This is a genomic window from Mammaliicoccus sp. J-M40 (genome assembly GCF_022386395.1).
GTDB lineage: Bacteria > Bacillota > Bacilli > Staphylococcales > Staphylococcaceae > Mammaliicoccus > Mammaliicoccus lentus.
Genome location: NZ_JAJNIQ010000008.1, coordinates 1 through 110,522 on the forward strand (window position 1 = coordinate 1; position 110,522 = coordinate 110,522).

Sequence of the window (110,522 nt, forward strand, 5' to 3'; positions counted from 1 at the left end):
GATTTGTAAAATTACTAATATCTTCAGCTGTTAAATTACTTAAATTATTGATATTAGATTTACCTTGCTCTTTTTGATTATTCAATAAGTTGGTTGCATCTTTAATTTGAGCATCTTGTACCGCTTTATCTATTGTTGCTTTATCTTTAGCATTAGCAACTTGATTGTTATAAGTGGCTTTTTCTTCATTTGACAAATAATTAAATCCGTTAATTTGGTTTGTTCCTTGTGTTTTTTGATTCCTCAGTAAGTTGCTTGCATCTTGAGCTTGTGCATTAGTATATATACTATCTAAGTCTGTTAATTTTTGCGTTTGCTTAACTTGCGTATTGTAATTCGTCTTTTCACTAGTAGTTAAGTTTGTTAACTGTCCTATATTATTGTTTACAGTTGTTCTACCTTGATTACGTACAGTATTAACTTGAGCTCTCAAACCATCTATCGTATTAACACCGTTAAATGAATTTAACATTTCTTGTTTCGTGGCTTCATCTAAAGCCTTTGTACTGTTAATTTCTTTATAAATATCCTGATATTCATTTAAGTAATTAGCAAAATCTTGGAAAGTTATATCATAAGTGTTTGTTCCAGCTAATAAACCAGTATTAACTTTCCTATAATAAGAGACAGATAACGCGCTTTTAGAATCAAAATCTTTTGAATTTATGATTATATTTAAATTTAATGGCTCACCATTAGAGAGAAACGATGCTGTTCTTTTATATTCAATTGAATAATTCCCATTGGCATCTTTTATTAATTTGTCACCTTCAGCTGTTATGCTTACTATATTGTTCTTCAATTGCTCATTAAAGTTTACACTATATCTTTCAAGTGCACTAAAACCAAAATTCAAGCCTTTTTCCTGTCCTATTGCAATACTTAACTCTATTTGATCATTATTTATTTGTCTAAATCGAATTGAATCCATGTGTGTCCAATCATCAATAAGAGGTCTAGAGATTGTTTTATTAATATTAACTAATTTACTAAAGTCTGTAGTGGCTGTATCTCCAGCTTCTAACACTCTTGTTTTAGGTGTATCAGATATACTTCTATTTTCATTACTCTCTGTTCGTACTGAGCGTAATACAGTTGCTTTCGGTTTTGTTCCTTCTTGTTCATCAGCAGCACGCTTTAACAATTCTAATCGTAATGAATCATAGATTTCTTCGTTAGATGCTTTATCATAGTCAATATCTAAATTATCTATGATTGCTTTTGCATCTTTATCTTGAATGTCATTATCTTTCAAATAATCTTCTACATATTGCTTACGATTTGTTTCTTCATTAAGGCCTTCTTTAAACGCTTTGTCATCAGCTAACTTAACGTCTTTCGCTTCTTCTGGGCTTATTTCTTCATTTGTAATTTCTTCTTTATCTATTCCAGATTGATTTTCTGAGCTAGCCCCTATATCTTCTTCGCTATTTTCATTGTTTTCGTCATCTGTTGTTTGCTTTTCATTATCTTCATATGATTCATTTGGATTTTCTGTTGAATTTTTTTCATTGGATTGGTTTGTATCTTGATTAGCTTTATCTATATCTGTATTTCGCTCTTCTGTAGTATTATCTTCATTTGTTGGTTTGTCGGAGTCTTCTTGCACAGAATCAATGTCTTCTTTATTATTTTGTTCATCTGAATGATTATCTTCAGCTGTATCCTTTTCTGATTGAGGCTTTTCTTCAACTGTTGGTTCTTCTTTCGGTGTTTCCTCTGTGTCTTCACTTGTTGGCTTGTCTTCCGTACGTTGTTCTTCCGTTGAAGTATCTTCTTTATCTTCAGCTGTTGGTTCTTCTTTCGGTGTTTCCTCTGTGTCTCCACTTGTTGGTTTGTCTTCCGTACGTTGTTCTTCTGTTGAAGCATCTTCTTTATCTTCAGCTGTATCCTTTTCTGATTGAGGTTCTTCTTCAATTGTTGGTTCTTTCTTCGGTGTTTCTTCTGCCTCCTCATTTGTTGACTTGTCTTCTTGCTCATATGTAGCAGAATCCTCAATGTTTTCTTCATTAGATACATTAGATTCTGCTTGGTCTATTGTTGGATTTTCAATTTCTTCATTTGTTTTTGTTGAATTGTTATGTTTTTCATTTGTACCTTGTTCTTTCAACTGACTTTGTTTAACGGTGTCAGTTTCATTTTCTTCTGAGTTACTTTTAACACTTTGATCAGTACTGTAATTATTTTCAGATGCCTTAGCATTATGATCAATACCTAAAAAAAGTAAAGTCCCGACGAGTATCGAAGCTGTTCCCACCGTGAATTTACGAATAGAGTATTGGTTTTTTCTATTTGGCAAAAAATCTATTTTCTTCTTCATCTTGAGTACCACTCCCTTATCATTAATATGCATAAATGTAATTTATTGTACAAATAGCATTATACTCGATTTGAAAAATTTAACAATATAATATGTTGTAAAATTTGTTAATATACAATTGATTTTCACTATTTATATTATTAAGTTGTGTATATAAATATAATTATTCATTATTTTATACAATACTTAAAATAATTTCTATTGCCATTTATAACAACGAAAGAGCGAATCTCAAGAAGAAAGTGAGGGTTTTGGTTTTTACATATTTATCCAATAAACATTAAGTTTTCGTAAACACAATTATTTATCATTTGGTACATATTCTGGGTTATCTTTATTTAATACCCAGTTACCAGTTGTTAAGTAAGATGCGAAAGCACTCCATGCCACATAAGGGATTAATAGTAGCCCTGCAGTCTTCTTAACTTGATAAAACTTAACTGTCGTAATAATAACAGCACTAAATAAAGCAAAGCTTTCAATCAGTGCAGTACCTCTTAATTTATATTTAAAGTAAAGTATAGACCATAAATAATTCAGACCTAATTGAAGAGAGTATATACCTTTAGTACTCTTACTTGCATTATTATTAGAAACTAAAGAATAAGCTATGCCCATACTAAAATAAAGTATTGGCCATACTATAGGAAAGATATAACCTGGCGGAGAAAATGGTGGCTTTTTATTTCGTTTATAATCTTGTCGCGCATTTTTGCTCGTATACTTACCTATCAAATTACCCCCAACAAACGGAAATCCAATCGCAAAAACTTGTTTCACTATGCCTGTAAGTCTCATTTAATCATGCCCTTTCAAACAGAATTTTTATCCTTACAATTAAAAATACCCTCAATCTGTATAATAAATCATTAGTAATTTAATAAAAAAAGAGAGCTATTTAAAATAGGCTCTCATAATTTATATATAAAATTGTTTACATTTTTTAATTATTGCTATTAAATAATTTCATTTGTCCCATAATATTTTCTATTTAATTCTATAATTTGATCATGGTTCATATTTGGTTCAAAGTGTTTAAATACTTCGTCTCGATTAATTGGTGCTAGGTTTTTGTCAGCAACTTTTAATGCTATTTCCAATTCTTCAGTATTAAGTTCTGTGCAATATGCAGGTGTGCCTGGTTGATGTCTCCATGAATTTTTAATTTCACCACTATCAACAGTATCAAATCCTATTGATTGTATAAGTTCACTTATAATTTTTTTATCTTCTGTATTATCTCCTGATATCGCCATTGCTATTTTTTCTTCATTTTCTTCTGTACTATTTTTATTTTTCAATGTATATGCAAGTAAATTATTAAATGCTTTTATAACTGGTTTGCCAATTGCTTCTGATACCCATTCACTTTCAACTGTTCCATCATCTAATTCTTTAATATTTCCATCTCTAAATGGATAATAATTACTTGTATCTACGACTATTACGTCATCACTTATATTAGAAATATAAGGTTTTATTGTAGGTATAACTTGTGTAGGAATCGATATTATTAAAATATCTACATGCTTAATTACTTCATCTATTTCTACTGCTTTTCCTTTAAACTTTTTATTTTCTAAATAGCTTACTGATCGCACATCCGCTATTTTGATATTATGACCTAAATTATATAATTTTTCTGAAATAGTGACCCCGATAGGTCCTGCTCCTATAATTCCAATATTCATTATATGTCTCTCCTAATATTTTATAGTTTGTTTAATATATTACTCTCTCATTCCGTATTCTTGAGGTACTTCTAAACTATCTCTAAGTGTTTCTCCTTCATAGTCTAAATGGTATAATCCTCTTTCTTGTAAAATAGGTACAACATAATCTACAAAGTCTTCTATACCATCATGTGATGAATCTGGAACTATTGAGAAACCGTCTGTAGCATCTGCTAAATACCATTCTTCTAGAAAATCAGCTACCATTTCTGGTGTTCCAGCTACTACTGGGTGATAGTTAATCACACCATTTGCTAGTACATCTTTTACGGATAAGCCTTCTTTAAGTAATTCATATGCTCTTTCTGCTCTAGGATCCATCGGTGATGGATATGCTTGCGATAATAAACTTTCTGATAGTGGTTTATTAATATCAATTGTATTTACATTGATGGTTATACCAACCATATGACCTAAATATTGAACATAATGAGCTGTTTCTTCTGGTGAAAAATCAAGCAACATACGTCTTCTATCTAATGCTTCTTCTTTTGTCTTACCTATATAGAACATAAATCCTGCAAACATTTTAATATCTTCAGGGTTTCTTCCATGTTGCTTTGCACTATTACGTATCATTGTGCGATGTAATTTCGCTTCTTCTTTTGTAAATGGATTTGCATATACACCTGAAGCAAATCTACCTGCAAGTTCCAAACCTTTTTCACCACCACCTGCTTGGAATATCGGTGGTTGACCTTGTGATGACGCAGGTATGGGTAGTGGTCCTCTTGTTTGATAATACTTACCGTTATAATTAGCGAGGTTTACTTTATTCATATCTGCAAACTGTCCAGTTGATTGATTAATAACATATGCATCTTTACCAAAGCTGCCCCATAAAGACTGTACTGCTTCAATATGTTCACGCGCCATTTCATACCTTGTATTGCGGTCAGGCAAACGTTTACCAAAATTCATTGCTGTCTGACCATTTGAAGTTGTTACTGCATTCCATCCAACACGCCCATTACTTACAATATCTAATGTTTTTAACTGACGAGCAAGATTGTAAGGTTCTGTAAATGTAGTTGAAAAGGTAGAAACAAGTCCAATGTTTTTAGTCTCCCTTGCAACAGCAGTTAATGCAATTAATGGATCCATTGAATGCATTGGTGAATTGATACTAATATCATTTTGCAAAGATGGAGTATCTGCAATAAATAAAGTATGAATTTTACCCCGTTCAGCAATTTTTGCTTTTTCAACATAATTATCCATATTTGTATAAGCATCCGCTACAGCTCCTGGCATGCGCCAAGTCTTAAATTCTCCACCATAGCCAGACACCATTTGAAGTGCTAACTTCATTTTTCCATCTCTTTTATTAATCGTCATTTCTACGCTCCTTTTATATTTGAGTTATAGTAGTATAAATTATATACTTATTAATATATTTTAAAAGACGGCAATAAAATAGTTCTTAGTACTATTTTTTGTACGTATGCATAAGGATGGGATTCTATGGCTAAAATTTGTAAATATGGATTTGATGATTCAATTATAAAAAATGAAAGAGATTTATACGGCATAGGATTTACTCAAAATTTATTAGCAGGACGCTGGAAATATTTTATATTGTGGTTTTTAAAAGAAGAGCCTAAACGATATAGTGATATTAAACGGTTTTTATCAGGTATATCTCAAGGTTCATTAACAAAACAATTAAAAGAACTAGAAGCTGATGGTCTTATTAATCGTAATGTATATCCAGAAGTCCCACCAAAAGTAGAGTACTCCTTAACAGACATGGGTGAAGAAATATTACCAATTCTAAAAATGATGGAAGTGTTCGGTAAAAAACACGGTAAACAAATAGATGAAGTGCTTTAATTCTTATTTATATAAAAAATGCCTCGACACTATTTTCCTAACTAGTGTCGAGGTATTTATTATTTCTTCAATAATTCAATGATTAAATCGTTAATTTCATGTTTTTTCTCTACGAATAATGCGTGTCCTACATCTGATACACGTGTTAGTTGATAATTAGGCATTGTTTTTTCTAGTACTTCAGAAAATTCGATTGGGCATGCCGCGTCGTCTGTGCCGTGTATTCCGTATACTGGTAAGTCTATATTCTTCACGTCTTCTCTAAGGTCTTCATCACGAAGGGACTCTAATAATTTAACTGTACCTATTAATGATGATGTTAGCGTTAATTGAGTGAAATAGTTTTTGTATTCATCTGATACGTTTGTGTTAGAACTGAAGAATGTGTCTCCAAATTCTGTAATTGCTTTTGGTTGATCGTCAGAAATAGACTTCATTAAATCTGTAACATCGTCTACTTCCATACCGTAAGGGTAGCCTTCTCTCTGTGTAAAGCTAGGTCCTGCTGGTCCAAGTAGTATCATTTTTTCTAAATCTGGATTGTTATGCTTAGCTGCATATTTTAGTGCTAACGCACCACCTACTGAGAATCCAACAACGACATAATTTTTAAGATTTAATTCATCGACTACTTTTTGAACGTCATCTACAATTGTGTCGTAATCATAACCAGAAGCAGTCGTATCTGATAATCCGAAACCACGATGATCAATACCTATATAACGGTAGCCATTATTTACAACATGTTGTGCTTGATATTCAAACATTTTATTATTAGCCGGCCATCCGTGAAGAAATACAATCGGCTGACCTTCACCAAAGTCTTCTACATTAAGATATGCATTTTCTTCTATTTGAATTCTATGTGTCATATTTATCTACTCCTTTGTTTAGTACTTTCCTTTTTGCTTTCTTCTTTAAACATTAGGTCAGATTAACTCAACAACTCTTTAACAGCAGCACCTACTAAATTAGCAGATTTTGGATTTTGTCCAGTTACTATTTGACCATCAATGACTACTTTAGGACGAAATGGTATATGAGATTTTTCATAACGTGCACCTTGTATTTTCAATTCGTCTTCAAGCTTAAATGGGACAATCTTCATCTTATTGGCCAAAAATTCTTCTAAGTTTGAGAACCCTGTAATTTTCTTTTGATCAATTAAAAACCTTCCTTTTTCATTTTTCACATTTAATAGACCTGCAATACCATGACAAACTGCGGAAACAACGCCGCCTTTATTATAAATCTCATTTATAGCTTTTTTAGCGTCTTCATTGTCAGGAAAGTCATACATTACACCGTGTCCACCTGTGAAATAAATTGCATCATATTGTGCAGCATTTGCTTCGCTAATAGGTTGTGAATATTTTAATTTATTCATAAAATCTTTATTTTGATAGTAGGCTTTTGTCGTCTTATCCAACATTACTTTTCCTAAACTCATTGGATCAAGTGGTGTATTTCCTCCTGTAATGTTGAAAAAGTCTACTTGATAATCATCACTCTTAAAATGTTCATAAAAATGAACAAGTTCACCTAGCCATAAACCTGTTGGCACTTGAGTTCCTTCAAAAACATCCGAACTTGTATTTACAATCATAATTCTTTTCATGATATGTCCGCCTTTCTTATTTGCTGTCATCCATTTTTACAATAATTTTACCTTTTGCCCTTCCTCTATTTGAATATTCTAGGGCTGCTTCTGTATCTTTAAAGTCATAAATTTTATCAATGATTGGTTTAATTTTATCTTGTTCGATTAAATCTTTAATAATCGTTAATTGTTCACCGCTCGGCTTCATAAACAGAAATTCATAATTTGCATGATATTTTTTAGCTTTTCTTGTATATTTTGAAGAAGCTAACTTAAATAACACTTGTTTAGCGGCACCTAAATTCATGCTTTTCGCAACTTTAGCTGTTGGCATACCTGATATAGATGTAACTGTACCGCCTTCTTTTAACACTTCAAAAGAATGTTCTAAATTTTCTCCTCCTAAAGTATCGAAAACACCGTTATATCCTGATAAGACATCCCAAAATTTTTCTTCTCTATAATTAATAATTTTATCTGCCCCTAGTGAACTGACAAGGTCATACCCTCGAGAACTCGCTGTTGTAGCAACATATAAGCCCATCGCTTTAGCCAATTGTATAGCGAATGTTCCAACTCCACCTGAACCAGCTTGAATTAATACTTTATCACCTTGTTTAAGTTGCATAACATCATTGAGTGCTTGATATGCCGTTAACCCCACTAACGGTATACTTGCCGCTTCTTCAAAAGTTAAATTACTTGGTTTTAAAGCAATATCATTCTCATCGACAGCTATATATTCTGCAAATGTCCCTATCTTATTTTTTCTAGGACGGGCATACACTTCATCCCCGACTTTAAAACCTTTAACCTTACTACCAACTTCAGTAATCACACCTGAAAAATCATTACCAAGAATAAGAGGAAAGTCATATTTCAATAAAGGACGTAAGCCTCCCTCTTTAATTTTATAATCTATAGGATTAATACTAGCTGCTTTAATTTCCACACGTACTTCAGTAGGACTCATACTCGGTATTGGCATGCGTTCTAATGATACTGGTCCATCACCATATTTATGAATTACCATCGCATTCATATCCGTTATCATATAATTCTTTCCCTTCTTTTTTAACGTTCATTTTATCTTCTATACATATTACCTATTACACGCTTGGCTAAACTTTCGAAGACAGTCAAAAAGGCACACCATTATGCGTATTAGCTAATGGTATGCCTTGATTTAAATCGTATATTTGTATTTTAATGTATTAAAATATTTCCTTTGGAAATAAAGCTCATTATTAGATATTATAGAAACAAAAGCTATACCTCATAATTAATTTTGAAAGATAATTCAGTAAACTAAAGTTAATTTTATACGCTTTATACTTTGGAGGTAACATTATGTTAAATTTTCTTTTTATAGTTCTTCTAGTCTTTCTTACGTATACTTTCTTCCATTATTTATATATAAAAATTTCTAAATCGTTAAAGGCTAAAGAAAGAACAAAAAACAACTTTGTGGTCAAAAATATTTTGCTTTCTTCTAAACACAATATTGATTCCTTTGACGTAATAGTTGTTTTGACGATTTCTTATTTCATTTATTATATATAATATATTATTCACTTGTTACACATCACCCTAATATTTCACTTTTCGTAAACTGAAAAATTTCATTGTTTAGCATTAAATCGTTATTTTCATCACGCTTTAGTTTTATATTTTTATATTGTTCTAATAAAGTGGCAATGACGCCATCGTGTGTGATAATCACATTATTCTCATCATCTTTTATATATTTTTTTATAAAATGTTGAAATTCTTTAATAAATGATTGGTGTTTTAAATCATTAGGGTGTTTATTATTTAATAAGTTAATAGTAGATATGTTTTTGTCGTTATAATTTGAGCATATCTGATCACATATATTCATTTTTCCTTTTCTATGTGGGTACACTCTTGGACCTAAAATATCTACGACCTTGATTTTATTGTTATGACTTAATAACATAGCAGTTTCAATTGTTCTAACTGTTGGACTTACCCAAAATTGAGAGTCTTGGTCAATATATTCACTTATGTTTTTTGTATCTCTTCTACCTTTATCAGTCAATTTTGGGTCTTTTAAATTAAAGCTTTCCGGCTCATTCATGTTATGTTCAGCTTGAGCATGTCTCATAATCTTTATCATCTCGACTCATCCCCTTTAATCAACTTATATTATTTTACCCCTCATTATACATTTCCATGGAAATATTTTTTAATATACTGCCGAAATAAAAAAGCTGCTATCCATCAATTCTTCTAAATTTATTAGAAAAATGAAGGAATGCAGCTCAATAATTATTGATTATTAATGTTTAAAATATATTGGTTAATTTCTGATTTAATCACTTCTAAATGATCAGACTCATTGTCTATTGTTGTTAAATTTAAAGCATGATTTTCTAATTCTTTAAATGATACTTCGCCTTCGACAATTTGCTTACCGATACCACTTGCAAATGATGAATATTTCTTCTCTACAATTTTTTCAAAGAATTCATCTTCAATCATTTTAGATGCAACTCTTAGACCCAATGCAAAAGCATCCATACCCGCAATATGAGTAAGTACTAAGTCTTCTTGTTTGAATGAAGTTCTTCTTGGTTTAGCATCGAAGTTTAACCCACCTGGAGCTAGTCCACCATTTTTTAAAATTTCATACATTGCTAAAGTTGTATCGTAAAAATCTGTTGGGAACTCATCTGTATCCCAACCTAGTTGAGGATGACCTTGGTTTGCATCCACTGATCCTAACATTTGATTATCTCTAGCGTAACGTAATTCGTGTTGGAATGAGTGACCAGCTAATGTTGCGTGGTTTGCCTCAATATTAAATTTGAAATGCTTATCTAAATCATATTTTTGTAGAAACGCATGAGAAGTTGCTACATCTGTATCGTATTGATGTGTAGTTGGTTCTTTAGGCTTTGGTTCAATTAAAAATTGACCTTTATAACCAATTTCTTCTGCGTAAGCGATAGCCATTTTAAAGAATTTAGCTAAATTATCTAACTCTAACTTCATATCTGTGTTTAACAGGCTTTCATACCCTTCTCTTCCACCCCAGAAGACAAAGTTTTCTGAACCTAATGTTTTAGCAATTTCTAAAGATTTTTTCACTTTTGCAGCTGCATAAGCAAATACATCTGCGTTAGAAGATGTTGCAGCTCCGTGCACAAAACGTTCATGAGTGAAGTTATTTGTAGTATTCCAAAGTAATTTCTTACCTGTTTCATTCATTTTCTTTTTAATTAATTCTACAATTTCATCTAAATTTTTATTAGATTCTTCTAATGTATTTCCTTCAGGAGCAATATCAACGTCATGGAAACAAAAATATTCAATTCCTGTTTTATCCATAAATTCAAAAATAGCATCAACTCGTGCTTTAGCTTTTTCCATTTCATCTAATGAATCCCAATCACGTAATGCAGTACCTACACCAAAAGGATCAGATAGATCTTCAGTGAATGTATGCCAATAAGCTACACTAAAGCGTAAATGTTCAGCCATTGTTTTACCATTAATTTTTTCATCAGCATTATAATATTTAAAACTAAATGGATTTTTTGATTTAGGACCTTCATATTTCACTTTTTCAACATTAAAGTAAGACATTCTTAACTCCTCCTTGAATTGTGGTTTAGTTAGTTTGTTTATTAAACTAACTAACTAACATTGAGTTAAATATAACACCTTAATTAATTTTTGTAAACGGTTTCTTTAAGTAAAATAAAAACAGGCTGTGACATAAATGAATGTCTCAGCCTTCTCTAAATTAAAAGTTAAGTTTAATGTTTTCTATATCTAATATTTTCTGGGTAATAGCGAGTGTAGCTCCAAATAAAGTTGCGAATTTAACATTTGAAGTTAAACTAATTTCTATTTCTTTTTGTGTATATTGGTTAAAAGTCGTTTTAATATTATCTAAGAGATCGGTTATTTCGTTTATTAATGGACAATTAATATAAATCACTTTTGGATTAAGCTGCATATTTAAGTTGTACATCAAAATTGCAATCCTTATTGAAAATTGTTGTATCTCTTCCAGTACAATTTCATTTCGTTCATAATACATCTTCTTAAGCTCTGATAATGTATTTTGTGTATTTAACCTTTTATTAATCTTATTAACTAGTGCATCTTGAGAACATAAATCTTCAATTTTGTGATATGTTCTCTCGTTATCTTCAATAGATGATACGAGTGTCTTTCCTATTTCTCCCGCTTCACCATTTACACCTCTATATAATTTCTGGTCGATAATTAAACCTGCACCGATACCTTTATGTATGCTAAGTGTAATTAAATTATTGATTTCTAAACTATTATTAACATTACATTCATAAATAGCAGAGAAATTGGCTTCATTTTCTACGATAACAGGCACGTCTGCGATTTCCTTAATACTCTCAATCATAGAAACTTTTTCTAATTCGTGAAACGGTAGATGTATAATTTCTTGTTCATTATTAACTATTCCATGGACAGAAATGGCGATACCTAGTAAACCAAAATGTGTTCCAAAGTTTTCATCAGCATTAATATGATATTTTAACAATTCCAACACATGCGTTATTTTTTGATTAGCCAATGGTATAGATTCATACTTTAATAATTCTCCATTGAAGTAGCTATAGATTATTTCAATAGAATGGTATGCAATATCCAAAGAAATGACATAACCAAAATTTTTATTGATCTCTAATATTATTGGTTTACGCCCACCGCTTTTAGTACTCTTACCTTGCCCTACTTCATTAACAAGCTTTTTCTCTTTTAATTTATTTAGAATACTTGAAATGGTGGCTTTATTAATCCCAAGATTTTTAGATATTTGTATTCTTGAGATTAGTTCATTATTAAATATTTGTTGTAAAACTAACTTTTGATTTGAATCTAAATTTGTTACATCTAATTTCTCCAAACTAACACCACCTCAATAAAAACAATTTAAACTAATTAAAACGTTCACTATTTAATTGCACAGATTTGGTTTAACTATAGCATAAAATATATCTGCAAACATCAAATGTCTATGTATAGATTATTTATAGAAACTTTTAAAAGAGAAATAAATAGTAATATTTTAATAACCTTCTAATCCTTGATTTAAACACACTTGTTAAAGATTGAAATATTATAATAATAAATAATACATAAGAAAGCGTTTACAAAAAAATATGTTCAGTGGTAATATTTCACTTAAGTTAGTTTGTTTTAAAAACTAACCAACTTATTTGGTTTTTAAACAGGGGGGATATTATTTATGAATGAAACTGTAGAAGCTCAATCTAGTGAACAGATTTTACAATCTAATAATAATGAGAAATTGCATATGCCTGAAAAAAATCGTTTTCGGTATTGGTGACTTTGGCGCTAACTATAGTTGGACCTTCATCGCATCATTTATCACTATATACATGACAGATGTAGTTGGCATTGCAGGCTCAGTTATTGGAACGATTATACTTTTTTGTCGTTTTGCAGATGGGTTTTCTGATTTATTTATGGGAAGCATTATCGATAATACGAATACTAAGATGGGTAAAGCGAAACCTTGGGTCTTTTGGACAGCACCAATTCTAGGGGTATTAACTTTTATGTTGTTCAACGTTCCAGATTTCTTTGGTAATACAGGTAAAATCGCATATATTTTCATTGTTTATTTCTTAATATCAGTTATTTTTTACACTGCTAACAATGTTGCATACTCATCTCTTATCTCATTTATGTCTAAAGACGAAAAAGACAGAGTTTCATTAGGCAGTATTCGTTTTATTTTTTCAAATATTAGTGTACTTTGTATTACAACTTTCACTACATTTTTAGTAACAAGCTTTGGTGAAAACCAGCAAGGTTGGACTTATACAGCATTAATTTATGGATTTTTATGTGCAGTACCTTTAATGATTACAGGGTATTTTGTTAAAGAAAGAAACGTAGCTAAAAAACAGTATACAAGCAACGGTAAGGCAAAACGTATTCCATTTACCTTAATACTTAAATCATTACTAACTGAAAAATATTTTATTATAACAATTATTCTTTATCTATTATGGTATTTACGTCAAACTGATAATGGTATGAGAGTTTACTATGCTACCTACATTTTTGATAATGCCAATGTCATGGCAATTCTTAGCGTAGCGACATTGCTACCTACAATTTTAGGACTGTTAATCGCACCTAAATTTGCAGAAATAGTTGGTATTAAAAATAGTATTATAATTGGGTTAGTTATTTCTATAATTTCGTACATTGTTATGGCATTATTCTCAGAAAACTTACCATTCCTCATTGTAGGTTTAGTTATAAATGGTATAGGTCTTGTACCATTTACTGCAGCATTAAGTGGAATCGTTGCAGATGTTGGTGATATTATTTATTGGAAGACTGGCGTACCCGTACAAGGTTCCATTTTTAGTTTGGCTAGCGCAGGCATGAAAATCGGTTCTGGATTACAATCCGCTATCGTGGGCTGGTCACTATCTATTGGAGGCTATGTCGCAGGAGCATCTGTACAATCAGAAAGTACTATATTTGCAATTAAATCTATGCAAATATACTTTCCATTATTAACAGTAGTACTCATTTGTGTCATTACTTTCTTCTTAAATTATGAAAAGTTTATTACACAAATTAAACAACAAATTCGTTCAAATAATGTTGGCGAAATGAGATCAAAACAAATATATAAATAAAAGGAGTATTTCAAATGACTAATTTAATACATGTAGCTAAAAACGGTTCAGATTATGGGTTAGGAACTGAAACATCACCCTTCTTAACTATTGATAAAGCCGCTTCAGTAGCGTTACCAGGAGATTCAGTAATCGTACATGAAGGCATCTATAGAGAACAAATCACTCATATTAATAGTGGCTTAAGCGAAGCTAGAAGAATTACTTTTAAAGCTGCAGATAATGAGAAAGTAGTAATTAAAGGTTCTGAAGAAATAAAAAACTGGGAACATGTAGAACAAAATATATGGAAAGTGGATATTGATAATCAATTTTTCAATCATTTCAATCCATTCGATACCAAACTATTTGGTGATTGGTTAGTTGTTGATAATAATAAAACATTAGGACAAGTTTATATAAACGGGCAAGCATTATTTGAAGTGAATGATTTTGATTCTCTGAAAAATCCACAGCCTATACATGAAACATTAGACCATTGGACTAATAAACAAGTCTCTTTTGATTATACAGATGAATCAGTATATGTATGGCATGCAGATGTTCAAGAAGACCATACTACTATTTATGCTAATTTCCAAGATTATGATCCAAATAATGAAACAATCGAAATTAATGTGAGAGAAAATGTTTTTGCTCCCGTTAAAACACATACAAATTATATAACTATTCAAAATTTCGAAATTGCACATGGTGCAACACAATGGTCACCTCCTACAGCTAAACAAACTGGAATAATTGATACAAATTGGAGCAAAAATTGGATTATAGAAAATAATCTTATTCATGATTCTATGTGTAGTGCAGTAGCAATTGGTAAAGAAATATCAACTGGTGATAACTTTACTACTTATAGAAAAGATAAACCAGGATACCAATACCAAATTGAAACTGTTTTTAAAGCAGTTAATAGTGACTGGAATAAAGAAACGATTGGTTCTCACATCATTAGAAATAATACTATTCATGATTGTGGACAAAACGCAGTTGTCGGTCATTTAGGATGTGCTTTTAGTCATGTATATAGTAACCACATTTATAATATTGGAAATAGAAGAGAATTCTTCGGTCATGAAATTGCAGGCATAAAATTACATGCAGCATTAGATACACAAGTTTATGATAACTACGTTCATAATTGCTCTTTAGGTATGTGGTTTGATTGGCAAACTCAAGGCACAAGAATCAGTAAAAATATTTTCGCCAATAATACAAGAGACCTATTTGTTGAAGTAACTAGTGGACCTTATATTGTAGATAATAATATTTTAACAGCAGACTATGCACTGGATAACCATGCACAAGGTGGCGCATATATTAACAACATTATTAACGGTGAAATCGTACATCGATTAATGTTAGATAGATCAACACCTTACCATGTACCACATAGTACTTTAGTAGCTGGATTTGCACCTGTTTATGGTGGAGATGACCGATTTTATAATAATATATTTGTTGGTAAACCAGGTGTATCTAACATTGGCACGCATATATTTAATGAATACACAACTTCATTAGAAGAATATAAAGACTTAGTATCCAAAGAAGAAGGAGATCACGAAGCCTTCCATAAAATAAAACAACCAGTGTTCATCAACCATAACGCATATTTAAACAATGCCGAACACTTCAATAGAGAAGAAAGCTTCATTGAAGATAATTCATTCAATCCAAAGATTTCAATAACTGAAGATGAAAATGAAGTTTACTTAAATGTAACATTGCCAGATTCATTATTAGAATTCAAAGGAGATGTACACTCTACCACTTCACTACCTAAAGTAAGATTAGTCGACGCAGACTTTGAAAGACCAGATGGAAACGAAGTTGTTATTGATTCAGATTTAATCCATGATACTAGAAACGAATTTGCCGTGTTAGGTCCAATCCAAAATTTAAAACCAGGTGAAAACCGTATATCAATATGGAAAAAAGCTTAATTTAAAATTTCCGTATGTTATGAAAGGTATGTCCTGGGAAATAAAAAAGTGCGTTTTCTACATCAGAGAAAACGCGCTTTTTTTATGTTTTATTAACGAGTTTCACCTTCCTCCTTCGAAGGTAAATAAATCCAACATATGAATAACAGTACAAGTATTATAACTGGTATTAGAAAGCCTATTTGATAAGCTAATACGGCGTTATTTGGTGATACGAAGGTGCTTCTTGTCATCGTAGCAACTACTGTAGCTATAATTGCTGATCCAAAACTTGCTCCAATATTTTCAACAATATTTATTGTGATACCAGCTTGTGGTAATTGTGAGTCTTTAAGTCCAACATACGTGTTTGTAGTAAATGGCAATAGTATACCTCCAACACTTACACCTCTCATAAATAGGATAATACTCATAGTTAGTATAGTCGTTTGACTTGTTACAAATACTAATGGTATTGATGCGAGTAGAGATACTATTAAACAGATCAAAATAACTTTTTTTGCGCCATATTGATCTGTTAATTTTCCTATCATAGGTCTTGCGATTAACATACCTATACCTTGTGGCATTAATGCAGTGGCCGCTTCTATCGTATTAAAATTCTTAAATTGCTGAAAAAATAAAGGCAATATAATCATTGGACCCATGATTGCAATATTTGCTAAGAATAATCCACTACTAGACGTTGCAAAATTTCTATATTTAAATAGATTTGTCGGTAATACTGTTTGATAATTCTTCATTCGATTGTAAATAAGATAGTTGATTATAAACAGTCCGCCTACGACTAACGAAATAATGGTTTCTTTATTTATAAACGTAGTATTTTCAGTTGCTTTAGTAATACCGTATATGATTGTAAAGCTTATTAAAGATAAGTTTGAAATACCAAACCAATCTAATTTTTTCTCTTTGTTAAATGGCATAAATGAAGGTAATTTCTTAATCATAAGCGGAACTATGAGTACTGTAACAAAAATATTAATATAAAATATCCATTTCCATGAAGAGAAATGAATAATAAATCCTCCAATAACTGGTCCAAGTATCGGTCCTAAAATCATAGGTATACTCACGATGGCCATAACACGTCCTAATTTATCGTGACCGGCTGTTTTTACTAGTAGCGTTGACATGAGTGTTGATATAATACCTGCACTAAACCCTTGTAATACTCTAAATAAGATAAATAAAGATATGCTTTCACTCAATCCTGTTAAGACTGATATTACTCCAAATAATGCTACTGAAGAAATATATACTATCTTGCTATTAAATTGATCCATAAGCCAACCTGAAAATGGGACTGCAATTGCCATAGCTAAAATATAGCCCGTAACTCCCCACTGAATCATATTCAATGAAACATCAAAATATTGCGTTAAGTCATCAATTGCTATATTAATCATTGTTGAATCTAACATAGGAGCAATAGCGCCTAAAGCTATAGCCCATGCAGCCAACATAGTACTTTTTGGAATTTTATCTAATTGTTTTGCTGACATTATTATTTACCTCTCTTTTTGTTTCCTAAGAAACATTATATAAACTTATTGTTTCCTATTCAACAAAAATATTTCAATAAAATAGGGATAAGCATCACATATGCCTATCCCAAATATACTTTTTACTTTTCTTTTTTTATTTCTTGATCTAAAAAATCGCTGTATTTTTCAAAAAAGTTATTTAATACTTTAAATTCTTCATCTGATATATTATCGAAAAACGGTTTATCTCTATCAAGAAAAACTTGATGTAATTTTAAATGACGTTGATAAACACGTTCACCTTCTTCAATTAAACGAAAATAGATCTCTTTTTTATTTTCTGATTTTCTATAACTTTCAATAGCATTTTTCTTAATTAACTTTTTAGTTAATTTGCTAATAGCACCACGCGTCATAAACATTTCATCAGATATCTTTTTCACGTTAGGGTCTTGAATGTTTTTAATAGCCTCTATACAATGCACTTCTGACGGTGTGTATCCTTCTAATTCTTTTTCCATTTTTGGCTTATTGAGCCATATTATTCTATCTTGTACACGTCGCATTAGATAATTTAATTCTTTTACTTTATTCATAATATAAACTCCTTATATTATCACCAAAATAAGATTAGTACCGTACGCAATAATCCCTTATTATATAGTTTATCACTTACAATAGGAATTCTTAAATTATTATTCGTGGATGCTCTATGCAATTATTTTATCATGCAGCATAATTATTAGAATTGGTTAAGAAATTAAAGAAACTCTCTAATATTTAGAGAGTTTCTTTAATTTTACACTATTGTTTCAGCTTGTTTAGTTTCTTTTAATAAATTATGACCGTTATCAGCGTCAAAGAAATGACACTTGTTCATATCAAATGCTAGTTCAACTTGTTCTCCTGCACTCAAATCGTTTCTTGCGTCTATTTGAGCAATCAAATTTTCTTGATTCAGTTGGAAATGAATCATAATGTCTGAACCTAACAACTCAGCTACCTCAACTTTTGTTGTGAATCGATTATTCTGATTTGCTTTAATAAAAATAGGTTCATCCCTTATGTCTTCAGGACGCATCCCAATTTTAATATTTTTATTAATGTATCCTAAATCTTTTAATTTTTCTAATTGATTTCCAGTGAATTGAAATAGTTGTTCACCTATTTGCAACCCATCACTCGTTACTTTTGCATTTAGGATGTTCATTGCAGGTGACCCTATAAATTGTGCTACAAATAAATTACTAGGAGAATTATATACTTCTCTAGGTGTTCCAATTTGCATAATATCACCTTCGTTTAGAACTACAATTCTTGAAGCCATAGTTAATGCTTCCGTTTGATCATGAGTCACATAAATTGTAGTTGTATTTAAACGTTCATGTAACTTCATTATTTCCGCTCTCATCTGAACACGTAATTTAGCATCTAAGTTAGATAGTGGCTCATCCATCAAAAATACATTTGCGTCTCTTACAATTGCACGACCAAGTGCTACCCTTTGTCTTTGACCACCAGATAAGGCTTTTGGTTTTCTATCTAGGAATTCTGTTAAACCTAAAATTTCTGAAGCTTCTTTTACGCGAGTATCAATTTCTTTCTTATTTATTTTTCTCAATTTTAAGCCAAATGCAATATTATCATAAACTGTCATATGAGGGTATAATGCATAATTTTGAAATACCATTGCAATATCTCTATTTTTCGGTTCAACATCATTCATGCGTTTACCATCTATCGTAAAATTGCCTTCTGAAATAGTTTCTAACCCAGCAATCATCCTTAACGTGGTAGACTTCCCGCACCCTGAAGGACCAACGAACACAATAAATTCTTTATCTTTAATCGAAATATTAAAATCTTTTACGACTGTTGTATTACCATCATAAGTCTTTTTTACATGTTCTAATTTGATTTCAGACATTATATTTCGCGCTCCTTTCAATTTTTCAATATATTAACCCAAACAAGCCTTTGATATTACTTTATTTAAATTTGTAAACTATTTTTTCAACATTAAATGGTTCACCTTGATAATTCCAACCAACTTTATGCGCTTCGCCTTTAAAGAAAAGAACAAATTGTTTTTCTTTAAACGGACTAATCAAGTAATCATTATTTTTAGACTCTCCTAAACTTACATCATCTTGCTTATTATAATCTTGGTTAGCTATGAATCCGCTACTCTCTATCATCCCAAAATATTCTTTACCTTTAACTATAATATGAAGATCTATGTGTTTTTGATGTTGCTCAAAAGGTTTATTATATTCTGTTTTATACTTAATAAAATTTTTTACGATTTCACCTTGTGGTTCTCCATTTAAATTTCCCTTTATATCCTCAATGATTTCTTTTGGAATTATATTTTTATATAAATGAATGTTTTTTAGTTCATCGATTATCATTATTCACTACCTCTTCTATTTTTACTTTCTTATTTTCTTCTTTGGATTTTGTTAGTGCATCTGCAGTCGCAATGGATGACATTGCTGCTGTTCCATCAACGAGTGGTTTGAACTCTTCTGAAGCTTCCATACCATTTAATAACTCATGTAAATAGTTCATTTCTCTTTGCATAATTCCTTGTAACCACAAAGGTGGTTTTTTTTCAGGATTACCATACATTATGGCCCCGTCATCTTTACTGCCCTTATATATGTTTGTTCTATCTTCATCTTCTTCTTTATTACGATGTAATAAAAATTGCTTATCTTCATTATTTTTTCTTAATACAACTTTCACATCTTGTAAATCTATTAGTATAGCCCCTTCTGTACCTTGAATTTTGACAAAATGATCTGACCATCTAAAAGCAGAACCATATTGAAGCGTTGCATATTTATTTTCTTTAAATTCTAATGTAATTAATAACATATCATCTTCATCACCAAATTTTTCACCATTATGAGCAACATTGCCACCAACCATTGTAGCTTGAACTGCTGGTCCCATAATAAATTGAATGAAATCTAATTCGTGTATATGATGATAGAGGTGTCCCCCTGATATATTTCTTTTCTTTTTCCAGCTGACTTCTTCTTGTCGTTCTTCCCAACCATTACGTTCAGCATGACAGAATAAAACTTCACCTATTTCCCCACGGTTTATAATTTGTTTTACTTCTCTTACACCATCCATAAAGTTCATTACATGTCCTGCCATAAAAAATACGTTATTTTTCTTGGCTTCTTCAATCATCTCATAGCAATCTTTATAATTAAGTGCTATCGGCTTCTCGCAAAATATATGTTTTTTATGCTTGGCAGCTAAAATTGCAGATTCTTTATGATAAGCATTTGGTGATGCTATTATAACCACATCAATGTCTGACCTTCTACAAATTTTTTCCAAATCGATATCGAATTCACAATTTATTTCTTCGGCTAAACTTTTACTATTTTTTTTATCCACATCATAAACAGAAACCACTTTAGCGTTGTCTAATTTTGTTATTATTCTAGCTAGTTCTTTTCCAAAGTATCCTGCACCTATAACACCATAATTAATTTGTTTCATAAAATTTTCCTTTCTATTTAACTGAGCCTTCTGAAAGCCCAGCAGCAATTTTTTTCTGTATAAACATAAAGAATATTATTGATGGTAGGACAATAATTACTGAAGCTGCTAACATTTGTCCCCAATCCAATATTTCTGATCCATTTAAAGAATATAATGCAATTGAAATAGGCATTTTATTTGTACTATTAATAAGTAACAATGCAAACAAGAATTCATTCCATGTATTGATAAAGGTATACACTGCTGTCGCAACTATACCAGGCATAACAATTGGAAGAACTATTTTACTAAAGATCACAAATCTACCAGCCCCATCTATCTTTGCCGCTTCTTCAATTTCAAATGGTACGGTACTAAAAAATCCTATTAACATCCATACTGCATAAGGTATTGAAAAAGATAAATATGTTATTACTAGTCCAGTCCATGTATTCATTAATCCCATTTGCACAATCACGATTGTATAAGGAATTGCTAACAATATAGGAGGAAACATATAAGTCGCAATTAGAATTTTAGTCATTAACTTTCCGAATCTTGGAAAGAACCTCACAATTCCATATGCTCCTAATGCAGAGACGACAATAGTAATTAACGTGGCTGCTAGTGAAACAATTAAACTATTTCTTATGTTTTTAACAAAACCTAAATCAAATAAAACTTGTTTGTAATATTCAATAGTGAAATCCTTAGGTATTAGAGTTAAAGGATTATTCGATAACTCTGTTGATGACTTAAATGAAGATAGTAAAATCCAAAGAAATGGAAAAACAGCAATAATTGTTAAAATAATCATTATTGTATATAGTCCTACGTTAACTAAATGTTTTTTCTTCATAATTATCTATCCTCACTTTCCCATTTATCTAACACTTTGAAATAAAAGAAACTTACTGAAATCAAGAATATTAAAAGTAATATTGTAATAGATGATGCAGTACCTAATTGCATCAAGCCCCAACCAGTTTTATAAGCATATATAGGTAAGGTTGTCGTTGCACCACTTGGGCCTCCACCAGTTATTAAGAATAGTAATTCAAAGTTATTAAAGACCCATATTGTTCTTAATACAATTAATAATCCAATGACACTTCGAATATGTCTTAAAGTAATATTCGTAAATGATTGCCACGCGTTAGCACCATCCATAACAGCAGCTTCGTATTGTTCATTTGGAATTGTTTTTAATGCTGAAAGAATGTTAACCATAAACAACGGAGCGCCAAACCAAATATTTATAAACACGACTGTTCCAAATACAAGTGTGTTGTTAGATAAGAAATCTACATTTGCACTTGTTATTCCAATCGTTGTTAATAAATTTGGTATAACACCTGAAACATCATTTAATAACCATTTCCATGAAAAGCCAATAACAATAGTAGGAAATGCCCAAGGTATGATGAGTAAAACTCTAAATAACCCAGAGAATTTTGGTAGTTTATTGAGCGTTAATGCAGCAATAAATCCAACTACTACTTGTCCCATTATTGACAAGACTGTCCATTTTACTGAAATCCATAATGCTTCATAAAATTCTTTTGAACTTAGTACAAATTTAAAGTTTTCAAATCCAACCATATCGTAATCCGACTTAATCAAGTTCTTAGATGTAAAACTAAAATATATACTTGAAAAAATAGGGTAGATTAGTAACAATACAACAATCAATAATGAAGGTAGAATAAATAACATACCTACTTTATCCATCTTTTTAAAATTTTCTTTTAATTGATACATTTTCTTCACCTACCTATTCATAATTTCAAACTGTCTATTCAACTTTTCCTCAGCTTTCTTTGCGGCATCTTCAGTACTAATATCCGTAGTAACGATTTCTTGGAACATTTCCTCAATAATATTTTGAGTAGTTAGTATACTTGCCTCTATATTCGGTCCATCTTCCATACCAATCGCTGTTCCTTGTGAAATTTGTTTTTCTATCATGTCAATTTCTGGTTTGAATCGTTTTATAGTTGGGTTTTCTTGATATTTCGGCTTATCAGAAATACCTTTTAGTACAGGTAACATACCTCCAGGTGTTGAAAGTAAGAAATCTACATAATCATCTTCACTATATAGTTCTTTTAAAAACGCCCTCGAGATATCTTTATGTTTACTCTGTTTCCATAAAACTATTGGTACATTTGTAGTTTCAATACCTTTGTCCTTATCAGAAGCCTTTTCTTTTGGTATTGGTGCAGCGCTTATTTTATTTAGTAAATCTCGTGAATTAGTTTCAACTCCTGATATTTGGAACCCACTATTAAAATCAAACGCTGTTTTCCCTTGATAGAATAAATTAGCTTGGTCAAGCACTTTAAAATTAAGAGATCCCTTAGGAGAGTTTTTATGATATCTATCAATCCAATAATTAATGCCATCTATTGCTACTTCATTTGTTAAGTCTGCTTTTCCATTTTCAACTAATTTTTCATGATGGGATCTAACATAAAAATTTAAAAATCTACTAGCCATCATGTCTCCTGTACCCATAGGAACAGAAACGCCAAATGTTCCTTTTTTCGAAACCTTATCTGTTACCCTTTTAAAGTCATCCCATGTTTCAGGTACTTCTTCATTTACTTCATTAAGTAAATCTTTTCTATACCACATAACTTGCGCATGTGAATATAAAGGTAAGGAGTAATGCTTTCCATCTTTTTCTCCTTCTTTCAATGGTCCATGATAAAATTTGTCTTCACCAATATCACTAACTACACTATCAACATCTGATAAGACATCTGCATCTATCATGAGTGAAACGTCATTTGGCATAGCTGTAGAAATGTCTGGTACTTGCCCCGCTTGGACCCCTGTTGTCCATTTTGTATGAAATTCTGGCCACGCAAAAGTTTCAATTTTTATATTCACCTTTGGATGTTTTTTCATAAAAGCTTTAGCTTTTTTCTCTATATATTCTTTCCTAGGTCCTTGTGTAAATGAATGCCAAAAAGTGATTTCACCCTCTAATTCATTTGATGTTTTATTAGAAGTCTCAGAATCATCTTTTTGACCACAAGAAGTTAAAATAAGTATAGAAGCTAGTAATAAATAAATAATTTTACTTTTCATGGACTCCCCCCTATGTAGTAAGCGCTTACAAAATAGTATATATAATTATCGATATGAAAAATAGCACATAAAACAACGAAAACTAGCATAAACCAATTATTATGCTAGTTTCTATAGTTTCTATACGCCCTTGGTGATAACCCATAGACATATTTAAATTGTCTAGTAAAATAATTTGCGTCTTCATAACCTACTTGAAGAGCAATTTCATTTATTTTCAAATTCGTATGTAATAACAATTCAGCTGCTGATGTCATCTTGTATTCATAAATATAAGTTCTAGGAGATTTACCTGTAAAACTTTTAAATAATAACCTAAACTGAGATTCACTCAAATCAACCATACTTGCTAATGTAGCAATATGATGTGCAGTACTTAAATTATTTTTTATATATTCTATAGTTTGAATAATTCTTCTATCATTATTATGGTTAGTTTCTAATTGAGGAACTACCTTTTGAGTTATAACTGTATCTTTCAAATGTGATTTTATTGTTCCAATTAAATAATATAATTGTCCTAAAAGCTTATAATTCTGCCCTACTTCATCTCTAATAAATAAATCATTCATGTTTACAAATAAATTACCACAAAGTTTTCTTATAGTGGCGTCATCAAAACGAATATGATTAGGAAGATCAATCATTAATAATTTTTGTAGTTCTCCATATTTATGTATATCTGCTCTAAATCTTAAACTAATAAATTCTATATTTGAGTCCATAGCCTCACTTACTAAAGTAGCATTTTGAGGTATACATAGAATATCGCCTTCTTGCACTCGATAGTTTTCACCATTTATCGTAAATTCACCAGAACCTTTAATAATATAACGAATGATTGAAAATAATACGCCACCATCATAATCGCTCCAACCTTGTAAAAACCTATATTTATTTATATATAAAAACTGTAGTGTGTATAAGTTTTCCAAAATCATCCCCCCAAATTAATATATTTTGTTATAAATAATCCAACTAAATATATCCTATTAACATATAAATAAAATCTCATTTAAGCTAATTTTACCATTTTTATTAAGTTAGCTTACTGTGCAAAGCAAAAGAAAAATGAAGTGCCTATTAGCCTTGCACAACCATACAAAAAACTACTAGTCTCAAATAAACTAGTAGCTTTAATTAACAACTTGATTATTTAATAAACAAACTTAAAATCATTACAACAGCAAATCCTACGAAACCTACAATTGTTTCCATAACTGTCCATGTTTTAAGGGTTTGTTTTTCTGTCATTCCGAAGAATCTATTTACTAACCAGAACCCTGAGTCATTCACATGTGAAACGGCTGTAGATCCTGCTGCGATAGAAATTGTAATTAATCCTAATACTGGTTGTGACACTGACATATCGGCTATGATAGGTGATACTAATCCTGCTCCTGTAACCATTGCGACTGTTGCTGAACCTTGTGCTACACGAACAAATAACGCTATTAGAAATGCGACCATTACGATTGGTAAGTTAGATTGTGCCATAAACTCACCCATCACCTTACCTACGCCACTGTCTATTAACGTTTGTTTGAACACTCCACCTGCACCAGTAATTAAAATGATAATACCGGCTGGTTCTAAAGCTTTAGTTGCAATCTCCTGAATATCGCTTTTAGTGTAACCTCTTCTAGTTCCTAATAACCAAAATGTTAAAAGTACTGTAATAATTAAAGCGATAAATGGATGTCCAATAAACGTTAGAATATCCTTAGCAAGACCGTCCGGTAAGACTACCCCCGACACAGTGTTAATGAGTATTAGTATTAGCGGAATTAAGATTAGACTTACTACTAAAGCAAAGCTAGGTAAGTCTTTTTCTGATTTTATATCTTTTACTTCTCCATGTAATTTAGCGATGTCTGGCATATCTAAGTGTACTTTTTTACTTATAAATGTTCCAAAAATAGGACCCGCTAAAATCATAGCAGGAATACCGGCTATAATACCAAATAGAATAACCCACCCCAAATCTACTCCTAGCATTTTTGCTACCGTTATAGGACCAGGCGTTGGAGGTACGAATGCATGTGTAACTGCCAACCCAGCTAATAAAGGGATACCATAGAATAAAATTGGCTTTTTAGCTTTCTGGGCTAAACTATAAACGATAGGAATTAATATCACTAATGCCACATCTAAAAATACCGGAATGGAAACAATGAAACCTGTTATACCTAGTGCCCATTGTGCTTTATTTTCTCCAAATTTATTAACCATCGTCAAAGCTAACCTTTCTGCACCACCAGAGACTTTTAATACTTCTCCGAACATAGCGCCGAGGCCAACTACTACAGCTATAAAGCCTAATGTTCCTCCCATTCCTTCTTCAACAGTTTCTACAATTTTGTTCAAGTTCATACCTGAAGCTAGTCCAATAAGAATACTAGAAATTAAAAGAGCAACAAACGCCTGCATTTTTGAGACCATTACTAAATATAGTAATAATCCTATACCTAGTATTGTGATTAATATCAACCATAAATCACCATTCATTTTACCCCTCCTCATTTATGCTATCTCTTTTTATAAATGATTCTCCCATCTTTTATTGTTTATTTTTATATAGAAATAAGCTAGTCCCATATACTTAATATGGAACTAGCTTAAAATAAAAATTTAATAATTTTTAGCTTGTTCAACTGTATATAATCCATTTACTTTGCTTAAATTTTATTCAACTTCACCTGTTGATGGGTTAATTTGTTTAATTGATTGTTTTCTTAGCTGATCTTTTTCTTCGTCGCTAATATCATAGTTGTTGTTATACAATGTTGCTTCAAAGCTTCCATACATAGGATTTGGGAATATAATGTATTTCTTACCGAAATCATCTTTATGTTCTTGAATGAATTTTTCACGTTCTTTAGCAGTTGGTTTTTCAGGGTCACCGAAGTCTAAAATGTTATCTCCAAATAACATCACAAGTTTATGATCTTTTTCCACTTGTTTTCTACGTGGTTCTTTACTCTTATCATCTTTGCCTTTTAACATGATATGATCATCAGTTGCTTGTGGAATACCTTGTTCTTTTAAGTTTCTTTTAGTTGCTTCGAAGTCTTTATCTTCATCTCTGTCAGTTATGTAGTAAATGTCTACACCTTTTTTATCTGCATATTCTAAGAAAGATTTAGCACCGTATACTGGTTTTGCTTTTGCTGCTTCTATCCATTCATGCCAACCTTCTGGATGCTCTTTGTTGTTTAATGTCGCATATCCTTGATAAGGCGAATTATCTAAAACTGTTTCATCTAAATCAAGTGCGATAGCAAGTTTTTCTTTCCCATCATTCTTCTTAATTTCTTTATCCAGTTGCACTTTAGCACTATTGTACCCCTGTAAATATAGAGCTTTAGCTTCTACTGAATTTTGATACCATGAAACAGCCATGATATTCTCAGAACCAAGATCGGTTTGTTGCTGCTGTTTCTCCTGTTCCATCGTTGGTGCACCTGATCCGCTTGCATTCGCTACAGGTGAGTATGTAGAGAGTGGTGCTGAAACTGTGAAAGCTCCCGTTAATAAAGCCGTTACAACATATTTCGAAAACTTATTCATGTGCTCACTCCTTTAAAATTTAATTTCCAATACAATTTAAATGATATAACAAATTAAACGAAATGTGAATAGTTACAATATTGTGAATTATATAATTTTCAGGTATTTAACATGAATAATTATTTAATTTTTTAAAGAACTTAAATATAAAGAAGTTTTTTTACACTGAAACCTTTATACTGTATTTAATATCTTTGATTGGGGGTTATGTTGTGAAGCGCACGAATTTACAAACATATATCATGACAATGTGTGGCGCGGGTTTATGGGGAACTATTGGCTTATTTGTTAATCCTTTATACAAAGAAGGGTTTACTGCATGGGAAGTCGTGGCTATTCGAGGTGTATTCACATTTGTGTTTTTGTTTATTTTTATGTTGATACGATATCCTCATCTCTTAAAAACAAATTTAAAAGATCATATTAACTTTGCATGTGCAGGTATTTTAAGTACAGCGTTGTTTAATTATTTTTACTTTGAAGTTTTTTCTCAATCAACACTTTCTTTAGCGGTCACACTTTTATATACAGGGCCAATTTTTGTCACGATTTTAAGTAGAATATTTTTCAAAGAAGCATTTACTATTAAAAAGATATTAGCATTAATCATAGCTGTCTTTGGTTGTAGCTTCGTTGTTGGATTTTTACCAAGTGGTGATATAGAAGTTTCTATAAGTGTACTCATACTTGGACTGTTATCAGGGTTTTGTTTCGCACTGTACACTATTTTCAGCAAACCTATCACACGTAAATATTCAGCATTAACAATCACAACTTATAATTTCTTATATACTGCTATTTTCATGCTTATCTTTAGTGATATCACAACAAAAGCCAATCAATTTACTAAAATAGAAGTACTAACTCCGTCAATAGCATTGTCACTAATCGCTACTGTTCTAGCATACCTATTATATACATCTGGTCTAAAAAACCTAGAAGCAAGCACAGCCTCCATTTTATCAACGATGGAACCAATTATTGCTATACTATCTGGCGTAATTTTCTTAGGTGATGTATTAAATATATGGCAAATTATAGGTATATTATTAGTTATCACTTCAGCAGCAATCATAGGTAATTTAAACTTAAAAATAAGACGAAAAAACTCAAAAAAGAAAGTAATATGAAATAAGGGCTAAGACAAAAATAAATGTCTTAGCCCTTTACTTATTGAATTAACTTCAACGTTGACTCACGTAACACAACCCTTGATGCTTACGCTATTTCATTACCTATTTCCCATCTTTCATATCTTTCAGCATTTCTTCGGTTGTAATTTTTGCGCTTGTAAGTACGATTGGTACGCCAGCGCCTGGGTGTACGCTTGCGCCTGCGAAGTATAAGTTAGCATATTCTCTACTTACATTGGGTGGTCTATAATAATTACTTTGTGCCAATGTTGGCATTAAACCAAATGCTGATCCGAATTTAGCATTGTATTTATCTTTGAAATCTTCTGGCGTAAATATCATTTCTGTCACTATATGTTCTTCTATGTTGTTTAATGATTTTACAGTTGATAACTTTTTATAAATGATATTTTTCGCGTGTTTGATGGATTTCTCATCTGACCAATCGACTTTACCTGTTTTTAATTCTGAAACAGGCATTAATACATATACACCTGTTTTTCCTTCTGGTGCTAACGTTTCATCTTCTACGCTAGGAGCGTATACGTAAATGGATGGATCTTCTGATAGTTCCCCTTCGAAAATCTCTTCAATGTTATTGCTAAAATCTTCTGAGAAAACAATATTATGTATCAAAAGTTCATCTGTTAAGTCTTTGTCTAAACCTAAATACATTAAAAATGCTGAACAGGAATATTCCATATTATTAATTTTTTCAGTAGTATATTTTTTAGGCTGGTTTTCTTTTTTTATTAATTCTGATTTAGCATAAGGAAAATCTGCCGTGCATAATATTTTGTCATATTTTTCAATTTTACCATTTATTTTTAGACCTTCCGCACGCTTCAACCTTTGATCAATTATGATTTCATCAACGCTTGAATTCGTATAAATTTGAGTGCCTAATTCTCGATTTAACTGTTCAAGTGCATTTACAAAACTATACATGCCACCTTTGATAAAGTGAACTCCAAACATAAGCTCAATCATAGGTATAATTGAATATAAAGAGGGGCTACGTTTTGGATCTATACCAATATACAACGTTTGAAATGCTAATAACTTTTGAATTTTTTCATTATCTACATATTTTGCAATAAGCTTATCAGCAGTATCGAGTGTTTTTAATTTCGAGCCTTGGTATAAAGTAAATGGATTATAGAAATCTGTTGGCTTTCTAAAAGCACGCTCCAAAAAGTATTTACGAGCAATTTCGTATCTTTTGTATATGTCAGTTAGAAAAGACATGAAGCCGTGTGTGGAACCAGGTTCAATACTTTCTAACATGTCTTTTAGTTGAGCTAAATCCGTCGGAACTCTTACTTTATCATCCTCACTAAAATAAACATCATAAATGTAAGGTAACTGTTTAATTTCTAAGTATTCATCCATGTTTCTGTTTGCGTAACTGAATACATCACGATATATTTCAGGCATCATGACAATAGTTGGACCCATATCAAACGTAAATCCATCTTGTTTGATTTGGTTCATTCTACCACCAACTTGCTCCCCTTTTTCATATAGATCAACTTGATGTCCATTTGCAGATAACCTTGCTGCAGCAGCCAAGCCTGAAACGCCTCCACCTACAATTCCAATCTTCATGGTGTTCCCCTCCTTTTATATTTTGACATGATTTCATTATATATTGATATCTTTCTCACTTTATTTACATAAACTTTTGTATGCAAAGTGTAATTCGATTTTCTTACTTCTTCTAAAATTTCAAAATAAGCACGAGCAGCCAATTCAATAATATATTGCACATCTTCATCAAAATATTTAATTCTATTTAAAGCTTTTTCATACAGTAGACGTGCTTCATAAGCATAACTCTCCCATAGATTGATATAGGATTTTGTAACACCATGTTGATAAATGTCTGATAGTTTTATTTCATATTGATTTAACTTCTCTTCACTTATATAAACTCGATTTTCTTTAAAATCTTCCCCAACATCTCTTAATATATTAGTGATTTGCATTGCTTTACCTAAATCAATACCAGCTTCTCTTGCTGATGAATAATTACTATGATTTTTCGAAGCTAATATAGGTATCAATAGTTCTCCAACTGTACCCGCAACACCGTAGCAATAATTAAAGAACTGTTCTTCCGTCTTAATTTGACGTAATTCTAAATCATTTTTAACATATTGGATTAATGTTAAGAGAGGTTGATGTGGTATAGCATAATATTTCAGTGTGTCTTTAAATGCTCTCATAATAGCAACATTACTTTCAAAATCTTTAGAATCATCATTATAAATAGCATCTAAATCGGACTCTATTTTTAATAACTGATTTAAGTCTTGATCTCTATCAATACTATCGTCTATGATACGACAAACCGCATAAACAGTCCAAACTGCTCTTTTTTTATCTATTTTTAAAAAATCAAAAGCATTAGAAAAAGTTTTTGAGTGGGTCTTCATAATGTTATGACAATAATTATAGTCTTTATCTAACTGTTTCATTCCTTCTCACCTCTATATTCCAATTTAGCATTCAAATCTATTTTTCTATCTTTCCATTTAACTGTTTTAAAAACATGTATATCCATCCATGATTTTGCGTGAATGATGACAAAGCATAATGAAAAAACAGGATGTAATAGTGATATTACTTTATTAAAATTCCCTACTCTTTTAATTAAAATTAGAAATTGTAACGCATAACTTCCATACATTATTAACGATATTATCAGAGCTTTCATACTTTTCTTTAACCCAAATATTATGAGTAAGACAGATGTAATTGATCCAAATAACCAACTCATCGTCATAAACATCACACTTCGTTTCGTGATAGATGAACCTGAAGCAAAATGTTTAGACCACCCATTGACTAAGCTGGATAATCCTTCTGGATACATTCTAAAGTTAACGATATTTGCTCCTTCATATATTTCCACAGGTAAGCCTAACTTGTCATAAGCTTTGCTAATCGCAAAACCTTCTATAATAGCTCCTTGTGCGTTGAGATGCCCTTCAGTTGTTAAATAATCTTGTTTATTTGTAAATACAACTGGTCCAAAAGCTCCTATATTTTTATTGTTGTGATGCTTATATGAAAATGCGTTCATACCGACTAATGTAAATAAATTAAAGATAGCTGATAAATTTTCATATTTATTCTTAATCATATGGTATGGCTGAATAGATAATAGGCCTTTACATGACTGCTTCTCATATTGTCCGTATATACGTGATAAGCTTTCTTTTGCTGTCAATTCAACGTCAGCATCTATAAAAAGTAAAAATGAATGACTAGCTTGTAATGCTCCTTGCCAACACGCATTAGATTTACCTTTATATTTAGAGTGCCCGCTCACTTGGATTGCCTTGGCACCACATGCTTCAGCGATACCACGAGTATCATCAGTAGAGTCATCATCAACGACTATTACTTCAGTCCTTGTATTGTTTGCATTGATAGATTTTAATAACTTCGGAAGATTAGATCGTTCATTTCTAGCAGGTATAATAATACTAATTGGCGGTGTTTCTGCTGTCATTTGGTTAACATCAATCAATCTTCTGTAAAGGAACATCAACTTGCCGCTAATCATCGACCAAATAACAATCATTAATGAAATAAAATAGTTTATTACGATCATTTAATCACTGCTTTCTTTCTTTTGAATCAGCATATCTGCAACTTGCATTCCACTTAAAGTAACCATTGGCATACCTGCTCCAGGGTTAACTGTTCCACCAACAAAGTATAAATTATTAACGTATTTACTATGTTTAGGAAATTTAAAACCTTTATTTTTCTTACGATCAGATACTACTCCGTATATAGCCCCTTTATGCGAACCATACGTTGAAGCAATTCTATTGGGCGTCCATATATCTTCATATACGATATGTTTCCTTAAATCTGTTAAACCCATACTTTCTAACTTATCCAGAATTAACTCATAGAATGCTTTGTATTGTGCTTCAGTAAAAGGTTTATCTTGTATATAAGGTATATGCGGTAAAATTTTTATATTTTCGTACCCATTAGTTGCTTGAGTAGCGTCCGTTTTATTAGGATTTACAACATAAATCGTTGGATCTTGAGGTAATTGATATTTATGAAACACTTCGTCATAGTTCCTTTTAGAATTCGATGAAAAGAAAAAGTTATGATGCTTTAATTGAGGATACAGTTTATTCACACCTAAATGGATAACATAACCTGAGCTCGCAGGTTCGTACTTTTTTTCTAATTTATCTATTTTGTTTTGTTCGAAATTTAATAATTTTTGATATAAAGGCAATACTTCCATATTTGAAATAAAGTAATCAGCATAAATTGTTGGACCGTTTTCTAAAGTGATAGATTCAATATCTTTAGAATCATTCAAATGCATATCAATCACTTTCTCTCCTAAATGAATATTCACGCCTGATTCTTCTGCAAGTTGTTTCATCGCATCTGCTAATTTGTGAATACCACCTTCTACGTACCATAAGCCTTCTTCAAACTGCATTTGAGGTAAAAGTGTTAAAACTGCTGGGGCATCATAGGAAGAAGACCCAACATATTTAATGAAATAACCAAGAATTTCTCTTAAATATTCATTAGTAACCCTCTTGTTAATGGCTTGTTGCATCGTATGAAAATAATCGAATTTCTTTAAAGCTTCAAAAGGACCATGATATTTAACAATAGAAGTTAAACTATCTAAACCCTCATTAAAGTAGCCTTTTTCTGCAATATCATGAATGCTTTTCGCATAATTCATAAAATTGTTGAGTTCTTTTGCATCTTTTTCAGTTACCATTTCATTATTTTTTAAAATATCTTCTATTTGATCATAAAAATCTAAAACCGTGCCATCTGGAAAGAAATTTCTAATTTGTAAATCAAGCTTTTTAATAGTGACATAATCTTCTAAATTACGGTTACTATAATTAAAAAGTCGCTTAAATATTTTAGGCATCGTTAAAATAGAAGGCCCTAAATCAAATCCAAAGTCTTCAACATCTAAGCGATTTACTTTCCCACCAATATGATTATTTTGTTCATATAAATCTACTGTATAGCCTTCTTGAGCCATTCTAATGGCAGCAGAAATACCACCTAAGCCACCTCCAATGACAACTATATTTTTATTCATTGTGTTTCCCCTTTCTTTCAACGAACTTTTTATAATAAAACCTTTCTAATTTCGGCCTATTATAACGTTGGACAATGATAATAGGTACATTAGAAACAATTGCGTATACAATATTTATAAGTTTAACTTTTCTAGATGATTTCAAGAATACTAAAGCTGGCAACATAGATAACAGATGTATAAATTCAGCCCTTCTCGTTTCTAAAATAAAATCATTGATGTACTGTTCAGATTCTAATTTTTCTATAGTCTTTTTACTTTTAATTGCGTGATTCATTTTGTGTCCATCTGGAAGTAATTTCTTCCAAGATTTCACTTTAAATAACTTTTCCCATAGCCTTCCTTCTGATTCTATTGGCCATGATTTAAATAAAAAATGATATTTTTCGAAGTAACGTTTATCTATTAAAGTACCCAATGTAGAAATAATCATTTGTACAACAAACCAGTACACAGAAATGGATAGTATTAGCCTTTTCATTATTTAATCTCCTAATGAGTTTTATATTAATTTAAAATTCGTTTGTGATTAAAAAAAGCGAGTCAGGACTTTAATCCCTCTAACTCGCTTTCATGGTGAATAACTTGGCAAGAGCTCTAATCTCTTGTTTAAATAGTACCCTATATATACTTATGTAAACTATTATTAAATAAAATTATTATTTAAAATATAAATTAAAAAATAATTTGAAAAACATTGGTTATAAATAGAAAATATTTTAAATATTTATATAAAATAAAAACATCAAACCGTTACTTTTAACTAACAGCTTGATGTTTTTAACTCTTGTATTTTAGAACTTTTCTTGTGGACGGAAGCTTTCTATATAAGCTTCATCTTCTGAATAAGGAACATTTGTAGGTCCAACTTTATCCATATCAACAATAATAAAAGCAGGTTTATTAAGTTGTAGTGCGTGCTCGAAAGTTTTATGGAATTCGTCTATATTTTCAACTACTTCTGCATGTATACCTACAGACTCACTTAGCATTTTAAAGTCTGGTGTATGAAGGTCCACACCTTCGTTATAATCATAAGCTGCACTTTGTAAATAACGTAAAATACCGTAGCCACCATCTTTAAATAGCAAAGTGATAACTGGTAAATCTTGTTCAGCAAGTGTAGCTAATTCTCCAGCATTGACCATAAATCCTCCGTCACCAGCCATATTAACTACGCGACGTTGTTTTGTGCCCATTTGTGCACCGATAGCTAATGGCAAGCCTTGTCCAATACCACCGCCTACTGTATAAATTGATGTGCGAGGTTTCGTAAATTGAATTAAATGATTGCCCCACCAGTATGCTGGCACAGTGACATCTCTTACGACTACATCATCTTCTGCTAGCAGTTGATTCATACTTTCAGCAATTTGGTTGTAAGGTGAAACATCATCGCTTAATGCTTTATACATCTGAGCTTTAATATTAGCAATTTGTTTAACATAACTTTCATCAATTTGTACATGCTTTGATTTAAGTGCATGATTTAATGATTCTAAAACTGTGTTTGCATCCCCAATGATTGATTTAGATGCAATATAGTTCTTATTGATGTGTTCTGGGTTTGAATTAATATCAATATGTGTTTGCGGTAATTCGAGCTCCCAATTCAGCGTATCTTCACCACGCAAATGCGTTCCGATTGTAATTAAAACATCTGATTCTTTCAATAATTTCGTAACTTCAGGATGTACTGAATTATTTGCTAAACATAGATCTGAAGTTTCTGGATATGCACCTTTACCTGATTCGCTCGTAATCACTGCGGCCTGCAATTTATTTACAAGGTGTTGTAAAGCGTCTGTCGCACCTGCTTTAATTACACCGCCACCTACCCAAATGATTGGTTTTTTCGCATTTACAATCGTTTCTATAACTTCTTCAGGTATCACAATATCTTGTTGTTCAACTTGAGTAGCTGTTTCTATTACTTCATGCTTCGGCAGTTTCACATGTTGTAAATTCGTAGGAATAATTGCTGTAATTGGTCCCGTTGGGGTATTTTGTGCTTCTTTTATAGCATGAGACATAAAGTCATGAATTTGATATGGTGAATCTAATTGATAAGCAGCTTTACTTGCAGCTTCCATCATGCCTAACTCATCTTTACATTCATGAATGTAACGCTTATGTTTACCGATATAGTTTGAATCAATCTCACCCGTAATATGTAAAAGCGGTGTTTCTGCATTCCAAGATTCTGTTAAAGAGCCCGCACCATTTCCAGCACCTGCACCAGTACTTGTAAGCACTACACCCATTTTTCCACTCGTACGTGCATAACCATCTGCCATATTTACAGCACCACTTTCACCACGCGCTGTAACAAGCTTAATGCGCCCGTCTTGGGCAATCGCATTATAAATCGGCATATTATGTATACTTACAATCCCAAAAATTGTATCGACATCTGCCTCTGTTAATTTATCTACTATGACATTTGCAACTGTATAATCAATTTTATTATTCATATTAATAACCCCTTTTATAAAATAATTAATAAAATCTAAAAGCTAGTAATCGAACTGACTATATTATGGTAACACTGTTTATTATTAATTCAACTTTCCATACTTTTATTTTTGTAGCATTATACAAATAATATTTTTAAAATGTATTATATCAACTCATTTCACTCAACTCATTTCACAGATATATCAGTATTTTGAACTTATATGTGATTTTGTGCAATTTGCTAAAAAAACTAATTTTATCTAGTATTATAGTGAACAACATTTTGGGAGGTTGCAAATATGGGACGATTACAAATGTATATAGATGGAATTTGGCGAGATAGTTTAAAAACTAGAGAAATTATAAATCCAGCGACAAGTGAAGTACTTGCACAAGTTACAGAAGGGAAACGTCAAGATGCGAAAGATGGGATTAAAGCTGCAAGGCAAGCGTTTGATTCTTCAAATTGGTCGGAGTTAGATGTGGAGACACGCGCAAATTATTTAGAAAAAATTGCCGATCAAATTGAAGCGCATGAAGATGAACTTGCTAAAATAGAAACTTTAAATAATGGAAAAACTTTAGCAGAATCCCGTTATGATGTCCAAGATTCAGCAAGTTGCTTTAGATATTATAGTGAATTAATTCAGAATGAAACACAGGAACAAACAATTGATAATGACGAAACAGAAAGCTTCATTGTTCACGAACCTATTGGAGTAGTGAGTTTAATTGTGCCTTGGAACTTCCCTCTTTTAATGGCTGTTTGGAAAATCGCTCCTGCACTCGCAGCAGGTAATACGATTGTCGTAAAGCCAGCAGAAAGCACACCAATGACATTACATCGTTTATTTGAAATATTTGAATCGGTTAGTCTACCGGAAGGTGTTGCAAACTTGATTATGGGCGATGGCGCAATTATAGGAGATGAAATGACATCTAATGATGATGTGGATATGATTTCATTTACTGGAAGCACAAAGACTGGCCAACATATTATGAGAAACGCTACAACTACACTTAAAAATGTATCTTTAGAACTTGGTGGTAAATCACCTAATATCATATTTGAAGATACAAATATTGATGCAGCGGTAGATATAGCGCTATACGGTATTTATATGGGTGCTGGACAAGTATGTACATCAGGTTCACGTATTTTATTACATGAAAATATTTATGATGTATTCGTAGAAAAGTTTACTGAGCGCGCAAGCAAAATTAAAGTAGGACCAGGTATGGATGAAAATTCAGAAATGGGTGCAATTACTAATAAAGATCAATATGAAAAGATATTAAATTATATTAATATCGGACAAAATGAAGGTGCCAAACTATTATGTGGAGGTTATCCATTAACAGAAGGTGAACATCAAAATGGATACTTCATCGCTCCTACAGCATTTGGTGATACTACACCAGAAATGCGTATAGTCCAAGAAGAAATTTTCGGACCGGTCGCTGTATTCCAAAAATTCAAAACTGAAGCTGAAGCAATACAACTTGCCAATAATACAAAATACGGATTAGCAGGCGCTGTGTTCACAGACGATCAAGAGCGCGCCCTTCGTGTTATTCGTAAAGTAAAAGCAGGTATCACGTGGGTTAATGATTACCATACTGCTTTCAATGAAAATCCTTGGGGTGGCTATAAACATTCTGGTATAGGCCGAGGGTTAGGTACTTACGGTTTAGAATCTTTCCAAGAAGTAAAACAAATCAATATTAGTAAGCAATTAAATAAAATAAATTGGTTTAGCGAGTAATTAATAAAATACAATTTCAAATAGCCTCTTTCAAAGTAGACATTAAAACTTAATTCTTTGAAAAGGGCTTTTTCTATTAAAAATCGCAAATATAAAATAGAAAGATATTCTATTTTAATATACTGATATACCTATTACTATCACTTTTAGAGCTATATAATACCAAATAAATATAGTGATATAGTAAAAATATTATTGAATTGATTTTGAACATGGGTTATGATAACGGTATTGATTATTATAGTACATGGCATGTACTAATAGATAAGGAGTTGTGCTTTTGAAAAAACCATTTGAAATTTTTATAGAAGACATTAAAAATATAAGACGTGTGCCGTTTGTAATTATATTATTATTAGGGCTTTCAATTTTGCCATCATTCTATGCTTGGTTTAATTTAAGTTCTACATGGGACCCTTACAACAATACTGAAGGTATTAAAATTGCGGTCGTAAACGAGGATAAAGGTGCCAAAGTTGAAGGGAAAGATATTAACGTAGGTGACCAATTAGTTAAACAATTAAAGAAAAACGATAAGTTCGGATGGGAATTTGTAAATCGTAAAAAGGCTGACAATGGTGTCGAAAAAGGTGATTATTATGCTTCTATATATTTGCATAAGACTTTTTCTGAAGAAGTCACAAGTATATATAATAAAAAACCAAAGAAAGCAGTCATCGATTACAAAGTAAACGAGAAATTAAATGCTATTGCACCTAAAATGACAAACGCTGGTGCATCTTCAATTGTAGATTCTTTAAATAAAGAATTTGGCGAGAATGCTACGCAAGCATTATTAAAAGAAGCGAATCAAGTCGGTTTAGACATTGAAAATGAATTACCTACTATGAGTAAAATTAAAAATGCTGTATTTACCGCTGAAGATAATCTTCCTAAAATAGAAGAATTTAAAGAAAAGGTAATAGAAATTGACGAACATCAAGATGACATCACTCATTATAAAGATGAATTCGAAGCGCTAGGTAATTACAAAGGAGATATTAATGAAGGTGTAGACAAGATTAATGAAGTAAACAGTAAAATGGGTGAGATTAACCAAGCTGCTAAATTAATTACTGCGCTTAATGCTAAAATGCCTGAAATTGAAAGTGCATTAGCAAAAGCTAATAAAGTACAAGAGCAATTTCCTAAAATAAATAAAGGTGTTCCTCAAGGTATTGAAGCATCTGAAAAAGCATTAACGGCTATCAATAAAGCAGAACAATACTTGCCTGAATTAAATAATAAATTGGATAAGTATGAAGCAGATGCTAAAAAAGCTCAGGAAAAAACTGAAAAAGCTAACGAAAAATTGAAATCAGAAGAAGACAAAGATAATAAAGATAACAAAGAACAATCAGATTCAAATAAAGAAGAACCTAAAGATAATCAAAATAAAGAGCAACAAGATAATAATAAAGAAAAAGAAGAAAATAAAACTGAAGAACAACCTAAAGAGCAATCAGAAGAACAAAGCGAAGAAGATAATAATACTGATCAAAGTGCTGAGGAGCAAGAAAATAATAAAGAAAAATCAGATGCTTCAAAAGAAGAAACAGAATCAACTGAAGAGAATGAAAATGGAAATGATATCGTAACAACTCAACAAGCTTACGATGAAGATGGAGAAAACGCTAATAAAGAAGACAATCCAGACAACAATCAATCTTCTAAAGAAGTATTAAATGATCAAGAATTAAAAGAAATGAAATCAGCACTTAGCGAATCATTAACAGCGCTAGCAGACTACAGCAATGAACAAGCAACAATGAATAAAAAAGATTTAGAAAGTATGCAGTCAATCAATCAAAGTATATTGATGAGTCAAGACAGCAAACAACTTGCAGATACTGTGAAAAATAATCAATCACGATTAAAACAAGGTGTAGAATTTAATAATTCAATGATTGATATTTTAAATGAACTTAAGAAATCTGAAGGTATTGATACTTCAAAAGCAATTTCACAATTTGAATCAGCTAACAAAGATTTACAAAGTGTAATTAATGGCCAAAGCAACCTTATTAACGCTTTAAATGACGGTAAATCTGGAAAAGAAGAAGTATTGGCATTAGATAAATTAATAGATTCTAATTTACTATCTTTAGATAATTTAATGAAATATACGAGCAGTGATTTTAAAACTACCTTAATGGAAGGCGTCAATCAAATTAATCAAGCGTTAAATAAAGGTATCGACGATATCTCGACTATCAGAAGTTCAATGAACATGATAGAAAATGTCATTCAAACTGGAAAAAGCTCATTACAAAATGGGCACGATTTATTAGTAAGCATTAATAATGAATTGCCAGAACTTGAAAGAAAGTTTAATAACATTAATGAAGTTGCACAGACAAACTTCCCTAAATTTAAAGAACAAGTAGGTAAAGGTGCTTATTACGTTGAAAATGAACTGCCAAACGTTCAATCAGAAGTAGAAAATTTAGCACAGTTTTCAAATAATGATTTACCAGCAATGATTGATAAATACGATCGCGCTGTTCAATTAGTAGATGACAACTTGCCAGAAGCACAAAAAGAAATTCATGACTTAGCAGAATTTGCACGAAATGATTTACCAGGTATTGAAAAAGATATTAAAAAAGCTGCAAACAAAGTTAGAGAAATAGATGAAGATGATACTGTTCATGAACTTATAAAATTATTAAAAAATGATTTGAAGAAACAAGCAGATATTATCGCACATCCAATAGAATTAAAAGAAGAATCGTTATTTAGTGTTCCTAACTACGGAACAGCTAGTACACCTTTCTATACATCTTTAGCTATTTGGGTAGGCGCTTTACTATTATCTAACTTATTAACGACAGACATTAAAAATCCAGAAATTAAGAATAAGTATTCATTAAGACAAACATTCGTTGGAAAGAGCTTTATATTCATAATTATAGGTGTTATGCAATCAATCATCGTGTCACTAGGAGATATGTTTATCTTAGGCGCTGCTATTGATAATAGACTATTATTTATATTACTATCTGTACTCGTTTCGATAGTATTTATCAGCATAGTATATACATTAGTATCTCTATTCGGTAACGTTGGTAAAGCTTTAGCAATCGTTATAATGGTATTACAAATTGCAGGAGGCGGTGGAACATTCCCTATACAAGTTACACCAAAATTCTTCCAGGCAATACACCCATTCTTACCATTTACTTATGCTGTAGATGCATTAAGAGAAGCGGTTGGTGGTGTAGTACCAGAAATTTTAATTTATAATATAATATTCCTAGTATTATTTGGAGTCGTTATATTCACAATAGGATTTATCGTTAAACCGATACTGGATCCATGGAAAAACAAAACAAGTAAACGCGCTGAAGATAGTTATTTAATGGAATAACTTCATGTAGCAAAATTAGTCGCCCAATCCGTAGAAATTAACTACTGGATTGGGCGATTTTATTTATAATATTAATCTTGAAAGTGCATGCTTGCCTAGGGGTATGGTTCGAGCCTGTAGTCTCTCACTCATACTATTCCCCCGGGCGTCAGCACTTTCTAAAACCATTAAAAAAACAGCTACTTTCTAATATGACACTGCACCCTTACTAAGGGAACTCAATAAAAACACTATTTTCTAGGCTGCTAATTCCCTATATTCTATAGGGGATAAGTAGCCGAGTATTTGTTGAATTCTAACTTTATTATAGTTTTCAATGTAATTTTCTACAATATCTATTACAATGGTATTAGAGTTTCTAAGCTCACTGTTTAAGTAGAATGTTTCACTCTTTAGAGAGCCATGAAAACATTCTATTGGGGCATTATCAGCTGGCGTTCCCTTACGGGACATGCTTCTGGTAATGTTTTTTCTGTACATAGGGCATAGTATTCATAAGAGGTATACACACTTCCTTGATCACTATGTAATATAGTCCCTGGTTCCAATTGAAGTTGTTTTAATGTCTCATTTACTAGTTCTTGATTTTGGTTTTTACCAATTTTATATGCCACAATTTCACCATTGTAAGCATCCATGATAGATGAAAGATACAACATTGTATTCCCGAAGGGTATATAAGTGATATCTGTTAAAAGTACTTCTAAAGGTTTCTCTGCTTTAAAATTTCTATTCAATAGATTATGTGTCTTATAATATGGATTCCCTGGTCTTTTCGATTTCTTCACGCGTACTTTACAATTTAAATTATGTTTTTGCATAATTCTTTGTACTTTCTTGTGATTAATTGTTTTATTATTTTTTCTATTTAACAAGCCAGTTATTTTTCTATAGCCATATGTAAAACGATGCTTCTTACATAGTTCTATAATTTCATTTTCATCCTCAGATATACTGAAATCTTTGTTTTTCCATCTGTAATAATTAGATTTTGGAATATCTAAAACTTCTAAAATGAGTTTCACTGTATATTTAGATTTCAATTCATTTACTAACTCGACAACTACTTCTGGGACCACTTCCTTTCCAATTCTTTGTACTTTTTTAAAATTTTATTCTCTACTTCTTTGCGTTTCAACTCAATTTTAAGTGTTTCAACAGTACTTAACTCTTCGATACCTTTTCCGTAGGAATATTGTTTTCCTACTTGTTGATTGAACCTATGTGTTTCACCATTTCTATACCATTTCCACCACTGATCAACTTGGGACTTATTTTTAATGTTTAAAGTATCCATAATTTCTCTTGTACTATATCCTTTAAGTTTCATTTCTACTACTTTATATTTTATTTCAACTGAATATGCTACTCTTTTCATAGAAAAAACACCTCCGTATAAATTCATTTTAATATGAATTCAACGAAAGTGTTTTTATTTTACTCCCACATTCTGGGGTTAGTGCAAAACGTCCAGATTCTTTTTTATAATGTTTTGCTTTAATCATATAATTAAATTGTTGCTTCATCTTTCTTACTTAAAAATGTAACAACCAATAACATAATAATTGAAAGTGGTAATCCAACTAAGATTGGATGAATCCCAAACGGATGACCAAGTATTTGCCAAATAACGGCTGACCCAAGTCCACTCCACATCGAAATATTCCCAGCAATTTTTGTAGGTCTTTGCCAGAATAAACCGAAAACAACTGGCGCTAATAAACCTGATACTGACATCGCAGTACCTGTTACCATAAGGTTTACTAACCCAGGAATCATAAGTGATAATATCAAAGAAATAACAGAAACTATTAACACAGATACCTTACTATATAACAACATTTTCTTTTGACTAGAGATTTTGACATTTGGTTTTATAATATCGTTAGCAATAGATGAAGCACCTGCAATGAAGAACGAATCTGCACTAGATATAACAGCTGCTAGTAACACCATAATCATAACGACTACTAAAGGAAACGGGAAGACTTCTTGAATCACATGATAATAAACTAATGGTGTCTCAGTTATATCGAGATTCAAACCAAATTTACTGTATACACCGATTAAAACTGTCATTGCGCCTAATATCACCGCAATAATCATTGAAATCCAGTAACCATTTCTCGCAGTTTTTAAATTCTTAGCTGCCCAAATACGTTGCCAAACATCTTGTCTAATAAACTGATAAAAAGCTAATGTTAAAAGATAAATTAAAATTTCATTTGGTGTAATATTAAGAAAATCTAACATATCATTTTGATTCTGGTTAATAGCGTTAGCTTGAACTTCGCTCCAACCACCTGAATAATATATAACCACAAAGAACAACACGATAATACCAACCGTAAGTATCGTACCTTGAATAACATCTTGCCAAATGACAGCTTTTAAACCACCGAGATAAGTTTTGATTGTCAGCAAGACCCAACCTAGAATGATACCAACTGTCATATTTAATCCTAATGTTAAATTTAAAATAGAAGCAATAGCGACAAATTGCATACCTGTCATCGCACAATAAGCAAATAAGAAACTGATAACAGTAGGAATACGTGCAGATTCACCATAACGAAGCGCAGTGTAATCACCTATCGTTACCATGTTATATTTTTCACCTAATAATCTAATACGCTTTAAGAAGAATAATGCAAGAATGATAACGGCACTTATCATCGTAATATGTATCCATTGCTGGCCCATACCTAACGTATATCCATTTTCCATATACCCTAACAATGTAGCACCACCTACACCTGTACCAACAAATGTTAAAATCAATGGGATGACTGATACAGTTCTACTCGCCATATTATAGTCATCGTATGTTTTTATATTTCGCTTTATGTATAAAGACATGATTAGTAAAAACACAAAATAAATTATGATTATAAAACCTAGAACAAATTGTTCATTGTTATTAAACACTACAATACCACCTCGTAAATATGATGTTTTCACAATAAATTAAGCTTATTGTTATTTTTAACTCAATTGAAATCTTATCACTTAAGTAAGAATTATGAAAGCACCTTTTTATAGTATTGAGTTTACTTTGAATAATCCCCTGTTTCTTCCGGATAAACAACCTCGCCATCATCTTCTATAATTGGCATTGCACCCCATTGTCCGAGTTTATGTGGCACTATTTTTATTCCTTCTTTATCGTTCAATATAATATGTTTAACTTCTGTATCATGTGCCGCTAACCAATTGCTTATAATTAAACGATGACATCTTGAAGGATGTTGTTCTGCACATAAAATTGCTACAGTATCATTTTTAGTATCATTAATTAATGATTTAATACCTGTTTTGAAGTCGTCTGTTAATGTGTAGTCTGCATAATTATGAAATGATTGGTTTTTCCAACCTTCATTTAAAGTTTCCCCTACTTCTTGAGATGGTTTTCGTCTTCCACCTAATAAATCTATATGATGGTAATTTATATCATGATTTTTCAGCCATTTCTTAAATGATCCTTGATTGTACTGCGGATGTTTTTTGCTATTAGGAAATGCACGAACATCAACAATCATTGTGATATGAGCCTTTTTCAACATCTTTAGAAAAGTATCTAACTCATAATCAAAATGACCTATAGTATATACACACATAAATTTCATTACCTCCATATTTACAGATCTTTTTCATGTGAAACATCTTAGTTCCAAGTGTAGTTACATTTTATACATTGTATCATTTTAATTATTAATCCAACCAAAATAAAATCCTATCAATAAATGATAGGATACATAAACACTGAAGTTTAATTATTGAGTTTGAACTTCTGGAGCAATATCACAACTACCGCCAGAACCATAATTATTAGCCGTTTTATCACCAGGCTTAACTAACACATACAATGTATATAACGTCACTACTCCAGCTACAACTGTACCGAATGCACCAGCCATCAACGACGCACCAAGCATACCAGTACTTCCAGCCCCTGCAGCTGCAAGGATAGCTACAACAAACGTTACAGTCGCAGCCAAAGCGATAAGTCCACTAATATGAGAAACGATTGCAAGAACCATTGTACGATTTGAATCATGTAAACGTCTTGTCATAACAGTGAATGAAGGTATTATGACTGCCAATCCGAAAAGTCCGCTTAGAAACCCAGCTGAAACCATTCCTAAGAGAGAAGTTATTACAAAGTTGATCCAAAAAGGATGCCAAAAGTCTGGACGATTAGATCTTCCGTTTATGTCTAAAAAACGTACCCAAAAATCTTTGTAACTTTCTATAACTTGATTTTGTGAATTATTCATGAGTTTCCTCCTACCATTTGATAGTAATAGTATACAAAAGTATAACCTTATATAGCAAATGAATTTTAGTTATATTATTTTTAATATCAACTTTCAACCTCGCTCATGATTAATACATTTTGTTATATATGTTTTATCGTCATGTCCAATGAGTTTTCCTCGGTAGTGTTGTGGCTCATTAATGCCTGTTAGTAGTATAATATTTTCTTTTTTATTAACTTTATTTATTATTTTCTCTATTGTTTCTTTTCGAGATTTGCCTATAATGAGATTATTTAAATCGTATGTTTTGGGTAAGTTTTTAATCATTGTATCGATAATTAAATTTTCATTTTCATATCCAACTTGCTCAGAAGCTAATACTACTTGATCGATATACTTTGGAATGAGTTTCATAGTGGATTCTATTTTATCGTAGCCTCTTAATCCGACTCCTGTAATCATAACTGTAAGTTGTTTATCTATATTTGAAGCGTATCTTAAGGCGTCTTCAATGGATTCTTTAATTGCTAATGGTGTATGCGCGAAATCTAATATGAATTGATAGTCGTTTATTTCAAACGTTTCAAATCGATGTGCTGGGGGTTTCATCGTTTCAACTGCTTTTAATATATCTATAATATTAAAGTTTAATTTGTGTAACGTAAATATGCTAGTCGCTAGATTAATATAGTTATGTGTTCCATTGAATAGAACATCTAATTTATAAACTTCTTTACCAATTGATATATATAGTTTATTATTTTTCAACTCATATTTATAATAGGTATCGTTATTATTAGAAAAATGATATTTGTCATTACATATTTTTAAATATTCTTTAGTATCATAATTCACCATGCTTCTCTTACTTAATTGATCTAGCTTTAGTTTTGATTCTAAATAGTTCTCTATTGTGTGATGATATTCTAGATGTTCAGAACTAAAGTTTGTAAATACAGCTATTTCATTTTCAATAAAATCTACTCTTCTTTGATCTAGAGCGATAGATGTTGCTTCATATACAATATAATCATAATCTCGTTCAGCGAAATGCTTTATGATTTCAGCAAATTCAAAGTGCATAGGTGTTGTAGGAGTTGAATGTAAAAATTCTATTTTATTATAGTCATCATCGTAAACGCCTAACGTACCAATGGTAGCTACTTTTACATCCATTTTTGATAATAGCTTACATATCATATGGCTTGTAGTAGTCTTTCCATTAGTACCCGTAACTGCTATAAACTTTAATTGTTCTATATATTTGTCGTAGAATAAGTGGACAAGTTTAATTGCGACTGATTCATAATTATCTATATACACAACATAGACATTCCCTTTAATATCATCCAAACTATTTAATGGCATATTCGTGATGATTAACACAGGGTTTTTCTTAACCGCTTCTATTGCATATTTTTTTGAATGCTTTGATGATTTCAAAATAAAAATTGATGAGTCTTGAATATCTTGATACATAGATGTTACATCTGAACAATCTTTATTAAAATTAACTTTGTAACTATGATCATCAAATATGATATCTCTTTTTATTTTTGATAATACATTTGTAATTTCCATATTTTTCTCCCTTTAATGAATGATTCAGTTTTATCCATGTAAAAGAAAACTATATCCCCATGGGAAATAGTTTCCTCTTAAATCATTAATTGCTAATTATTTTTGTGCACCTGTATCTGGCATTTCTTTTGGCATATCCATTTCAAAATCTGATTTGTTCTGCATTACAATTGCGTTACTTAAACCTTTAGCTGGCATAAACATATGAGCGTATGCTTCTCTTACTTTCATAGTAGATGTTTTATAATCGCCTTTTGTATATGCATCAAATGAAGCTAGTAATTGATCTACGTGCATACCTAAACCGTCAGCTAATTCATTACTTTTCAGTTGATTATCTGTAGCTTTAGATAAGAATGCTCCAAACTCTTTACTGTAATTATCTAAATTGCTTTTCGCTTCTTGTTTAGCATCTTTATCGTTATTTTTAGAAGCTTCTACATAATCTACAAAGTAACCAATGTGTTCAGACCACATTTTTTCAAATTCCATTCCTGCGTCTTTACCATATGCGTCTTCTATTGCTTTTGATAAGTCTTTCGTATTCATTTCTAGCGCTTTTACAGAGGCTTTATAATTTTCAGAACCATCATATCCATTTTGCATTGCATCAGCTGCTAGTGCTGCATGCTCACTCATGAGATAATTTAAATCTGATCTTAAGTCTGCTGCTTTAGTAGTTGCACTTGTATGATGATAGTCTTCTGGGAACTGTTTAGTAATTGCGTCCGATAAGCCTTTACTCACCATATACATATGATGAATGGATTCTCTTTCATATTTATAAGCTTTGTCGTAGTCTCCATTTACCGATGCGTCAAATGCACTAACTAATTGGTTAACATGCATTTGTAAACCGTCTGATAATCCTTTAGCTTCTAATTTTTCATCAGTGGCTGTAGCCATAAATTGTGAGAACGTATCTCTATAATTATCTAAGTTATTCAACGCTTCTTGTCGTCCTTTTTCATCATTGTTGTTTGTAGCATTCACGTAATCTACAAAGTAACCAATATGTTCAGACCACATTTTTTCAAATTCCATTCCTGCGTCTTTACCGTATACATCCCCAATAGCTTTAGATAACTCTTTCGTATTCATATTTAGTGATTTTACTGATTCATCAAAGTCTTTAGAGCCTTCTGCACCTTTTCTCATTGTATCCGCTGCTAAATACGCGTGTTCACTTAGTAACATGTCTAAATTACTTCTTAACTCAACCGCTTTGCTATCTGTTTTTGTAACCGATTCATGCGATGCGTCGTGTGCTTGTGCTACTTGTGACATACCTGCGCCCGTCCCTAACAATGAAACCGATAATGACATAGCTAATACTTTCTGTGAAATATTCATCAAATCACTCCTTTATTTTTTTGTTCATAAGGTATACGTAACAAATAAAAAAAGAGATCACATTATTTAATGTAATCTCTAAAAAATTTTTAAACTTTTTCACTCGCCATAATAATATCCCCTTCAGGAGCTTGGTTATTAGGTGATGGTTCGAGTGTAATCGCTATTTTATCTTGTTTGTCTAATTCAATATCGCTTAGGTCAAAGACAACCATTCCGGAATCTTTGCTAGAAACAAATGTACCTGCACGGTATGGCTTTTCTCCTTTGAGTATCCACACTTGGTATGCTTGATTACCTTTTGTTTCTTGTAAACCGTTTGCTTGTACAACTAATTGCTTCTCATTATTACCCTTTGCTACAAAAGCTTCTCCTTGAACTTTATCTTGTTCGGTAGATTTTAATTTTATAACTTGTGCATCATCTTTATTGATTAATTTATTATCTTTCGGTTTCTTTTCTTTGTCTTGTGTATTAAATTGATAAACATTTCCTATCAAAGATATAAATAAAAGTGCAGCCATACTTACAAATGCTATATTTCTAATTATATTATTTTTTCGTTTTATAGGTTTTTGTTTCTTTTCAATAAACGATCCACTTTTTTCTTGGTGTGACGATTCTTCTTCTTTATTGTCTTCATTTAATATATTATTCATTATTCTGCTCTTCATCTCTTTAGGAGGAGTTACACGTTCAACATGATAAGGAAGAGACTCATTTAATATATTTAAATCGTTTAGTTCATCTTGGCATGCTTTACACGTTTTTAGATGTTCTTCGAATTCTTGCTTTTCTTCTTCAGTTAGTCGGCCATTAAAATATTCATATATTTTTTCACATTCCATATTAATTCATCTCTCCCTTCTTATTATTTTTGAATTTATGTTTTAAATGTTGAATGGATAACCTCAGTCTACTTTTGACTGTTCCTAGAGGTATTTCAAGTGTTTTCGATATTTCTTTGTGATTACAACCTTTAAAATAAAATAAATATAGAATTATTTGTTGTTTTTCATCTAATTCGTCTATACATTCTTTAATTTGTTCAGATTGTTCTTTCGTTATTAATTCGGATTCTGGTACATTATCAGCTTTTAAATTATCTCTTTCTTCATCATATTCATATGCTGACATTTTGGTTCTTCGAATATAATCAATTGCTAGATTTCTTGAAATTGTAATAAGCCATGTTGACATTTTCCCCTTGCTACTATCAAATCTTGCTTTTTGATTCCAAATTTTCATAAATACATCTTGAAGCACTTCTTCACTTGATTGCTTATCTTGTGTTATTTTATAAATAAAATTATACAATAAAGACTCATAGCGATCGTATAATATTTCTAAACTATTCGCGTCTTTATCTATAATTTTACCGTACACTTCTACATCCGACTCTTCCATTGTCACACCCCCTGACACTCACCATTATATGAGAGTGAACGTCATATGCAAAATCTCAACCACTTTTTAATTCTGTATACACAACTAATCTATTCGGTGTACTTCCTAATTCGGGGTTATATTCTCCTTCACAAGTGATTAAATTTAAATGTCTATTACTAGAATATCCAAATATTTTTTCTACTGGTGATTTTTTTAATTCATATAATTTTTTATCATATACTTTAAAAATTAACTTCTTATGATTTTTATCTTCTACCTCAATCTCATCGCCTTTTTTCAATTTATGCAGATCCGTAAAGACACCTGGATTTTGCCCATCATTTACATGACCAGCAATAACCGCATTTCCATTATCTCCAACCTTATAACCTTCTTTAAACCACGCAGGTGTATTGATATCTTTAGGTACTTCCATCTCGCCATCAGAATTAACACCAGTATGTTCTAATTTGTTAGAAATATTTAACCTCGGAATACTAATCTTCACAGGCACAATCTCACTGTCATAACTTTCGAACTTTTTAGGTTTTACCTTAGTAGATTTCTCACTCTTTAAGTTGCTATCTTTGTTTTTATGTACATCGCTATCTGTGTCATTAACATTCATACATCCACTTGTAAATATCGCTAAAATAAGTATTATTATTATTTTCTTCAAATCGCTCACACCCTTTATAGGGTATACGCATTAATTCTTTTAAGGGATCACATAAACACTAAGTGATTGCGACTTTTTTGTGACAAGTTTTCTCAAAACATTCATATATAATACTTCATGGTAATTAAAATTTATAGTCACTATTACTATTTAAATAAGCATAAAATAGTCCTATAATCACTCCTCCACCAATATAGTTACCTATACATGAAGCAATTATATTTATCATCACTGGAATCGTACTTAACTCTTCGCTTTGATATAATAGTCCTCCAGTAAATAATACAGTGTTATAAACTACATGCTCATATGCCATAAAAGCAAAGATTGACACACCAAACATAAGCACAAACATTTTAGCTAAAATATCTTTTATTTGCATTGCGATAACCAATGAAATATTAATAAAGAAGTTTGCAAAAATACCTTTAACTAATATAGCTGTAAAGCCTGCAGTTAATGTTTTATGAGCAATAATATTATCTAGTTGAGTTAGCATTTCTGGAGTCATTACATCCGATAAATAAAACAATACAAAAAATATAAAACCACCTAAAAAGTTTCCTAAAAAGCAAAGAGTAAATATTTTCATAACTCGAATAGGGTTTGTAATGCGATAGTATAAACCAACAGTAAAATACATAAAATTACTGGTAAGAAGCTCAGAGTTAGTAAACAGTATAAGAACTAAAGCAAAACTAAAACAAATGGACGCAATTAAATTAATTAAACCACCAGCAATTTGTCCATCTAATGATGCTCTTATCATTAAAACAAATACAGTAATCAACCCTAAAATAAACCCCGACATAGTAGCTCTTAGTATATATCTTTTTCTATAAAAACTTTGCAAAATATCTTTTGTTTTTATTGTATCCACAACATCGTCTATAAACTGTTTCCCATAAAATACTTTATTATTGCTATTAATATCATTCAACTTTATAACCTCACTTCTTAATATACAAACTAGATTATGATTTAATAATAACTAATTGTGAAGTATTTCACAATATATTTTTTAAATAAAATAACTTATTAAATGTCGTAATACTAGGTTATGCAATCAAATAAAAAAATAAATTCTCCTAATCCATTAATTAGAAATTATTACGGATTAGGAGAATTATTTTGAGCGAGGAATTATATGTTCCAATTTCTTTTCTATATATTCACACTTACAATACGCCTGAACGTTGAAAATGCTTTTTCAATATTTGTTTTGCGATAAAGCCTCCTGCTATTGCACCAAGGATACATAAGATGAAAATTACTGGAAGAACTTGATATGTAAATACTGAATCAAATGCTTTGGCATAATCTTCACCATGGTTTTGTTTCATGTTGCTAAAATATTTATTTCTCATAATATAAAATGGTAATAATCCTCCTGTTGTCCAAATTGAAACGACAACAGGAGGGTTATTATCCAAAACCATTGTTTATATTTACCAATATTCATAATTAAGTCACCAATGATTATAAGCGGAATAACGATGGCCATTTTCATAAGTAAATGAAATGTTTTTTAATTGGATCATATGTATAACCTCACAATAGATAATAAAAAATTGTTAAAACGACTGCTAAAACTAGTATAGATACGTCATACCATTTGAGCCTTAACTGTATAATTGCCGTTTTCGGACGTGTAATATTTAACCCTCTGGTTACCGAAGCAATCGTAAGCTCATCAGCAATTTTAATCACACTGTTTAAGACAGGAACCATTCTATACTCTATGTATGTGATCGGCCTATCGAGTGTATTGTGCAAAGATATGTTACGCATTCTCATCGCATCGTCAATATATGAAGACTCTTCTTTAATAGTAGGCAAAAAGCGAAACATGACAGCAATAGGGATTGTTATTTTGCGTGAACACTTAAGCCTCTCAAGACCTTCGATTAATTCTTCTACTTGCGTCGTGTTTAAAAAATAATACCCCATCACAACAGTTGGCATAAAACGTGTAACAATACCTGCTGGAACAAAAATTAATATATCGTATAACTGACTTTCTCCTCTTATAAGAAAAGCTTCGGCATACCACCCTAAAAATATAATTAAGCAAAACACAGTACCTTTAACAATTTCTTTATTAGCTACAACTAACAAACTAGGAATAAGCAAGATAACTAATCTCGCATAGATACTGTTTCCCGTAATGTTTCCTGTAATCGCAATAAAAGATATAATAATCATTAAAAAAAGTTTGGTACGAGGGTCCACTGTAAAGAAAACTCGTTTTTTGTTCATTTATATCATCACCGCACGTATAAAATATATTGCAATCAGTAGTTAACCCACCCATAAAATCATCCATAATCTAAGACAAAATAAAAAAATAATTTACACCTTAATAAATCGTAATCATTACGTTTTATATTATCACGATAATTACTAGTAATGTCAAGGCCATTAGTAAATTAATGGTTATCTCCACTTATTTGCTTAAATGAGTATTAGAATTTAAAATTGAATTAAGTATAAGAAATGAATTCAAAAAATTTCTGTTTGAATTCAAATTTTTAATGGAGTGATATAAGTATGAATCGTAATATTGAACAGTTAAAAGACACCATTGATGCTTCTAACAAAATTACATTTTTTACAGGCGCAGGTATATCTGTAGCAAGTGGTATTCCTGACTTTCGTTCTATAGGCGGTTTATACGACGAAATTTCAGAAAAAGGTTACTCACCTGAATATTTATTAAGTGATGATTATTTAAAAAATAATCCAGAGGGTTTTATTAATTTTTGCCATCAGTACTTACTATTTGCTGATAAAAAACCTAATATCGTTCATGATTGGATAGCACAACTTGAAGAAGATGGTCGTTCATTAGGTGTGATAACTCAAAATATTGATGGTCTTCATTCGGATGCTGGTAGTGTAAATACAGACGAACTACACGGTACTTTAAACCTGTTTTATTGTACGCAATGCGACCAACAATATTCGAAAGCTCATGTTATAGATAATGATTTACGACATTGTGAAAATTGTGGCAGCCCAATTAGACCTGACATTGTTCTTTATGGGGAAATGTTAGACCAAGGCACTATATTTAATGCACTTCATAAAATAAAAGAAGCAGAAACGTTAGTCGTCTTAGGTTCTTCACTCGTCGTTCAACCAGCAGCAGGACTTATTTCGAATTTTGAAGGACAAAACCTTATCATTATTAACAAAGAGGCTACCCCTTATGATAGTGACGCCAATTTAGTTATTAATGAAGACATGGTATCAGTCATTAAAAAACTTAAAAATATAGAGTAAATCATATAGTATGATTTATAATTAATATTTCAATACAAAAATTTCTTATCAATAATTGATAAGGAATTTTTTCGTGTACCAGTTCTATAATCTACTATTCATCAGTTCTATATATTAATTTTGAATATTATAAAAAAAGTAATCATATTATATAATTATTACACTTTATTAACTCGAAGGAACAAAGCAATTACAAGTGTTTATTTCACTCTATACCCATGATAAATTTGTATCAGTTATTTTAAGAAAGGGAAGGTTTAAACATAATGAAGAAATTATTAACAAGCTCTATAGCAACTATAGGGATACTTACAATGGGAATATCACAATATGAAGCAGATGCAGCAGAGCAAGATACCGCATCTAATCAAGCTACATCAGGTTATGAAAATGGAGCTTACTATACAATAGATTCTAACGGGAATTTTCATCACACTTTAGATGGAAATTGGAATCAATCAATGTTCGACAATAAAGAATATCAATCTTATGAAATAGATGAAAATGGTGTTTACCATTATTACTACTTTACTAAAGGTGGACAAAACTACGCACCTAGTCAATCACATAACTCGATTGAAAATAATGGTTACAATGTTGAACAATCAAACGTGAATAATAAAGCGTCAAATAATAATGAAACTTCAAACAATAATACAACTTATCAAGAGACAAATGTTAATGAAAATACGAATGCAGAATATAAAGCACCTTCAAATGAAACTGTTTCTTCACTAGAAGATACTCAGTCAAATACAGCTCAGTCAGAAGACACTAATCAAAATTCTGATCAAGCACAAGTAAATAATAACGAGAATGCAGAGAGTGCAGAAAATGTAACTGAGAGTTCTCAAAAATCTGAAGGCACTGATCAAGCTTCATCAAATTGGTTATCTAAAAATGCTAAACTTCAAGAGTATGGCCAATATCATGGTGGCGGTGCACATTACGGCATAGACTATGACATGGAAGAAAATACACCAGTATACTCACTTGCTGATGGAACAGTTATTCAAAGTGGATGGAGTAACTATGGTGGCGGAAACCAAGTTACAATCCAAGAAAAAGATAGCGATTATTATCAATGGTATATGCATATGAATAAATTAAATGTTGAAAAAGGCGACGAAGTAAAAGCTGGTCAACAAATTGGTGAATCAGGTAGCACTGGTAACTCAACAGCACCTCATTTACACTTCCAACGTATGAAGGGCGGCGTAGGTAACGAATACGCAGTTAACCCAGAATCATATGTTAATGGCAACCAATAAAATATAATATATAAATAAAACCACGTTTTTAGTAAAAACGTGGTTTTATTTATTGTTTAGTTTTACATGAACCCTTTTAACATTCCATACCAATACATCCTTGGTAATAAATCTTTTTTAAATATATACATACTTCTTCGTTCTTTAGCTTGATTAAAAGGCATTGTTTCTTGCGTTTTTTTATTATAATCAAATTCAGCTAATATTAACTTATTATAACCGGTCACAATAGGACATGAAGTATAACCATCATAATGATTAGTCAGCATATCATTATTCATAGCTTGCATTAAATTGTGTACCACAACAGGTGCTTGTTTTCTAATAGCTGCACCTGTTTTAGAAGTCGGAACATTAGATGCATCACCTAAAGCAAATACATTTGAATATTTTTTGTGTAGTAATGTCGTCGGATCAACGTCAACCCATCCGTCATTATCTGAGAGTGTACTTTCCTTTATTACGTCTAAAGGACCCATAGGCGGCGTAACATGTAACATTTCATAATCCAATGATTTTTTATTAGCCGTATGAATATGTTCAAATGTAGCCACTTTCTTCTCTCCATCAATTTCAATAAGATTACAATTATAATCTACAATAACATCTCTTTTTTTAACAATTTTTTCTAATTCTCTATTATATTTATCCACATCAAACAATGTATCTTTAGGTGTTTCATATATTACATTCGCTTTTGAGCGAAGATTATATTTTCTGAAATAGTCTTCAGCTAAATACATGATTTTCATAGGCGCCCCTCCACACTTAATAGGTGTATTAGGGTGCGTAAAAATAGCATTCCCACCTTTAAAATTAGAAATCTGTCTCCATGTTTCATTTACATATTCGGGTGAATAGTTAGAGCAAACGCCATTTTTACCGATATTTTCTTGTAAGCCTTTAATAGACGACCAATTAATCTGTAATCCTGGTGCAACGATTAAATAATCGTAATTGACAGTAGTGTTATCTCCTAAAGTAATACTATTATTTTCAGGTTCAAAGCCGGAAACAGCTTTTTTTATCCACTCAACACCTTTAGGTATAACATTCTTCATATTTTTACGAGAACTTTTAAATTTTGAGGCTCCAGCGCCTACTAAAGTCCATAAAGGTTGATAATAATGATATTGAGCCGGGTCAATAATGCTTATATTGCCTTTGAATTCTGGCTTTTGTCTTAAAATTCTAGAAGCTACTGTGATTCCAGCTGTGCCTCCGCCTACAATTACAACTTGATAATGTTGATTCATTTCCCTACATCCTTAAATTATTTTAATGATGATGGTAAGTCTTGGTAGCCTTCTCTAACGTTCACAACATTTGTAAATCCTTTATATTCTAATATACCCGTTGCAATAGAACTTCTAACGCCTGATTGGCAGTGGACATATATTTTATCATTTTTATCAAAAGGTATTTCTTCGTTTAAAAGTTTACCATGAGGGATATTGACTGCTTGTTCTAAATGACCATTATCCCATTCTTCATGATTACGTACATCTAGCACATATTCTTCTTCACCAGTCATTTCAGCACTATAAATAGATTGTGTCTGAACTTCCGATTTTGGCAAACGATAACCTGAGACGTTTTCGAATCCTATTAATTGTAAAGTATGCTTTGCTTGTTCAACTGTAGATTTATCACCGATTAAATCTATATCTTCATCAAAATCTAAATACCAACCGATTTGGTTAATAAAGTTTTTATTATAAGGAATATTGATGGTTCCTTTTGTATGACCGCCGTGGAATGCTTCTTTACTACGTATATCAAATGCAAATCTTTCATTATCCAAACTAGGATAAACATTATATGGTTGATACGAGTTCATGCCAAATTGATTAATTTTTTTCATTTTAGCAAAATGATGAGGTGGTACTGGTTGGTTTGATGTTAATGTTTCAATAAATGTTGCTTCATCCGTTACATTGAAAGCCCAGTTGTTTATTTTTTCATAACCTAACGTAGACATAGGCACTGCCCCTAAAGTTTTACCGCAAGGGCTACCTGCTCCATGGCCTGGCCAAATTTGAATATAATCTGGTAAGTCTTTAGCATTTTTTATAGATTGATACATTTGTTTCGCTCCGATTTCTGTAGAACCTTTCATTTGAACAGATTTTTCTAATAAATCAGGTCTACCTATATCGCCAACGAAGATAAAATCACCGCTAAATAGTCCCATTGGAACACTGGCAACTCCACCTTCGTCAGTGAGTAAGAAACTAATACTCTCCGGGGTATGTCCTGGCGTGTGCAATACTTCTAATTTAATGTTACCTGTATAAATAACATCATAATTTTTCACAAAATACGTTTGTTTTGGCATATTTTTATAACTTAATTCATCATTACTTTCACCAGATACATATATTTTTGCGTCTAACTTCTCTGCTACATCTCTAATACCTGAAGCAAAATCAGCATGAATATGCGTTTCAGCAGCTTGAGTAATTGTGAACCCCTCATTCTCTGCAACTTCCATATAGTTTGTTAAATCACGTATCGGATCAATAATCATTGCTTCTCCTGTACGCTGACATCCAATTAAATAAGATGCTTGTGATAAGTGATTATCATAAAATTGTTTGAAAAACATAGAAAGCTCCTCTCTTTAATATATTTGCTTTATTAAATAAATAAATTATGACTTGCTTGTTCAGTGTCACCGATATAAGTACCTACACCACCATATTCAACTTCATCTCTTAATTCTTCTTTTGTAATACCCATGACATCCATACTCATCGTACATGCGATTAATTTAATATCTTGCTCTATCGCTTGATTAATAAGCGATGGTAAAGAATCAACATTTTTCTTTTTCATTACATAACGCATCATGATATTACCTAATCCAAACATATTCATTTTTGATAATGGCATACGTACTGGTGTTTTTGGCAACATCAAATCAAACATTTTTGCGATGCCTTTTTTATTAACATTAACTCCATGTGTTTTTTTCAATGCATTAAGACCCCAGAAAGTGAAGAAGATGCTCACGTCTCTACCTGCAGCTTTAGCACCGTTAGCGATAATCATTGCTGCTACTGCTTTATCCAATTCACCACTAAATAAAACGATTGTAGTACCTTTAGTAGTATGGCTTACATCTAATCCTTTCGGTTGTTCTTTTTGAATGATTGCGTTGATTCCTTGGTTACTCTCATCAAGTTTTACAAGTGTGTGTCCAGTTTGTTTCACCCAGCTTTTAATATCACTAAGAAAACCAGAATCTGTGACTGTGACTTCTATTTGATCGCCATTTTCTATATTTTTTATCTCTTTACTAATATTAACAAGAGGCCCTGGGCACTGAAGACCGCTAAAGTTAAATTGTTTACGGTTTGGTTTAATTTTTATATTTTTATTTTCTTCTGCTGTACTTTCATCATTGATATGTTGTTTTTCGTAAGCAATATAACCACCATCTAAATTAACAATATCGTAACCTTGTTTTGCTAAATATTCACTAGCTTTGGCACTTCTATTACCACTTCTACAGTAAATATAGTAAGTTCTATCTTTATCTTTATTAAAAGTTTCAATACGCTCAACTGGGTGCAAGGTCGAACCATTGATGTGCCCAATTTCATATTCTTCTTGCGTTCTTACATCGATTAATTGACCTTGCTTTGCTAACTTTTCTAATTCTACGTTTCTTAGTTCGTTGATATGTTGTTCTTTATACTGTTTCATATTCTCCTCCTCAAAATACCCTCAAGGGTATATTAACAAGGGTAGTCTTTTCTGTCAAATACGGATAGGGGTATTTGACAATCTATATTAAATTTATTAATATAAGCTTATTCAATTAAAGTCGGAGGAAACGAACATGAATTATGATAAAAAAATGATAAATCGTATAAATAGAATACAAGGTCAATTAAACGGCGTTATTAAACTGATGGAAGAAGAGAAAGATTGTAAAGACGTAATCATGCAGCTCAGCGCTTCTAAAAGTTCAATTCAACGTTTGATGGGAATTATAATTAGTGAAAATTTAATAGAATGTGTAAAAGAAGCTGAAGATAATAATGAAAGTTCTCAAGAATTGATTAATGAAGCAGTTAATTTATTGGTAAAAAGTAAATAATGGATATAATAAACATGATTGTTATGTTATTAATTGGAGTGTTTGGAGGGTTTATCTCTGGTTTGGTTGGTATAGGCGGAGCGATTATTATTTACCCTGCCATTCTTTTACTACCACCATTATTGGGAGCACCTGCTTATGGCGCATTCATTGCATCAGGCTTAACTTCTAGCCAAGTATTTTTCAGCACACTGAGCGGATCATTAAAAGCCAGAAAGAAAGCTGAATTCTCTCCCAAGCTTGTAATGAACATGGGAGGAGGAATGATTATAGGTAGTACTTTAGGAGCGATTATAGCTAATTTATTTAGCCCTACTTTTATAAATATTATATATATAGTCTTTGCTATATTTGCACTAATATTAATGTTTATTAAAGTTAAACCTGCTTCTCAAGTTACCAATTTTAATATTCCTTTACTCATTATTATAGGGTTCATTGTTGGAGTCATTTCTGGAATTGTTGGAGCTGGAGGTGCCTTCATTATTATTCCTATATTGTTGGTTTTATTCAAATTACCAATGAATACAGTAGTAGCTAATAGCATAGTAATCGCTTTTATATCCTCAATTGGGGCCTTCGTAATTAAGTTTATACAAGGTTATATCCCTTTTGAAGATGCAATATTTTTAATAATCGGAAGTATACTCTTTGCTCCTATAGGATTAAAGGTTGGCAATAAAATATCTAGTGTTATACAAAAAAGTATTGTAAGTATCTTAATCACGATTGCAATTTTACAACTTATATTTTAGTTAAATTTAAACATAATACTATAGAAAAAACTCTTTCAAAGTTATCTACCTTGAAAGAGTTTTTATTTATATTAATATAATTTTATTCGCTACATAATCTTCATTTCTAATTGGTGTATTTGATGTGTAAGCAACGTATTTATTGGAGTCGATATGCCTAATTCTTCTCCATATGCTGAAATTTGTCCATTAAGATAGTCTATTTCTGTTAATCGACCTTTGTTATAATCTTGATGCATTGATGGATAATGAAGCCCTTGTGTTTCTTTAGGGTAAGCCGCTTCAATTTTATTTAATAGTAATTTACCGTCTAATTCAACATTTCTTGCTCTAGCTACAAACACTATTTCTTCAATCATTGGTATAATCATTTCACGTGAATGTTCATAGCTGCCAAATTCATAAATAGTTTTATCTAATATCGTGCACAGTGGGTTTAACACACTATTCAATGTTGCTTTGGACCATATCGATTTGAAGATATCATCACTTACTCGTGCATTTAAATTTGCATCATTTAGTAACTGAAGTATCGCATTAGATTGTTCATCGACAATACCGTCTGAACGATGAAAGTCTATATAACCCCCACCTTCTAGCAACAACTGACCGGGACCTCTTAATCCAGCTGTCCACATTACGACAGCAAGATAAACCTGTGACATTGGAACGAATTTTGATAATCTCTCTCCATGACCTAAACCGTTCATCATGCATAATATTGCAGTATCTTTATGGATTGAACCTGCCTCTTTTAAGCGTTGCATCATTTTTTCAGAGTTCATCGCCTTTGTTAAGATGATAATCAGATCAAATGAATCTGATACATCCTTAGACAATACTGCTGGAACATTGACTGTATAAACATCCGTTTCAGTTTTAACCTCAACACCGTGTTTGTTAATACGTTGAACATGTTCTTCCCAGTCATCAATTAGTTCCACATCATAACCAGCCTGTTTCAAGGAAATACCGATTCGACCACCCATTGCACCTGCACCAGCTATAGCTATTTTATACATATTGTACACTCCTCATTGCCATTTTAATGATAAACATCCAGAATAAAAGTACTATCCTTAAATGTTATATCAATAAACTATTTTTCTCATATAATATATTTACCCATAAACCACATTTTTTAAAATTAAAAAGAGAATATATTTATAAAGAACATAGACTACAATGAGAGTTGCCCATATAATTTCAATAATTGATATGACATTGACTAAATTCGTAATTGTATCGTTTAAATTGAGATTTTGATTCACATTATATAGTGATGCTGCAGTTGTCACCCATGGGAACGTCAGCGCTGAAAAGGAGACTTTAAATCCTTCTTTCATGATTTTAGGTAAAAATATTAAAGTAAATAAAAATAACAATTGCGAAAGTACTAAAAACGCCAATACATAAGCAATTGAGTAACTTGAATGATTTAAAATATAACTATTTAAGCAAAGAGCTGCCGGTGCACTCATAATAATTACCATTGGAAACTGTTCCTGATTATATGTTTGCCATGCTTTAGTAAATAATACATATCCAAGTATTAATATTAAAAATATTGATCCAAGAATGATCGCTATGTTACCTATACTAGTATTGAACGCAGACGATGTTTCACCAATTACGCCTATTCCAACAAACATCACAAACCAACTCGTATTTGGCCAAGACTTATAATTTCTAAATGCGTAAAATCCAATAAATATTATGATAAAACTCATATGTAATAAAATAGATACATACCAAATAACATTTAAAATATATGCGCCCACTAAAAATTGAGTTTTAACAATAGACACCAATATCATTAACGTCATAGGTAGCGCTGGAAGAATAGCAAATGTATTTATATTTTTAAGTTCTTTTAAAAACATAGTTGGATAAACAATCCATTTTAAAATGACAATTAAAAGTATTGCACAGGAAATAATAAAGAAAGACAAGCCAAATAACGTTAAGTTTAAATTATAAAATAAATTACTTAACGCCATAACACCTAAAGCCAATCCACATATTGCGATTGGGGTCCTTTTCAACCCTGTTTTTAACATGTTCAATACCCTCTCATAGATAAATTCATAAAATTATATTTTACCATATCTTTATATAACTGTTTGCTAACATAGACAAACAAACGCACCTTTTACATCACAGTAAAAGGCGCATTATGCTTATCTGTACATTTCTATACAAATTCGATTATATTTTATAAGGCGTTCTTATATGAATAATAATGAGTATAATTTTAGGAATTCTTGCAATTAAGTTTTTCTCTAATACATTCTAACTTCTTACCTTTTAATTTAATTTTAGCTTTTCTATTAATTTCACAATATAACTTTTGAGACTGCTCATCTGTTAATTCAAAAGCTTTATAAGAAGTACCTTTTTTATCAGGAAGTCGCGTGACATCAAAATTTACAACTTCCTTTAATAATTCAGTTATATCTGTTAAATTTCCACAAGCATCTTGCGGTTGAAAACTAAAGTTCTCATCAGCTTTTAAAGTTATTCTTCTACGTTTATAATTTGCTTTCCAAACATGGTCACCTTTCTCAACCCATGAATAATGATCTCTAAATGCGTTCTTCTTACCTTCAACAATATCATCGGTTATTCTTAAAAATTGATTATTGGCAATAGCGTTACTCTGTTCCTCTATACTCTTATACCAAAAACAACATTTTTTGACTTTAAAAACCAAATCACATATATATCTGTAACGATTTACTTTTTCATCTTCAATTATTGATATCCAAAAAATCACGTCTTGGTCTGTTCTTTTGTTATAAGAGTAATCAGTTATTTTACAAAAACTATGTAAAAAATTTTCATTCCAAATATAAGGGTCTTGATTACCATTGAAATCATCATAATAAATATTAATACATCCATGTTTACAACATTTTCTTTCAGGATGAAAAAATAGATAACTTGCCATAATTCCTCCTCACTTTCTCTATATACTAGCTCAGAATAATTATCTTTTTCTATTATTTTAACAATATTCTGACAAAATTTCACAAAGCTAGAGGAAATAGTTTATAGGATAATCTTAACAATATAAACAACAGTTATTAACTATGTGTTTTAACATTACTCAACCCTAATTTTTCTCGTAATGTGCCTTCGTTATAGTCTGTTTGAACTAAGCCTCTTTCTTTTAATATCGGCACGACTTTATTAACGAATAATTCAAATTGTGTAGGGTTTAATGGAGGCATTATATTGAAGCCATCTGCTGCGCCACGTTTAAACCATTCTTCCATTCTATCGGCTACATCTTCGGGTGTTCCCACTATAATATGGTGACCTCTCGCACCGGCTACATGTTTCATTACATCTTCTAATGTTGAATTATTTCTCTTAGCTGTTTCTTTAATAAGGTCGACACGACTTTGTATATTGTTTCCTTTATCGACTTCAACATCTTCAAATGGCGTATTTAAGTCATAACCACTTAAATCTGTATCACCTAAATAAGAAGATAATAATTCTAATCCCATTTCTGGGTCGATTAAATCTTGTAATTCTTTATAGTTAGCTTGTGCTTCTTTGCGAGTTTCTCCGATAAACGGGAATATACCTGGCATAATAACAACTTCTTGCTCTGGGCCACGCTTTTCTTCAACTTGTCTTCTTAATTTTTGAGCAAAATTAATAGATGCATCGATATCATTTTGTGCAGTAAATATAACTTCTGCATGCTTTGACGCAAAATCAGTACCCTTTTTAGAAGAACCAGCTTGAACTAGTAAGGGATAACCTTGTGGTGATTGATCAATATTTAAAGGTCCTTTAACGCTATAAAAATCACCTTCATAATTAATTGGTTCAGGTTGTTGATTCTTTAAAAATTTACCTGCCTTATGAACGCTTTGAGAATCTACATCTCGCCAAGAGTTCCATAACTTTTTCGATATTTCTACAAATTCATTCGCTTGATCATACCTTAAATCATGATCAACATTATTTACGCCACTAAAATTTTTAGCAGTATCATTAATACCAGAGGTCACAATATTCCATCCAGCTCTACCATCGCTGTAATGATCTAATGAAGAAAAAATTCTAGATAAGTTAAATGGTTCTGAATATGTAGTGGACCCTGTAATAATAAGGCCAAGATGCTTTGTTTCCATAGCTATTATAGACATTAAAGAAATAGGTTCGAACATTGTAAACATATCTGGGTGTGTTTTCTTATCGACATATAGACTATCCGAAACAAATAGAAAATCAAACTTTGCTTGTTCTAAAGACTTTGCTTGTTCAATCGTTTTCTTTAAATTCATACCACCACGCTCTACTGACTCTGGATGTCTACTACTTGCAACATGATGACCAAAACCAGTTAAAAAATATCCTAATTTCATTCTTTTCATCTTTGACCCTCCATAATTTACTATTCCGATTGATTTAATATGATTTATGTTACCATTGTATTTTTATAGAGTCAATTTACATTTTTAAAATTTAATTATTGAAAAACAAAAAAATCCACCAACACTTGTGTTGGCGGATTTTATTAGCATATTTGTATTCAATTAATTTTTTCTTTTAAGACCATCCGATTAATTGAGCGAATACTAATGAAATAATTGAAATTACACCCCATAGGATAAATAATGGGAAGAAGAACCGGATCCATTTTGTATAAGAAACGCCTGCGATTGCTAATGCTGCCATAAAGTAACCACTTGTTGGGTAAAAGACATGTGTAAACCCATCACCAAGTTGGAAGGCTAAGACTGCAGTTTGTCTTGTAATACCTAACATATCTGCTAAAGGCGCCATAATTGGCATTGTCACCAATGCTTGACCACTGCCTGATGAAATGATGAAATTAATCAGTACTTGCACGATATACATACCAACTACTGCAACTGTTGGCGTTGCACCATCTATTACGGAACCTAAACCATGCACAATACTATCCATAATTTTACCGTCTTCAAGTACTACAGCAATTGAACGTGCTAGTCCAACTATAATAGCTCCCATTAACACATCTTTAAACCCATCATTGAATGATTCACAAATTTCACGTGTGTTTAAGCCAGTCACTAGACCAACCACTATACCCATCATGATAAATAGACCTGACATTTCTACCATAAACCATCCTTGAGTAACGACACCATATACGAGAATTATAAAGAATAAAAGCACAACACCAATACCTATTTTTTGACGGCGCGTTGCAACTAATGGCTCATGTTTAGTAATTTCTTTGTACATTTTTCTTTTTTCAGTATCATCTTCATAAACTAAGCTGATTGATGGATCTTTTTTTACCTTTTTAGCATATTTCATAATAAATAGTACTGTCACTAAAAGTACAACTATAAAAATAACTAAACGTAATCCAATACCTGAAAAAGTAGGTATACCTGATAATTTTTGAGCTAAACCAGTATTGATTGGATTCAAGACCCCAACTGTAAAGCCAACTACCGTACCACATAAGGCAATGGAGGTTGCTGTGATAGAATCATAACCTAACGCAATAACTAACGGTATAATGACCGGGATATAGACAAGTGATAGCTCTGCTGTACCTATCAACGTAGCTATAATTGCAAATACGGTTGTTAACACTGGAATGATTAAAATACTTTTATTTATAAATTGACGTGCAAGTTTATCTACCCCTATTTCAATAATGCCTGTACGTCTCAATACCATGAACATACCGCCAATAATTAAAGTGAAGAAGACTATTTCTCCTGCCTCAATTAGGCCACGAGGGATAATCGATATAAAATCAACCAAACCCACAGGTGAAGATGCTATGTAATGGAAAGAATCTGCATCAACCATCTCTCTACCTTCAGGACCTTTAATACGTTTAAATTCACCTGAAGGTATTAAGTATGTAGAAATCGTTGCAATAACACCAAAAATAAATAAAATCACATAGATATGTGGCATACTAAACTTCTTGTTAGAACTCTGTTTCCTGTCTACTTTGTTATTTATCTTTACCAAATTGTATGACCCCTTTGCTTTACTAAATAAAACACCTTAATATTACCACGTAAAGGTAAGTTTACAATTATGCAAAGTAGACAACTTATAAAAATTTCTTGTAACATATAACAAAAAATCGAAATATTTACTTTTCTTGTTTTTCATTATCCTGTTGGTTAGGTTTTTGAGCGTCTGGGTTCGAATATTTCTCTGGGTTATAATCGACGCCTTTATTATAGTTACCTGATGCATCCCATAGTAAAAACTCATCAATACCATGATCTTTTAATGCTTGAATTTGTGCAGTTACTTTTTCTTTATTGTAATCTATATAACGACCTTCACCTAAGTAAGACGCTGTAAAGTCTTGAAGCCATGGACGTGATTTAACTTTTTCACTGTCTACATCTTTAAGTGCTTCTTTTTCTTTATCTAGATAACTGTCTATCGTTTTATAAGGTTCTGTATCTGGATTTTCTAATCCAAAATCACCAGTACCCCAATGTGATGGATAAACCATAGATGATATAACATCGACGTTTTCAGCTATTTTAGGAAAACTCTGTCCAATACCTGGTGTTTCTTTAACTGTAGCTGCGTAACCAAATACATCTGCGGATGTTTTAACGTCATATGATTTCAAATCTTTACGTGCTGTTTTTAAAAACTCTGTAATTGTATCTACACGTTGTTTGATATTATTTAAATCGCTACCTTTGTATTTTCCATTAGAATATTGTAATTCCGCGTCTTTGTTTTCAAACCCTTCTGGGAAACGAACATAATCAAATTGTACTTCTTTAAATCCCGCTTTAGCAGCTTCTTTCGCCACTTCTATATTATAGTCCCATACATTATCATCAAACGGATTTATAAAGCTGTCTCCACCTTCATTTTCCCATACATTACCATCAGACGTTTTAAACGACCAATCAGGTTTTTGATGAGCTAAATTAGAATCTTTAAATGTAACAACACGCGCGATTGGATAGATATCATTCTTTTCCATTTCTTTGATGATTTTTTTAACATCTACACTGTCTACTGTATTACTACTAATTAACTTATTATCACTTTTGAAGTCCATCGTAATATTACCTGAATCATCTTTAACATCGATAACCAATGCATTTAATTCTGTTTCGTTTATAAACTTAATCAATTCATCAAATTGTTCTCCACTTGCTGAATCTGGTGTCACGTAAATACCTTTCACACCATCTTTAGGATAGTCAATATCACTATATGTATCTTTCTCTGATTCATTACTATCTTTCTTATCTTTACTACTAGTTTTCTTTTGTTCACTGCTATTCTTCTTCTCGTTGTTTGAATCAGTATCTTTATTACAAGCTGACATAACCAAGATAACTGCAAGCGCCACTGCTAAAAACTTCCATGATTTCATCATTTTCTCCCCTTATTTCTATATATTGATTTTGAAAAAGTTTCTAAACATTATATTATTCCACGCTTCGCATTTTACATATTTTTACTATTTTAAACAAGGTATATTTTATTCTTTACTTCTTAATGAATTGATAATCAAAACACTTTACTAAACGAAACAATGATATCTTTGTATGTATCTATTGAATCTATAACTGCATATTCTCCATCCCCGTGCCATGCATCACCGGATGGTCCAAATTCGATTGCTGGTACGTTGTATCTCGAGAAATACCTTGTGTCTGCAAATCCATGCTGACCAAATATAGGTACCTCTTGTAGTTGAGAATGTTCTTGAATTTCTTTGATTAGTTGCTGTATGTGGGAGTTTGTTGTTTCATTTAAGACTGCCGGACCTGTTAAATTAATCGTTATTTCTCCATCAGTGATGTTTTTGATTTGTTCTAGTATTTCGTCTTTATCTTGAGTAGGTAAATATCGTATATCGAATGAGATTGTACATGAGTCAGGTACTTTATTATAGACTTCTCCTCCATTGATTTTGGCCAAGTTTATTGATGGTGCTTCGTATATATCTGTTGATTCTTTAGCGAATGGTAAATTCATTATTTGATTATGAATTTGTAATGCTTTTTCTATCGCATTTTCTCCTTCCCATGGTCTACTTCCGTGTGCAGATTTACCAAACAGTTGGACATCAAATTGTAAGATGCCCTTTGCTTGGAAACCTATACCGAGTTGTGTAGGTTCCGCACATATTACAAAGTCTCCTAAATAACCTTGATCTGTTAAATATGCTGCACAGTTATTTCCTCCAATTTCTTCGTCGGTCACGAGTTGTAGTTGTACTTTCGTGTCATTTAATTCTGAGTGTTGAATTTCGCTCATCGCTACCATAAACGCTGCTACACCTGCTTTCATGTCTGCGGAACCTCTTCCATATATTTTTCCATCTTTGATAACTGGCTCGAACTGCCCTTCTTTACCACTTACGACATCTACATGTCCATTTAGCACAAGCGTTTTATTTCCATTCCCTATTGTACAAATCAGCATTTTATAGTCGTTGTTTGTTATAATTTCTGATTCAAGATTATGATTTTTTAACCATTTTTGGCAGTAATCGATTATTTCATTTGCTCCTTCTTTACTAGAACTATCGTAAGAAATTAATCTTTGTAATAGTTTTAATGTTTTACTCATGTAATCATCCCCTTATCATTTTGAGGAAAGTATAGTATATTGACAGAATATTGACAAGATTTAAAAATTTTAGTAAAGTTTAGTTGTATTAATACATCTTAAATATAAACTAACAACTTATTTTAAAGTGAATATATTAAGCAAAGGCGCTTATATCCCAACATTCCGTGTTGGGGATATAAGCGCCTTTTTGCATTTTAAGGGGGATATTTATGACACGAGATTTAAATTATAACTGGGTTAATGGTGAAAAAGTCACAACTGATGAGGTGATTTCAGTATTCAATCCTGCCAACGGTAACAACATTGGAGATGTACCAAGTGTTTCTAAAGATACTGTTCAAGAAGCGATTAATTCTGCTGTTTCTTCTTTCGAAAAGTGGTCTAATTATACTGCTGAAACGAGACAATATTATTTAGAACAATGGGCGGTTAATTTATTAAACAAACAAGAAGAATTAGCACAAATTATGAGTGAAGAACAAGGTAAGCCATATGCCGAAGCTTTTGGAGAAATTGGCGTTTGCGCCAAATTTATACGATGGTTCGGTGAAGAAGGTAAACGTATATATGGAGAAGTTATACCTCCATCTTCAGAAAATCAACGTATTTCAGTGATTAAACAGCCTGTTGGGGTTTGTGGTCTCATTACACCGTGGAATTTCCCAGGTGCAATGGTGGCACGTAAAGTAGCACCCGCCTTAGCTGCCGGATGTACTGTAATTGTTAAACCATCAAGTGAAACACCTAGGATAGCTATTGCAATCTTTGATGAATTAATGGCTACAGGAATAGATAAAGGTGTAGCTAATATTGTTACAGGTAGTTCTTCATTAATTTCAGACACTTTATTCGCAGATAAACGCGTTAAGAAAATATCGTTTACTGGTTCAACTCAAATTGGTAAGACTCTAATGAGTAAAGCATCCGATCAAGTTAAACGTATCTCGCTCGAACTCGGAGGGAACGCACCTGCAATTGTACTTCCTGATGCAGATTTAGATAATGCAGCAGATGCGATTGTTGATAATAAATTCGAAAACAGTGGTCAAATGTGTAACGGCATTAACGTCATTCTCGTACATAAAGATGTGAAACAAGAAATGACTGAAAAAATAATAGAACGCGTAAAGAAAATTAAAATCGGATCAGCTGATGAAGAAAATGTTCAAGTCGGACCTTTGATTAATAAAAAAGCTATAGATAAAGTAGAACAACTCGTTTCTGAAGCTCAAAAAGAAGGGGCATTTATAGAATTAGGTGGAAAGAAGGCTAATACAGGAGAATCTGAACTATTCTATCAACCTACTGTTATCAGTGGCGTTAGGGCTAACATGACAATTGCCCAAGAAGAAATATTCGGGCCAGTAGCACCTATTATATCGTTCGACAATGAAGATGAAGCAATAGATATTGCGAATGCTTCGCCATATGGACTTGCAGCTTATTTCTTCTCAAGCAATATCAATACAATTTATAAAATGAGTGAAAAACTCGAATTTGGCATGATTGGTGTTAACGGTACTCAATTAAGTGTCCCTCAAGCACCATTTGGAGGAATTAAAGAAAGCGGTATGGGTCGCGAAGGCAGTCACTACGGTTTAGACGGATTTTTAGAATTGAAGTATATTTCATTATCTTTACTTAAATCATAAGGGGGTTGTCATTTATGAATACTAATGGCAAAAAAGTAACTGGAGATATTACGAAAGATCAATTAATTGAATTAGTAAAATCTGAAGACATCGACACGATTATTATGGGATTTTGTGACATGCAAGGACGTTTGATGGGGAAACGTGTTACTGGCGAATTCATATTAGAAAATGATATTTCAGAGGGTACTCATTTCTGTAATTACCTATTAGGTACCAACTTCACAATGGATACAAATGAAAACTTTGAGTTCATGAATTGGGACAAAGGTTATGGTGACTATTTAGCAGTTCCTGATTTAAACACATTAAAAGTGATTCCTTGGCTAGAAAAAACAGCAATCGTATTCTGTGATGTATATACAGTGGATGGAAGTGAACCAATTTGTATAGCGCCACGGAACATACTTAAAAATCAAATTGAAAAAGCAGAAAAACTTGGATTTTCTCCACATATGGCAAGTGAACTTGAATTCTATCTTTTCAATCAATCATTTGCCGAAATTGACAAAAAAGGCTATGACAACTTAGAAACTGCCGGCCATTTAAATGAAGATTATAATTTATTACAAGGTAGTAAAAATGAACCTTTATATCAAAGAATAAGAAATCAAATGCATTTGATGGGTATACAAATTGAATCTTCAAAGGGTGAAGCTTATAAAGGTCAACATGAAATCAATTTGAAATATGCAGACGCTTTAAAAGCAGCTGATCAACACATTATGTTTAAACACGGCATGAAAGAAATATGTATTCAAAATGAGAAAGCTGTAACATTTATGGCTAAACCATATGAAGAATGGACTGGTTCGAGTGGTCATATTCATTTAAGTTTAATGGAAAAGGGAACAAAAAATAATGCTTTTTATGCCGGTGAAGACGCAGTTGATCCTAAATCAGAAACAATGCAGCACTTCTTAGCAGGAATTATCAAATATACGAAAGATTTTGCATTATTATTTGCCCCATACGTCAATTCTTATAAGCGATTCGCACCTAATACTTGGGCGCCTGTAAGCATTGCGTGGAGTAAAGATAATCGTTCAGCTGGATACCGCGTAGTCGGTGACGGTAATTCATTAAGGTTTGAATCTAGAATTTCAGGTGCAGATATGAACCCGTACTTAGCATATTCAGCTTTAATCGGTGCTGGTTTATACGGTATTGAACATAAAATTGAATTACCTGATGAATTAGTTGGAAATGCTTATGAACAAGAAGATATAGATCGCATACCATCTTCTTTACACGAAGCAATTTGGAATTGGAAGAACAGTGACGTAGTGAAAGAAGTTCTAGGTGAAGATGTTGCTAAACACTATTTAGAAGCTGCTAGATCCGAGCAAAATGAATTTGATTCATTCGTCACAACTTGGGAACGTTCACGATACTTTGAACAAAGTTAATGTTGATTTTAAGGAGGAATATATGATGAGACTCAAAGATAAAGTTTGTATAATTACTGGTGCAGGCGGTGGAATGGGAAAAGTAGCTGCTGAAACATTTGCTAAAGAAGGCGGTAAAATAGCTGTTTTTGAAAGAGATGAAAAAGCAGGGCAAGCAACAGTAGATTCTATTCATAATAATGGTGGAGAAGCTTCATTATTTGTAGTAGATATTTCAAATGAAGAAAATGTTAAAAGTGCGGTAGCTGAAACAATAACAACATACGGAAGAATAGACGTTCTCTATAATAATGCTGGTGTAATGCCAGAAGCAGATAATTCTGTAGTAAATACAGAAGAAAGTGTATGGGATTTAGTCATGAATATTAACGTTAAAGGTATATTCTTTATGACGAAGTATGTCATTCCAGAAATGGAGAAAAACAGTTCTGGATCAATCATAAATATTGCTTCATTCGTCGCTCAAATGGGTTGTTCAGTACCACAAGATGCTTATACCGCTTCTAAAGGCGCTGTAGTAGCCTTAACAAAATCATTAGCAATACAATTCCGTCCTAAAGGCATTCGTACAAATGCGATTAGCCCTGGGCCAATTGAAACGCCATTGTTAATGGAGTGGCTTGTATCAGATGAAGAAGCTAAGAAAGTACGATTAGACAGACAACCCGCAGGCAGATTTGGTAAGCCTGAAGACATTGTAAATTGCGCTTTATATTTAGCATCAGATGAGTCTAATTGGACAAATGGAGCTAACATTAATGTAGATGGTGGTATAACTTCTAATTACTTCTAAGTATTATGAAATAACAGCAAAAACGCCCAACACTTTAATCAAGTGTTGGGCGCTTACTATTTTTAAAATTTATCTTCTAAGTATTCTTTCTCACCTATAATTCCCATTTTTCTATCCAGTTTTTCTAACTTTTTCGCTTTCGGTATACATAAGATATAAGCAAATATGATAGCTATTATCCCTCCACTCAATTTCCCAATTAGCACTGCGGGTATTAATGTAGGCTGAAAATTAGCTGAGTATGATAAATGGTCACCTAATAAGAACGCTGCACATACACCAAATGCTATGTTCAACACTTTATCTTTAGGTGGCATATCTCTTACCAACTTTAGCATAGCTAGTATATTAGCTATAGTAGCAATAAATCCTGCGCTACCTACTTCACTCAGTCCAACTTTATTACCTATTCGATGTAAGCTACTAGAGAAATATTTACGAATTAGGTATACCATAGGGAATGCACCAGAAAGCATAATTGCAATGTTACCTGCATTCTCCAATGCTCGGAAATTATCTTTTTTATCAGCCATAATTGGATCAAACCCCCAACCACCAAATACGTTTGTAAATAAACCTGTAAATATTTCTACTACCGAGAACACAAATACTAATTTAATACATGCATCTAATATTCTTCCGAAGAAAATAAATAACTTTATCATAATATCTGAGAAGAAGTATAATCCTATTGCTGTAACAACTACAAAGATAATAAGTGGCAGTAAATTCGTAAATATTGTAGTCATACTTATTTGAAACAAATGCGTTGGGTCACTAGTTGTATCAATCGTAGTTCTTATTTTCGTATTGCTAAATAGAATTATTACCGTGGAAATAAATACACCGAACGGTATTGCTAACAAACCAGATAATATACCTAAAGCCATATATTTATGATCTCGTTTATCAAGCATTGGCAAACCAAGTGGTATTGTAAACACTATTGTTGCCCCTGCCATCAGCCCAACAATCATCGCCATTATCCAACCTTCGTAGCTCGCCTTTAATACATCTGCCAGTTGATATCCTCCCATATCCGTAGCAAGTATAGAAGTAGCTGCAATTGCAGGATCTGCACCTATCTTATCAAACATAGGTCCAAAAAATTTCTCAATAAACTTTGAAATGAATGGAATAGATGCCATAATTCCTGCTGAATTTGCAAAAATTGGACCAATTGTATATATCCCTTCCATAAACTCTTTACCAATACCTTCGTTTGCATTTCGAATTGCACCAAACGCACCTAATACTGCACATAACATAATAATATAAATAATAATTGTACCTATATGCTCCATATTAAATCCCCCTTATTTTAAATCTAAAAATGCAAAAAGGTGCCTATTTGATTAATTCAAATAAGCACCTTTGCTTGGTTGTATTCACTTTTAACATATTACCCTAATTCATTGATAATCTCTGTAGCTTCTATTTCAATTGCGATTTGCTTATCCATACTCTTTCGCCGAAGTTTTTGATAAGCCGCTTCTTCTGATAAATTCAGTTGCTCCATCAGAAGACCTTTTGCTTTTTCAACAAGTTTACGATTATTCATTTGTTTTTTCGTATTATCCACTTCTATTCTTAGTTGATTCAAGCTGTTAGATTGCGACAGTGCAATTTCAACAGCTGGCAACAGTTGCGCTTCTGAAATTGGTTTTACAATATATCCTACAATATTAGTTTGTTTAGCTTCTTCTACGTATTCACAATGACTATAAGCAGTTAGTATTAATATTGGAATATCATATTTCTTTGAAATGATTTTACTAGCTTTCAGACCATTTAATTTCGGCATTTTAATATCCATAATGACTAAATCAGGCCGAAATTTATCAACCAACTCTAACGCTTTTTCTCCGTTACCGGCTTCCGCTACTACCTCGTATTGAGCTTCTTTAAGCATTTCTATGATATCCATCCTAACGATAGATTCATCTTCAACAACTATAATTGATGTCAATTCAATCATCCCCTTTGTATTGAAATTGAACGCGTGCTAAAGTGCCGATATTATTACGCTTAATACTAAATGTGCCTTCTAAATCATTTTCCGTAATAGTTTTTACAATTTTCAGTCCAAAAGAATGGATAAATTCGCTTTCTGTTATACCTGTATCTTGAACTTCAAGAATATGCGATTGGTTCTGTTGGTCGTACCTTAAATGTACATCAATCTTTCCATCAGTCTGATAATTAAATGCATGGTTTAAACAATTTGTAATAAGTTCATTTGCGATGAGTGCCACTGATACAGCTATATTTGATACAAGATGAATTTGACCTTCAGTCTTATAATCTATATGTATAACTTTATCTGAAGTCTCATTATAGACAATCATATTTCCTATCTTCTTAACTAGTTTATCAATATTGACTAAATCCGTTGATGATTCATCTAGGATGACTTCATAGACAGAAGCAATACTCATGATTCTATTCAAACTTTCTTGAAAATATTGTTCACTACCATCTGGCAATCCCCTTCTCATTTGTAATCTCAATATACTCGCTACAGTTTGAAGATTATTTTTAACACGATGATGAATTTCACCAATTGCAGCAGATTTGGAAATCAATTCTCGTTCTTTTTCCTTTAAATCCGTTATGTCTTTCATAAGAATAAGATGACCTGTCACAACCCCATCTTCAAGTAATTGAATACATTTAATTTGAAAATAATGATTATGAAGTTCTTTTTCTTCAATTGTAATAATTCGACCATCTGTTAGCATACTTTCGACCGTTGGAAAGAGTTCTACAAAACACAAACCAGTTTCACACTTAGTTCCCTTAATATCACTTATCATTTTCTCTCCAGTTAGATTGAAATAACGTATATTCAAATCATTATCCAACTCAAAAAAACTTTCTTCAATCATATCTGGGAAAAAAACCTCATTATTTTTTGAACGAGAAACAATGTTACTCAATGTACTAGTTGCTTGAGTTAATGCCTTCAAACGATTTTCCTTCATTACTTTACTACTTATATCTTTCTCCATAATCAATGTACCAATAATTTCTTCTCCCAACATAATCGGTGTTACACTCTGTTCAACCACTTTACCTTCTTGAGTAACAGCCTTATATTGAGAAAAATCTTTACCCCTTAATGCTTCAAAAACGGCTGGTTCAAACTTCTCATAAACATTCTCACCAATAACTGATGTTTGATATAAACTCTTCACATTTTTAGGAATTGCTTCAGCAACAACGACCACTTCATCCTTATTGTCAGTCGGGCAATCAATAAATACATTTGCACGGTTGAGATCAGCAACCATTTGAAGTTGATTTGAAAGGTTAATAATCTTATTATAAGCTTCTTCCGACAAAGATGTAAGCGCTTTACTAACTAAGTTGATATTCCCAATAATACACCATCCCCTATGATAATTGTATGAATATTTCGAATATTTTTATATTACTATTATGAAATCGAATTAAAAATATGTCAATTCAAAACTTAGTATGCCAAATTTCTTCCACTGTATTACTAATAGTAATGCTTTTCACTAATTAACCTCACTCTTATAATTAATCTTTAGACCCAACGTTTTATACACACACTTCTTATAGATATATTTGCAATTATGTGTATTTGATGTACAATAAAAGTGAATAATTACACTTGATAATAGCGAATGATAAAGGAGTGGTATTCCCACCTAGCAACTTAAATTGAAAGGGCATTGCATGTGTTTGAACTGGAAAAAACGACAAATAAGTAAAGATAGTACTTGTTCAAGGATTTATGCATTTGAATGTTGACTAAGCAGTTATGGTCAAAGGTACTCAAAAATTAAGGAGTGGTTTATTATGCGTAAAGTAGGAAAGTTACTTTCAGCATCTGTCGTTGTATCAACACTTGTCGTAGGTTCTTCAGCAGCATTTATAACGACAAGTGGTCCAGAAGCTCAAGCAGCAGAGCAAGTTCAAAAATGGGGGCATGGTGAAGGAGCAGCAAGCGGTGCAAGTACACAAGGCGCTTCAGAAGAAATGGCACAAACACCTTGGTATAACTATTACGGTTATACAACATATGATCCTTCGTTTACACAAGATTATAATTTTGTACGTGCATTGAAATATGACAATGTTTCAATTGATAACTATAAAGTAGATCCAAAAGCTTATAAAAATCATGACCATAGTATAAAAGTTTATGATACAACTGTAGATTTTAACGATGATAATGAAGTTATTCAAATTAGCTTTAATACTAAACCAAATACGGTAACTAAAGAAACTTTCAAAAAAGCACATGCTTCTAATGATATGGGAGGAGAAGGTGATTCAGGTATCGGAGATGGTACAATGGTATATTATAATACTAATGATGGTTCATATAAGGCTTTCTTTGATGAAAATGATTACTTAACTAAAATAATCATTGGTCAATAGAATGAAATAACAACTATCGGAAGTCGTAATCTTAAAAATGTAGATGACAAAATAGTAAGCACATCACTCTACTGATGAAATTCAGTACACAAAGTGATGTGCTTATTTTATATTATGAATTTGGTTAATGATGATTATTTTAAACTACTATAGTTATGATTCTGTCATTTTAATAATAATTCTACCTACATCGCCATTTGCTAATTGATCAAAGCCTTTATTTATCTCATTAAGTGAAATGACATCACTGATTAATGGATCAACGTTAAGCCGATTACTTTGATACAAACTAACAAACCTAGGTATATCACGATCAGGAACACAACTTCCAACATATGAACCTTTAATCGTTCTTTCTTCAGCTGCTAGAGTTACTTGAGGAATTGATAATTCTGCTTTAGGATCAGGTAAACCTGTTGTAACTGTTGTTCCACCTCGTTTTGTTATTGCATATGCTACTTTCATTGCTGGCACTACACCTGCTGTTTCAAATACATATTCAGCCCCGCCTGTAATATATTGCTTAACTTCTTCTATTACATTTTCATCGCCTGAATTATATACTGCTGTTGCACCTAATTTTTTAGCTATTTCAAATTTATCTTCATTTATATCTAATGCAATTATTTCATTTGCACCGGCCAGTTTTGCACCAATAATAGCATTTAATCCTATTCCTCCAAGTCCTACTACAGCGACATTACTACCTGGTCTAATCTCCGCTGTATTTATAACGGCTCCTATACCAGTAATAACAGCACAACCAAACACAGCTGCACGTTCATAAGGAATATTTGGATCAATTTTTACTATAGAATTTTCTGATACAACAGCATATTCAGAAAATCCAGAAACGCCTAAATGGTGATGGATGACATCATTATCTTTAGATAAACGAAATCCACCTTCTAGCATTTCACCTTTTTCATTTGAAGCAGCACCATTTTCACATAATGCCGGTCGTCCTTCACGACAAGGTATACACTTTCCACAGCTTGGAATAAATGTACAAACAACATGGTCTCCAACTTCAAAATCGGTAACATTTTCACCTAGTTCTATAATCTCTCCTGCCGCTTCATGTCCTAACGCCATAGGCATTGGTCGCGGTCGACTTCCGTTAATCACTGATAAATCAGAATGACATAAACCTGCTGCATGAATTTTAATTAATACTTCATTTTTGTTAGGATTATCAAGGTTTAATGTTTCTATCTTTAAAGGTTCAGCTTTTTCATAAGGACCTTCTACACCCATTTCATATAATACTGCTGCTTTTGTCTTCATTTATATACACACCCTTTATTCATAATAACCATCAGTAGACTTTCTAAAAGTCTCAAATTGATTACCGTCATGACCAAACCAGATTTCTGCGTTTTTTTCTTTTGCGAGTCGCTTAATGTATTCAACTGAGTTTGCCCAACCAATAGAATCATAAATAATTCCAGGTGGCTGCAATTTAGGTTCCATACTTTCTCGTGTGTAAATAGCATCAGAAGCTAAGATTAACGTGCCTAGCTCTTCCGTTTCAATTTCAAGACCAATCATTCCCCAAGCATGGCCACTACCAAAATTCAGTACCTTCACTCCATCTACAAGGTTCAAGTGGTCTTGATCACGTGAAATTGTGTGCCAAGTTAAATCACTTTTAATCCAAGCATCAATATCACTCCAAATATATGCACCTTCTTGTTGGTTACGTGCATAGCACTTCATCGCACCACTGAATTCATCATCATGAACAATAACAGTTGCGTTTGAAAAATATTCTAAACAACCAGCGTGGTCTAGATGTAAATGTGAAGCAACTACTATATCTACATCTTTAGGGTCAACGCCTAACTGTTCTAGCCTATTAGGTAAATGACACGAGTCATCTGAAAAATACGGAAAAGCTTTCTGTGTCGCATTAATCCAACGACCCTCTTCACCCATTGAATTAGGATTACAAGCAGTATCAAATAAAATTTTAGCATCCGGATGGTCTATAAAAACTGTATAAATCGGAAATTCATGTAATTCATTTTCTTTATTAGGATTGTCGAGCGTGGCTTGGTTTGAATTAGCTATCATTAGATTTTTGTCCATTTGCATGCGTCCATTATCCAAAACATAGATTTTCATACGTTCTTTTTTTATATTTACCAATACAATCAACCCCTTTAATTATATGTTACTCCCCATTGTAAACCCTTTCACTTTTGGTGTAAAATTATACCTATCGAATTATATTGTTTCTATATTTTGTATAATTATTTGATTTTTGTTATTCATTCAACATGTTATAATGTTATTATTTTCACGAAGATTACATTTTTAATATAAAGGGGTATAAAAATGAAAAAATTAATAATATTAAGCGTATTATTATTGGTATTAAGTGCTTGTAATAATAAAGATTCAAATAATAGTGCAATAGATAAAATTGAGAAAAAATATGATGCAAATGTAGGTATGTATGCTCTTAATACTCAAAACGGTGAAGAATTATCATTTAATGAAGATAAACGCTTTGCTTACGCTTCTACATTAAAAGCTGTAAGTAGTGCCATGTTACTTGAAAAAGTACCTTCTAATAAATTAGATAAAAAAATTCACATAAGTAAGGACGATATTGTTACATATTCACCTGTGTTAGAAAAATATGTCGACAAAGAGATAACTTTAAAGAAACTTATAGAAGCTAACATGTTATATAGTGATAATACTGCTAATAATAAAGTTATTGACGAGCTAGGTGGTTATAAAGAAGTTAAAAAAAGATTAGTAGACTTAGGTGATACAATGACGTATCCATCAAGAAAAGAACCCGATTTGAATTTATATACACCAAAAGACAAACGAGATACAACCACTCCCTTAGCCTTTGGTAAAACATTGAATAAACTTATAATCGACGGCAATCTTAGTAAATCAAATAAAGATTTCTTAATGAACCTAATGTTAAAAAATAAAAGTGGAGATACGTTAATTAAGGATGGTGCTCCATCCGACTTTAAAGTTATGGATAAAAGCGGTCAGGCAGTTACGTATGGTTCAAGAAATGATGTTGCTTTTATTTATCCAAAAGGACAAGATAAACCTATAATATTAGTTATATTCACTAATAAAAATAATAAAGACGCTAAACCTAATGATAAAATAGTAAGTGAAGTAGCTGAAGAAGTTTTGAAAAATATTAGTGAATAATTAATAATAAAACAGATAGAGATCCAAGAATAGCTACTTGAATCCCTATCTGTTTTTACATTTCTATACCATTTTGATGTATCACTTGTTTATACCAATCAAATGACTTCTTCTTTCTACGTTCTAATGTCCCATTACCAGTATCGTCTTTATCTACATAAATCATACCGTATCGTTTACTCATTTCACCCGTTGAGGCTGATACTAAATCAATAATGCCCCAACTAATATAGCCTAGTAGTGGTACACCATCTTGAATTCCATCATACATTGATTGAATATGTTGTTGCATATAATCTATACGATAATCATCTTGAATACTACCATCTGCTTCTATTACATCTTTCGCACCTAATCCATTCTCTACAACAAAGAGTGGCTTCTCAAATCTTTCATATATTTGATTCATTGTAATTCTTAAACCAAGAGGATCGATGACCCAACCCCAATCACTCATTTTTAAGTAAGGATTTTTGGCAGATACAATAATATTACCTTCATTTTTTTCTACTCTTGATATATCTGCAATGGAAGTACGAGATGCATAATAACTAAATGCTACAAAATCTACAGTGTGTTTTAATATTTCTTTATCATTTTCATTGATTTCAATATTGATACCTTTAGATTTAAAGAATGAATCCATATAATAAGGGTATTTCCCTTTTGCTTGTACATCTACGAAGAATGTATTTTTTCTCTCATCATTCATAGACTTCCATACATCTTCTGGGTTGCAACTATAAGGATAGAAACTACCGCCAGCAATCATACATCCAATTTTCGCATTAGGTGTGATACGATGACAACTTTCAACAGCTCTAGCACTTGCTACTAACATGTAATGAGCTGCTTGATATAACATTTCTTCCTTATTTTCATTTACATCAAAGTACAAACCCCCACCTGAAAACGGGCTGTGTAACACTACGTTGATTTCATTAAATGGGATCCAGTAGTTAACATATTCTCCAAAGTATTCAAAACACGTTTCTGCAAATTTAATATATAAATTGATTGTTTCTCTATTCTTCCAACCATTGTATTGCTCAACAATACCCATTGGAATATCAAAATGCGCAAGTGTTACAAGCAATTCCATATTATGTTCTTTACATGTTTTAAATAAATCAGTGTAATAATCTATACCTGCTTGATTTGGTCTTGCTTCATCACCATTTGGATAAATTCTACTCCAAGAAATAGACGTTCTGAAGACTTTCAATCCCATTTCAGCAAGTAAAGCAATATCTTCTTTATAACGATGATAAAAATCAATACCTGTATGGCTTGGATAATATTCATCATCGCTCAGTCCTGGTTTTTTATACCCTAATTTTACTTCTTGACGATTAGTGCCATGAGGTATTAAATCTATATTACTTAATCCCCTGCCACCTATATTCCATGCGCCCTCAGTTTGGTTTGCAGCAATTGCACCACCCCAAAGAAAATTTTCTGGAAATGTTTTTATTGTCATTATTTAACCACTCCTAATATCGATGTATGTGCTTGAACGTCGTCTCTATCAAATGACGTAATCGAATCATAATCATCTGTATTTGTAATTACTACTATCGTTGTAGGATCATAACCCGCTTCTATAATTTGTTCTAAATCAAATGTCCCAATAACGTCACCAATATTCACATGATCCCCTTCTTCTATTACGGATATGAAAGGACCACCATCTAATTTCACTGTATCAATACCAACATGAATTAATACTTCAATTCCATCGTCACCTGTAATACCAATAGCATGTTTTGTCGGGAAAACAGAAGTAACTGTTCCTGTTACAGGTGCGTAAATTGTATTTCCTGTTGGTTCAATTGCGATACTTTTTCCAATAACTTCTCTACTAAATACATCATCTTCAACACTTTCAATCGGTTTAACTCTACCTTCAACTGGCGCTGCAACAGTAATATCATCTTTTGTACCCAAATCTAATAATTCATCCTCTGATTCTGGAATATCTTCAAATCCAAGTATTAACGTTAAAACGAATGAAATAACAATTGATAAAACCATAACTACAATAACCCAAAATATACTCATAGGATTATTTTGATCTATAAATTGAACACTCGTAAATAGGCCAGGTGCTGCCATAGAGTGACTCGCCAGTCCTGCAAGACCTGCAACCGCACCTGCAATAAAGCCTGTTATAACAGAGGCAATCATTGGACGTTTTAAACGAATAGCTACCCCATATAATGCAGGTTCAGTAATACCTGCAATAATCGCTGATGATGCTGCAGCCAATGATGTTTGACGCAATTCTCTATTTTTAGTTTTGAACGCTACTGCAAGTGAAACTCCACCAAGAGATAAGTTTGCACCAATCTCAGATGGCATAACCATACCCTCTTTACCTGTTTCAGCAATTGTTTGAACAATTGTTGGTGTGAACACACGGTGCATACCTGTCATAACTAATAATGGCCATAATGCACCAACAATTGCTACAGCTAAGAACCCTAATTTATCATGTACAAAGAATACAATTTGAGATAATCCTGTACCGATTAAAATACCACTTGGCCCAACAATAATAATCGCAATAGGCGCTGCAATTAATAAGATTAACATAGGTTTTAAGAAGTTTTTCATAACAATTGGCGTAATACGGTCTGCAAAATCTTCAATGTATTTCAATAACCAAGTCATTACAATTGCAGGAATAATCGTATACGTATATTTCACTGACATGACTGGAATAAATGCAAATGTTGCTTCTTTACCTTCAGATGCTTTCAACATAATATCCATAAATTCTGGGTGAACCATAACCCCAGCAACTGCCAGTGCCAAGAACACATTACTGTTAAACTTCCTAGCAGCGGATACTGCAACAAGCATTGGTAAGAAGAAGAATGGTGCATCTCCGATAGTATTTAAGATATTAAACGTTGAGCTTTCTTCTGATAATATACCAGTCATACTTAAAAGCATTGCTAATAATTTAATCATTGATCCACCGATGATGGCAGGGATTAATGGTGACATCGTGCCAATGATTGCATCTAAAATATTAATGCCTATCTGTTTGAATGTTAATTTTTCCTTTTCAACAGGCTCGTTACTTTTAGCACCACCACTCACACCTAATTTCATCAATTCAGTATATGTCTTCGAAACGTTATTACCAACGATTACTTGATATTGTCCACCTTGTTTACGTAAACCCATTACCCCATCAATATTTTTTATGCCCTCATCATTTGCCTTGCTTTCATCCTTTAACACAAATCTTAAACGCGTCATACAATGCGTTAAATTCTTTACGTTATCACTCCCACCTATATTTTTCAGTATTTCCTCGGCAATACTTTGATTATTAGCCATTTCCTTCACTCCCATCTTGTTTAGAACAATAAAAAAGACCTAAACCACAAATAGACAGACTTATCCTAAGATAAATTCATCTATTAATGGTTTAGGTCTCGCCTGCCGAACAGTCACAATCCTAAACAATTAATTGTTTATTTTGTTTTCTTAAATTTAATATATCACACGTTTATCAATTGTCAACGCTTTCATTTCTAGAAATCAATCTTTGAATATGAATTGTTAAATATAAAGCTTCGTCACGCGTCATCTCATATTGATATTTTTTCAGTAAAAACACTTCAATCTTTTTCACACACTTGAACGCAGTTTTATATTTTACCTTCACAATATCGTAAAGCTCAATTTCGCTTGTGTCGAGTGGATTATCTGAGAAAATACGTTGTGCAAGAAACTTTAAATGCGTCACAAATCTAAAATAAGTTAAGCTTTCTTCATCGAAATCTAATCTAAAATGATACTTCACTAAACTTAAAATATTCTGCACCATTTCAGTTACTTGATTATAATCAGCTAAGTTATTATGCTCAGCATTTAACAAATGAATAGCAACGAAAGCCGCTTCATCAATTGGTAATTTAACGCCTACAATTTCATCAATCCAATCCAAAGCACGCACGCCTATTTCATACTCAGTAGGATAGAATTTTTTAATTTCCCATAGCAGTCCATTTTTTATTGCCATCCCCTCTTGTTGACGTTCTATAGCAAAGTTAATATGATCAGTAAGTGCAACATAAATCGTATCACTTAAATCTTTATTATATTCAATCTTTGCAACCTCAATTATCTTCTCAACAGCTTGAACAACCTCAATGGGTACTTCAATTAATAACGTTTTGAAACGATCTGATATCTCTTGGCTACTTAAATCAAAAATTTTATCTATCTTTGACTCTTCTACAATGTCACCCTCTTGTTTTTGAAACCCAATCCCTTTTCCCATCACAACATGCTCTTGGTTGTTTTGAGTGACACTGATTACATTGTTATTTATGATTTTATCTATCTTCATATGGCACCCCTTATTCTAGTAAATACATTGTGCCATATTGTTAGAATGAATATCAATAATATAGTGGTCAATCGAATATTCAAAATTCCTTCCATGTATTCCACATAATATATTTTATAAATTTTTAGTTAATTAATTATATAAATACTATTCATTTGTAATGTTTTGTATTTTTTATTAATGTTAGGTCTATAACAACTAAGGAGGCAATTTAATGGTTAGCAAATCTGATATTACTTTTTTAGAAAGGTGTGTCGAGTTAGCGGAACAGGCGCTGAATAAGGGAGATGAACCTTTTGGATCTATTATAGTAAGTTCTGAAGGTAACATTTTATTTGAGGATCATAATCGTGTTAGTGGCGGTGATCATACAAGACATCCTGAATTTGAAATAGCGAGATGGGCTGCAAATCATTTATCTCCTGAAGAACGTAAGTCAGCAACTGTTTATACTTCTGGGGAACACTGCCCGATGTGTGCGGCTGCACATGGTTGGGTAGGTCTTGGTAGAATCGTTTATGCAAGTTCTTCAGAACAATTAGGTAAGTGGTTGAGTGAGATGGGGGTACCACAATCACCAGTAAAAAGTCTACCTATTCAACAAATTATAGAAAATGCTGATGTCGATGGCCCAGTTGATGAATTAGCAGAAAAAGTACATGCATTACATTTAAAGTTACACGAAAAAAATTAATATATTCTTAAATAATTCCCCTCAATATTCGAAAGATGTTGAGGGGATTTTTATATTCAAAAAATCTACGTGTGTGATTAATCCCCTTCATTTGTGATACACTTCCCCGTTATTAATTTCTTTGCTACCGTTAGCCATCCCTTCATTCAGTCTGTGACTGGTCAATATCCTTTTGTGTAAGTTGAAAATTTATGGTAATATCATCATGGATAAATAGACGAGATATTAATAGAAAAGAAGGTTTAAATATATTATGAAAGAAAATTTTTGGAGTGAATTACCACGTCCATTTTTTATTTTGGCACCTATGGAAGACGTTACAGATATCGTCTTTCGTCATGTTGTTAGTGAAGCAGCTAGACCTGATGTGTTTTTCACTGAATTTACGAATACTGATAGCTTTTGTCACCCTGAAGGTATAGATAGCGTTCGCGGACGCTTAACATTTAGTGAAGATGAACAGCCTATAGTCGCTCATATATGGGGAGACAAGCCGGAGCATTTCCGAGAAATGAGTATCGGTATGGCTGAGATGGGCTTTAAAGGTATTGATTTAAATATGGGTTGCCCCGTAGCCAATGTTGCAAAAAAAGGTAAAGGTTCTGGATTGATACTTCGACCTGAAACCGCGGCTGAAATTATTCAAGCATCTAAAGCAGGTGGTCTACCGGTAAGTGTAAAAACCCGCCTCGGATATTATGAAATAGATGAGTGGAAAGATTGGTTAAAACACGTCTTCGAACAAGACATTGCAAACTTATCTATCCATCTCCGTACTCGTAAAGAGATGAGTAATGTAGATGCACACTGGGAATTAATCGAAGCAGTCAAAAATCTGCGTGATGAAATCGCACCAAATACATTGCTAACTATTAACGGTGATATTCCAGACAGAAAAACAGGGCTTGAACTTGCAACAAAATATGGCATTGATGGTGTAATGATCGGTAGAGGCATTTTTCATAATCCCTTTGCTTTTGAAAAAGAACCACGCGAACACACGAGTAAAGAACTGTTGGACTTGTTAAGATTACATCTAACATTATTCGACAAATATTCTCAAAAAGAAAATCGACAATTCAAAAGTTTACGCAGATTCTTTAAAATCTATGTACGAGGGATTAGAGGTGCAAGTGAACTGCGACATCAATTGATGAGTACACAATCAACAGACGAAGTTCGTGCATTGCTCGATGAGTTTGAAGCGAAAATAGAGGAAGATATAGAATCTTAAAGCAGCTATGAGCAAGTATCAGGTTTTAACCCTACAATTATAAACTTTATCGCAGATATGTATATAGCCCCTGTTAACATTATTGTTAACAGGGGCTATATTATTAATTATAAATCTTTATATTTAGTATTTGAATCTTTGCTTTTGTTTATTGGGTACTTTTCAACATTTTTCACTAGTTTCTTACGGATAATTTCATTAATATCAAAGTCTAAATTATCTGCCAACATATAACTATAGATTAATACATCTGCTAATTCTTCTGCTAACCTCTCACGCTTAGTATCCACTACCTCTTCAGATGATTTCCACTGAAATAGCTCAAGTAATTCTGCTGCTTCTAAACTAATTGATAAAGATAAATCCTTTTCATTGTGAAATTGTCTCCAATTACGTTCATCTCTAAATTGATTGATTTCTTTTAGTACATCTTTTGTTTTATCCATTTTTATCACCTTTAGACGCTTTTTTAAGTGCTTCTCTTAATTGTTCATCTACTGCATAAATATATAAACCATTTACACCACGTGTAAGTAAAACATTTAATTCATTTTTCAATAGCATTTCCGAAAAATGATGCTTTGAACCATCTTCTAATGTTCTCCGACGTGTAGCCTTTTTATTAGCACTACTATCTTTATCAAAAACAATCCTACCATCTCTATATTTTACAGAAGGTCCAATTATTACTCCAGCATAGTTTAAGTCTAAACCTTGAATTGTGTAAGTTGAGCCTATCTCATTTATTGATTGATCTTGTTCAACCCAAGGCAAGTTCGACTGTTTTTTACTAACTTCCAATTGATAATTCCATGGCATTGAAAAATTGCCAATATCCACTCTCCAATAGTCCTTATTTTCAGGAGGTTTTTCTTTATATTGCCAATCAAAGGTGGCAAGCATTCTCGATATACCACTTTCTGTATTTTGAGACTTGTCTTTGATAGATTTTTTTAATTCCATTGGTGTATCAAAGATTTTAATTTCATAACCTTTTTTATCAAAAGGAATATTGTTTATTACTTGATCATCAACCAAATTTCTTATCCAATTAATTGTTGCTTCATCACTATTAATGCGCATTTGATTTTTTAATGTAATATGATTATTTTTATTTTTGGCGTAATCAAAATAATAATTTAACTTATCTACTTCCCATATTTGTTCAGTTGTAAGTACTTGTTTTAAGTCAAAAACAATAACTACAACTTTAGCTCTTTCCAATAAATCATTTAAATGATTTTTTCCTTGATAACTCTGTTTACCTTGAGTTAAAAGTAAATGTGCTTCATCTACAATTACAACATCTACTTTTTCATTTGATGAATGACTATTAATAAAGCTAGTTGGTTTACTAACAATTTTATTCTTCTTAGTAGAAATACCCAATTTAGTAACTATTTGATTATAAATTGATACATGCTCATTTTGATTTACTAATAAATGAATATCTAGATTATCATCTAAATCTAAATTGTACTTTCCAATTTCAGAAAGCAACGTACTCATTAAAACAGTTTTTCCTGATCCAGCTTCTCCCTCAACAATTATCAATTGTCCTTCTTCATCTAAAATTAGCGACTCTTTAATTTTATCTAATATCTCTTCCTTAGCATTAATTTGCTCTTGAGTTAATTTATGAAAAGGAGATGCTTTAAATATTGCTGAATCTTTAATGATGCTTTCAATTGGAAACAAAGATTTATTTTTATTATTTAATGTTTTCCAAATATCAGAAAAAATTTCATCTAGCTTTTCAGACGTATAGTATTCATTTTGTTGATTTGTTCTACTATTATGAACCCTAGAAATACTATCTACACTTAACAAATACTGCATTAGTCTATTTTCAATATCTAAGGTTAATGACTTATTAAATAATTCATGACCAATCACATACATTGATGAACTGTTTGATTCAGAAAAGCTTTCCCAAAATGGTTTCATTTTTGTATCCGCATTAAGATGTTGTCTAGTTCTATTTCTAATATCTGCTGTTTCTCCAACGTAAACTTCAAAGTTATTTTCACGTTTTTTGTCGTTTATTATGTATACAGTTGGATACCTTAATAAGTATTTTCCATCTGCCGAAGTTTTCCATTTTTGGATTGAATCATTAAGATTTTCCATTGAATATTTCATATTTTCTATCTTTAACAAGTTTCCCATCTGCATCACCTATTAAATTATTATCTATTAAATTCTATTTTATCAATTTTGTAATAATTTTATATGTTTTTTTAAAATTTAACTTAAGAAACCTCAATTTTTATAATTTAACCTTATTTATTATTAAGGTAATGAAATAAATAAGGATAAATGAGCAATGTTTTACTCATTTATCCGATATATTTATATGGAAACTAATTTAAATATATTAGTCATATTTTTACTTCTATTTAAATTATCACTATGATAAGTAGATATTGTATATAAACTTTAGAGAAATAACAGTGGCTCTAGACCATGAAATGAATAAACTAAACCTTTCATTAAAAAATATAAGTCGCGTAGATTCTAATTTCTCTGTAAATATTTTAACAGAAAAAGAAAATAGTATTACACCTCAAAGTTGGATGGAAGGTTGGACAATTGAAGCTGGCATGTTGGCAATGAAATATATATTGGAGTCAGGTCAATCCACCGAAGTTGTCTTGACGGCTAACGATATGATTGCAATTGGCGCCGGACAAGCCATAAAAAGTAGTGAAATAAAGGTGCCAGAACAGCTTCAAATTATTGGAATTAATAACAACGAAATGTCTTCGCTAGTGTCTCCGTCTATCTCAAGTATTGATATTCCGAAGACTACCCTAGCAAAAGAAGTGGTTTGCTTAACTAACAAACATATTAAAGGGAACGATACAAACGCTTATCATATCAATATAAATACACACTATATTAAACGTGAAAGCACACAATTTTAAGCTAGTTTAATAATTCTAATAATACATCTTAATTTAGGATGATAAGAAGTAGTATCTCAATAATATTTGAATTCGACAAATTCACTTTCAATTAGTGTTACAAGAATCTCATTTACAAATTGTGATATATTACTATTGAATTTTTAAAATAGAAAATATACTGTTAAAAATAAGAGCATCTTCCAAGTATAGTGAAAGATGCTCTTATTATTTTTTTGTTATCTTGTCAATAATTCTACTAATTTTTATCCTTTGCGATGGATGTTATATATAAATCATTTTCTCTAAGTTTTATATAATACGCATAGGTATCATGTTTTACAAATTAATCTACCGATAGATGCTTGATATAAAAATGATCATTCATTTGGTAGTTATTTAGTTTGAAGTATTTTTTTGTGTATATTAGAATTCAAATAAATATTAGCTACTATTTCTATAGTTTGAACAGTTGTGCATTAAACGGACAAATCGCCTTTTTGCTTTTGATATTTTGAATTAAAAAACCATTGGGTGTTGAGATTTTCACTTATATTTCATGCAAAGTCTCTGTTGTCCAAACAATAAACTGAAAATACTTAGAATAATAAAATTCTCAAAAACAAGTAATTTAAGTTGTAGTTATTTTGTCTGAGATTCATATGATAAGAAACAAAAAGAGAGGATTGAGTTAAAGAAGCTATAAATGTACAACTCTACATTATTGAAGCATTTTTAAAACATTCATTTCCTAATTACATATTACTCAATATACTTTATAAAAAACACAAAATATGGCAGTCATATTTTGTAATATATAAATTAAAGATGCTCACGATTGGAATCGAGCATTTAGGATACTTGCTATATATATACCTAAAATTACAGAGTACTAAAACGGTGTTGCGTTCAACATTTCTTCTGCGTACATATACCTTATACCTAAAATTACAGAGTACTAAAACACGCTAAAGCACACACAAAAACAGACGCAGATATACCTTATACCTAAAATTACAGAGTACTAAAACCACTATGTGGCGTAGTGAGGGGTTTTTTTAATATACCTTATACCTAAAATTACAGAGTACTAAAACCAGGTGAAAAGGATAGTACAGATGCATTTAATATACCTTATACCTAAAATTACAGAGTACTAAAACCTCTAGCACAATTATAACCTTGAAATATAATTAAGAAAATAGATAAGTTGATAACGCTAATGAAATTTTTGTTTTATCGATATCTAATTGATATTCTAAATTACAATGTTTTAAAAATGAAATAATGATATAAAGATCAATATCTTTAAAAACAATAATATCCGCAAGCAAATAGTTAGAAATAATTGGTTTTATTTCTAAAACTGAACAATATTTTACAAATAAATATTCAAACCTCTCTTCAATCTGTTCTTTTTCCACATTAATTGGCGCATTCCAATAGCTATCTTCAAAAAATGATTCAGTAATCATTTGAACATTATTAATAAAATAATTTAGTCCTTTAATACTCTCAGATAAAAAACATGGTGATTCGGTTAAAACAATAACCGGAACAGGTAAGTTGTTTAGTATTTTCCTGAACCTTATTTGTTCTTTAATACTAAGTCCAGCTTCTGGATATAAATAGATTACAAATGCTTTTTCTTTTGCTTGATAATCCATTTCATCCACTACTAGTGGGACAACTTGTTCTAAACGAGTAATTAGTCTGGCATAATCTTCCGAATAATCATATTTAAATGAGAGTAGTTTGATGAATAGTTTTAAATCAAAAGACTTAATAGTAAGTGGCAGTGTACCTTTTAAATTATCTCGTAAATCATCTAACAGTACATTGATAGAATTAATATAACCTTCTATTTCCATATCACTTTGCATTTCTCTCATAATCTTCATAGTCATCATACTCGTTGCTGATAAATGGTGTTCATTTTCAATTGTAGAATGATCTAAGAGAAATCCTCTAAACCGATTATGTGATACTCTTTCATAATCTGTAAGGTTTGTAATTGTAACAGTATCTTTATTTGAATTTCTAGGTTGAAAATAATTCTTAAGCATATCTAAAATGTATTCTTCATGCGTTGAATCCTCATTATAAATAGATGTATATATACTAGTATTTAAAATAACTTTTGGTATTGCATCAATGTTGATTTCTAAAATTGCTTCATACATAGGTTTTCTCCTAAAATAAAATTGTACGATTATCTCCTAATATTTCGATATTTTTATCTTCATCTCCTAACAATATTTTCATTTTTTCATATTGCTTTTCGGTAATAGTTAAAGCTCTAACATGACCATTTGGTGGTAAAATACGTTTCACATAATTTACACTGCTATTCGCCGCATCTTTATTGATACAACTTTTAATGTAAATAGAATACTGCATCATCAAAAACCCTTCCGAAATGAGTCCCTTTCTGAACTTACTATATAAACGTCGTTCTTCTTTTGAGTCAGTTGGGAGATCAAACATAATCAAAACTCTCATAAATTTATAACTCATGATTTGTAAAATGAATATTGCTTAATATTTGGTAATTTGAGTGTTTCATATCTCCCTGTTCTGAAATACTCAATAATTGATTGAATCATAATTTCAATCGCCCTAATAACTGTATTCTGCTGCCCATCAATTTGTACCCTAGCATGCATCAGATTTATCAGCTCTAGCCTATACTCTTTAGTCATATATTCCACTTTCGGAGGATGTTTCAAAAGATATAAGTCTACTAATGGTCTAAATACTTCAATGATATCTGATGCAAGGTTAAAGTGGTTTCTTGCACCATTATGATGTATTCCTAAAGCTGGAATCAATCCTTTAGCCACAATTGTTCTTGCGATTGCCGAATTTAAAATAGTGTAACCAAAATTCAACACCATATTTTCTATTAAAAAATCATCATCACGTCTAAAATTTTTAAAAAATGTATTAAAATAATACTTAGCTGCTTGGCCCTCTATGTTCATTTCATCTCTAGGTGAAACCATTGTTTGTAATGTTTTCATTTTGATTATTCTTTCTTCATGCACTTCAAAATGTTTCATACACTGAATTTGATTTTGTATTTTTTGAATCAAAATATATTTCCATAATTCAGCTTTTCTTTCTTCCGACCATTGAAGCTGTTCCTTCATTTGGCCATATTGATTAAAATGACCATTAATCGGCTGAATCATACACTCTGGCAAATGATGTTGATTACAAAAAATAACTAAAATATTATATTTAGATAACCCAACACAATATGAATATACAATTAACTTTAAAGGGTTTCGGAATACATATTTTAAACAGCTTGTAAAAAGATATTGTAAGTTAAGATTGAACATGGATAGCTTTTCCTATGTAAGTGATATTGCCCAAAAACTTAAAGAGTTCTTTAATTTTCTGGACATAAAGTTTAAACACGTTCAGAGAGTACACCAATTAACGAGAGTGGAAATTGAAGCATATTTAAGTGAACTAAACATGATGGGGATAAAACCTAGTACAATAACTGGGAGGATCTCTATATTGGAAGGACTATTTAGTACCCTTCATAGGCTAGAATGGGATGATGTTCCTTCCAAATTATTAATTTATCCCGAGGACTATCCGAAAATACCAAGAGCAAAACCTCGCTTTATAGACGAATTCGTTCTAGAGCAATTGAACAGTCATCTTGATAAATTACCCGAATATATAGCTACGATGACTATGATTGTTCAAGAATGTGGAATGAGGATAAGTGAATTGTGCACCTTGAAAAAAGGCTGTTTATTAGAGGACAAAGATGGAGATTACTTTTTAAAGTATTATCAATGGAAAATGAAAAAGGAGCATATAGTTCCAATATCTAAAGAGGTAGTTTTACTTATTAAAGTTCGGGAAGATAAAGTTTCAGAGGAATTTCCAGATAGTGAATACCTCTTTCCAAGAAAAGATGGATCGCCATTAAAACAAGAAACATTTAGAGGCGAATTAAATAAATTAGCTTATGAGCAAAATATAGTGGATAAATTAGGCGAGATTTATAGATTCCATGCCCATGCCTTTCGCCATTCAGTAGGAACAAGAATGATTAACAACGGGGTGCCCCAGCATATTGTGCAGAAATTTTTGGGACATGAAAGCCCAGAAATGACAAGCAGATACGCTCATATCTTTGATGAAACTCTAAAAAATGAATTTACTAAATTTCAAGAAAAACTGGTTACCAATAATGGAGATGTGCTCAATCTAGATGATGATAGTGAAGTCGATGATGTAGAGCTTCAATGGTTCAAGAAAAATATAAATGCACAAGTGCTTCCAAATGGTTATTGTAGATTGCCAGTAATAGCAGGTGGTTGTCCACATGCGAATGCATGCTTAGATTGCACTCACTTCTGTACCAGTAAGCAATTCTTACCACAGCACGAAGAACAGTTAGAGCGTACAGAAGAGTTATTAACCATAGCAAAGGATAAACAATGGCAAAGACAAATAGAGACTAATAGCCGTATTAAAGAGCGTTTAGAACAAATCATTGGAAGTTTAACGGGGTAATTATCAATGAATAAACAAGTTAGAAATACAACAGAAATTGTACGTTTGGCGAAGCAGAAATCACAAAAGACAAGAGAAAAAGTAGACAAAGCGATTTCTAAATTTTCGATTGAAGGTAAAGCTATTAATTTTAATTCAATAGCAAAGGAAGCTAATGTTTCTAAATCATGGCTTTATAAGGAACACGATATTAGGCAAAGAATCGAATCCCTTCGTGAGCGTCAAATAACATCAAATGTAGTCTCAAAACCCAAGAAAAGTTCTCGTTCGGAGGAAATCCTTATAAAAACCTTAAAAAGAAGAGTTATGGAATTAGAAAAAGAAAATAAAAAATTACAGAACCAAATTCAAAAATTATATGGAGATCTGTATAATAAAGAGTAGTTTTTATTATTAATCTGTAGACAGATTGTGAAAGGATGCACTTAAACTAACGGGGCAGTTATGTTTAAGATACTTTAAAATTTGGTTAAAATCTCCGAAAGGATTGGTTTCTAACATTAGAAACCAATCCTTTTTAATATTAATTATATATCATTCAAACAATCATTTGACTATTTGTTTATAGTGGGATATATTATAATCATCAAACAAACAGTCATTTGAATAAGGAGGGTAATTATGACAAAAGATATGTGTGAAGTTACCTATATTCATGAAGATAAGGTAAACAGGGCTAAAAAAGACCTTGCTAAACAGAATCCTATGGATGTAGCGAAAGTTTTTAAGGCTCTATCAGATGATACAAGAGTTAAAATTGCTTATGTTTTGTCTTTAGAGGGAGAGTTATGTGTTTGTGATGTAGCTAATATCATTGAATCTTCAACGGCTACGGCATCCCATCATTTAAGATTATTGAAAAATTTAGGTATAGCAAAATACCGTAAAGAAGGAAAATTAGTCTATTATTCACTAGATGATGAGCATGTTAAACAGCTTGTAGAAAAAGCTTTCTTGCATCAAAGGGAGGTTGCTAGTATTGGATAGTTCAACAAAAACATTAACAGAAGATAAACAGGTTTACCGTGTGGAGGGTTTCTCGTGTGCGAATTGTGCTGGGAAGTTTGAAAAAAATGTAAAAGAACTATCAGGGGTGCATGATGCTAAAGTCAATTTCGGAGCTTCCAAAATTGATGTCTTTGGCAGTGCAACCGTTGAAGATCTGGAAAAGGCTGGTGCTTTCGAGAATCTTAAAGTGGCACCAGAGAAGGCTAGAAGAAGGGTCGAACCAGTGGTAACAGAAGATAAAAATGTTTACCGTGTGGAGGGATTTTCTTGCGCAAACTGTGCTGGGAAGTTTGAAAAAAATGTAAAACAACTAGCTGGAGTTCAGGATGCAAAAGTGAACTTTGGCGCTTCTAAAATTGATGTATATGGAAACGCATCGGTTGAAGAGCTTGAAAAAGCAGGTGCTTTCGAGAATCTTAAGGTAATTCCTGAAAAACTGGCGAATCCATCGATACAAGCGGTCAAAGAAGACACTAAGGCTCCTAAAGAAGAGAAAATACCGTTTTATAAAAAACACAGCACATTGCTGTTTGCCACATTACTGATTGCTTTTGGTTACCTTTCTCACTTTGTAAATGGAGAAGATAACCTTGTAACGTCCATGTTATTTGTAAGTTCGATTGTAATTGGCGGATATTCACTATTTAAAGTTGGTTTTCAAAATTTGATACGCTTTGATTTCGACATGAAAACCCTGATGACCGTTGCAGTTATTGGAGCTGCCATCATTGGTGAATGGGCAGAGGCATCCATTGTTGTCATTCTCTTTGCAATCAGTGAAGCACTTGAACGTTTTTCTATGGATAGAGCAAGACAGTCCATTCGTTCATTGATGGATATTGCCCCAAAAGAAGCACTTGTTAGGCGGAATGGTCAGGAAATAATGATCCATGTGGACGATATTGCCGTGGGTGATATTATGATCGTCAAACCAGGGGAGAAAATTGCCATGGATGGGATCATTATAAATGGTGTGTCGGCTGTCAACCAGGCTGCTATAACAGGAGAATCTGTCCCTGTTGCCAAAACGGTAGATGATGAAGTATTTGCAGGCACGCTTAACGAAGAGGGACTACTTGAAGTAAAAATCACCAAATACGTAGAGGATACAACTATCTCCAAGATTATTCATCTGGTTGAGGAAGCACAAGGGGAGCGCGCTCCAGCGCAAGCATTCGTAGATAAATTTGCGAAATATTATACGCCGATCATTATGGTTATTGCGGCGCTCGTTGCAGTCGTTCCACCTTTATTCTTTGGTGGAAGTTGGGATACTTGGGTTTATCAAGGATTAGCGGTACTTGTAGTTGGATGTCCGTGTGCATTAGTTATTACTACTCCAATCTCGATTGTCTCGGCAATTGGAAATGCAGCTAAAAAAGGTGTGTTGATTAAAGGCGGTGTCTATCTAGAGGAATTAGGAGCCATTAAGGCAATCGCATTTGATAAAACAGGAACACTGACAAAAGGTGTACCAGTGGTAACAGATTTTAAAGTGTTAAATGATCAAGTGGAAGAAAAAGAGCTGTTTTCCATTATTACAGCTTTAGAATATCGATCACAACATCCACTTGCTTCAGCAATAATGAAGAAAGCAGAGCAAGATAATATTACTTATTCCGATGTTAGAGTGAAGGACTTCACTTCTATTACAGGTCGGGGCATTCAAGGGAATATAGATGGAACAACCTATTACATTGGCAGTCCAAGGCTTTTTAAAGAATTAAATGTTTCCGATTTTAGCCTTGAGTTTGAAAATAAAGTGAAAGTTTTACAAAACCAAGGGAAAACGGCCATGATTATTGGAACGGACCAAACAATCCTCGGCGTGATTGCTGTAGCAGATGAGGTCCGCGAAACAAGTAAAAATGTGATTCTAAAACTTCATCAGTTAGGAATCAAGCAAACAATTATGCTGACAGGTGATAATCAAGGTACCGCAGAAGCAATCGGTGCTCATGTAGGCGTTTCTGATATTCAGTCCGAATTGTTGCCACAGGATAAGTTGGACTATATTAAAAAAATGAAAGCCGAGCATGGTAATGTAGCTATGATTGGCGATGGCGTCAATGATGCTCCTGCACTTGCTGCATCCACTGTTGGCATTGCAATGGGCGGTGCTGGAACAGATACTGCCATCGAGACAGCTGATATTGCATTAATGGGAGATGATTTAAGTAAGCTTCCATTTGCAGTAAGACTTAGCAGGAAAACGCTAAATATCATCAAAGCGAACATCACGTTTGCCATCGGAATTAAGATAATTGCCTTACTATTGGTTATTCCAGGCTGGCTAACCCTTTGGATTGCGATTCTTTCCGATATGGGAGCCACTATTTTGGTAGCATTAAATAGTTTGCGACTGATGAGAGTGAAGGATAAATAGGTACTATATGTGTGCAATTTACGGAAGGACTTTTCATTTTGAAGAAAAGTCCTATCCCTAAAATATTTGGAGATGATAAAATGATCGCGACGATACTGACGGCTACTGCGGTATATGTAGCAACAGGAATTGATTATCTCGTCATATTAATTCTTTTGTTTTCGCAAGTAAAAAAAGGTCAGGTAAAACATATTTGGATAGGACAATATATAGGGACTGCAATTGTGATAGGAGCAAGTCTTTTAGTTGCACAGGGGGTTGTAAATTTAATTCCTCAGCAATGGGTTATCGGACTACTTGGACTTTTACCACTTTACCTAGGCGTGAAAATATGGATTAAAGGAGAAGAGGATGAAGATGAAAGTAGCATTTTATCTTTATTCTCCTCTGGAAAATTTAATCAGTTATTTTTGACGATGATTTTCATCGTATTGGCTTCCAGTGCGGATGACTTTTCCATTTATATACCGTACTTCACGACCTTAAGTATGTCTGAAATCTTTATTGTCACTATTGTCTTTCTAATTATGGTTGGAGTTTTGTGCTATGTCAGTTACCGTCTAGCTTCCTTCGATTTTATATCGGAAACAATTGAGAAATATGAACGTTGGATTGTACCAATTGTATTCATTGGGCTAGGTATTTATATATTGTTTGAAAATGGAACATTCAATGCTCTGATTTCATTTCTTCTTTGAAGTGGCGAATCCAAACCATAAAGTAAAGTATAAAGAGGTTATCCTATTGATTGGGATAACCTTTTTATATTTAACTAATTATCATTTACGTTAAACACATGTACTTAAAGTAAGAACATTGATTTAAACCATTTTTTTCATAATTTACTCTTGATAAGATCCGACACCTTCTCCAGGAGATATCAAAATAACTCAGAGAATAAAAGAGATTAGTGAAATGATGGGCATTATATTATATGACCACATAATATTTTCAGAAAATGATCATCATTCAATTATCAAAAAAATTGCACTTTCTACTGGTATATATCCTTGCATTAATTTTATAAAAAATGCCCCTACTGAAGATATAAAAGCAATTGCTATGCTATTGTTCACTACCGTATTCATTGGTAATTTAAATAATGCTAATAATACAGGAATGATGATAAATGCTCCACCTGCACCCACAATTCCCGAAATTACACCAATTCCAAATCCAACTATAATAAATAGCAAAGGTTTAGATTTCGTCTCTTGTGTAGTAGGTTTAACTTTAATAAACATCAATATTAAAGCAAGTATGGCGATTATTACATATACCGTATTTACAAAAGTAGCATTAAACAAACTAGCTAAAATTGCCCCTAACATGCTTCCAATCAACATACCCCCTCCCATATATATAACAAGTTTAGGAGAGAAAGCTGGTTGTTTTCTTGCATTTAATGATCCACTAAGTGTACTGAAAAATACTTGACTAGAGGTAAGTCCCGAAGCAATATATGCACTATACGCAGGTATACCTATTAATGGTGGCAATATAAGAATAGCTGGGTAAATAATAATTGCGCCCCCAATACCTATTAATCCAGATATAAATCCACCCAGTACGCCAATTAGCAACATAATAGTCATATTTGCTATATCCATTATTTACTTTTAACTAATAAATTAACTGCTTCATTAATTAATTCTTGAGAACTTTCATTATTTTCTTCTGCTGTTTTAACGCATTCTATTAAATTTTCACTAATTATAATCCCCATTAAACGTTGTATAGAACCTTTAGATGCACTAAGTTGCGTAATTATATCTTTGCAATCTTTTTCTTCTTCCATCATTTTTACGACACCATTTAATTGACCTTGTATTCTATTTATACGATTAATCATTTTTTTATCATAAGTCATATTCATTTCCTCCACATAAATTGATTAAGTTAATAATAATAAATTAAAACAAAATTGTCAAATACCCCTATAGGTATTTGGCAAATGATTCTATCCGTTTTATTATACCCTCATAGGTATTTATAGGAGGTAAGTATGGAACAATACAAAGAAGTACACATTAATTCATTAAACAAAGAAGAATTAGAAAAATTGGCAAAAATGGGTCAATTGATTGATGTTAGAACAAAAGAAGAATATGAATTAGGACACATTAACGGTTCAACTTTACACCCAGTAGAAGAGATTAAATCATTCAATAAGAATAGCAACAAAACGTATTATATACATTGTAAAAGCGGTAACCGAAGCACTAAAGCTTGCGATTATTTAGCCAAACAAGGTTATGATGTCGTGAATTTAAAGGGTGGATATAAAGATTATGAAGCAAAGAACTTCAATAGTGCTCCTTTAATAGAAAAAGATATTGAAATCAAAGAGAATCGTAAACAATTTGATTTTAGAGGTCTTCAGTGCCCTGGACCTATTGTTAATATCAGTAAAGAAATTAACAATATTTCAACGGGTGAGCAAATCGAGGTAACAGTTACAGATCCTGGTTTCAATAGTGATATTAAAAGTTGGGCGAAACAAACAGGGAATACCCTTGTAAATCTTACTGAAGAAGCAAATGTAATTAATGCAATTATTCAAAAAGAAAAGCCAAAAGAATTTGAAATCAATGACACTGCTACAGGTACAACAATTGTTTTATTTAGCGGTGAGTTAGATAAGGCAGTAGCAGCAATGATCATCGCAAATGGCGCTAAAGCAGCAGGTAAAGATGTAACTATTTTCTTTACTTTTTGGGGCCTCAACGCATTAAAAAAAGCGCAATCAACTCGCGTTAAAAAGAAAGGTATTTCCAAAATGTTTGACCTTATGTTACCTAAGGATCCAATACATATGCCATTATCAAAAATGAATATGTTTGGACTAGGTAATATTATGATGCGTTATGTAATGAACAAGAAAAATGTTGATTCTTTATACTCACTTATCGATCAAGCAATCGATCAAGATATAAAGTTAATTGCTTGTACCATGAGTATGGATGTTATGGGAATTTCAAAAGAAGAATTAAGAGATGAAGTCGATTATGGTGGCGTAGGTACTTATATTGGACATACTGAGCAAGCAAATCATAACTTATTTATCTAATCAATAAAATCTATTTTAAAAAGGAGTTTTTTTTTGTTTTTCAAACAATTTTATGAAGACAATTTTTCACAAGCATCTTATTTAATTGGATGTCAACGTACAGGAGAAGCAATGATTATTGACCCTATACGAGATTTAACAAAATATTTAAAAGTTGCAGATAAAGAAGGATTCACAATTACTAAAGCTGCAGAAACACATATTCATGCTGATTTTGCTTCAGGTATTAGAGATGTGGCAAATAAATTGAATGCAAGTATATACGTATCTGATGAAGGTAAAGATGAATTTAATTATAAAAATATGCCTAAACAAACACATTTCGTTAAGCATCAAGATATTATCTATTTAGGAAAGATTAAATTAGAAGTCTTACACACTCCAGGCCATACCCCTGAGAGTATTAGTTTTTTACTTACTGACGAAGGTGGGGGTTCCAGTATACCAATGGGATTATTTAGCGGTGACTTCATCTTTGTTGGTGATGTAGGTAGACCAGATCTATTAGAAAAAGCTGTAAATGTTGAAGGTTCTACAAAAATCGGAGCAAAACAAATGTATCAGTCCATACAATTTGCTGCAACATTACCAGACTATATTCAAATTTGGCCAGGTCATGGTGCAGGGAGTCCTTGTGGTAAAGCGCTAGGTTCATTACCTACAACTACTTTGGGTTATGAGAAAATAAACAACTGGGCTTTTAATGTTAAAGATGAAACTTCATTTATCGAAACTTTAACACTCAATCAGCCAGCTCCACCACACCATTTTTCACAAATGAAAAAAATAAATCAATTTGGTATGCAAATGTACCAACCATATAATGTTTACCCTAGTTCAAGCAATACACAAACTGCTTTTGATCTTCGAAGTAAAGAAGCATTCCATGGTGGTCATATGCATGGAACTATCAATATTCCTTTTAATAAAACTTTTATAAATCAAATTGGTTGGTATTTAGATTATGACTAAGATATTGAATTAATTGGCGATAAATCTACCGTTCAACAAGCTATTCATGCTTTACAATTAATTGGTTTTGAAAATGTAAAAAGTTACCGTTTGCCACAAACAAATATCGTCACATCATCTATTCATAGTTCTGAAATGACTGGTGAAGAACATAATGTATTAGATGTTCGTAATGATGATGAATGGCGTAAAGGTCATTTAAAACAAGCAATTCATATTCCTCACGGTAAACTTTTAAATGAAGATATACCTTTCGATAAAAATGACCTAATTTATGTACATTGTCAATCAGGTGTTAGAAGTTCAATAGCGGTAGGAATATTAGAATATAAAGGATTTACGAATATTGTTAACGTTAGAGGTGGCTATCAACATTTACCAGCATTTTTAAAATAGTTTTCTTCTGCAATAGAACTATAAAAATCCCTCAATCCGAAAATTCAATTCGGATTGAGGGATTTTTTTATAAAGACAATTACGAACTTTGATTATTCATTTGAATTAGTTTTTTATGCTTTTATATCTAAGTAAATATCATTAATCTGTAGTACTTTTTGGATAATTGCTAATGTACCACCTAGCAAAGTTGCAAATTTGACATTAGATGTTAACTTTATTTGAATTTCGTTACGTGAATATTGTTTGAACTGGTTCTTAATTGCTTCTAATATTTCAGGCATTTCATTGAACAATGGACAGTTAATGTAAATTGCATTCGGATTAAACTGGGTGTTTAAATTATGTATTAAAACAGCAATTTTATTTATAAATTGTTCCATTTCTTCAACTACGACTGGATTTTTTTCATTATAAAATTGAATTAATTTGCTAAGCGTCATCTTCTCATTTAGTTGATTACTTAAATTATGCAGTAAAGCTTCTTGTGAAAAAATATCTTCAATCTTATGAAAGATCTCCACATTATCGCTAACTTTTGAGACAAGTGTTTTTCCAATTTCACCCGCTTCCCCATTTGCACCACGATACAATTGATTATTAATAATAAGCCCAGCACCAATACCTTTATGTATACTTAAAGCAATAAGATTATTGTAGGATAAATTATGATTAAAATTACGTTCATATAACGCTGAAAGATTCGCTTCATTTTCAACTACGACTGGAACATTAGTAATTTCTTTTATTTTCTTAGCAATTGAAATTCCTTCAGTTTCATGGAATGGTAAATATGTCACATGCTGCTCATTATCCACAACTCCATGTATAGAAACAGACACACCTAATAGTCCGTTATAAGTATCAAGTTTCTCCTGAATATCAATATGTTTTTTTATTATGCTTAATATACTACTAACCTTTTCATCAGGTAAATCATAAGATTCATGCTTAATGACATTACCATCAAAATAATTGTACATCACTTCAACAGAACTATAAGTTAAATCCAAAGAAATAAAATAACCATAAAGATGATTAACCTTCAGAAGAATAGGTTTTCTACCACCACTCTTCGTGCTATCACCCTCACCAACCTCATTAACAAGAGATTTATACTTTAACTTATTCAAAATACTAGAAATCGTTGCCTTATTAATCTCAAGATTTTTAGATATTTGAGTACGCGAAATATTATGATGGTTATAAATTTCCCTTAGCACTCTTTTTTCATTATCATTTATATTTAAAATATTTTCCATAATTGCCTACCCCATAAGTTATTTTGAATTTAGTTTATAGTTTATCATGTATTTTTATACCAACTATTTTAACATAAATTAAATTAAACCTTAGAACAACTTAAAACCTCACTTAGGTTATCATCTTCGTTCTTTTATTTTTTTTATTATTTCAATAAATTACGTATTTCCAATATGACGATTTTTTATGCAAAGTCGTTGTATGTTTTTCAAATTTTTGACATTTATGCAATCTAAATAGCCAATTAGGGAATTTTTAACATTTTTTATTTGTTTGATATTATACTTAATGTATCTTAAATAGAAAGAGGGTATGCATATGGATTTCACTGGTGTTATTACAAGCATTATTGATTTAATCAAGACTTGCATTCAGGCTTTCGGTTAATTTTTTCAACTAAAAAACAGAGGAAATATTCAACGACTTGATTGTTTCCTCTGTTTTCTATGTATTGTTGTAAACACAACAATTTTATTTTTTATTCAATATATTTCTCAATTCTTCTATTTCATCTTGTGATAGATCTTCTTTTTCTACAAAGTTTAAGACAAGTGAATTGAAACCGCCTTTGTATACTTTATTGATAAAGTTTTTAGATGTTTTATATTTTATATCACTTTCTTCTACAAGAGAGTAATATTGAAAAATTTTATTGTCTTTTTTACGATCTATAAATCCCTTTTTATACAATCTCGTTATAAGTGTACGAATGGTTTTTGGACTCCAGTCCTTTTGCATTTGTATTTCTTCTATTATATTATTCGCACTTGCATATTTTTTCATCCAAATGATATTCATAACTTCCCATTCTGCAGATGATATTTCATACGTTTTATTATCCATTATATTAACTCCATTTCTTTTAAAATACGCTCAGAAATTTGTTGTGCTTTTTCGCCATTCGCATTGTCTTCGCCTTTTAAATGTGTAGCAAAATAATACGTATTATCTTTCGTTTCAACATAACCTACGAACCATCCATTTGCTTCTTTGTGATTCACGATTCCTGTTCCAGTTTTACCTACATATTTATAAGTATCTTTTTGTTTCAAAGTCATACTATTTTCAACTTTTTCAATAGCCTTATTATCAAAATGCATGTTATGTTGTTTCATATTTTTCAACAAATTAACCTGTTCTATTGCAGAAATTTTTAATGAAGATTCATTCCAATAATTTTCATTCCCTGATATTTCTTCATTACCATATTCAATTAGATCTAAATAAGATTTAACCTCATCTTGTCTTAAATGTTTGTTTAAATTTTCGTAATACCAATTTACTGAATATTTCATTGAAGAATTTAAATTTTGATCTTGGTTCCATTCTTTAAATGGATATTGATGTTTATCCCATTGTTGTTCAGTATGATTTAATGAGAGTAAATTTTGGTCGAATGCCATTAACGCTAAATAAATTTTGTAAGTAGAATTAGGTGAATATCGTTGTTTACTTTCTGGTTCATTATAAATAGAATAAGCTTGCTCCCGTTCATTATAAAGCACAAAACTTCCATCAAATCCTTTGAAATACGGAGCTAGTTGATTTAATTTTTTATATGATACATTTGTTTCATATTTGTCTTGTTGAACATGTGCAGATAGTAACGGTGCTTGTATTAAAAGCGATATACTACATACAATATACGCAACAATACGCTTGTTTCGATTAGGTTTAGGCATTGAATCATAAAGTGCAATATACTTAACACGTTCTTTAATATTTGAATTAAAACCTAGTAAATATTGTGCTGCCACATTATTTATGTGCTGAGATTTTAAAATAGAGCATTTTAATATCGATTCACCATAACGTATATGTTCATGGCGATTCAAAATTTTTAAAACGTTTCTATCACATACTTTTTCACAGTCATTGTCCATCATTGTTTTACTTATATATAGTGCAGGATTAAACCAGAATATCATTTTAAAAACAACATAAAGCTGGTTGAATATTAAGTCATGACTTTTCACATGTGATAGTTCATGTAGAATAATATATTCAATTTCTTTGTCATTCATGGTTTCGACTACGACAGTTGGTAGTACAATTTGGGATTTCACTAAACCAAATACCATCGGATTATCAATGTTTGAACTATAACTAATTGTTATATGCTTTTTGTAGAACTGCATCTTACTTTGACATACTTTAAGTCGTTCATTAAGATATGACGATTCCAATGACGAACTTTTAATAACATCAATTTGTCGGAATGCCTTAATCATATAAAATAAGCACAACAAACTACCAAATACCCATATCAAAAGAATCATATACGTTATATTTGAGGTCTCAAACTGATTAACATTAATTGCTAAGTCTTTCGTAACAGATGATTGTTGACCATCTAACATATGACTAACCGAAGAAGTCGTGTCAGATACATTTCGATTCATCATATCTTTTGAAAATGTAAAATTCGATATTTTGTAAAATGGTATTAATGGAATTAACGTGGAGACGAGCACTAATAACCAAATCTTATGTGACATAATATTTTGAGTATATTTTATATAGAGCATTCTCACTAAAAAAATTACACATATCGTGAGCAATGAACTGATTATACTTAACATTAAAAAAGATGATAACACCTTCTACACCTCCATATCACAAAAATTATAACATTATTTTGACATAAATACTACATTTGTAATATACTACAAATGTAGTCTTATATAAGGAGGATATTGATGAAAAAGATAAAAATTGTTCCACTTATTTTAATAGTTGTAGTTGTCGGGTTTGGTATATATTTTTATGCTTCAAAAGATAAAGAAATTAATAATACTATTGATGCAATTGAAGATAAAAATTTCAAACAAGTTTATAAAGATAGCAGTTATATTTCTAAAAGCGATAATGGTGAAGTAGAAATGACTGAACGTCCGATAAAAATATATAATAGTTTAGGCGTTAAAGATATAAACATTCAGGATCGTAAAATAAAAAAAGTATCTAAAAATAAAAAACGAGTAGATGCTCAATATAAAATTAAAACAAACTACGGTAACATTGATCGCAACGTTCAATTTAATTTTGTTAAAGAAGATGGTATGTGGAAGTTAGATTGGGATCATAGCGTCATTATTCCAGGAATGCAGAAAGACCAAAGCATACATATTGAAAATTTAAAATCAGAACGTGGTAAAATTTTAGACCGAAACAATGTGGAATTGGCCAATACAGGAACAGCATATGAGATAGGCATCGTTCCAAAGAATGTATCTAAAAAAGATTATAAAGCAATCGCTAAAGAACTAAGTATTTCTGAAGACTATATCAAACAACAAATGGATCAAAATTGGGTACAAGATGATACCTTCGTTCCACTTAAAACCGTTAAAAAAATGGATGAATATTTAAGTGATTTCGCAAAAAAATTTCATCTTACAACTAATGAAACAGAAAGTCGTAACTATCCTCTAGAAAAAGCGACTTCACATCTATTAGGTTATGTTGGTCCCATTAACTCTGAAGAATTAAAACAAAAAGAATATAAAGGCTATAAAGATGATGCAGTTATTGGTAAAAAGGGACTCGAAAAACTTTACGATAAAAAGCTCCAACATGAAGATGGCTATCGTGTCACAATCGTTGACGATAATAGCAATACAATCGCACATACATTAATAGAGAAAAAGAAAAAAGATGGCAAAGATATTCAACTAACTATTGATGCTAAAGTTCAAAAGAGTATTTATAACAACATGAAAAATGATTATGGCTCAGGTACTGCTATCCACCCTCAAACAGGTGAATTATTAGCACTTGTAAGCACACCTTCATATGACGTCTATCCATTTATGTATGGCATGAGTAACGAAGAATATAATAAATTAACCGAAGATAAAAAAGAACCTCTGCTCAACAAGTTCCAGATTACAACTTCACCAGGTTCAACTCAAAAAATATTAACAGCAATGATTGGGTTAAATAACAAAACATTAGACGATAAAACAAGTTATAAAATCGATGGTAAAGGTTGGCAAAAAGATAAATCTTGGGGTGGTTACAACGTTACAAGATATGAAGTGGTAAATGGTAATATCGACTTAAAACAAGCAATAGAATCATCAGATAACATTTTCTTTGCTAGAGTAGCACTCGAATTAGGCAGTAAGAAATTTGAAAAAGGCATGAAAAAACTAGGTGTTGGTGAAGATATACCAAGTGATTATCCATTTTATAATGCTCAAATTTCAAACAAAAATTTAGATAATGAAATATTATTAGCTGATTCAGGTTACGGACAAGGTGAAATACTGATTAACCCAGTACAGATCCTTTCAATCTATAGCGCATTAGAAAATAATGGCAATATTAACGCACCTCACTTATTAAAAGACACGAAAAACAAAGTTTGGAAGAAAAATATTATTTCCAAAGAAAATATCAATCTATTAACTGATGGTATGCAACAAGTCGTAAATAAAACACATAAAGAAGATATTTATAGATCTTATGCAAACTTAATTGGCAAATCCGGTACTGCAGAACTCAAAATGAAACAAGGAGAAACAGGCAGACAAATTGGGTGGTTTATATCATATGATAAAGATAATCCAAACATGATGATGGCTATTAATGTTAAAGATGTACAAGATAAAGGAATGGCTAGCTACAATGCCAAAATCTCAGGTAAAGTGTATGATGAGCTATATGAGAACGGTAATAAAAAATACGATATAGATGAATAACAAAACAGTGAAGCAATCCGTAACGATGGTTGCTTCACTGTTTTATTATGAATTATTAATAAGTGCTGTTACTTCTCCCTTAAATACAATTTCTTCATTTTCATTGTATGTTGAAAGTGACACTGTAACGAGTCCATTTTCTTTTTTTATGGATTTCTTATTTGTAATTTCAGCGATAACGTACAATGTATTACCTGGGTATACAGGTTTAATAAATTTAACGTTATTCATTTGTGTTCCTGCTACAACTTCTTCTCCGTATTTACCTTCTTCTACCCATAATTTAAATGATATTGAAAGTGTATGCATGCCAGATGCAATGATACCTTTAAATCTACTTTGTTCTGCTTTTTCTTTATCTATATGCATATATTGAGGATCAAAAGTTGTTGCAAATTGGATAATTTCTTCTTCTGTAATATGAAGGCTTTTTGTTTTGAATGTTTCTCCTACTATAAAATCATCGTATTTCATATATGTCTCTCTTTCTTATTCAAATTAATTTTTTAGTATGTAACATGTTAAAGGTAAGTCTACCGTCACTGAAACGTAAGACTCACCTCTAACTTTCTATTGAGACAAATGCACCATTTTATCTGCATTGTCTGTAAAGATACCATCAACTCCCCAATTAGCAAGTTGGTTTGCACGTGCTGGTTTGTTTACAGTCCATACGTTCAATTCATAACCCGCTTCTTTTACCATTTTTACTTTTGCTTTAGTAAGTTTGGCATCTTCAGTGTTTACTATTTTAGCATTACAGTAATCTAAAAGTGTTCTCCAGTCTTCACGAAACGAAGTTGTATGGAATATAACTGCTCTGTTATATTGTGGCATGATTTCTTCTGCAAGTTTAACAAGCACAACATTAAAGCTTGAAATGAGCACTTCTTGATTCTGATTTAAGTTTGTTAATTGTTCTTCCACTTGCTTAACCATACTTTTAGAAAGTGCTAGTCCATTCGGTCCAGTAATACCTTTTAATTCTACATTTAAATTCATATTATATTCATTTGCTATTTTTACTACATCATCGAAAGTTGGCAAATGTTCATCTTTGAATTTTTCACCAAACCAAGATCCTGCAGAAGCATCTTTAATTTCATCATAATTCAATTCAGTTATTTCCCCGGACATATTTGTAGTCCGTTCTAAATAATCATCATGAATGATAATCAGTTGTTCATCTTTTGTAATTGCAACATCTAACTCCAACCAGTTTATACCTTCTACTTCTGAAGCAGCTTTAAATGATGCAATTGTATTTTCCGGAGCTTTACTAGGTAATCCTCTATGTCCATATACAGTTAGCATATTACCTCTCCTTGCATTTTTATTTTTTTAATTAACGTAACTGTATTATCACATTAATCGCACTTTTATTTCCATTAAAAAGAGATGAATATCATAAATAAAGAAGTCGATAGATTCGTATTGATTATGGAGTTAATCTACGTCTCATCTCATTTTTAAAAAATCATTTATGTCCCAAGCTCCATTTTGTAATCAAGTCTAGTTTTTCTGTACCCCTTATCTGCAATTTTACTTAGGATTGCTTTTAACTTACCTCTTATCTGCAATTTTACTTAGGATTGCTTTTAACTTACCCCTTATCAGCAATTTTACTGAGAACTGCTTTTAACGCACCTCTTATCTGCAATTTTGCCTAGAACTGCTTTTAACGTACCTCTTATCTGCAATTTTACTTAGAACTGCTTTTAACAAACCTCTTATCTGCAATTTTACTTAGAACTGCTTTTAACGTACCTCTTATCTGTAATTTTACTGAGAACTGCTTTTAACAAACCTCTTATCTGCAATTTTACTTAGAACTGCTTTTAACAAACCTCTTATCTGCAATTTTACTTAGAATTGCTTTTACTATTCCTCTTATTAGTATAATCTCAGTAAGAATGCGTATAAAAATGAAAATTACAACCGATTTTGTAAGTGCTGACGCCTGAGGGAATAGTATGTGCGAGAGACTAATGGCTCGAGCCATACCCCTAGGCAAGCATGCACGTACAAAATCGTAAGATAAAAAAATAAGCATATCACTGTAAACTTTAAAAAATCAGTTTAGTGATATGCTTATTTATTTCGAGTTAGGATTTATGTCCCAAGCTCATCAAGCACAATCGGCCACTAGTTTATTTCTCTATCTTATATGTTCTGATATGGTCTTCTATACTGTATAAGTATACTTTTGAATATGGATCTTGTGTCAATTCACGTTCGAAATCAAATTCTTGATTATCAAATCTGTTAAAGAATGTTTCGTATTCTTCGACTGATAATTGCTCTCTAGATTCTAGCATATTTAAGTGTTTCTCTTTATCTAATGCTTTGTCATATCCTTTAACGATTGAACCACTAAAGATTTCTCCTACTGCTCCTGAACCATAACTAAATAGACATACTTTCTCTTCTGGTTGGAATGTGTGGTTCTGTAATAACGAAATTAAACTTAAGTATAATGATCCTGTATAAATGTTACCAACATCTCTATTCCATAATACGGTTCTGTTGCAAAGTTGAATTTATAGTATAATTTTAACAAAAAGGAGTCTTCTGTATGAACTATTTCAGATATAAACAATTTAACAAGGA

Annotated in this window: 93 protein-coding genes and 4 pseudogenes; 27 read left to right on the top strand and 70 right to left on the bottom strand. The window is 31.8% G+C overall.

Annotation, left to right across the window (positions count from 1 at the left end):
- The 4 genes from LQ688_RS09710 to LQ688_RS09725 all read right to left on the bottom strand — a co-directional run.
- On the bottom strand, nucleotides 1–2,320 hold a 2,320-nt coding region (locus tag LQ688_RS09710; protein WP_239705386.1), incomplete at its 3' end, for a YSIRK-type signal peptide-containing protein.
- A gap of 300 nt (nucleotides 2,321–2,620) precedes the next feature.
- Entirely contained in the window at nucleotides 2,621–3,118 is a 498-nt protein-coding gene (locus LQ688_RS09715) for a TspO/MBR family protein (protein WP_239703820.1), read from the bottom strand.
- A gap of 158 nt (nucleotides 3,119–3,276) precedes the next feature.
- Nucleotides 3,277–4,011: an NADPH-dependent F420 reductase gene (locus LQ688_RS09720; RefSeq protein WP_239703819.1), complete on the bottom strand. Its 735-nt coding sequence runs from the start codon at nucleotides 4,009–4,011 to the stop codon at nucleotides 3,277–3,279.
- 39 nt (nucleotides 4,012–4,050) lie between these two features.
- Nucleotides 4,051–5,391 carry an NtaA/DmoA family FMN-dependent monooxygenase gene (locus tag LQ688_RS09725; RefSeq protein ID WP_239703818.1) on the bottom strand — a complete coding sequence of 447 codons (1,341 nt, stop codon included), beginning with the start codon at nucleotides 5,389–5,391 and terminating at the stop codon, nucleotides 4,051–4,053.
- Nucleotides 5,392–5,517: 126 nt separating this feature from the next.
- Here LQ688_RS09725 and LQ688_RS09730 point away from each other — a divergent pair, with 126 nt between their 5' ends.
- Entirely contained in the window at nucleotides 5,518–5,886 is a 369-nt protein-coding gene (locus LQ688_RS09730; RefSeq protein WP_135021159.1) for a winged helix-turn-helix transcriptional regulator, read from the top strand.
- A 59-nt stretch (nucleotides 5,887–5,945) separates the two neighbouring features.
- Here the strand turns inward: LQ688_RS09730 and LQ688_RS09735 are convergent, their stop codons facing one another.
- The 6 genes from LQ688_RS09735 to LQ688_RS09760 all read right to left on the bottom strand — a co-directional run bounded on the left by LQ688_RS09735 (nucleotide 5,946) and on the right by LQ688_RS09760 (nucleotide 12,407).
- Entirely contained in the window at nucleotides 5,946–6,758 is an 813-nt protein-coding gene (locus tag LQ688_RS09735; RefSeq protein ID WP_239703817.1) for an alpha/beta fold hydrolase, read from the bottom strand.
- Nucleotides 6,759–6,820: 62 nt separating this feature from the next.
- Nucleotides 6,821–7,504, bottom strand: a complete 684-nt coding sequence (locus LQ688_RS09740) for a type 1 glutamine amidotransferase domain-containing protein (RefSeq protein WP_239703822.1) — start codon at nucleotides 7,502–7,504, stop codon at nucleotides 6,821–6,823.
- 16 nt (nucleotides 7,505–7,520) lie between these two features.
- On the bottom strand, nucleotides 7,521–8,528 hold the full coding sequence (locus tag LQ688_RS09745; protein ID WP_239705388.1) for an NADP-dependent oxidoreductase: 1,008 nt from the start codon (nucleotides 8,526–8,528) through the stop codon (nucleotides 7,521–7,523).
- A 543-nt stretch (nucleotides 8,529–9,071) separates the two neighbouring features.
- A complete protein-coding gene (locus LQ688_RS09750; protein ID WP_239703815.1) occupies nucleotides 9,072–9,626 on the bottom strand; it encodes a histidine phosphatase family protein in 555 nt (184 codons plus the stop codon).
- A 152-nt stretch (nucleotides 9,627–9,778) separates the two neighbouring features.
- Nucleotides 9,779–11,098 carry a xylose isomerase gene (gene xylA, locus LQ688_RS09755; RefSeq protein WP_017000400.1) on the bottom strand — a complete coding sequence of 440 codons (1,320 nt, stop codon included), beginning with the start codon at nucleotides 11,096–11,098 and terminating at the stop codon, nucleotides 9,779–9,781.
- A 160-nt stretch (nucleotides 11,099–11,258) separates the two neighbouring features.
- Nucleotides 11,259–12,407: an ROK family transcriptional regulator gene (locus LQ688_RS09760; protein ID WP_182093619.1), complete on the bottom strand. Its 1,149-nt coding sequence runs from the start codon at nucleotides 12,405–12,407 to the stop codon at nucleotides 11,259–11,261.
- A gap of 397 nt (nucleotides 12,408–12,804) precedes the next feature.
- On the opposite strand from LQ688_RS09760, the gene LQ688_RS09765 reads away from it, so the two are divergent.
- A complete protein-coding gene (locus LQ688_RS09765; RefSeq protein WP_239703814.1) occupies nucleotides 12,805–14,184 on the top strand; it encodes an MFS transporter in 1,380 nt (459 codons plus the stop codon).
- 14 nt (nucleotides 14,185–14,198) lie between these two features.
- On the top strand, nucleotides 14,199–16,127 hold the full coding sequence (locus tag LQ688_RS09770) for a right-handed parallel beta-helix repeat-containing protein (RefSeq protein WP_017000403.1): 1,929 nt from the start codon (nucleotides 14,199–14,201) through the stop codon (nucleotides 16,125–16,127).
- A gap of 92 nt (nucleotides 16,128–16,219) precedes the next feature.
- Here LQ688_RS09770 and LQ688_RS09775 read toward each other — a convergent pair whose 3' ends face one another.
- From LQ688_RS09775 to LQ688_RS09825, 11 genes are all read right to left on the bottom strand, one after another.
- Complete coding sequence (locus LQ688_RS09775; RefSeq protein WP_064204716.1) at nucleotides 16,220–17,632, bottom strand: DHA2 family efflux MFS transporter permease subunit; 1,413 nt, start codon at nucleotides 17,630–17,632, stop codon at nucleotides 16,220–16,222.
- Between the two features lie 122 nt (nucleotides 17,633–17,754).
- Nucleotides 17,755–18,210: a MarR family winged helix-turn-helix transcriptional regulator gene (locus LQ688_RS09780; RefSeq protein ID WP_017000405.1), complete on the bottom strand. Its 456-nt coding sequence runs from the start codon at nucleotides 18,208–18,210 to the stop codon at nucleotides 17,755–17,757.
- A 203-nt stretch (nucleotides 18,211–18,413) separates the two neighbouring features.
- Nucleotides 18,414–19,541, bottom strand: coding sequence for an ABC transporter ATP-binding protein (locus LQ688_RS09785; protein ID WP_064204715.1), 1,128 nt, complete (start codon nucleotides 19,539–19,541; stop codon nucleotides 18,414–18,416).
- Nucleotides 19,542–19,602: 61 nt separating this feature from the next.
- Complete coding sequence (locus LQ688_RS09790) at nucleotides 19,603–20,025, bottom strand: YhcH/YjgK/YiaL family protein (protein ID WP_017000407.1); 423 nt, start codon at nucleotides 20,023–20,025, stop codon at nucleotides 19,603–19,605.
- Complete coding sequence (locus LQ688_RS09795; RefSeq protein ID WP_017000408.1) at nucleotides 20,012–21,136, bottom strand: Gfo/Idh/MocA family protein; 1,125 nt, start codon at nucleotides 21,134–21,136, stop codon at nucleotides 20,012–20,014. The genes LQ688_RS09790 and LQ688_RS09795 overlap by 14 nt, the downstream gene beginning before the upstream one ends.
- A 13-nt stretch (nucleotides 21,137–21,149) precedes the next feature.
- Nucleotides 21,150–21,977 (bottom strand): carbohydrate ABC transporter permease, encoded by an 828-nt coding sequence (locus tag LQ688_RS09800; protein ID WP_017000409.1) that lies wholly within the window; start codon nucleotides 21,975–21,977, stop codon nucleotides 21,150–21,152.
- Nucleotides 21,978–21,979: 2 nt separating this feature from the next.
- Entirely contained in the window at nucleotides 21,980–22,879 is a 900-nt protein-coding gene (locus LQ688_RS09805; RefSeq protein WP_064204713.1) for a carbohydrate ABC transporter permease, read from the bottom strand.
- Nucleotides 22,880–22,888: 9 nt separating this feature from the next.
- Entirely contained in the window at nucleotides 22,889–24,214 is a 1,326-nt protein-coding gene (locus LQ688_RS09810; RefSeq protein ID WP_017000410.1) for an ABC transporter substrate-binding protein, read from the bottom strand.
- A gap of 104 nt (nucleotides 24,215–24,318) precedes the next feature.
- Entirely contained in the window at nucleotides 24,319–25,149 is an 831-nt protein-coding gene (locus LQ688_RS09815; RefSeq protein ID WP_017000411.1) for an AraC family transcriptional regulator, read from the bottom strand.
- A 217-nt stretch (nucleotides 25,150–25,366) separates the two neighbouring features.
- Nucleotides 25,367–26,722 (bottom strand): GntT/GntP/DsdX family permease, encoded by a 1,356-nt coding sequence (locus LQ688_RS09820; RefSeq protein ID WP_017000412.1) that lies wholly within the window; start codon nucleotides 26,720–26,722, stop codon nucleotides 25,367–25,369.
- Between the two features lie 177 nt (nucleotides 26,723–26,899).
- The gene (locus tag LQ688_RS09825; protein WP_182093621.1) at nucleotides 26,900–27,784 is read right to left on the bottom strand and encodes a 5'-nucleotidase, lipoprotein e(P4) family; all 885 of its coding nucleotides are present in this window, start codon (nucleotides 27,782–27,784) and stop codon (nucleotides 26,900–26,902) included.
- 212 nt (nucleotides 27,785–27,996) lie between these two features.
- Between LQ688_RS09825 and LQ688_RS09830 the strand changes: the two genes are divergently transcribed.
- A complete protein-coding gene (locus LQ688_RS09830; RefSeq protein ID WP_082894593.1) occupies nucleotides 27,997–28,914 on the top strand; it encodes a DMT family transporter in 918 nt (305 codons plus the stop codon).
- 105 nt (nucleotides 28,915–29,019) lie between these two features.
- On the opposite strand, the gene LQ688_RS09835 is transcribed toward LQ688_RS09830, so the two are convergent.
- The 6 genes from LQ688_RS09835 to LQ688_RS09860 form a co-directional block, all read right to left on the bottom strand.
- Nucleotides 29,020–30,525: a phytoene desaturase family protein gene (locus LQ688_RS09835; protein WP_064204711.1), complete on the bottom strand. Its 1,506-nt coding sequence runs from the start codon at nucleotides 30,523–30,525 to the stop codon at nucleotides 29,020–29,022.
- A complete protein-coding gene (locus LQ688_RS09840) occupies nucleotides 30,522–31,397 on the bottom strand; it encodes a phytoene/squalene synthase family protein (RefSeq protein ID WP_182093622.1) in 876 nt (291 codons plus the stop codon). The genes LQ688_RS09835 and LQ688_RS09840 overlap by 4 nt, the downstream gene beginning before the upstream one ends.
- A complete protein-coding gene (locus LQ688_RS09845) occupies nucleotides 31,394–32,539 on the bottom strand; it encodes a glycosyltransferase family 2 protein (protein WP_017000417.1) in 1,146 nt (381 codons plus the stop codon). Before LQ688_RS09845 ends, LQ688_RS09840 begins: the two co-directional genes overlap by 4 nt.
- Nucleotides 32,540–34,033, bottom strand: a complete 1,494-nt coding sequence (locus LQ688_RS09850) for a phytoene desaturase family protein (protein WP_064204709.1) — start codon at nucleotides 34,031–34,033, stop codon at nucleotides 32,540–32,542. It lies immediately after the preceding gene.
- Complete coding sequence (locus LQ688_RS09855) at nucleotides 34,026–34,514, bottom strand: glycosyl-4,4'-diaponeurosporenoate acyltransferase CrtO family protein (protein WP_017000418.1); 489 nt, start codon at nucleotides 34,512–34,514, stop codon at nucleotides 34,026–34,028. The genes LQ688_RS09850 and LQ688_RS09855 overlap by 8 nt, the downstream gene beginning before the upstream one ends.
- 313 nt (nucleotides 34,515–34,827) lie before the next feature.
- The gene (locus LQ688_RS09860) at nucleotides 34,828–36,507 is read right to left on the bottom strand and encodes a thiamine pyrophosphate-binding protein (protein ID WP_017000419.1); all 1,680 of its coding nucleotides are present in this window, start codon (nucleotides 36,505–36,507) and stop codon (nucleotides 34,828–34,830) included.
- 282 nt (nucleotides 36,508–36,789) lie between these two features.
- Here LQ688_RS09860 and LQ688_RS09865 point away from each other — a divergent pair, with 282 nt between their 5' ends.
- Both LQ688_RS09865 and LQ688_RS09870 read left to right on the top strand, forming a co-directional pair.
- Nucleotides 36,790–38,256, top strand: coding sequence for an aldehyde dehydrogenase family protein (locus LQ688_RS09865; RefSeq protein ID WP_182093624.1), 1,467 nt, complete (start codon nucleotides 36,790–36,792; stop codon nucleotides 38,254–38,256).
- 274 nt (nucleotides 38,257–38,530) lie between these two features.
- On the top strand, nucleotides 38,531–41,626 hold the full coding sequence (locus LQ688_RS09870) for a YhgE/Pip domain-containing protein (protein ID WP_239732595.1): 3,096 nt from the start codon (nucleotides 38,531–38,533) through the stop codon (nucleotides 41,624–41,626).
- 237 nt (nucleotides 41,627–41,863) lie between these two features.
- Here LQ688_RS09870 and LQ688_RS09875 read toward each other — a convergent pair.
- The 12 genes and pseudogenes from LQ688_RS09875 to LQ688_RS09930 form a co-directional block, all read right to left on the bottom strand.
- Nucleotides 41,864–43,004 (bottom strand): annotated as a pseudogene (locus tag LQ688_RS09875) (IS3 family transposase).
- Between the two features lie 131 nt (nucleotides 43,005–43,135).
- Nucleotides 43,136–44,554, bottom strand: a complete 1,419-nt coding sequence (locus LQ688_RS09880; protein ID WP_064205165.1) for a sodium:solute symporter family protein — start codon at nucleotides 44,552–44,554, stop codon at nucleotides 43,136–43,138.
- 122 nt (nucleotides 44,555–44,676) lie between these two features.
- Nucleotides 44,677–45,243: a DUF488 domain-containing protein gene (locus LQ688_RS09885; RefSeq protein ID WP_182094117.1), complete on the bottom strand. Its 567-nt coding sequence runs from the start codon at nucleotides 45,241–45,243 to the stop codon at nucleotides 44,677–44,679.
- A gap of 156 nt (nucleotides 45,244–45,399) precedes the next feature.
- Nucleotides 45,400–45,903 carry a DUF805 domain-containing protein gene (locus LQ688_RS09890; protein WP_017000441.1) on the bottom strand — a complete coding sequence of 168 codons (504 nt, stop codon included), beginning with the start codon at nucleotides 45,901–45,903 and terminating at the stop codon, nucleotides 45,400–45,402.
- A 93-nt stretch (nucleotides 45,904–45,996) separates the two neighbouring features.
- Nucleotides 45,997–47,466: a Mur ligase family protein gene (locus LQ688_RS09895; RefSeq protein ID WP_064205167.1), complete on the bottom strand. Its 1,470-nt coding sequence runs from the start codon at nucleotides 47,464–47,466 to the stop codon at nucleotides 45,997–45,999.
- Between the two features lie 96 nt (nucleotides 47,467–47,562).
- Nucleotides 47,563–48,819 (bottom strand): hypothetical protein, encoded by a 1,257-nt coding sequence (locus LQ688_RS09900; RefSeq protein WP_064205168.1) that lies wholly within the window; start codon nucleotides 48,817–48,819, stop codon nucleotides 47,563–47,565.
- An 89-nt stretch (nucleotides 48,820–48,908) separates the two neighbouring features.
- Complete coding sequence (locus tag LQ688_RS09905) at nucleotides 48,909–49,667, bottom strand: anti-sigma factor (protein ID WP_016999829.1); 759 nt, start codon at nucleotides 49,665–49,667, stop codon at nucleotides 48,909–48,911.
- A 1-nt stretch (nucleotide 49,668) separates the two neighbouring features.
- The gene (locus LQ688_RS09910) at nucleotides 49,669–50,226 is read right to left on the bottom strand and encodes an RNA polymerase sigma factor (protein WP_016999828.1); all 558 of its coding nucleotides are present in this window, start codon (nucleotides 50,224–50,226) and stop codon (nucleotides 49,669–49,671) included.
- Between the two features lie 55 nt (nucleotides 50,227–50,281).
- Nucleotides 50,282–50,887, bottom strand: coding sequence for a class F sortase (locus tag LQ688_RS09915; protein ID WP_037539302.1), 606 nt, complete (start codon nucleotides 50,885–50,887; stop codon nucleotides 50,282–50,284).
- 124 nt (nucleotides 50,888–51,011) lie between these two features.
- On the bottom strand, nucleotides 51,012–51,827 hold the full coding sequence (locus tag LQ688_RS09920; RefSeq protein WP_064205169.1) for a formate/nitrite transporter family protein: 816 nt from the start codon (nucleotides 51,825–51,827) through the stop codon (nucleotides 51,012–51,014).
- A gap of 238 nt (nucleotides 51,828–52,065) precedes the next feature.
- Complete coding sequence (locus LQ688_RS09925) at nucleotides 52,066–52,326, bottom strand: MptD family putative ECF transporter S component (RefSeq protein ID WP_016999825.1); 261 nt, start codon at nucleotides 52,324–52,326, stop codon at nucleotides 52,066–52,068.
- A 112-nt stretch (nucleotides 52,327–52,438) separates the two neighbouring features.
- Nucleotides 52,439–53,146, bottom strand: a complete 708-nt coding sequence (locus LQ688_RS09930) for an energy-coupling factor transporter transmembrane component T (RefSeq protein ID WP_182093627.1) — start codon at nucleotides 53,144–53,146, stop codon at nucleotides 52,439–52,441.
- Nucleotides 53,147–53,437: 291 nt separating this feature from the next.
- Here LQ688_RS09930 and LQ688_RS09935 point away from each other — a divergent pair, with 291 nt between their 5' ends.
- Both LQ688_RS09935 and LQ688_RS09940 read left to right on the top strand, forming a co-directional pair.
- Entirely contained in the window at nucleotides 53,438–54,172 is a 735-nt protein-coding gene (locus LQ688_RS09935; RefSeq protein WP_064205170.1) for an NAD-dependent protein deacylase, read from the top strand.
- A gap of 266 nt (nucleotides 54,173–54,438) precedes the next feature.
- Complete coding sequence (locus LQ688_RS09940; protein ID WP_070044762.1) at nucleotides 54,439–55,443, top strand: peptidoglycan DD-metalloendopeptidase family protein; 1,005 nt, start codon at nucleotides 54,439–54,441, stop codon at nucleotides 55,441–55,443.
- Nucleotides 55,444–55,505: 62 nt separating this feature from the next.
- Here the strand turns inward: LQ688_RS09940 and sqr are convergent, their stop codons facing one another.
- The 3 genes from sqr to LQ688_RS09955 are packed head-to-tail and all read right to left on the bottom strand — an operon-like array spanning nucleotide 55,506 to nucleotide 59,154.
- The gene (gene sqr / locus LQ688_RS09945; protein ID WP_070044763.1) at nucleotides 55,506–56,699 is read right to left on the bottom strand and encodes a type II sulfide:quinone oxidoreductase Sqr; all 1,194 of its coding nucleotides are present in this window, start codon (nucleotides 56,697–56,699) and stop codon (nucleotides 55,506–55,508) included.
- A 17-nt stretch (nucleotides 56,700–56,716) separates the two neighbouring features.
- A complete protein-coding gene (cstB, locus tag LQ688_RS09950) occupies nucleotides 56,717–58,051 on the bottom strand; it encodes a persulfide dioxygenase-sulfurtransferase CstB (protein WP_182093628.1) in 1,335 nt (444 codons plus the stop codon).
- Nucleotides 58,052–58,083: 32 nt separating this feature from the next.
- Complete coding sequence (locus LQ688_RS09955) at nucleotides 58,084–59,154, bottom strand: DsrE/DsrF/DrsH-like family protein (protein ID WP_064210944.1); 1,071 nt, start codon at nucleotides 59,152–59,154, stop codon at nucleotides 58,084–58,086.
- 136 nt (nucleotides 59,155–59,290) lie between these two features.
- Here LQ688_RS09955 and cstR (LQ688_RS09960) point away from each other — a divergent pair, with 136 nt between their 5' ends.
- Together cstR (LQ688_RS09960) and LQ688_RS09965 are read left to right on the top strand one after the other, a co-directional pair.
- Nucleotides 59,291–59,551: a persulfide-sensing transcriptional repressor CstR gene (gene cstR / locus LQ688_RS09960; protein WP_016999818.1), complete on the top strand. Its 261-nt coding sequence runs from the start codon at nucleotides 59,291–59,293 to the stop codon at nucleotides 59,549–59,551.
- On the top strand, nucleotides 59,551–60,306 hold the full coding sequence (locus LQ688_RS09965; RefSeq protein ID WP_064210945.1) for a sulfite exporter TauE/SafE family protein: 756 nt from the start codon (nucleotides 59,551–59,553) through the stop codon (nucleotides 60,304–60,306). Before cstR (LQ688_RS09960) ends, LQ688_RS09965 begins: the two co-directional genes overlap by 1 nt.
- Before the next feature lie 89 nt (nucleotides 60,307–60,395).
- On the opposite strand, the gene LQ688_RS09970 is transcribed toward LQ688_RS09965, so the two are convergent.
- The 7 genes from LQ688_RS09970 to LQ688_RS10000 form a co-directional block, all read right to left on the bottom strand.
- Nucleotides 60,396–61,328: a ketopantoate reductase family protein gene (locus tag LQ688_RS09970; RefSeq protein WP_182093629.1), complete on the bottom strand. Its 933-nt coding sequence runs from the start codon at nucleotides 61,326–61,328 to the stop codon at nucleotides 60,396–60,398.
- 99 nt (nucleotides 61,329–61,427) lie between these two features.
- Nucleotides 61,428–62,366 carry a TDT family transporter gene (locus tag LQ688_RS09975; RefSeq protein ID WP_064210947.1) on the bottom strand — a complete coding sequence of 313 codons (939 nt, stop codon included), beginning with the start codon at nucleotides 62,364–62,366 and terminating at the stop codon, nucleotides 61,428–61,430.
- A 194-nt stretch (nucleotides 62,367–62,560) separates the two neighbouring features.
- A complete protein-coding gene (locus tag LQ688_RS09980; protein ID WP_064210948.1) occupies nucleotides 62,561–63,256 on the bottom strand; it encodes a hypothetical protein in 696 nt (231 codons plus the stop codon).
- Nucleotides 63,257–63,392: 136 nt separating this feature from the next.
- Nucleotides 63,393–64,700 (bottom strand): LLM class flavin-dependent oxidoreductase, encoded by a 1,308-nt coding sequence (locus tag LQ688_RS09985; RefSeq protein ID WP_016999808.1) that lies wholly within the window; start codon nucleotides 64,698–64,700, stop codon nucleotides 63,393–63,395.
- 175 nt (nucleotides 64,701–64,875) lie between these two features.
- The gene (locus LQ688_RS09990) at nucleotides 64,876–66,249 is read right to left on the bottom strand and encodes a YfcC family protein (protein WP_147640593.1); all 1,374 of its coding nucleotides are present in this window, start codon (nucleotides 66,247–66,249) and stop codon (nucleotides 64,876–64,878) included.
- 184 nt (nucleotides 66,250–66,433) lie between these two features.
- Complete coding sequence (locus tag LQ688_RS09995) at nucleotides 66,434–67,696, bottom strand: putative glycoside hydrolase (protein ID WP_218688678.1); 1,263 nt, start codon at nucleotides 67,694–67,696, stop codon at nucleotides 66,434–66,436.
- Between the two features lie 137 nt (nucleotides 67,697–67,833).
- Complete coding sequence (locus LQ688_RS10000) at nucleotides 67,834–68,901, bottom strand: M20 family metallopeptidase (RefSeq protein WP_182093631.1); 1,068 nt, start codon at nucleotides 68,899–68,901, stop codon at nucleotides 67,834–67,836.
- Nucleotides 68,902–69,113: 212 nt separating this feature from the next.
- Between LQ688_RS10000 and LQ688_RS10005 the strand changes: the two genes are divergently transcribed.
- Genes LQ688_RS10005 through LQ688_RS10015 form a run of 3 tightly spaced genes read left to right on the top strand, consistent with a single transcriptional unit; the run spans nucleotide 69,114 to nucleotide 72,758 of the window.
- The gene (locus LQ688_RS10005) at nucleotides 69,114–70,556 is read left to right on the top strand and encodes an NAD-dependent succinate-semialdehyde dehydrogenase (RefSeq protein ID WP_182093632.1); all 1,443 of its coding nucleotides are present in this window, start codon (nucleotides 69,114–69,116) and stop codon (nucleotides 70,554–70,556) included.
- 14 nt (nucleotides 70,557–70,570) lie between these two features.
- A complete protein-coding gene (locus LQ688_RS10010; protein WP_016999804.1) occupies nucleotides 70,571–71,965 on the top strand; it encodes a glutamine synthetase family protein in 1,395 nt (464 codons plus the stop codon).
- Nucleotides 71,966–71,990: 25 nt separating this feature from the next.
- Nucleotides 71,991–72,758, top strand: a complete 768-nt coding sequence (locus LQ688_RS10015) for an SDR family NAD(P)-dependent oxidoreductase (RefSeq protein WP_016999803.1) — start codon at nucleotides 71,991–71,993, stop codon at nucleotides 72,756–72,758.
- Between the two features lie 62 nt (nucleotides 72,759–72,820).
- Here the strand turns inward: LQ688_RS10015 and eutH are convergent, their stop codons facing one another.
- From eutH to LQ688_RS10030, 3 genes are all read right to left on the bottom strand, one after another.
- Nucleotides 72,821–74,062 carry an ethanolamine utilization protein EutH gene (gene eutH, locus LQ688_RS10020; RefSeq protein ID WP_016999802.1) on the bottom strand — a complete coding sequence of 414 codons (1,242 nt, stop codon included), beginning with the start codon at nucleotides 74,060–74,062 and terminating at the stop codon, nucleotides 72,821–72,823.
- 98 nt (nucleotides 74,063–74,160) lie between these two features.
- Nucleotides 74,161–74,727, bottom strand: coding sequence for an ANTAR domain-containing response regulator (locus LQ688_RS10025; protein ID WP_016999801.1), 567 nt, complete (start codon nucleotides 74,725–74,727; stop codon nucleotides 74,161–74,163).
- Between the two features lies 1 nt (nucleotide 74,728).
- Nucleotides 74,729–76,144, bottom strand: a complete 1,416-nt coding sequence (locus LQ688_RS10030) for a sensor histidine kinase (RefSeq protein WP_331001320.1) — start codon at nucleotides 76,142–76,144, stop codon at nucleotides 74,729–74,731.
- Between the two features lie 442 nt (nucleotides 76,145–76,586).
- Here LQ688_RS10030 and isaB point away from each other — a divergent pair, with 442 nt between their 5' ends.
- Complete coding sequence (isaB, locus tag LQ688_RS10035) at nucleotides 76,587–77,171, top strand: immunodominant staphylococcal antigen IsaB family protein (RefSeq protein WP_064205279.1); 585 nt, start codon at nucleotides 76,587–76,589, stop codon at nucleotides 77,169–77,171.
- Nucleotides 77,172–77,324: 153 nt separating this feature from the next.
- On the opposite strand, the gene LQ688_RS10040 is transcribed toward isaB, so the two are convergent.
- Together LQ688_RS10040 and ahlS are read right to left on the bottom strand one after the other, a co-directional pair.
- Entirely contained in the window at nucleotides 77,325–78,458 is a 1,134-nt protein-coding gene (locus LQ688_RS10040; protein ID WP_064205280.1) for a zinc-dependent alcohol dehydrogenase family protein, read from the bottom strand.
- Between the two features lie 15 nt (nucleotides 78,459–78,473).
- Complete coding sequence (ahlS, locus tag LQ688_RS10045; RefSeq protein ID WP_218688677.1) at nucleotides 78,474–79,322, bottom strand: AhlS family quorum-quenching N-acyl homoserine lactonase; 849 nt, start codon at nucleotides 79,320–79,322, stop codon at nucleotides 78,474–78,476.
- 189 nt (nucleotides 79,323–79,511) lie between these two features.
- On the opposite strand from ahlS, the gene bla reads away from it, so the two are divergent.
- The gene (gene bla / locus LQ688_RS10050) at nucleotides 79,512–80,363 is read left to right on the top strand and encodes a BlaZ-like penicillin-hydrolyzing class A beta-lactamase (RefSeq protein ID WP_016999796.1); all 852 of its coding nucleotides are present in this window, start codon (nucleotides 79,512–79,514) and stop codon (nucleotides 80,361–80,363) included.
- A gap of 55 nt (nucleotides 80,364–80,418) precedes the next feature.
- Here the strand turns inward: bla and ascB are convergent, their stop codons facing one another.
- From ascB to licT, 3 genes are all read right to left on the bottom strand, one after another.
- Complete coding sequence (ascB, locus tag LQ688_RS10055; protein ID WP_016999795.1) at nucleotides 80,419–81,843, bottom strand: 6-phospho-beta-glucosidase; 1,425 nt, start codon at nucleotides 81,841–81,843, stop codon at nucleotides 80,419–80,421.
- Nucleotides 81,843–83,714 carry a PTS cellobiose/arbutin/salicin transporter subunit IIBC gene (gene ascF / locus LQ688_RS10060; protein WP_218688676.1) on the bottom strand — a complete coding sequence of 624 codons (1,872 nt, stop codon included), beginning with the start codon at nucleotides 83,712–83,714 and terminating at the stop codon, nucleotides 81,843–81,845. The genes ascB and ascF overlap by 1 nt, the downstream gene beginning before the upstream one ends.
- A gap of 175 nt (nucleotides 83,715–83,889) precedes the next feature.
- Complete coding sequence (gene licT / locus LQ688_RS10065; protein WP_218688675.1) at nucleotides 83,890–84,732, bottom strand: BglG family transcription antiterminator LicT; 843 nt, start codon at nucleotides 84,730–84,732, stop codon at nucleotides 83,890–83,892.
- A 214-nt stretch (nucleotides 84,733–84,946) separates the two neighbouring features.
- On the opposite strand from licT, the gene LQ688_RS10070 reads away from it, so the two are divergent.
- Together LQ688_RS10070 and LQ688_RS10075 are read left to right on the top strand one after the other, a co-directional pair.
- Nucleotides 84,947–85,426, top strand: a complete 480-nt coding sequence (locus tag LQ688_RS10070) for a nucleoside deaminase (protein WP_070044772.1) — start codon at nucleotides 84,947–84,949, stop codon at nucleotides 85,424–85,426.
- 253 nt (nucleotides 85,427–85,679) lie between these two features.
- Nucleotides 85,680–86,660 (top strand): tRNA dihydrouridine synthase, encoded by a 981-nt coding sequence (locus tag LQ688_RS10075; protein ID WP_103269372.1) that lies wholly within the window; start codon nucleotides 85,680–85,682, stop codon nucleotides 86,658–86,660.
- 107 nt (nucleotides 86,661–86,767) lie between these two features.
- Here LQ688_RS10075 and LQ688_RS10080 read toward each other — a convergent pair whose 3' ends face one another.
- Both LQ688_RS10080 and LQ688_RS10085 read right to left on the bottom strand, forming a co-directional pair.
- Nucleotides 86,768–87,106, bottom strand: a complete 339-nt coding sequence (locus LQ688_RS10080; RefSeq protein ID WP_103269373.1) for a nucleotide pyrophosphohydrolase — start codon at nucleotides 87,104–87,106, stop codon at nucleotides 86,768–86,770.
- Nucleotides 87,099–88,829 (bottom strand): DUF2075 domain-containing protein, encoded by a 1,731-nt coding sequence (locus LQ688_RS10085; protein ID WP_239705379.1) that lies wholly within the window; start codon nucleotides 88,827–88,829, stop codon nucleotides 87,099–87,101. The genes LQ688_RS10080 and LQ688_RS10085 overlap by 8 nt, the downstream gene beginning before the upstream one ends.
- A 284-nt stretch (nucleotides 88,830–89,113) precedes the next feature.
- Here LQ688_RS10085 and LQ688_RS10090 point away from each other — a divergent pair, with 284 nt between their 5' ends.
- Nucleotides 89,114–89,587 carry a substrate-binding domain-containing protein gene (locus LQ688_RS10090; RefSeq protein ID WP_218688673.1) on the top strand — a complete coding sequence of 158 codons (474 nt, stop codon included), beginning with the start codon at nucleotides 89,114–89,116 and terminating at the stop codon, nucleotides 89,585–89,587.
- A gap of 1,172 nt (nucleotides 89,588–90,759) precedes the next feature.
- Here LQ688_RS10090 and LQ688_RS10095 read toward each other — a convergent pair.
- From LQ688_RS10095 to cas1, 3 genes are read right to left on the bottom strand one after another with little or no spacing between them, the layout of a single operon-like run.
- Nucleotides 90,760–91,749, bottom strand: a complete 990-nt coding sequence (locus LQ688_RS10095; RefSeq protein ID WP_182093637.1) for a hypothetical protein — start codon at nucleotides 91,747–91,749, stop codon at nucleotides 90,760–90,762.
- A 10-nt stretch (nucleotides 91,750–91,759) separates the two neighbouring features.
- Nucleotides 91,760–92,083, bottom strand: coding sequence for a CRISPR-associated endonuclease Cas2 (gene cas2 / locus LQ688_RS10100; protein ID WP_261797315.1), 324 nt, complete (start codon nucleotides 92,081–92,083; stop codon nucleotides 91,760–91,762).
- Nucleotides 92,080–92,913, bottom strand: coding sequence for a type II CRISPR-associated endonuclease Cas1 (gene cas1, locus LQ688_RS10105; RefSeq protein WP_239705377.1), 834 nt, complete (start codon nucleotides 92,911–92,913; stop codon nucleotides 92,080–92,082). The genes cas2 and cas1 overlap by 4 nt, the downstream gene beginning before the upstream one ends.
- Here cas1 and LQ688_RS10110 point away from each other — a divergent pair.
- From LQ688_RS10110 to LQ688_RS10130, 5 genes and pseudogenes are all read left to right on the top strand, one after another.
- Nucleotides 92,816–94,111 (top strand): annotated as a pseudogene (locus tag LQ688_RS10110) (tyrosine-type recombinase/integrase); the annotation flags it as partial. The gene cas1 and the pseudogene LQ688_RS10110 overlap by 98 nt on opposite strands.
- A 6-nt stretch (nucleotides 94,112–94,117) precedes the next feature.
- On the top strand, nucleotides 94,118–94,495 hold the full coding sequence (locus tag LQ688_RS10115; protein ID WP_001041908.1) for a DUF6262 family protein: 378 nt from the start codon (nucleotides 94,118–94,120) through the stop codon (nucleotides 94,493–94,495).
- Between the two features lie 237 nt (nucleotides 94,496–94,732).
- Nucleotides 94,733–95,098: an ArsR/SmtB family transcription factor gene (locus LQ688_RS10120; RefSeq protein WP_000159127.1), complete on the top strand. Its 366-nt coding sequence runs from the start codon at nucleotides 94,733–94,735 to the stop codon at nucleotides 95,096–95,098.
- The gene (locus tag LQ688_RS10125; RefSeq protein WP_000378485.1) at nucleotides 95,091–97,505 is read left to right on the top strand and encodes a cadmium-translocating P-type ATPase CadA; all 2,415 of its coding nucleotides are present in this window, start codon (nucleotides 95,091–95,093) and stop codon (nucleotides 97,503–97,505) included. The genes LQ688_RS10120 and LQ688_RS10125 overlap by 8 nt, the downstream gene beginning before the upstream one ends.
- An 80-nt stretch (nucleotides 97,506–97,585) precedes the next feature.
- Nucleotides 97,586–98,203: a CadD family cadmium resistance transporter gene (locus LQ688_RS10130; protein WP_000562107.1), complete on the top strand. Its 618-nt coding sequence runs from the start codon at nucleotides 97,586–97,588 to the stop codon at nucleotides 98,201–98,203.
- A 273-nt stretch (nucleotides 98,204–98,476) separates the two neighbouring features.
- On the opposite strand, the pseudogene LQ688_RS10140 reads toward LQ688_RS10130, so the two are convergent.
- Nucleotides 98,477–99,115: pseudogene (locus LQ688_RS10140) on the bottom strand (sulfite exporter TauE/SafE family protein); the annotation flags it as partial.
- Complete coding sequence (gene cstR / locus LQ688_RS10145; RefSeq protein ID WP_000220507.1) at nucleotides 99,115–99,375, bottom strand: persulfide-sensing transcriptional repressor CstR; 261 nt, start codon at nucleotides 99,373–99,375, stop codon at nucleotides 99,115–99,117. The gene cstR (LQ688_RS10145) and the pseudogene LQ688_RS10140, both read right to left, overlap by 1 nt.
- A 135-nt stretch (nucleotides 99,376–99,510) precedes the next feature.
- On the opposite strand from cstR (LQ688_RS10145), the gene LQ688_RS10150 reads away from it, so the two are divergent.
- A complete protein-coding gene (locus LQ688_RS10150) occupies nucleotides 99,511–100,575 on the top strand; it encodes a DsrE/DsrF/DrsH-like family protein (protein ID WP_000438836.1) in 1,065 nt (354 codons plus the stop codon).
- Nucleotides 100,576–100,608: 33 nt separating this feature from the next.
- Nucleotides 100,609–101,943: pseudogene (gene cstB / locus LQ688_RS10155) on the top strand (persulfide dioxygenase-sulfurtransferase CstB).
- A gap of 113 nt (nucleotides 101,944–102,056) precedes the next feature.
- On the opposite strand, the gene LQ688_RS10160 reads toward cstB (LQ688_RS10155), so the two are convergent.
- Nucleotides 102,057–103,205 carry an ROK family transcriptional regulator gene (locus LQ688_RS10160; RefSeq protein WP_000427807.1) on the bottom strand — a complete coding sequence of 383 codons (1,149 nt, stop codon included), beginning with the start codon at nucleotides 103,203–103,205 and terminating at the stop codon, nucleotides 102,057–102,059.
- A gap of 319 nt (nucleotides 103,206–103,524) precedes the next feature.
- Here LQ688_RS10160 and psm-mec point away from each other — a divergent pair, with 319 nt between their 5' ends.
- Nucleotides 103,525–103,593 (top strand): phenol-soluble modulin PSM-mec, encoded by a 69-nt coding sequence (psm-mec, locus tag LQ688_RS10165; RefSeq protein ID WP_014532405.1) that lies wholly within the window; start codon nucleotides 103,525–103,527, stop codon nucleotides 103,591–103,593.
- Between the two features lie 84 nt (nucleotides 103,594–103,677).
- On the opposite strand, the gene mecI is transcribed toward psm-mec, so the two are convergent.
- Nucleotides 103,678–104,049, bottom strand: coding sequence for a mecA-type methicillin resistance repressor MecI (gene mecI / locus LQ688_RS10170; protein WP_000369214.1), 372 nt, complete (start codon nucleotides 104,047–104,049; stop codon nucleotides 103,678–103,680).
- Complete coding sequence (gene mecR1 / locus LQ688_RS10175; RefSeq protein ID WP_000952923.1) at nucleotides 104,049–105,806, bottom strand: beta-lactam sensor/signal transducer MecR1; 1,758 nt, start codon at nucleotides 105,804–105,806, stop codon at nucleotides 104,049–104,051. The genes mecI and mecR1 overlap by 1 nt, the downstream gene beginning before the upstream one ends.
- 96 nt (nucleotides 105,807–105,902) lie before the next feature.
- On the opposite strand from mecR1, the gene mecA reads away from it, so the two are divergent.
- Nucleotides 105,903–107,912, top strand: a complete 2,010-nt coding sequence (mecA, locus tag LQ688_RS10180) for a PBP2a family beta-lactam-resistant peptidoglycan transpeptidase MecA (RefSeq protein ID WP_063852655.1) — start codon at nucleotides 105,903–105,905, stop codon at nucleotides 107,910–107,912.
- A 45-nt stretch (nucleotides 107,913–107,957) separates the two neighbouring features.
- Here mecA and LQ688_RS10185 read toward each other — a convergent pair whose 3' ends face one another.
- The 3 genes from LQ688_RS10185 to LQ688_RS10195 all read right to left on the bottom strand — a co-directional run bounded on the left by LQ688_RS10185 (nucleotide 107,958) and on the right by LQ688_RS10195 (nucleotide 110,452).
- The gene (locus LQ688_RS10185) at nucleotides 107,958–108,386 is read right to left on the bottom strand and encodes a MaoC family dehydratase (protein ID WP_000872606.1); all 429 of its coding nucleotides are present in this window, start codon (nucleotides 108,384–108,386) and stop codon (nucleotides 107,958–107,960) included.
- A 96-nt stretch (nucleotides 108,387–108,482) separates the two neighbouring features.
- A complete protein-coding gene (locus LQ688_RS10190) occupies nucleotides 108,483–109,226 on the bottom strand; it encodes a glycerophosphoryl diester phosphodiesterase (RefSeq protein WP_000958858.1) in 744 nt (247 codons plus the stop codon).
- 836 nt (nucleotides 109,227–110,062) lie between these two features.
- Nucleotides 110,063–110,452, bottom strand: coding sequence for a hydroxymethylglutaryl-CoA synthase (locus LQ688_RS10195; protein WP_020444595.1), 390 nt, complete (start codon nucleotides 110,450–110,452; stop codon nucleotides 110,063–110,065).
- Between the last annotated feature and the right edge of the window lie 70 nt (nucleotides 110,453–110,522).

What these genes read in the sequence shown, in the direction of transcription:
- LQ688_RS10150 (WP_000438836.1), top strand. Translation starts at nt 99,511, where the DNA reads ATGGAACAATACAAAGAAGTACACATTAATTCATTAAACAAAGAAGAA.
- cstB (WP_182093628.1), bottom strand. Translation starts at nt 58,051, where the DNA reads ATGTTTTTCAAACAATTTTATGATAATCACTTATCACAAGCATCTTAT.
- LQ688_RS09835 (WP_064204711.1), bottom strand. Translation starts at nt 30,525, where the DNA reads ATGAAGATTGGAATTGTAGGTGGAGGCGTTTCAGGCTTGGCTGCTGCA.
- cas2 (WP_261797315.1), bottom strand. Translation starts at nt 92,083, where the DNA reads ATGAGTTATAAATTTATGAGAGTTTTGATTATGTTTGATCTCCCAACT.
- LQ688_RS09980 (WP_064210948.1), bottom strand. Translation starts at nt 63,256, where the DNA reads ATGGCAAGTTATCTATTTTTTCATCCTGAAAGAAAATGTTGTAAACAT.
- LQ688_RS09800 (WP_017000409.1), bottom strand. Translation starts at nt 21,977, where the DNA reads ATGAAGAAAAAACATTTAGTTAACGTAGGACTATATACAATAATGATT.
- LQ688_RS10005 (WP_182093632.1), top strand. Translation starts at nt 69,114, where the DNA reads ATGACACGAGATTTAAATTATAACTGGGTTAATGGTGAAAAAGTCACA.
- ascB (WP_016999795.1), bottom strand. Translation starts at nt 81,843, where the DNA reads ATGACAATAAAAACATTTCCAGAAAATTTTCTTTGGGGTGGTGCAATT.
- sqr (WP_070044763.1), bottom strand. Translation starts at nt 56,699, where the DNA reads ATGAATCAACATTATCAAGTTGTAATTGTAGGCGGAGGCACAGCTGGA.
- LQ688_RS09775 (WP_064204716.1), bottom strand. Translation starts at nt 17,632, where the DNA reads ATGTCAGCAAAACAATTAGATAAAATTCCAAAAAGTACTATGTTGGCT.
- LQ688_RS10085 (WP_239705379.1), bottom strand. Translation starts at nt 88,829, where the DNA reads ATGGGAAACTTGTTAAAGATAGAAAATATGAAATATTCAATGGAAAAT.
- LQ688_RS10185 (WP_000872606.1), bottom strand. Translation starts at nt 108,386, where the DNA reads ATGAAATACGATGATTTTATAGTAGGAGAAACATTCAAAACAAAAAGC.
- cas1 (WP_239705377.1), bottom strand. Translation starts at nt 92,913, where the DNA reads ATGTTCAATCTTAACTTACAATATCTTTTTACAAGCTGTTTAAAATAT.
- LQ688_RS09855 (WP_017000418.1), bottom strand. Translation starts at nt 34,514, where the DNA reads ATGAAAAGGCTAATACTATCCATTTCTGTGTACTGGTTTGTTGTACAA.
- LQ688_RS09765 (WP_239703814.1), top strand. Translation starts at nt 12,805, where the DNA reads ATGAGAAATTGCATATGCCTGAAAAAAATCGTTTTCGGTATTGGTGAC.
- LQ688_RS09820 (WP_017000412.1), bottom strand. Translation starts at nt 26,722, where the DNA reads ATGAATGGTGATTTATGGTTGATATTAATCACAATACTAGGTATAGGA.
- LQ688_RS09725 (WP_239703818.1), bottom strand. Translation starts at nt 5,391, where the DNA reads ATGACGATTAATAAAAGAGATGGAAAAATGAAGTTAGCACTTCAAATG.
- LQ688_RS09795 (WP_017000408.1), bottom strand. Translation starts at nt 21,136, where the DNA reads ATGAAACAAATTAATTATGGTGTTATAGGTGCAGGATACTTTGGAAAA.
- LQ688_RS09825 (WP_182093621.1), bottom strand. Translation starts at nt 27,784, where the DNA reads ATGAATAAGTTTTCGAAATATGTTGTAACGGCTTTATTAACGGGAGCT.
- LQ688_RS09845 (WP_017000417.1), bottom strand. Translation starts at nt 32,539, where the DNA reads ATGATCGTAATAAACTATTTTATTTCATTAATGATTGTTATTTGGTCG.
- LQ688_RS09735 (WP_239703817.1), bottom strand. Translation starts at nt 6,758, where the DNA reads ATGACACATAGAATTCAAATAGAAGAAAATGCATATCTTAATGTAGAA.
- LQ688_RS09730 (WP_135021159.1), top strand. Translation starts at nt 5,518, where the DNA reads ATGGCTAAAATTTGTAAATATGGATTTGATGATTCAATTATAAAAAAT.
- LQ688_RS09940 (WP_070044762.1), top strand. Translation starts at nt 54,439, where the DNA reads ATGAAGAAATTATTAACAAGCTCTATAGCAACTATAGGGATACTTACA.
- cstR (WP_016999818.1), top strand. Translation starts at nt 59,291, where the DNA reads ATGAATTATGATAAAAAAATGATAAATCGTATAAATAGAATACAAGGT.
- LQ688_RS09975 (WP_064210947.1), bottom strand. Translation starts at nt 62,366, where the DNA reads ATGTTAAAAACAGGGTTGAAAAGGACCCCAATCGCAATATGTGGATTG.
- LQ688_RS09910 (WP_016999828.1), bottom strand. Translation starts at nt 50,226, where the DNA reads ATGGAAGAGTCGGATGTAGAAGTGTACGGTAAAATTATAGATAAAGAC.
- LQ688_RS10015 (WP_016999803.1), top strand. Translation starts at nt 71,991, where the DNA reads ATGAGACTCAAAGATAAAGTTTGTATAATTACTGGTGCAGGCGGTGGA.
- LQ688_RS10190 (WP_000958858.1), bottom strand. Translation starts at nt 109,226, where the DNA reads ATGCTAACTGTATATGGACATAGAGGATTACCTAGTAAAGCTCCGGAA.
- LQ688_RS09740 (WP_239703822.1), bottom strand. Translation starts at nt 7,504, where the DNA reads ATGAAAAGAATTATGATTGTAAATACAAGTTCGGATGTTTTTGAAGGA.
- LQ688_RS10120 (WP_000159127.1), top strand. Translation starts at nt 94,733, where the DNA reads ATGACAAAAGATATGTGTGAAGTTACCTATATTCATGAAGATAAGGTA.
- LQ688_RS10130 (WP_000562107.1), top strand. Translation starts at nt 97,586, where the DNA reads ATGATCGCGACGATACTGACGGCTACTGCGGTATATGTAGCAACAGGA.
- LQ688_RS09895 (WP_064205167.1), bottom strand. Translation starts at nt 47,466, where the DNA reads ATGGAAATTACAAATGTATTATCAAAAATAAAAAGAGATATCATATTT.
- LQ688_RS09935 (WP_064205170.1), top strand. Translation starts at nt 53,438, where the DNA reads ATGAATCGTAATATTGAACAGTTAAAAGACACCATTGATGCTTCTAAC.
- licT (WP_218688675.1), bottom strand. Translation starts at nt 84,732, where the DNA reads ATGAAGATAGATAAAATCATAAATAACAATGTAATCAGTGTCACTCAA.
- LQ688_RS09810 (WP_017000410.1), bottom strand. Translation starts at nt 24,214, where the DNA reads ATGAAAAGTAAAATTATTTATTTATTACTAGCTTCTATACTTATTTTA.
- LQ688_RS09965 (WP_064210945.1), top strand. Translation starts at nt 59,551, where the DNA reads ATGGATATAATAAACATGATTGTTATGTTATTAATTGGAGTGTTTGGA.
- LQ688_RS09885 (WP_182094117.1), bottom strand. Translation starts at nt 45,243, where the DNA reads ATGTGTGTATATACTATAGGTCATTTTGATTATGAGTTAGATACTTTT.
- LQ688_RS09860 (WP_017000419.1), bottom strand. Translation starts at nt 36,507, where the DNA reads ATGAATAATAAAATTGATTATACAGTTGCAAATGTCATAGTAGATAAA.
- isaB (WP_064205279.1), top strand. Translation starts at nt 76,587, where the DNA reads ATGCGTAAAGTAGGAAAGTTACTTTCAGCATCTGTCGTTGTATCAACA.
- LQ688_RS09715 (WP_239703820.1), bottom strand. Translation starts at nt 3,118, where the DNA reads ATGAGACTTACAGGCATAGTGAAACAAGTTTTTGCGATTGGATTTCCG.
- LQ688_RS10095 (WP_182093637.1), bottom strand. Translation starts at nt 91,749, where the DNA reads ATGTATGAAGCAATTTTAGAAATCAACATTGATGCAATACCAAAAGTT.
- LQ688_RS10070 (WP_070044772.1), top strand. Translation starts at nt 84,947, where the DNA reads ATGGTTAGCAAATCTGATATTACTTTTTTAGAAAGGTGTGTCGAGTTA.
- xylA (WP_017000400.1), bottom strand. Translation starts at nt 11,098, where the DNA reads ATGTCTTACTTTAATGTTGAAAAAGTGAAATATGAAGGTCCTAAATCA.
- LQ688_RS10080 (WP_103269373.1), bottom strand. Translation starts at nt 87,106, where the DNA reads ATGGATAAAACAAAAGATGTACTAAAAGAAATCAATCAATTTAGAGAT.
- LQ688_RS09840 (WP_182093622.1), bottom strand. Translation starts at nt 31,397, where the DNA reads ATGAAACAGTTAGATAAAGACTATAATTATTGTCATAACATTATGAAG.
- LQ688_RS09745 (WP_239705388.1), bottom strand. Translation starts at nt 8,528, where the DNA reads ATGAATGCGATGGTAATTCATAAATATGGTGATGGACCAGTATCATTA.
- LQ688_RS09785 (WP_064204715.1), bottom strand. Translation starts at nt 19,541, where the DNA reads ATGTCTGAAATCAAATTAGAACATGTAAAAAAGACTTATGATGGTAAT.
- ascF (WP_218688676.1), bottom strand. Translation starts at nt 83,714, where the DNA reads ATGGCTAATAATCAAAGTATTGCCGAGGAAATACTGAAAAATATAGGT.
- mecI (WP_000369214.1), bottom strand. Translation starts at nt 104,049, where the DNA reads ATGGATAATAAAACGTATGAAATATCATCTGCAGAATGGGAAGTTATG.
- LQ688_RS10040 (WP_064205280.1), bottom strand. Translation starts at nt 78,458, where the DNA reads ATGAAGACAAAAGCAGCAGTATTATATGAAATGGGTGTAGAAGGTCCT.
- LQ688_RS09720 (WP_239703819.1), bottom strand. Translation starts at nt 4,011, where the DNA reads ATGAATATTGGAATTATAGGAGCAGGACCTATCGGGGTCACTATTTCA.
- LQ688_RS10000 (WP_182093631.1), bottom strand. Translation starts at nt 68,901, where the DNA reads ATGAGTAAAACATTAAAACTATTACAAAGATTAATTTCTTACGATAGT.
- LQ688_RS09995 (WP_218688678.1), bottom strand. Translation starts at nt 67,696, where the DNA reads ATGAAATCATGGAAGTTTTTAGCAGTGGCGCTTGCAGTTATCTTGGTT.
- LQ688_RS09790 (WP_017000407.1), bottom strand. Translation starts at nt 20,025, where the DNA reads ATGATAATCGATGAACTAAAAAACATTCATTTATATAAAAATATAATT.
- LQ688_RS10160 (WP_000427807.1), bottom strand. Translation starts at nt 103,205, where the DNA reads ATGGAAAATATTTTAAATATAAATGATAATGAAAAAAGAGTGCTAAGG.
- LQ688_RS09985 (WP_016999808.1), bottom strand. Translation starts at nt 64,700, where the DNA reads ATGAAAAGAATGAAATTAGGATATTTTTTAACTGGTTTTGGTCATCAT.
- LQ688_RS09805 (WP_064204713.1), bottom strand. Translation starts at nt 22,879, where the DNA reads ATGTATCAATTAAAAGAAAATTTTAAAAAGATGGATAAAGTAGGTATG.
- LQ688_RS09990 (WP_147640593.1), bottom strand. Translation starts at nt 66,249, where the DNA reads ATGCCACATATCTATGTGATTTTATTTATTTTTGGTGTTATTGCAACG.
- LQ688_RS09780 (WP_017000405.1), bottom strand. Translation starts at nt 18,210, where the DNA reads ATGAATAAAGTAAAAGAATTAAATTATCTAATGCGACGTGTACAAGAT.
- LQ688_RS10075 (WP_103269372.1), top strand. Translation starts at nt 85,680, where the DNA reads ATGAAAGAAAATTTTTGGAGTGAATTACCACGTCCATTTTTTATTTTG.
- LQ688_RS09865 (WP_182093624.1), top strand. Translation starts at nt 36,790, where the DNA reads ATGGGACGATTACAAATGTATATAGATGGAATTTGGCGAGATAGTTTA.
- bla (WP_016999796.1), top strand. Translation starts at nt 79,512, where the DNA reads ATGAAAAAATTAATAATATTAAGCGTATTATTATTGGTATTAAGTGCT.
- LQ688_RS09930 (WP_182093627.1), bottom strand. Translation starts at nt 53,146, where the DNA reads ATGAACAAAAAACGAGTTTTCTTTACAGTGGACCCTCGTACCAAACTT.
- LQ688_RS09770 (WP_017000403.1), top strand. Translation starts at nt 14,199, where the DNA reads ATGACTAATTTAATACATGTAGCTAAAAACGGTTCAGATTATGGGTTA.
- LQ688_RS09900 (WP_064205168.1), bottom strand. Translation starts at nt 48,819, where the DNA reads ATGAATATTTCACAGAAAGTATTAGCTATGTCATTATCGGTTTCATTG.
- cstR (WP_000220507.1), bottom strand. Translation starts at nt 99,375, where the DNA reads ATGACTTATGATAAAAAAATGATTAATCGTATAAATAGAATACAAGGT.
- LQ688_RS09925 (WP_016999825.1), bottom strand. Translation starts at nt 52,326, where the DNA reads ATGGTTTTGGATAATAACCCTCCTGTTGTCGTTTCAATTTGGACAACA.
- eutH (WP_016999802.1), bottom strand. Translation starts at nt 74,062, where the DNA reads ATGGAGCATATAGGTACAATTATTATTTATATTATTATGTTATGTGCA.
- LQ688_RS09905 (WP_016999829.1), bottom strand. Translation starts at nt 49,667, where the DNA reads ATGGAATGTGAAAAAATATATGAATATTTTAATGGCCGACTAACTGAA.
- LQ688_RS09970 (WP_182093629.1), bottom strand. Translation starts at nt 61,328, where the DNA reads ATGTATAAAATAGCTATAGCTGGTGCAGGTGCAATGGGTGGTCGAATC.
- LQ688_RS10010 (WP_016999804.1), top strand. Translation starts at nt 70,571, where the DNA reads ATGAATACTAATGGCAAAAAAGTAACTGGAGATATTACGAAAGATCAA.
- LQ688_RS09750 (WP_239703815.1), bottom strand. Translation starts at nt 9,626, where the DNA reads ATGATAAAGATTATGAGACATGCTCAAGCTGAACATAACATGAATGAG.
- LQ688_RS09850 (WP_064204709.1), bottom strand. Translation starts at nt 34,033, where the DNA reads ATGAATAAAAATATAGTTGTCATTGGAGGTGGCTTAGGTGGTATTTCT.
- LQ688_RS09955 (WP_064210944.1), bottom strand. Translation starts at nt 59,154, where the DNA reads ATGAAACAGTATAAAGAACAACATATCAACGAACTAAGAAACGTAGAA.
- LQ688_RS10115 (WP_001041908.1), top strand. Translation starts at nt 94,118, where the DNA reads ATGAATAAACAAGTTAGAAATACAACAGAAATTGTACGTTTGGCGAAG.
- LQ688_RS09890 (WP_017000441.1), bottom strand. Translation starts at nt 45,903, where the DNA reads ATGAATAATTCACAAAATCAAGTTATAGAAAGTTACAAAGATTTTTGG.